Annotated in this window: 96 protein-coding genes, 1 tRNA gene, 5 pseudogenes and 1 riboswitch; of the genes and pseudogenes, 49 read left to right on the top strand and 53 right to left on the bottom strand. The window is 71.9% G+C overall.

What is annotated here, in order from left to right; translation table 11 throughout:
- Positions 1-283 precede the first annotated feature (283 nt).
- The 3 genes from ACN27G_RS26395 (at position 284) to ACN27G_RS26405 (ending at position 2895) form a co-directional block, all read left to right on the top strand.
- Positions 284-1105 (top strand): TetR/AcrR family transcriptional regulator, encoded by an 822-nt coding sequence (locus ACN27G_RS26395; RefSeq protein WP_421495438.1) that lies wholly within the window; start codon positions 284-286, stop codon positions 1103-1105.
- Between the two features lie 111 nt (positions 1106-1216).
- A complete protein-coding gene (locus ACN27G_RS26400) occupies positions 1217-1981 on the top strand; it encodes a DUF6071 family protein (RefSeq protein WP_421495439.1) in 765 nt (254 codons plus the stop codon).
- Positions 1978-2895, top strand: a complete 918-nt coding sequence (locus ACN27G_RS26405; protein ID WP_421495440.1) for a glycosyltransferase family 2 protein — start codon at positions 1978-1980, stop codon at positions 2893-2895. Before ACN27G_RS26400 ends, ACN27G_RS26405 begins: the two co-directional genes overlap by 4 nt.
- Before the next feature lie 89 nt (positions 2896-2984).
- Here the strand turns inward: ACN27G_RS26405 and ACN27G_RS26410 are convergent, their stop codons facing one another.
- The 6 genes from ACN27G_RS26410 to ACN27G_RS26435 are packed head-to-tail and all read right to left on the bottom strand — an operon-like array spanning position 2985 to position 12581.
- Positions 2985-3920 (bottom strand): sugar phosphate isomerase/epimerase family protein, encoded by a 936-nt coding sequence (locus ACN27G_RS26410; RefSeq protein WP_421495441.1) that lies wholly within the window; start codon positions 3918-3920, stop codon positions 2985-2987.
- Entirely contained in the window at positions 3920-4927 is a 1008-nt protein-coding gene (locus ACN27G_RS26415; RefSeq protein ID WP_421495442.1) for a Gfo/Idh/MocA family protein, read from the bottom strand. The genes ACN27G_RS26410 and ACN27G_RS26415 overlap by 1 nt, the downstream gene beginning before the upstream one ends.
- Positions 4924-6540, bottom strand: a complete 1617-nt coding sequence (locus ACN27G_RS26420; RefSeq protein ID WP_421495443.1) for a hypothetical protein — start codon at positions 6538-6540, stop codon at positions 4924-4926. Before ACN27G_RS26420 ends, ACN27G_RS26415 begins: the two co-directional genes overlap by 4 nt.
- Positions 6537-8936: an ROK family protein gene (locus tag ACN27G_RS26425; RefSeq protein ID WP_421495444.1), complete on the bottom strand. Its 2400-nt coding sequence runs from the start codon at positions 8934-8936 to the stop codon at positions 6537-6539. Before ACN27G_RS26425 ends, ACN27G_RS26420 begins: the two co-directional genes overlap by 4 nt.
- Complete coding sequence (locus ACN27G_RS26430) at positions 8933-11218, bottom strand: 3-dehydroquinate synthase family protein (protein WP_421495445.1); 2286 nt, start codon at positions 11216-11218, stop codon at positions 8933-8935. Before ACN27G_RS26430 ends, ACN27G_RS26425 begins: the two co-directional genes overlap by 4 nt.
- A gap of 4 nt (positions 11219-11222) precedes the next feature.
- Positions 11223-12581, bottom strand: a complete 1359-nt coding sequence (locus ACN27G_RS26435; RefSeq protein ID WP_421495446.1) for a glycoside hydrolase family 5 protein — start codon at positions 12579-12581, stop codon at positions 11223-11225.
- A gap of 825 nt (positions 12582-13406) precedes the next feature.
- Here ACN27G_RS26435 and ACN27G_RS26440 point away from each other — a divergent pair.
- From ACN27G_RS26440 to ACN27G_RS26460, 5 genes are all read left to right on the top strand, one after another.
- Positions 13407-13904, top strand: coding sequence for an Hsp20/alpha crystallin family protein (locus tag ACN27G_RS26440; RefSeq protein ID WP_421495447.1), 498 nt, complete (start codon positions 13407-13409; stop codon positions 13902-13904).
- A gap of 133 nt (positions 13905-14037) precedes the next feature.
- A complete protein-coding gene (locus ACN27G_RS26445; RefSeq protein WP_421495448.1) occupies positions 14038-15960 on the top strand; it encodes an Hsp70 family protein in 1923 nt (640 codons plus the stop codon).
- Between the two features lie 251 nt (positions 15961-16211).
- Positions 16212-17702, top strand: a complete 1491-nt coding sequence (locus tag ACN27G_RS26450; RefSeq protein WP_421495449.1) for an NCS1 family nucleobase:cation symporter-1 — start codon at positions 16212-16214, stop codon at positions 17700-17702.
- Between the two features lie 164 nt (positions 17703-17866).
- Entirely contained in the window at positions 17867-18319 is a 453-nt protein-coding gene (locus ACN27G_RS26455; protein WP_421495450.1) for a hypothetical protein, read from the top strand.
- Between the two features lie 66 nt (positions 18320-18385).
- Positions 18386-19468, top strand: a complete 1083-nt coding sequence (locus ACN27G_RS26460; protein WP_421495451.1) for a saccharopine dehydrogenase family protein — start codon at positions 18386-18388, stop codon at positions 19466-19468.
- On the opposite strand, the gene ACN27G_RS26465 is transcribed toward ACN27G_RS26460, so the two are convergent.
- Entirely contained in the window at positions 19419-20384 is a 966-nt protein-coding gene (locus ACN27G_RS26465; protein ID WP_421495452.1) for an MOSC domain-containing protein, read from the bottom strand. The genes ACN27G_RS26460 and ACN27G_RS26465 overlap by 50 nt on opposite strands.
- A 318-nt stretch (positions 20385-20702) precedes the next feature.
- Between ACN27G_RS26465 and ACN27G_RS26470 the strand changes: the two genes are divergently transcribed.
- Positions 20703-21731, top strand: a complete 1029-nt coding sequence (locus ACN27G_RS26470) for a TerC family protein (protein WP_421497468.1) — start codon at positions 20703-20705, stop codon at positions 21729-21731.
- A 50-nt stretch (positions 21732-21781) separates the two neighbouring features.
- On the opposite strand, the gene ACN27G_RS26475 is transcribed toward ACN27G_RS26470, so the two are convergent.
- Entirely contained in the window at positions 21782-22933 is a 1152-nt protein-coding gene (locus ACN27G_RS26475; RefSeq protein WP_421495453.1) for a GDSL-type esterase/lipase family protein, read from the bottom strand.
- Positions 22933-23511 (bottom strand): WHG domain-containing protein, encoded by a 579-nt coding sequence (locus tag ACN27G_RS26480; RefSeq protein ID WP_421495454.1) that lies wholly within the window; start codon positions 23509-23511, stop codon positions 22933-22935. Before ACN27G_RS26480 ends, ACN27G_RS26475 begins: the two co-directional genes overlap by 1 nt.
- A 186-nt stretch (positions 23512-23697) precedes the next feature.
- On the opposite strand from ACN27G_RS26480, the pseudogene ACN27G_RS26485 reads away from it, so the two are divergent.
- Positions 23698-24036 (top strand): annotated as a pseudogene (locus ACN27G_RS26485) (pectate lyase); the annotation flags it as partial.
- A 405-nt stretch (positions 24037-24441) separates the two neighbouring features.
- Here the strand turns inward: ACN27G_RS26485 and ACN27G_RS26490 are convergent.
- Positions 24442-25755 carry a hypothetical protein gene (locus ACN27G_RS26490; RefSeq protein ID WP_421495455.1) on the bottom strand — a complete coding sequence of 438 codons (1314 nt, stop codon included), beginning with the start codon at positions 25753-25755 and terminating at the stop codon, positions 24442-24444.
- A 418-nt stretch (positions 25756-26173) separates the two neighbouring features.
- Here ACN27G_RS26490 and ACN27G_RS26495 point away from each other — a divergent pair, with 418 nt between their 5' ends.
- Both ACN27G_RS26495 and ACN27G_RS26500 read left to right on the top strand, forming a co-directional pair.
- Positions 26174-27022: an alpha/beta hydrolase gene (locus ACN27G_RS26495; protein WP_421495456.1), complete on the top strand. Its 849-nt coding sequence runs from the start codon at positions 26174-26176 to the stop codon at positions 27020-27022.
- Entirely contained in the window at positions 26995-27912 is a 918-nt protein-coding gene (locus tag ACN27G_RS26500) for an RNA polymerase subunit sigma-70 (RefSeq protein WP_421495457.1), read from the top strand. The genes ACN27G_RS26495 and ACN27G_RS26500 overlap by 28 nt, the downstream gene beginning before the upstream one ends.
- Positions 27913-27918: 6 nt before the next feature.
- On the opposite strand, the gene ACN27G_RS26505 is transcribed toward ACN27G_RS26500, so the two are convergent.
- Together ACN27G_RS26505 and ACN27G_RS26510 are read right to left on the bottom strand one after the other, a co-directional pair.
- A complete protein-coding gene (locus ACN27G_RS26505; protein ID WP_421495458.1) occupies positions 27919-28254 on the bottom strand; it encodes a nitroreductase/quinone reductase family protein in 336 nt (111 codons plus the stop codon).
- Between the two features lie 134 nt (positions 28255-28388).
- Entirely contained in the window at positions 28389-29168 is a 780-nt protein-coding gene (locus ACN27G_RS26510; RefSeq protein WP_421495459.1) for a glucose 1-dehydrogenase, read from the bottom strand.
- A gap of 131 nt (positions 29169-29299) precedes the next feature.
- Here ACN27G_RS26510 and ACN27G_RS26515 point away from each other — a divergent pair, with 131 nt between their 5' ends.
- Both ACN27G_RS26515 and ACN27G_RS26520 read left to right on the top strand, forming a co-directional pair.
- The gene (locus tag ACN27G_RS26515) at positions 29300-29920 is read left to right on the top strand and encodes a TetR/AcrR family transcriptional regulator (RefSeq protein ID WP_421495460.1); all 621 of its coding nucleotides are present in this window, start codon (positions 29300-29302) and stop codon (positions 29918-29920) included.
- A 66-nt stretch (positions 29921-29986) separates the two neighbouring features.
- Positions 29987-30196: pseudogene (locus tag ACN27G_RS26520) on the top strand (hypothetical protein); the annotation flags it as partial.
- Here ACN27G_RS26520 and ACN27G_RS26525 read toward each other — a convergent pair.
- Complete coding sequence (locus ACN27G_RS26525; RefSeq protein ID WP_421495461.1) at positions 30117-30803, bottom strand: ALF repeat-containing protein; 687 nt, start codon at positions 30801-30803, stop codon at positions 30117-30119. The pseudogene ACN27G_RS26520 and the gene ACN27G_RS26525 overlap by 80 nt on opposite strands.
- On the opposite strand from ACN27G_RS26525, the gene ACN27G_RS26530 reads away from it, so the two are divergent.
- Complete coding sequence (locus ACN27G_RS26530; RefSeq protein ID WP_421495462.1) at positions 30778-31752, top strand: tyrosine-type recombinase/integrase; 975 nt, start codon at positions 30778-30780, stop codon at positions 31750-31752. The two genes, ACN27G_RS26525 and ACN27G_RS26530, sit on opposite strands and share 26 nt — an antisense overlap.
- A gap of 151 nt (positions 31753-31903) precedes the next feature.
- Here the strand turns inward: ACN27G_RS26530 and ACN27G_RS26535 are convergent.
- Positions 31904-31979, bottom strand: a tRNA-Arg gene (locus tag ACN27G_RS26535).
- A gap of 453 nt (positions 31980-32432) precedes the next feature.
- On the opposite strand from ACN27G_RS26535, the gene ACN27G_RS26540 reads away from it, so the two are divergent.
- The 3 genes from ACN27G_RS26540 (at position 32433) to ACN27G_RS26550 (ending at position 34723) form a co-directional block, all read left to right on the top strand.
- Positions 32433-32999: a hypothetical protein gene (locus ACN27G_RS26540; RefSeq protein ID WP_421495463.1), complete on the top strand. Its 567-nt coding sequence runs from the start codon at positions 32433-32435 to the stop codon at positions 32997-32999.
- A gap of 2 nt (positions 33000-33001) precedes the next feature.
- Positions 33002-33649 carry a nucleotidyl transferase AbiEii/AbiGii toxin family protein gene (locus ACN27G_RS26545; protein WP_421495464.1) on the top strand — a complete coding sequence of 216 codons (648 nt, stop codon included), beginning with the start codon at positions 33002-33004 and terminating at the stop codon, positions 33647-33649.
- Positions 33650-34336: 687 nt separating this feature from the next.
- Positions 34337-34723 carry a hypothetical protein gene (locus tag ACN27G_RS26550; RefSeq protein ID WP_421495465.1) on the top strand — a complete coding sequence of 129 codons (387 nt, stop codon included), beginning with the start codon at positions 34337-34339 and terminating at the stop codon, positions 34721-34723.
- A 43-nt stretch (positions 34724-34766) separates the two neighbouring features.
- Here ACN27G_RS26550 and ACN27G_RS26555 read toward each other — a convergent pair whose 3' ends face one another.
- Positions 34767-35918 carry a hypothetical protein gene (locus ACN27G_RS26555; RefSeq protein WP_421495466.1) on the bottom strand — a complete coding sequence of 384 codons (1152 nt, stop codon included), beginning with the start codon at positions 35916-35918 and terminating at the stop codon, positions 34767-34769.
- A 6-nt stretch (positions 35919-35924) separates the two neighbouring features.
- Positions 35925-36236 (bottom strand): hypothetical protein, encoded by a 312-nt coding sequence (locus ACN27G_RS26560; protein ID WP_421495467.1) that lies wholly within the window; start codon positions 36234-36236, stop codon positions 35925-35927.
- 248 nt (positions 36237-36484) lie between these two features.
- Between ACN27G_RS26560 and ACN27G_RS26565 the strand changes: the two genes are divergently transcribed.
- From ACN27G_RS26565 to ACN27G_RS26580, 4 genes and pseudogenes are all read left to right on the top strand, one after another.
- On the top strand, positions 36485-37324 hold the full coding sequence (locus ACN27G_RS26565; protein WP_421495468.1) for a TOTE conflict system archaeo-eukaryotic primase domain-containing protein: 840 nt from the start codon (positions 36485-36487) through the stop codon (positions 37322-37324).
- Positions 37318-37476 (top strand): hypothetical protein, encoded by a 159-nt coding sequence (locus ACN27G_RS26570; RefSeq protein WP_421497625.1) that lies wholly within the window; start codon positions 37318-37320, stop codon positions 37474-37476. Before ACN27G_RS26565 ends, ACN27G_RS26570 begins: the two co-directional genes overlap by 7 nt.
- 5 nt (positions 37477-37481) lie before the next feature.
- A pseudogene (locus ACN27G_RS26575) lies at positions 37482-37700 on the top strand (hypothetical protein); the annotation flags it as partial.
- Positions 37701-37888: 188 nt separating this feature from the next.
- Positions 37889-39151: an ATP-binding protein gene (locus ACN27G_RS26580; RefSeq protein WP_421495469.1), complete on the top strand. Its 1263-nt coding sequence runs from the start codon at positions 37889-37891 to the stop codon at positions 39149-39151.
- Positions 39152-39460: 309 nt separating this feature from the next.
- Here ACN27G_RS26580 and ACN27G_RS26585 read toward each other — a convergent pair whose 3' ends face one another.
- Both ACN27G_RS26585 and ACN27G_RS26590 read right to left on the bottom strand, forming a co-directional pair.
- A complete protein-coding gene (locus ACN27G_RS26585; protein WP_421495470.1) occupies positions 39461-40516 on the bottom strand; it encodes an aldo/keto reductase in 1056 nt (351 codons plus the stop codon).
- A gap of 23 nt (positions 40517-40539) precedes the next feature.
- Complete coding sequence (locus ACN27G_RS26590) at positions 40540-40947, bottom strand: (R)-mandelonitrile lyase (RefSeq protein ID WP_421495471.1); 408 nt, start codon at positions 40945-40947, stop codon at positions 40540-40542.
- Between the two features lie 182 nt (positions 40948-41129).
- On the opposite strand from ACN27G_RS26590, the gene ACN27G_RS26595 reads away from it, so the two are divergent.
- Positions 41130-42020: a helix-turn-helix transcriptional regulator gene (locus ACN27G_RS26595; RefSeq protein ID WP_421495472.1), complete on the top strand. Its 891-nt coding sequence runs from the start codon at positions 41130-41132 to the stop codon at positions 42018-42020.
- Between the two features lie 232 nt (positions 42021-42252).
- On the opposite strand, the gene ACN27G_RS26600 is transcribed toward ACN27G_RS26595, so the two are convergent.
- Together ACN27G_RS26600 and ACN27G_RS26605 are read right to left on the bottom strand one after the other, a co-directional pair.
- On the bottom strand, positions 42253-42963 hold the full coding sequence (locus ACN27G_RS26600; RefSeq protein WP_421495473.1) for a nuclear transport factor 2 family protein: 711 nt from the start codon (positions 42961-42963) through the stop codon (positions 42253-42255).
- A 199-nt stretch (positions 42964-43162) separates the two neighbouring features.
- On the bottom strand, positions 43163-44377 hold the full coding sequence (locus ACN27G_RS26605) for an MFS transporter (RefSeq protein WP_421495474.1): 1215 nt from the start codon (positions 44375-44377) through the stop codon (positions 43163-43165).
- Between the two features lie 90 nt (positions 44378-44467).
- On the opposite strand from ACN27G_RS26605, the gene ACN27G_RS26610 reads away from it, so the two are divergent.
- The 3 genes and pseudogenes from ACN27G_RS26610 (at position 44468) to ACN27G_RS26620 (ending at position 46884) form a co-directional block, all read left to right on the top strand.
- A complete protein-coding gene (locus ACN27G_RS26610) occupies positions 44468-45451 on the top strand; it encodes a LysR family transcriptional regulator (RefSeq protein ID WP_421495475.1) in 984 nt (327 codons plus the stop codon).
- A 154-nt stretch (positions 45452-45605) separates the two neighbouring features.
- Positions 45606-46124: pseudogene (locus tag ACN27G_RS26615) on the top strand (AfsR/SARP family transcriptional regulator); the annotation flags it as partial.
- 262 nt (positions 46125-46386) lie between these two features.
- Positions 46387-46884 (top strand): AAA family ATPase, encoded by a 498-nt coding sequence (locus ACN27G_RS26620; protein ID WP_421495476.1) that lies wholly within the window; start codon positions 46387-46389, stop codon positions 46882-46884.
- Between the two features lie 214 nt (positions 46885-47098).
- Here ACN27G_RS26620 and ACN27G_RS26625 read toward each other — a convergent pair whose 3' ends face one another.
- Complete coding sequence (locus ACN27G_RS26625) at positions 47099-47686, bottom strand: TetR/AcrR family transcriptional regulator (RefSeq protein WP_421495477.1); 588 nt, start codon at positions 47684-47686, stop codon at positions 47099-47101.
- A gap of 153 nt (positions 47687-47839) precedes the next feature.
- Between ACN27G_RS26625 and ACN27G_RS26630 the strand changes: the two genes are divergently transcribed.
- Positions 47840-48769, top strand: a complete 930-nt coding sequence (locus tag ACN27G_RS26630) for an alpha/beta hydrolase family protein (protein WP_421495478.1) — start codon at positions 47840-47842, stop codon at positions 48767-48769.
- 110 nt (positions 48770-48879) lie between these two features.
- On the opposite strand, the gene ACN27G_RS26635 is transcribed toward ACN27G_RS26630, so the two are convergent.
- Positions 48880-50040, bottom strand: a complete 1161-nt coding sequence (locus ACN27G_RS26635) for a low temperature requirement protein A (protein WP_421495479.1) — start codon at positions 50038-50040, stop codon at positions 48880-48882.
- 361 nt (positions 50041-50401) lie between these two features.
- On the opposite strand from ACN27G_RS26635, the gene ACN27G_RS26640 reads away from it, so the two are divergent.
- Complete coding sequence (locus ACN27G_RS26640) at positions 50402-50839, top strand: OsmC family protein (RefSeq protein WP_421495480.1); 438 nt, start codon at positions 50402-50404, stop codon at positions 50837-50839.
- A 77-nt stretch (positions 50840-50916) separates the two neighbouring features.
- Here the strand turns inward: ACN27G_RS26640 and ACN27G_RS26645 are convergent, their stop codons facing one another.
- Positions 50917-51684: an SRPBCC family protein gene (locus ACN27G_RS26645; RefSeq protein WP_421495481.1), complete on the bottom strand. Its 768-nt coding sequence runs from the start codon at positions 51682-51684 to the stop codon at positions 50917-50919.
- Between the two features lie 86 nt (positions 51685-51770).
- Complete coding sequence (locus ACN27G_RS26650) at positions 51771-52379, bottom strand: ArsR/SmtB family transcription factor (protein WP_421495482.1); 609 nt, start codon at positions 52377-52379, stop codon at positions 51771-51773.
- 581 nt (positions 52380-52960) lie between these two features.
- Between ACN27G_RS26650 and ACN27G_RS26655 the strand changes: the two genes are divergently transcribed.
- Positions 52961-54358, top strand: coding sequence for an endo-1,4-beta-xylanase (locus tag ACN27G_RS26655; protein WP_421495483.1), 1398 nt, complete (start codon positions 52961-52963; stop codon positions 54356-54358).
- 240 nt (positions 54359-54598) lie between these two features.
- Here the strand turns inward: ACN27G_RS26655 and ACN27G_RS26660 are convergent, their stop codons facing one another.
- Both ACN27G_RS26660 and ACN27G_RS26665 read right to left on the bottom strand, forming a co-directional pair.
- On the bottom strand, positions 54599-55327 hold the full coding sequence (locus ACN27G_RS26660) for a DedA family protein (RefSeq protein ID WP_421495484.1): 729 nt from the start codon (positions 55325-55327) through the stop codon (positions 54599-54601).
- Between the two features lie 41 nt (positions 55328-55368).
- Entirely contained in the window at positions 55369-55857 is a 489-nt protein-coding gene (locus ACN27G_RS26665) for an NUDIX domain-containing protein (protein ID WP_421495485.1), read from the bottom strand.
- 90 nt (positions 55858-55947) lie between these two features.
- On the opposite strand from ACN27G_RS26665, the gene ACN27G_RS26670 reads away from it, so the two are divergent.
- The 6 genes from ACN27G_RS26670 to ACN27G_RS26695 all read left to right on the top strand — a co-directional run bounded on the left by ACN27G_RS26670 (position 55948) and on the right by ACN27G_RS26695 (position 63296).
- A complete protein-coding gene (locus ACN27G_RS26670; RefSeq protein ID WP_421495486.1) occupies positions 55948-56994 on the top strand; it encodes an L-dopachrome tautomerase-related protein in 1047 nt (348 codons plus the stop codon).
- Between the two features lie 375 nt (positions 56995-57369).
- Complete coding sequence (locus tag ACN27G_RS26675) at positions 57370-58731, top strand: ATP-binding protein (protein WP_421495487.1); 1362 nt, start codon at positions 57370-57372, stop codon at positions 58729-58731.
- Positions 58732-58748: 17 nt separating this feature from the next.
- Complete coding sequence (locus tag ACN27G_RS26680) at positions 58749-59915, top strand: hypothetical protein (protein WP_421495488.1); 1167 nt, start codon at positions 58749-58751, stop codon at positions 59913-59915.
- A complete protein-coding gene (locus ACN27G_RS26685) occupies positions 59885-60595 on the top strand; it encodes a response regulator (RefSeq protein ID WP_421495489.1) in 711 nt (236 codons plus the stop codon). Before ACN27G_RS26680 ends, ACN27G_RS26685 begins: the two co-directional genes overlap by 31 nt.
- Before the next feature lie 177 nt (positions 60596-60772).
- Positions 60773-61693 carry a hypothetical protein gene (locus ACN27G_RS26690; RefSeq protein WP_421495490.1) on the top strand — a complete coding sequence of 307 codons (921 nt, stop codon included), beginning with the start codon at positions 60773-60775 and terminating at the stop codon, positions 61691-61693.
- 262 nt (positions 61694-61955) lie between these two features.
- Positions 61956-63296, top strand: coding sequence for an AI-2E family transporter (locus ACN27G_RS26695; RefSeq protein WP_421495491.1), 1341 nt, complete (start codon positions 61956-61958; stop codon positions 63294-63296).
- Positions 63297-63303: 7 nt separating this feature from the next.
- On the opposite strand, the gene ACN27G_RS26700 is transcribed toward ACN27G_RS26695, so the two are convergent.
- From ACN27G_RS26700 to ACN27G_RS26715, 4 genes are all read right to left on the bottom strand, one after another.
- Positions 63304-63930, bottom strand: coding sequence for an NADPH-dependent F420 reductase (locus ACN27G_RS26700; protein ID WP_421495492.1), 627 nt, complete (start codon positions 63928-63930; stop codon positions 63304-63306).
- Between the two features lie 163 nt (positions 63931-64093).
- Complete coding sequence (locus ACN27G_RS26705; RefSeq protein WP_421495493.1) at positions 64094-64549, bottom strand: ester cyclase; 456 nt, start codon at positions 64547-64549, stop codon at positions 64094-64096.
- A gap of 93 nt (positions 64550-64642) precedes the next feature.
- Positions 64643-65398: a helix-turn-helix transcriptional regulator gene (locus tag ACN27G_RS26710; RefSeq protein WP_421495494.1), complete on the bottom strand. Its 756-nt coding sequence runs from the start codon at positions 65396-65398 to the stop codon at positions 64643-64645.
- Between the two features lie 110 nt (positions 65399-65508).
- Positions 65509-68649 (bottom strand): BTAD domain-containing putative transcriptional regulator, encoded by a 3141-nt coding sequence (locus tag ACN27G_RS26715; protein WP_421495495.1) that lies wholly within the window; start codon positions 68647-68649, stop codon positions 65509-65511.
- A 686-nt stretch (positions 68650-69335) separates the two neighbouring features.
- Here ACN27G_RS26715 and ACN27G_RS26720 point away from each other — a divergent pair.
- The 4 genes from ACN27G_RS26720 to ACN27G_RS26735 all read left to right on the top strand — a co-directional run bounded on the left by ACN27G_RS26720 (position 69336) and on the right by ACN27G_RS26735 (position 73061).
- Positions 69336-69767 carry an LppU/SCO3897 family protein gene (locus tag ACN27G_RS26720; RefSeq protein ID WP_421495496.1) on the top strand — a complete coding sequence of 144 codons (432 nt, stop codon included), beginning with the start codon at positions 69336-69338 and terminating at the stop codon, positions 69765-69767.
- 186 nt (positions 69768-69953) lie between these two features.
- Positions 69954-71675, top strand: a complete 1722-nt coding sequence (locus ACN27G_RS26725; protein WP_421495497.1) for a ferric reductase-like transmembrane domain-containing protein — start codon at positions 69954-69956, stop codon at positions 71673-71675.
- 40 nt (positions 71676-71715) lie between these two features.
- On the top strand, positions 71716-72219 hold the full coding sequence (locus ACN27G_RS26730) for an FMN-binding protein (protein WP_421495498.1): 504 nt from the start codon (positions 71716-71718) through the stop codon (positions 72217-72219).
- 11 nt (positions 72220-72230) lie between these two features.
- Entirely contained in the window at positions 72231-73061 is an 831-nt protein-coding gene (locus ACN27G_RS26735) for an FAD:protein FMN transferase (RefSeq protein WP_421495499.1), read from the top strand.
- 97 nt (positions 73062-73158) lie between these two features.
- On the opposite strand, the gene ACN27G_RS26740 is transcribed toward ACN27G_RS26735, so the two are convergent.
- Entirely contained in the window at positions 73159-73896 is a 738-nt protein-coding gene (locus ACN27G_RS26740; RefSeq protein ID WP_421495500.1) for a TIGR04222 domain-containing membrane protein, read from the bottom strand.
- Positions 73897-73946: 50 nt separating this feature from the next.
- Positions 73947-74618, bottom strand: a complete 672-nt coding sequence (locus ACN27G_RS26745) for a dienelactone hydrolase family protein (RefSeq protein ID WP_421495501.1) — start codon at positions 74616-74618, stop codon at positions 73947-73949.
- A 200-nt stretch (positions 74619-74818) separates the two neighbouring features.
- On the opposite strand from ACN27G_RS26745, the gene ACN27G_RS26750 reads away from it, so the two are divergent.
- Both ACN27G_RS26750 and ACN27G_RS26755 read left to right on the top strand, forming a co-directional pair.
- Positions 74819-75022 (top strand): hypothetical protein, encoded by a 204-nt coding sequence (locus ACN27G_RS26750; protein WP_421495502.1) that lies wholly within the window; start codon positions 74819-74821, stop codon positions 75020-75022.
- 298 nt (positions 75023-75320) lie between these two features.
- A riboswitch (cyclic di-AMP (ydaO/yuaA leader) is annotated at positions 75321-75455 on the top strand.
- A 3-nt stretch (positions 75456-75458) separates the two neighbouring features.
- Complete coding sequence (locus ACN27G_RS26755) at positions 75459-76487, top strand: coiled-coil domain-containing protein (RefSeq protein WP_421495503.1); 1029 nt, start codon at positions 75459-75461, stop codon at positions 76485-76487.
- Between the two features lie 20 nt (positions 76488-76507).
- Here the strand turns inward: ACN27G_RS26755 and ACN27G_RS26760 are convergent, their stop codons facing one another.
- Positions 76508-78883, bottom strand: a complete 2376-nt coding sequence (locus ACN27G_RS26760; RefSeq protein ID WP_421495504.1) for a glycoside hydrolase family 65 protein — start codon at positions 78881-78883, stop codon at positions 76508-76510.
- Between the two features lie 52 nt (positions 78884-78935).
- Entirely contained in the window at positions 78936-79703 is a 768-nt protein-coding gene (locus tag ACN27G_RS26765; protein WP_421495505.1) for an HAD family hydrolase, read from the bottom strand.
- A 302-nt stretch (positions 79704-80005) separates the two neighbouring features.
- Here ACN27G_RS26765 and ACN27G_RS26770 point away from each other — a divergent pair, with 302 nt between their 5' ends.
- Positions 80006-82051, top strand: a complete 2046-nt coding sequence (locus ACN27G_RS26770) for a GTP-binding protein (RefSeq protein ID WP_421495506.1) — start codon at positions 80006-80008, stop codon at positions 82049-82051.
- Positions 82052-82202: 151 nt separating this feature from the next.
- On the opposite strand, the gene ACN27G_RS26775 is transcribed toward ACN27G_RS26770, so the two are convergent.
- From ACN27G_RS26775 to ACN27G_RS26790, 4 genes are all read right to left on the bottom strand, one after another.
- Positions 82203-82667: a DUF4442 domain-containing protein gene (locus tag ACN27G_RS26775; RefSeq protein WP_421495507.1), complete on the bottom strand. Its 465-nt coding sequence runs from the start codon at positions 82665-82667 to the stop codon at positions 82203-82205.
- 50 nt (positions 82668-82717) lie between these two features.
- Positions 82718-83746: a hypothetical protein gene (locus ACN27G_RS26780; protein ID WP_421495508.1), complete on the bottom strand. Its 1029-nt coding sequence runs from the start codon at positions 83744-83746 to the stop codon at positions 82718-82720.
- A gap of 64 nt (positions 83747-83810) precedes the next feature.
- Positions 83811-85118 carry an ABC transporter ATP-binding protein gene (locus tag ACN27G_RS26785; RefSeq protein ID WP_421497469.1) on the bottom strand — a complete coding sequence of 436 codons (1308 nt, stop codon included), beginning with the start codon at positions 85116-85118 and terminating at the stop codon, positions 83811-83813.
- Positions 85119-85223: 105 nt separating this feature from the next.
- Complete coding sequence (locus ACN27G_RS26790; RefSeq protein ID WP_421495509.1) at positions 85224-87314, bottom strand: glycosyltransferase; 2091 nt, start codon at positions 87312-87314, stop codon at positions 85224-85226.
- Positions 87315-87501: 187 nt separating this feature from the next.
- Between ACN27G_RS26790 and ACN27G_RS26795 the strand changes: the two genes are divergently transcribed.
- Entirely contained in the window at positions 87502-89157 is a 1656-nt protein-coding gene (locus ACN27G_RS26795) for a glycosyltransferase (protein ID WP_421495510.1), read from the top strand.
- A gap of 87 nt (positions 89158-89244) precedes the next feature.
- On the opposite strand, the gene ACN27G_RS26800 is transcribed toward ACN27G_RS26795, so the two are convergent.
- The 7 genes and pseudogenes from ACN27G_RS26800 to ACN27G_RS26830 form a co-directional block, all read right to left on the bottom strand.
- Positions 89245-89964 carry a VOC family protein gene (locus ACN27G_RS26800; RefSeq protein ID WP_421495511.1) on the bottom strand — a complete coding sequence of 240 codons (720 nt, stop codon included), beginning with the start codon at positions 89962-89964 and terminating at the stop codon, positions 89245-89247.
- Between the two features lie 342 nt (positions 89965-90306).
- A complete protein-coding gene (locus ACN27G_RS26805; protein WP_421495512.1) occupies positions 90307-92766 on the bottom strand; it encodes an endo-1,4-beta-xylanase in 2460 nt (819 codons plus the stop codon).
- A 597-nt stretch (positions 92767-93363) separates the two neighbouring features.
- Positions 93364-95691, bottom strand: a complete 2328-nt coding sequence (locus ACN27G_RS26810; protein WP_421495513.1) for a bifunctional glycosyltransferase/CDP-glycerol:glycerophosphate glycerophosphotransferase — start codon at positions 95689-95691, stop codon at positions 93364-93366.
- Between the two features lie 227 nt (positions 95692-95918).
- Positions 95919-98072 (bottom strand): annotated as a pseudogene (locus ACN27G_RS26815) (DUF5941 domain-containing protein); the annotation flags it as partial.
- Positions 98072-98806 carry an ABC transporter ATP-binding protein gene (locus ACN27G_RS26820; RefSeq protein WP_421497470.1) on the bottom strand — a complete coding sequence of 245 codons (735 nt, stop codon included), beginning with the start codon at positions 98804-98806 and terminating at the stop codon, positions 98072-98074. The pseudogene ACN27G_RS26815 and the gene ACN27G_RS26820, both read right to left, overlap by 1 nt.
- A gap of 11 nt (positions 98807-98817) precedes the next feature.
- Positions 98818-99645, bottom strand: coding sequence for an ABC transporter permease (locus ACN27G_RS26825; protein WP_421495514.1), 828 nt, complete (start codon positions 99643-99645; stop codon positions 98818-98820).
- Positions 99646-99859: 214 nt separating this feature from the next.
- A complete protein-coding gene (locus ACN27G_RS26830; protein ID WP_421495515.1) occupies positions 99860-101230 on the bottom strand; it encodes an L-serine ammonia-lyase in 1371 nt (456 codons plus the stop codon).
- A 283-nt stretch (positions 101231-101513) separates the two neighbouring features.
- Between ACN27G_RS26830 and ACN27G_RS26835 the strand changes: the two genes are divergently transcribed.
- Complete coding sequence (locus tag ACN27G_RS26835; RefSeq protein ID WP_421495516.1) at positions 101514-101720, top strand: PspC domain-containing protein; 207 nt, start codon at positions 101514-101516, stop codon at positions 101718-101720.
- 96 nt (positions 101721-101816) lie between these two features.
- Here ACN27G_RS26835 and ACN27G_RS26840 read toward each other — a convergent pair whose 3' ends face one another.
- The gene (locus ACN27G_RS26840; RefSeq protein ID WP_421495517.1) at positions 101817-102653 is read right to left on the bottom strand and encodes a DUF4230 domain-containing protein; all 837 of its coding nucleotides are present in this window, start codon (positions 102651-102653) and stop codon (positions 101817-101819) included.
- A 109-nt stretch (positions 102654-102762) separates the two neighbouring features.
- On the opposite strand from ACN27G_RS26840, the gene ACN27G_RS26845 reads away from it, so the two are divergent.
- The 4 genes from ACN27G_RS26845 (at position 102763) to ACN27G_RS26860 (ending at position 107066) form a co-directional block, all read left to right on the top strand.
- Positions 102763-103638: a bifunctional 5,10-methylenetetrahydrofolate dehydrogenase/5,10-methenyltetrahydrofolate cyclohydrolase gene (locus ACN27G_RS26845; RefSeq protein WP_421497471.1), complete on the top strand. Its 876-nt coding sequence runs from the start codon at positions 102763-102765 to the stop codon at positions 103636-103638.
- A gap of 97 nt (positions 103639-103735) precedes the next feature.
- A complete protein-coding gene (locus tag ACN27G_RS26850; protein ID WP_421495518.1) occupies positions 103736-104245 on the top strand; it encodes an RNA polymerase sigma factor in 510 nt (169 codons plus the stop codon).
- Complete coding sequence (locus ACN27G_RS26855) at positions 104238-105695, top strand: ABC transporter substrate-binding protein (RefSeq protein ID WP_421495519.1); 1458 nt, start codon at positions 104238-104240, stop codon at positions 105693-105695. Before ACN27G_RS26850 ends, ACN27G_RS26855 begins: the two co-directional genes overlap by 8 nt.
- A gap of 204 nt (positions 105696-105899) precedes the next feature.
- Positions 105900-107066 carry an endo-1,4-beta-xylanase gene (locus tag ACN27G_RS26860; RefSeq protein ID WP_421495520.1) on the top strand — a complete coding sequence of 389 codons (1167 nt, stop codon included), beginning with the start codon at positions 105900-105902 and terminating at the stop codon, positions 107064-107066.
- 144 nt (positions 107067-107210) lie between these two features.
- Here the strand turns inward: ACN27G_RS26860 and ACN27G_RS26865 are convergent, their stop codons facing one another.
- Genes ACN27G_RS26865 through ACN27G_RS26875 form a run of 3 tightly spaced genes read right to left on the bottom strand, consistent with a single transcriptional unit; the run spans position 107211 to position 110601 of the window.
- On the bottom strand, positions 107211-108017 hold the full coding sequence (locus ACN27G_RS26865; RefSeq protein ID WP_421495521.1) for a DUF427 domain-containing protein: 807 nt from the start codon (positions 108015-108017) through the stop codon (positions 107211-107213).
- Positions 108018-108019: 2 nt separating this feature from the next.
- On the bottom strand, positions 108020-108799 hold the full coding sequence (locus ACN27G_RS26870) for a glucose 1-dehydrogenase (RefSeq protein WP_421495522.1): 780 nt from the start codon (positions 108797-108799) through the stop codon (positions 108020-108022).
- Positions 108799-110601: a glycoside hydrolase family 15 protein gene (locus ACN27G_RS26875; protein WP_421495523.1), complete on the bottom strand. Its 1803-nt coding sequence runs from the start codon at positions 110599-110601 to the stop codon at positions 108799-108801. The genes ACN27G_RS26870 and ACN27G_RS26875 overlap by 1 nt, the downstream gene beginning before the upstream one ends.
- Positions 110602-110760: 159 nt before the next feature.
- Between ACN27G_RS26875 and ACN27G_RS26880 the strand changes: the two genes are divergently transcribed.
- Complete coding sequence (locus tag ACN27G_RS26880; RefSeq protein WP_421495524.1) at positions 110761-111786, top strand: ABC transporter substrate-binding protein; 1026 nt, start codon at positions 110761-110763, stop codon at positions 111784-111786.
- Between the two features lie 3 nt (positions 111787-111789).
- Here the strand turns inward: ACN27G_RS26880 and ACN27G_RS26885 are convergent, their stop codons facing one another.
- From ACN27G_RS26885 to ACN27G_RS26900, 4 genes are all read right to left on the bottom strand, one after another.
- A complete protein-coding gene (locus tag ACN27G_RS26885; RefSeq protein WP_421495525.1) occupies positions 111790-112980 on the bottom strand; it encodes an acyl-CoA dehydrogenase family protein in 1191 nt (396 codons plus the stop codon).
- A gap of 41 nt (positions 112981-113021) precedes the next feature.
- Positions 113022-113321: a type II toxin-antitoxin system VapB family antitoxin gene (locus tag ACN27G_RS26890; protein ID WP_421495526.1), complete on the bottom strand. Its 300-nt coding sequence runs from the start codon at positions 113319-113321 to the stop codon at positions 113022-113024.
- A 194-nt stretch (positions 113322-113515) separates the two neighbouring features.
- Positions 113516-114169 (bottom strand): nitroreductase family protein, encoded by a 654-nt coding sequence (locus ACN27G_RS26895; RefSeq protein ID WP_421495527.1) that lies wholly within the window; start codon positions 114167-114169, stop codon positions 113516-113518.
- Positions 114170-114184: 15 nt separating this feature from the next.
- Positions 114185-115126, bottom strand: coding sequence for an aldose 1-epimerase family protein (locus tag ACN27G_RS26900; RefSeq protein WP_421495528.1), 942 nt, complete (start codon positions 115124-115126; stop codon positions 114185-114187).
- Positions 115127-115343 lie beyond the last annotated feature (217 nt).

The following is a 115343-nucleotide window of genomic DNA, read 5'->3' on the forward strand; positions in this document are numbered from 1 at the left end:
CATGATGTCCTCCTCCGGGCGTGGGTCACCGCTCTGCGCACGCGCATCGCGTGACACGGAGACGATCGTCGCCGCATCACCGGCGTGCGCCGCCGTCGCACGGCCGCGCGCCGTGGTAGACACCGACGGGCGCCGGCGGTCGGGGCGCTCGCTCTGCCGCTGTTGCGGATACCCAGGTCCGATGGCGCCAACCCGGTCCGGTGCACCCGCCGGAGACGGTCGGGACGACCGACGGCGTACGGCATACGGTGTACGGAGTTACCCGGTTGGAGAGAATGACGGGGTGACGACGGAATACAGCGGCAGCGGGGACCCGAAACGGAGCATGCAACTGCTCTGGGGCGTACCGGATCGACCGCGACGAGGCCCGAAGCCCAGGCTCACGGTGGACCGGATCGTCGGCGCGGCGATCGAGATCGCCGACGCCGAAGGGCTGGCCGGGCTCTCCATGCGACGGGTCGCCGAGCGGCTCGGCGTCACCGCGATGTCGCTGTACACGTACGTGCCGGGCAAGGCCGAACTGATCGACGTGATGCTCGACACCGTGCACGCCCCGACGGCCGAGCCGGACGGCGACCGGAACGACTGGCGGAGCCGGCTCGCAGGACTGGCCAGGGAGAACTACGACCGCTACCGCCGGCACCCCTGGCTGCTCCAGGTCGCGACCAGCGTCCCGGTGCTCGGCCCGAACCTGCTGGCCAGGTACGACCGCGAGCTGACCGCCGTCGCCGGGCTGGGCCTGACCGAGGTCGAGATGGACCTCGTGGTCACCCTGGTCGCCGACTACGTGCACGGTGCGGTGCGTGGTGCGGTGGAGGCCGCCCAGATGCCGCAGCGCACCGGGATGACCGCCGAGCAGTGGTGGCAGAGCTACGAACCCCTGCTGGCGCAGGTCTTCGACCCCGAGCGTTATCCCATGGCGGCCCGGGTCGGCGGGGCGGCCGGTGCCGAGTACGACGCACCGGCGGACCCGGCCCGCGCGTTCGAGTTCGGGCTGCAACGCGTCCTGGACGGCATCGAGGCTCTGGTGTCGACCCGCGCCGCCGACCCCGCGACCCGCGCTGGCGCCCCGACCGGCCCGGCCGGCCCGGGTCCGGGATCCTGACGTCCGAGCCCGTTGCCCACCCCACCGGTACTGGATATATTTACCCCTGCCTTCGTCGTGGGAGCGTTCCCATAGACGCCTCGGCGAACAGGACAGGAGTGAGACGGCCGCATGAGCACGATCCGGCTGCTCGTGGTCAACGGCTGCAGCTTCGCCCGGGGCGCCGAGCTCACGGAGCCGGAGAAGGACGCCTGGCCCGCCGTACTCGGCCGGAACCTCGGCATCGACGTGGTGAACCTGGCCTGCGACGGCGGCTCCAACCGACGGGCCGTCCGGAGCACGGTGCAGCATCTGGAGTCGATCCGGGCGGCACACGGCGTCGGCTACGACCAGATGCTCTTCGTCGGCATGTGGACCGCGCTGAGCCGCAACGAATACCACGACAGCGGCATCGAGGACGGCCCGGTCCGGCCCGACCTCGGGGTGCGCCCCGACCTGCCGGGGGAACTCCACTGGCAGCGGGTCGCCGACTGGAAGGCCGCCGAGGGCGACAAGCCGTCGAAGGCGTATCTGCGGCATCTTTTCAGCACCACCGGCGAGACCGTCAACTTCTTCGTGGACTGGCTGCTGCTGGAGCACCACCTCACCGGCCGCGGCGTGCCGAGTCGGTTCGCGTTCGCCTGGGAGATCCTGCCCGACCCCGTCCCGGCCGAGGCGGTGCCGGTGATGCGGGCACTCCGCGCCGACCTCGTCTTCGGCGAGCTGCCGCCCCGGCCCGAGGACACCTTCCGGGAGATGGTCTTCGGCCAGGTTCCCTTCGGCGACTGGGACCATCCGCTCCGGGAGGGGCACCGGCAGTTCGCCGACGCGATGCTGCGCTGGCTCGGCGGCGACGAACGGCTGCGGTTCCCCGCGACCGGGCGGAGCCGCCGATGACCGTACAACCGCGCCCGGTCGGCCGGGTCGGGCCGGTCGATCCGGTCGGGCCCGGGCTGGTCTCGGTGATCATGCCGGCCCGCAACGGCGCCGCGACCATCGGCGCGCAGCTCGCGGCGCTGGCCCGGCAGACCTATGCCGGCCGCTGGGAGCTGATCGTCGTCGACAACGGCTCCACCGACGGTACGACCGCACTCGTCGCCGGTTTCGCCGGCCGGCTGCCCCACCTCCGCCTGCACCGGGCGGACGCGTACCCCGGCACCAGCTACGCCCGGAACGAGGGCTGCCGGGTGAGCCGGGGCGAGCTGCTGCTCTTCTGCGACCAGGACGACGTGGTCGCGCCCGGTTGGGTGGCGGAGATGGTACGCGGCCTCGCCGAGTTTCCCGCCGTCGGTGGACACGTCGAACGCCGGCTGCTCAACGACGACGTCGCCCTGGCCACCCGGCCCGAGAAACCGGCCGGCTCGCTCCAGGGTGGATTCGACTTCCTCCCGTACGCGCTCGGCGCCAACTGCGGGGTCCGCCGGGCCGTCTTCGAGGAGCTGGGCGGCTTCGACCCTGCCTACCGGTACGGCTCGGACGAGGTCAGCTTCTTCTGGCGGGCCCAACTGGCCGGGCACCGGATCGGGGCACTGCCGGACGCCGTCGTGCACTACCGGCTGCGCCGCCGGTTGCCCGCGATGGCCCGGCAGTACTACTCGTACGGCCTCAGCCATCCCCGGCTCTACCGGGACTTCGCCGCCGCCGGCCTACCCTGCTCGGTCCGGTCCGCCGCCCGCGAGTGGCGCTGGCTCCTCCGGCACCTGCCCGACCTGCTCCGCTCCCGCAGGCACCGGGCCGTCTGGGTGACCCGGTGCGCGATGCGCTGCGGCCGGCTCGCCGGAAGCCTCCGCAACCGCGTCGTCTTCCCCTGACCGCACAACCGCCTGGTCCTTCCCTGACCGGTCCGACCACACGCCGCCCCCGCCGGCCGGATACCTGACCTCCGACGCGCGCCCGCACCTCATCCAGGATCCGCAGCACCGCCACGGTGTCGGCCAGCGCCGGCCAGCACCGCCCCGGCGGCACCGCGCCGAGCCGCCTCGGCCTGCTCGTGCCGGTCGGCCAGGTCGGCGCGGAGGGCGAGGCAGTCGCGTACGTAGTCGCCGGCCCGCGCGATCGGCGGATGCGGGTCACCGTCCCCGCAGTACTCGACGCAGATCGCCGGTACGCCGAGCGAGTCCGCCCGGGTGATCCAGGCGTAGTTGTCCAGCACCCCCTCGGCGGTGTCCACGTTGAAGTCGGCCCGTCCGCCGTCCGGGCGGAGGTTCTTCAGGTGGAAGTAGCCGAGTCTGCCGGCGAGCTGGTCGAGCACGGCCGGATCCCGGTCGGCCGGGCTCACCACGTAGGCGTTGCCCGGGTCGGCCGTGGCGACCACCGCCGGATGGTCCACCATCGCCAGCAGCCTGGCCGTGCCGGCGACCGTGTCGTGTACGGAGCCGGGATAGACCTCCACCCCGACCCGTACGCCGTGCCGGTGGGCGTACTCGCCGAGCCGGCGGTAGCCCTCGGCCGCGCGCTCGTAGTGCGCCTCCTCGGCGATGGCGCTGCCGTTGCGCCGCCAGTCGTCCGGATCCCGCTCCAGGGTGCCGGACCAGCCGTTGACCAGCCCGATCCCGTGCCGGGCGGCAGCCGCGATGGTCCGCTCGACCTGGCGCAGCGACGCGGCCCGGCCGGCCGGGTCGGTGCCGACGAAGTCACCGGTGTAGCCGAGGCAGTGCACGCCGACCCCGTACCGCCGGCCGAGCGCCACCGCGCCGGCCACCTCGGTCTCCAGCCGGGCCGGGTCGAAGTGGAAGTGGACCAGCTCGATGCCGTCCCAGCCGTGCCGCGCCGCGACCGCGAAGACGTGCCGCAGCGGATACCGGCGGAAGGTGTAGCTGTGCAGGACGAGCTTCATCAGTTCTGCCCTCCGGTCAACGCCAGCCGCATCCCGCGGTTGGCGACGCTTCGTTCGAGTGCGTGCAGCACCCGCAGGTCCCGCAGCCCGCGCGCGACTCCCACCTCCACCGGCACCGGTGCCCCGGCCGCACAGGCGGCGAAGGCCCGGTACTGGGCGAGGTACGGGTCCACCGGCTCGGGGCGCAGCCAGCGCCGGCCACGCTCGTCGCAGACCAGTACCGAGCCGCCGGAGTCCATCGCCCACGAGTTCCGGACCACCAGCAGACCCCGCTCGCAGACGACCGTGTACCGGGAGACGCCGGTCGCCGGCGGCTCGGTGAAGGAGGACTCGATCTGGAGCAGCCGCTCCTCGCCGAACCAGACGGTCGCCTCGACGAAGATCTCGGTCAGCTCCGGATCCCCGCCCGGATAGCCGGTGGCCCGGCACGCCGTCGGCGCCGCGTCGAAGACGTCCGCCGCGGTCAGCAGCGGATAGATGGCCAGGTCGCCGAGGCAGCCGAGGCCGCTGTCGGCCCGCCGGTTGCGCCAGTCCCCGTCCCGGTGCCCGAGGTGGCAGGCGGTGATCGACCGGGGCGCGCCGAGCCGCCCGGACCGGACCTCCTCGACCACCGCCCGGTTGTACGCGTTGTACCGCGACATGTAGCCGACCATCGCCGGAGCCCCGGACGCCGTCGCCGCCCGCAGGATCCACTGCCCGCCGGCCACGGTGTCGGCGAGCGGCTTCTCCACCAGGGTCGGGATGCCCCGGGCCAGGGCCCGGCAGGCGAACTCGGCGTGCCGACCGTTGGGGGTGGCCACGTGCACCCCGTCCAGCGGCGCACGCAGGAACTCCCGCACGTCGGTGCCGTACCAGATCCCCGGCCGCCCGGCGGCGACCGCCCGCAACGCCGCCTCGTCCCGGTCCAGCACGGCGACCAGGCTCAGGTCGTCGGCGGCGGCGATCGCCGGCAGCAGCGACCGGCGGGCCAGGAAACCGGCGCCCACGATGCCGATCCGGAAGGTCACCGGGGCCGTCCCGGCGTGCCGCTGCCGCCGTGCCAGCGCAGCAGCAGGCTACGCGGGGCGAGCGACCGGTGGGTGGCTCCCGCGATGGCGTCCAGGGTGTGCCGCTGGGCCGCCAGCGCGCCGTCCAGGGCCCGGTCACCCGTGTCGGCCGGCCGATCCGGGGTGAGCAGCACCGCCACCCCGACCGAGCGGGTGTGCCAGGCCAGTTGGTAGGAGTGGTGGTTCCAGCCGCTCCCCTCGTGCACCTCCACCGGGCGGCCGAGCCGCCGCGCCAGCCACTCCGGGCCGAGCGCGGTCACCGGTTCGGCTCCGTACCCGACGACGTGCACCGTGCCGAGGTCCGGTCGCTCCGCCAGCCAGCCCGCCAGGACGGCGGCCAGTTCGTCGGCGCTGCCGACCGGGCGGCCTCCGGTGGGCCGGTCGTCGGCGGTCGGTGCCGCCGGCAGCAGTCGCTTGTAGTGCTGCACGGCGTCGTGCGTGGCGAACCGCAGCCCGTGCCGGACGGCGACGCAGGCGACCAGGGCCGCGACCGCGTAGCAGGCGGCCATCGCGGCGGCGACCGCGCCGGCCGGTCCGTCGGGCCGGGGCAGCGCCGCGATCCCCGCCGCGACGTCGACGACCAGCGCTCCGGACGCCGGCCCCGCCGCCGCAGCCGCGACCCGACCGGCCGGGCCGTCACACGGAACCGCCCCACCCTGCGCGGACGCCGCCCCACCCTGCGCGGACGCCGCCCCACCCTGCGCGGACGCCGCCCCGCTCTGCGCGGACGCCGCCTGTGCGAGCGCCGCCTCACTCTGCTCGCACGCCACGTCGGGCCACGGCCGGAACCGCTCGGACTTGCCGCCCCAGCCCTGCCGGGCGGCCTGGAGGGTCCAGAGCCGCAGGCCCGGACCGGCGCCGGGCGGCAGCCGGAACAGCACCCGTGGCCGACCGACGGCCGGCAGCCGCGCCGACTCCTCGCCGGCCCACTCCCCGATCGCCCGGGCGGCACCGGCGAACGCCCGGTAGGCGTCGTCGAAGTGGGCCGGGGTCAGGATCCGGGCGGCGAGCAGCGCCGGCACGGAGAGCGGGGCGTGGTAGAGCGCCACCTGGTCGTAGCCGCCGGCCAGGGAGAGGGTGCCGGCGCGTTCGCAGAGCCACGCCGGGGCCGCGCCGCCGATCCGGTGCCGGGCCGCCGCGAGGGTCGCGGCCAGCAGCCGGGTCTCCCGGGTACGCCCGGAGGCGCTGACCGCGAACCAGGCCGTCGCCGGGCACCCGCGCAGCTCCCGCAGGGTCCGCTGCATCGCCTGCGGGTCGAGCGAGTCCAGGACCCGGATCACGCGCTGCCCCGGCACCGCCTCCGAGATCGCCCGCAGCCCGAAGGCCCAGCCGCCGGTGCCGACGAAGACCGCCTGGCGGCAGCCGCGCAACAGCGTGCCGTCTCCCCGTGCGGCGGTGAGCCGGGCCACCCGGGGCCAGGAGGGCGGATGTACCCAGCCGAGCCGGGGCGCACCGGCGAGGCTGGCCAGCGCGGCGATGGTGCCGGCCGGGCCGTACCGCTCGCCACTGGCGGCGGCCCCCACGTACGCCCACAGTTCGGCGCCGCTCGGCTCCGGCCAGTGCCGCGCGGTCACGGCGTACCCCGCGGTGCGGGTGGTGGGCCCGGATGGCCGGCGGGGGCCGGCGCCGGGGCCAGCACCGTGCCGTCGAGCCGGAAGTCGACCACGACCCGCAGCGCCGCGTTGCCCGACACCGTCCCGTGGTCGAGCAGCTCGGCCGCGACCTGAGGCAGCGCGGGAAGCGAGACGAGATGGCTGACCAGCGGCGCCAGGTCGAGCATGCCCGGCCGGGGTGGACGATCCTGCCGGGACCCGCCGCCGGTGAGCAGCTCGCGGGCGACCGCGAAGTCGCTGCCGCGACCGCCCCGGGTGCCGAGCACGGTGCACCGGCCACCGGCCGGGTTGCCGACGACCCGGCGCCCGCCCCCGGTCCGCAGCGGCGCCGGGTCCAGCACCGTGCCGCCGCCGGCCCGGACCGGCCGGCCGGGCCCGAAACCGCCGAAGAGGTGCAGGCGCGCGTCGTCGGCCAGCGCCGGCCAGACGAGTTCGGTCGCCGCCGGCCCGCCGTCGCCGGCCACCGCCACCACGGCCAGCTCGGCGCCCCGTCCGCCGGTGACGGAGCGGACTCCGGCGCCGAGTCCCGGCCCGAGCGGCAGCACCGCGTCCGGAGCCGGCAGCCCTCGCCGCACCGCGACCCGGAGCCGCCGGTCGGTCCGGCTCGCCACGGTCACCGTACGGGCGCCACGGGCGCGGGCGACGGCGGCGTGCAGCAGGCCCAGTACTCCGGCCCCGACGACGAGGACGTCCCGGCCGGACCAGTCCCCGGCGAGCACCCGGTGTGCGTGCAGCACCGCGGCGAGCGGATCCAGCAGCACCCACTCCGGGCCGCAGCCGGGCGGCACCCCGAGGATCTGGCCCTGGGCCAGCGCGCCGAGGTCGGCGACGAGGACGTCCCGGAACACCCCCGGCACGTTGTGGCCGAGCTTGAGGTAGTCGTCTGTCGGGTGGTTGGGGTTGAACGTCACCAGGTCACCCGGGCGGAAACCGGTGACCGCCGCCCCCGCCTCCACCACCTCGGCCACGCACTCGTGCCCGAGCACGCCGGGCTCCAGCCCACGCTCGCCACGCAGGATCTGCAGGTCGGTGCCGCAGAGTCCGGCGTACCTGGGGCGGAGCAGCAGTTGCTCGCGACCGCACCGCGGCCAGGTGCCGGCGGTGAGGAGCAGCCGCGACTCGCCGACCGGCTTGACCACCTCCCGGGTCTCGGTACGCCGTGCGGCGAGATAGCCGGCCATCCCGGCCAGGGTGGCGTGCTCCGCGTCCCCGGGCACGTGCAGCAGGGCGTCCCGGTCGGCGGCGGTCCAGCCCTGGAACCAGCCGGCGTCGACGAGCAGCGTCGCCAACCACTCGCGCAGCGCGGCGAACCAGGGCGCGCCGACGCCGTGCGCGAAGCCGCCGACCACGACCACGGTGCGGAGCCCGGACTGGGCACAGACCTGCAACAGCGCCACCGCGAGGTGCCGGGTGGCCGCCCGCAGCACGTCGGCGACGAACGCGTCACCGGTGCGGGCCGCGTCGGCCAGCGCCCGCGCGTCGATCCTGGCGGGGTCGCCGCCGACCAGGCGGTGCAGTACCGAGCCGGCGAAGTCGGCACGGTCGCGCCGGGCCCGCCGGACCGCCGCGCGCACCACCGCCGGGCCCGAGCTGTACGCGCAGAGGTCGCCCACCGCGCCGCAGTCGCACCACGGCAGGTCGAGCCCGTCCAGCAGCTCGCGCGCACCCCGGTCCCCGGCGGCGGCGGCCCGGCCGAGCCGGGCGGCTCCGGTCGGGCCGCCGGGCAGCGCGTCGAGCCGGGTCGGTTCCACCGGCACGTGCCCGATCTCCCCGCCCAGCCCGGCCGGGTCGGAGAGCAGCTTGGCGGTGCCGGGGAGCCGGTCGTCGAAGACCTTGACCGCGACCCCGGTGCTCACGGTGACCAGGGCGAACCGGCCGAGCCGCCGGTAGTGCCAGGCGGCGGCGGCCACGTCGTTGAGCACGGTCACCCGGGCCCACGGCAGCCGGGTCCGGAGGGCGGCCCGGATGTCGTAGCCGGCCGACTGGGCCTGCCAGAGCACACTGGCGTCCCGGACCACCCCGTCGGTGCCGACCACCGCGCCGACGGCGACACCGAGGTCCCGGCGACCGGCGGGCTCGGCGGTCCGGTGCAGCCGGTCGGCCTCCTCGGCGATCCGGTCCAGCAGCCGCTCGCGTACGCCGGTCAGCGGCAGCCCCGGGCGGTCGCGCCGGTTCGGGGTGGCGAACCGGACCGGCTCGCCGACCGGCCGTCCCGCCTCGGCCATGGTCAGCCGGGTCGAGGTGCCGCCCACGTCGACCACGACGTCGGGCCCGGTCGTGCCGGCGGGGTCGAGCGGGAGTCCTTCCGGCGCGGCGAGCGGTAGGAAGGGACCCCTTCTCACCGCCTCGGTGGTCATGGAGCGCTCCAGGTGTGGGCGGCGGGGGCGGCGGAGATGGTCGGCGGGGAGCTGCGGGGGCGCTGCCGGGGTGCCGGGGCGGCCCGCCGGCGCAGCGCCGACCAGGCCCGGCGTAGCTGTGCCGCGTCGATCTCGTCGATCGAGTCGACGAAGCCGCCGACCCCGATCCCGACCGGTACGGCCAGGTGCAGCTCGCCGCCCTTCTGCGGCAGTACGTGGGTGTGCAGCGCCCGCCACAGCTCGTCGGCGTCGCAGCAGCCGTCGTACGTCGGCAGCCCGATCCGGCGCAGCAGTGTCTCGGCGCGGTCGGCCAGGCCCTGCGGCAGCCGCCCCGCGGCCACGCCCAGCCGGCAGGAGAGCGCCATCCCGACCGCCACCGCCTCACCGTGCCGGAGCCGGTGGCCGGAGCGCTCCTCCAGCAGGTGCCCGAACTCGTGGCCGAAGTCGGCCAGCCGGCGCAGCCGCCGCTCCCAGGGGTTCTCCTCCAGCTCGACCAGCATCGCGGCGACCGCCCGCCGCAGCACCTCGTCGAGCACCGGTGCGGCGGCGGGGTCGCGGAGCGCGGCGTGGTGCTCCTCGACCAGGGCGTAGAGGCGGGCGTCCCGGACCAGTGCGATCTTGACGATCTCGGCCAGGCCGCACCGGAACTCGACGTCCGGCAGGGTCTCCAGGAACCCGGCGTCGCAGAGGCAGGCCAGCGGCGGGTGGTACGCGCCGAGCAGGTTCTTCCGGCCGTCGGAGTCGACACCGACCTTCAGCCCGACCCCGGCGTCGACCAGCCCGACGAGCGTGGTCGGGATGCGCAGGTACGGTGTGCCGCCGGGATGGCAGGCCACGACGTAGCCGACCAGGTCGAGCACGGTGCCCCCGCCGACCGCGAGGATCCGGTCGGCCGGCCCCAGCCCGAGCCGGTGCACCCGGCGCAGCAGCCGCCCGGCGGCCTCGAAGGTCTTGCCCCGGGGCGAGCTGCGCAACGGCAGCACCGTGTAGCCGGCGAGCCGGCCCGGGCGGCACCGGCCGGCGAGCGTCTCCCGGACGGCGGCGGTGACCGCCGGGGAGTAGTCGTCCACCACCGCCAGCACCCGGGCGCCGGCCGGCAGGTGCGCGGAGAGCGCCGCGTTGTCGGGGTCGAGTACGCCGGTGGTGAAGGTGACCCGGTAGCTGAGCTCGCGGATCCGGTGCGCCCGGACCGGCGCCGGAACCGGAGCGGAGACCACCCGCGGTGCCACCCGCGCGGCCGACGCCCCGTGGGCGGCCGACGCCCCGTGCACGGCCGACGCCCCGTGCACGGCCGACCTCCCGTGCGCGGCCGACGCCGCCGGCAGGGCGGAGGCCGGCAGCACGAGCGGGGCCGGCCGAGCATCCGGGGCCGGCCGAGCACCCGGGGCCGGTGGCCGGGCGGGCGTCGGCGGCGTCGGGCGGGTTCCGGAACGGGCTCGCGGGGGTGGGCGCCAGATCCGCCCGTCGCCGGGACCGTACCGGTGCAGCAGCCGGGCCACCGCGTCCAGCGCCGCCCGCCGGATCCGCGCCGGGTCGGAAACCCGGTCGAGCTGGTCGGCGAGTACGGGGTCGAAGCCGGCCAGGTGACGTACTGCCGACCGCTCGCCGGGGCGGACCGGGGCCGGGTCGGCGAGCAGGGTGTCCACGTCGACCAGGAGCACCGGATCCCGCACCTCGGCGGCGAGTGCCGGCGCACCGGCCAGCACCCGGGCGCTCCAGTGCAGGGAGGCCAGCAGCGCCGGCAGGTCGTCGTGCACCCGGACCGCGCGGGCGTGCCGGCGGTACATGGCGGCGGCCAGCGCGGTGACGGCGGTGCCCGACGCTCCGGCGAGACAGACGAAGGCGTCCCGCCGGCCGAGCCCGGCCGCGACGGCGGCCCGGACCACCGCGCGTACCGGCGCATGGTCGCCCACCGCGCGGAGGTCGTGGTAGTCGCGGAGGTCCGGGAGGCGGACCGTGCGGTACCGGTCCAGCGCGCCGCGTTCCCGCCAGTGCCCGAGGTAGGCGTCGAGCCGGCGCTCCTGCTCCGGCCGGTCGCAGAGGGCGAGGATCCGGCGCGCGCCGCCGAGTGCCCGCAGCAGGGTGGGATCGCCGGGCCGGCACAGCTCCGGCCGCATCCGCAGCTCGAAGGTGTCGATCAGCTCGGTCCGGAGCGTGTCCTTCAGCCCGTGCGCCGGTGCCGGCGCCGGCCGGGGCAGGTCGCGGATCCGGGCCGGCCCTCCCGTCGCCGGGCCGCCCGTCGTCGGCCCTCCCGTCGCCGGGGCCCCCGTCGTCGGTGACATCGCCTCAGACCGATGCCCGCTGGACGCAGGCGTGGCGCAGCAGGTCCACCAGGGGCTGGCGGGGGCGGCACCGGTCGAACCGGAACGAGGCCATCATCTCGTCGATCGCCGGCTCGTCCATCCCCCGGAACAGCTCACCGAACTCCGGCAGCAGGGCCTCGGCGAAGAGGATCTGCGGCACCAGCCGGCCGATCAGGAACTCGCTGCCGAACGGGAACGGCAGGTAGTCGGGGAACTCCCGGGCGAAGAGCTCGTGGAGTGGCCGCATGATCTGCTGGATGTGGTCGTGCCGGCCGCCCCACAGGTCGACACCGAGCCGGGCCTTCTTCTCCAGCACCGGGCGGACGCGGCGCATCCACGGGCTCTCCGGGTCGACGGTGAGCGGCGCCGCGACGCCGATGTCCTTGTAGGGCCAGAACGCCCAGTTGGCCCGGTGCCGGGTGTAGATGTCGAACTGGTCGGCGAGCAGGCCGAGCCGCATCCGGTCGCGTTCGGCGTCACCGGTGAAGACCACGTTGAACTCGCCGACGTAGACCGGGGTGCCGGTGCGGAGCATGTACTCGCTGCGCTTGAGATAGGTCCGCTCCAGGACGGCCGCGTCGAAGTACTGGTCCCGGGACTGCTCCGGCAGCAGGATGCCGTGCTCGTAACCGATCCCGTCCGGGGACTCCCAGACGTGGGTCAGGTGCGCCGTCCCCGGATAGCGACCGTCCGGGACGTAGCCGGGCGGCGCGTAGTCGTGGTGCGAGTAGACGACGTTCGGCAGCGGGTCGCCGTACACGTCGAAGTCGTTGGAGTAGCGGTTGCCCTCCAGGATCACGATGTGCTCCGGGTCGACGGCGCGGATCGCCTCGACCAGGCGGCGCGAGTACGGCCCGACCACCTCCCCGGTCGGGTCGGCCGGCTCGTTCACCGGGTTGTACGCGGCGACCCACGGCTCGTCCCGGTAGCGGCCGGCGATCGCCTGCCAGAGGTGCACCACGCGGTCCTGGAAGTGCGGGTGCTGCCAGAACTGGGCGACGTGGGTGGGGTTGTCGCTGTGCCAGTCCTGGTTCTGCCAGCCCGGCAGCGCGTGCAGGTCGATGATGGTGCGTACGCCGTGCCGGGCCAGCAGCTCGATCGCCCGGTCGAGGTGGTGGAAGCCGGTCTCCACGATCTCGAACGGCCGGCGGTCGTCCTCCAGGTGGCGGTAGTTGACCGGGATCCGGACCACGTTACAGCCCAGCCCGGCGATGAACCTGGCGTCGTCGGCGGTGAAGAAGTGCTCCAGGAAGCGGTCGAAGAAGAACGCCGCGCGTTCCGGGCCGAGCACGTCCCGCACGGCCGCCCGCATGCCCTGCTCGTACGCGGGGAAACCGGTCATCCAGTTCTCGAGGTTGAGCCAACCGGCGAGGCCAATGCCCCGCCAGATAACCGGCCGCCCGTCGCCGTCAACTATTTGATCGCCATTGGTCCGGAGAAATCCTCCGGGGCACGCCAGAGTAAACCGGGACACGGACATGCCACCCCCTGCCTTTCCCGTCGTCGGGTGCATTGCCCGTTCGGACCGATATTGACTCAATACGATGGGCGGTGAATCGTCAAGAGGGCAGCCATGATCAAATGGACGCGCTCCCACGCGCTCCCCGCCGAGCCTGGAGCGTTGCGCTCCGGTCGGGTGAGCCATCAGGACGGTCCGGAGCGGGTGTTGCCGACGGTCGATCGGAGGCGATATTTTCGGGCAGGGATGTTAGCGGTCCCACCACCAGTCCCCACCACACACCCCACGGGGGAAAAATGGTTTGGCCGCGATCGTTGAGGTCAGTGCTATCCGCCGTACGCCGCCTGACTCGGCTCCGCCGTCGACGGAGCCGACGCGACCCGTTTCTCTACAAGTAAGATCCGAATCGGAATCGCCCGGCCCGCCCCGGCGAGCGGCCCGGTCGGACGGCCCGGTCGGACGGCCCGGCGGAGCCGCACGGCCGGGCGGCGACAGCGGCCCCCGCGTCCCACCACGCCCGCCAGACACCGCCGGACCCCGCGCCACACATCGGCGGGCTCACCGCACAGCGCCGGCCGGTGCGCCGGCCCGCGCGCCCGGCGACGTCCTGACCGGAATTTTCGGCCGACGGGAATTGAGTCGGGTCGGCTCAAGTTGTACTGGATGCCGGTCGGGACGACCGGCCACATAGCACCCGAGGAGAGCACCATGAGCACCTTGTCGCTGTGGACCCGGCGGGACCCGTTCGCGGAGTTCGACGCCCTGGTGCGCAACGCCTTCGGCTCGGCCACGACCTGGCCGACCGCCCGGCCGGCCGGCTTCACCCCGGCCGCCGAGATCGACCGCGACGGTGACGACGCGGTGGTCCGGGTCGAGCTGCCCGGCATCGACGTGGAGAACGACGTGACCGTGGAGGTGGACTCCGGCCGGCTGGTCGTCCGTGGCGAGCGCCGCGACGAGCGGGCCGAGGAGCGCGACGGCCGCAGCCTGCGCGAGGTCCGCTACGGCTCGTTCCGGCGCAGCTTCCGGCTCCCCACGCACGTGACGGCGGAGGCGGTCACCGCCTCCTACGACGCGGGCGTGCTCCAGGTCCGGGTCGCCGGGGCGTACGCGGACGGCACCACCGGCGCCCGGCGGATCGCCGTCACCTCCGGCAGCCCGGCCACCCCGGCCCTCGGGTCGGGCGACGGGCGGCCCGCGGCCTGATCCCCGTACACCGACCCCTCTCGCACCAGTGGGCCCGGCCGGATTCCGGCCGGGCCCACGCCGTCACCGCACCCCTCCAGGACGCGCCGAACAGGCGACCACGGTGGTGTGCCGCTCCCGTACCGTGTGTGCTGTGCGTGGGGCAGGCGCGAGACTCGGCATCGACTTCGGCACCTACAACACGGTCGCGGTCCTGGCCCAGCCGGGTCGGGACCCCCGGCCGCTGCTCTTCGACGGATCGCCGCTGTTGCGGTCGGCCGTCTGCGCCGACACCGGTGAACGGCTGCTGGTCGGCCAGGACGCCCTGCACACCGCGCTCTCCCTGCCGCACTCCTACGAGCCCTATCCCAAGCGCTGCGTCGACGAGGGCACGGTGCTGCTCGGCGGCCGGGAGATGTCGGTCGAGGACCTCTTCGCCGCACCGCTGCGCCGGGTCGCCAGCGAGGCGCGCCTGATCACCAGCGAGCCGGTCACCGAGGCGGTGCTGACCTATCCGGCCGCCTGGGGCGCGCACCGCCGGGGCACCCTGCTGGCCGCGGCCGGCAGGGTGCTGCCGACCGTGCGGCTGGTCGCCGAGCCGGTCGCCGCCGCCAACTTCTTCGTCGAGGTGGCCGGCCGGGACCTGCCGGTCGGGCGGTGCGCCGTGGTCTACGACTTCGGTGCCGGCACCTTCGACGTGACCGTGGTACGCCGCGGTGCGGACGGCTTCGAGGTGCTGGCGACCGAGGGGCTCACCGACTGCGGCGGCCTCGACATCGACGCCGCCATCGTGGACCGGATCGGCACCACCGTCGGCGGCCGGGACGCGGCCACCTGGGCTCGGCTGACCAGCCCGGAGACCACCTCGGACCGGCGGGCGAGCCAGCAACTGTGGGTCAACGCACGGGCCGGCAAGGAGATGCTGACCCGCGCCACCAGCACGCTGATCCACGTGCCACTCTTCGACGTGGAGATGCCGCTGGGCCGGGAGGAGCTGGAGGAGCTGGCCGCCCCGGTGATCAGCCGTACCGTGGCGACCACCCGCACGCTGCTCGGCCGGGTGGAGAGTGGGGACTCCGTGGCCGCGGTCTTCCTCTCCGGCGGCTCCAGCCGGATGCCGGCGGTCGCCACCGCGCTGCACCGGGCGCTGCAGATCGCTCCCAGCGTCGTGGAGCAACCCGAACTGGTCGTGGCGGAGGGAAGCCTGCGCATCCCACCCGGTTCCACCGGGACCGCCACGGTGGCAACGGCCACCCCGCCGACCACGGCCGACGCCCCGCCGGCCGGCGAGGTGCCGCCGGATGCCGCCGCACCACCCACCGCCGCTGCGATCCCCGCCGCCGGTGTGCCATCCGCCGCGGGTGTGACGCCCGCCGCCGGTGTGCTGTCGGGCGGTGGCCCTGGCGGCACCGGCGTCGCCGGTGTCCCGGCCGGGTGGTCCGGCCGCTGGGGCACGCTACGGCGGTCGCGGCGGGCCAGGGTCGCCGGGGCGGGTGCGGCGGTCGCCGGCATCCTGGGCGCGGTCACCGTCGCCGCCCTCGCCGCCAGCGGCCTCCCGCAGGGATCCGGCGACCGGGCCGGAGGAGCCGGATCCGGCTCCTCCGCGTCGCCGAGCCCGAGCCCGTCACCCACCCCCGCCGCCACGCCCAGCGTGACGGCGGCCGGGGTGGACAGTTGCCTGGTCGGGGTCTGGCGGAGTGTCAGCGACCAGTCGATCAACCGGATCGACGGCAACGAGGTGCAGTTCACCGGCGGCACCGGCGTGCTGCAGACGTACGCCGCGAACGGCCGGGTGACGATGGACTTCAACAAGAGCAAGGACTCGACGGCGACGGTCAACGGCGTACGGTGGCGGCACCGGATCCGGGGCACCGTGTCGGCGAACGTCTACCACCGCAACGGCCTGGAATACGTCAGCGACGTGCGGGCCAACGGGACGATGGTGTTCTACCGGGGAAGCAAGCGCAACGCCAGCAGCGAACTGTCGCTGCTGCTGGAGCCGAGCGAATACATCTGCACCGGCGACCGGATGCGGTTCTTCGGCAACGGCGCCAGCGAGTGGATACGGGTCCGCTGACCACGACTGCGGAGTTGAGCGGCTGGCGGGTGGTCGGGAGCCCTCGCGGTGGCGGCCCGGACCGCGCGCGTACGGGCGACCGAAACGAACGATTTACATTTGTAACACTCGACCCGCTCCCGTCGGGTTCTAGCGTGGACCTGCTCCGTAGGACGACTGTCCGATCCCCGTCCCGCCGGGCCGGCGCCGCATCCCGGGCGCCGCCGACGTCGTGACCGGTCGGTCGGCAGGTAGACATGCCAGGAGGAGCCGTGTCCGCCGAGACCCGCACCGTCGCGCCGCACGACCCGCTCGCCGTCGGTGCCGACCCCCACCCCGACCTGCACAACGCCGACCTGGCGCCGCTGCCCGAAGACCGGCGCCGGTGGGGTTGGTTCGAGATCTTCAACGTCTGGACCAACGACGTGCAGAGCCTCGCCGGCTACACCCTGGCGGCGAGCCTCTTCATCACCGCCGGGATCAACGGCTGGTGGGTCTTCGCGGCGATCGTCCTCGCCGGCCTCTTCGTGAACTACCTGGTCAACCTCACCGGCGTGCCCAGCGTCCGGTACGGCATCCCGTACGCGGTGATGGCCCGTAGCGGGATGGGAGTGCGCGGCGCGATGTTTCCGGCGCTGGTCCGGGGAATCGTCGCGATCTTCTGGTACGGCGCCCAGACCTACTTCGCCTCCACTGCCGTGGCGCTGGCGCTGAACGCGCTCCTCGGCACCCCGGGCGGCGCGGAGGTGCTCGGGATGACCGGGGTCGACTGGATCTCGTACCTGATCGTGGCGGCGATCCAGATCCTGCTCTTCGTCCGGGGCATCGCCTGGATCGAGCGGTTCCTCAACATCGCCGGCCCCGCCGTCTACGTCGTGATGACGCTGCTGCTGGTGGCGATCTGGGTGCAGGCCGGCGACGAACTGCTGCCCGCCGTCGGCACCATTTTCAGCAGTGCCGACGTCCAGGGCTGGGCCGCCGTCACCGCGTTCCTCGGCGTGGTCGGCACGATGGTGGCGTACTTCTCCGCCGTCATCATCAACTTCGGCGACTTCTCCCGGTTCTCCAGGAACGTGCGCGGCATGAAGATCGGCAACTTCACCGGCCTGCCGGTCAGCCTCGCGTTCTTCACCTTCCTCTCGCTCTTCATCACCGCCGGGGCGTACGTCGTCTATCAGGACGGCCAGGGTGAGCCCCAGACGAACCCGGCCGCCATCGTCGGCCAGGTCGGCAACACCGCACTCACCGTGGTGGCCGCGCTGACGTTCCTGGTCGCGACGATCGGCATCAACCTGGTCGCCAACTTCATCCCGCCCGCCTACGACCTGTCGAACCTGGCGCCGCAGCGGATCAGCTTCAAGCGCGGTGGCTACCTGACGGCGGTCTTCGGCTTCGTCATCGGCGCCCTCTGGGTGGCGGTGATCGACCAGATCGGACTGCCGAAGTTCGTCGACACCCTCGGCGCCGTGCTCGCCCCGCTCTACGGGATCCTCGTCGCCGACCACTACGTCGTCCAGCGCCGTACGCTGCGCGTCCACGACATGTACAGCATGGATCCCGCCGGCCGCTACCACTACACCGCAGGCTGGAACCTGCGGGCCGTCGGCGCGTTCCTGGTCGCCGCCGTCTTCTCGGTGGCCGCGGTCTGGGTCCCGTGGCTGGCCGAGCTGAGCGGGTTCGCCTGGGTGATCGGCGCGATCATCGGTGCCGTGCTCCACGTCCTCGTCATGCGCACGCACCGGTCGACGGTGGCGGCGAGCTGACCGCCGGCGCCGAAGCCGTCCGAGGCATGCGAGCCACGCATGGCCGCTCCGACAGATATGCATTGGTGCCGTGAGGATCAGCTGGTCAGACTGGGGCGAGCCGGTTCCGGTCCACGGCTTCGTGGCCGGGTGCCGGTCGCGGTGCCGACCTCGGGGAGCAGACCATGGCGAAGACGACGAGACCACCCCTCGACGCGGGCGCCGCGCTGCTCGTGGTCCTGTGGGCGGTCACCTTCGTGCACCACCTCTACGGCGGTATCGCCTTCGACAGCCCCGAACGCGGCGTCATCGCCCTCGTCTTCACCCTGCTCCTCGTCGGCACCCTCGGGCTGTATCGGCTGGGTACGGCCCGGCGGTGGGCGGGGCGGGCGTACCGGCTCCTCGTGGTCGTCGTCTGGATCGGATTCCTCGGCCTGTACGAGGGTGGCTTCAACCACACCCTCCACGTGATCCTCCGCTGGGCCGGTGACGGGGACGCGGTCCAGCGGCTCTATCCGGCCGGCAGTGATGCCGTGGTCTCACAGGACGTCTTCTTCCAGAGCACCGGAGTGCTGACGCTGCTGGTCGCCATCGGCGTCGGCTTCACCATGCTCCGTCGTCCCGCGCACGCGGCCTGACCAGGCAGGCGGCCCGACCGGGCAGGGTCCCGCGTCCGCAGCAGACGGTGAGGGGGGATTCGAGAGATGCGGGACGAGTCGCCGGGCGCACCGGCCGGCGGGACAGGCACCGACGGGCGCATCGTCGTGGTCGGCGGCTACGGCGCCGTCGGACGGATCGTGGCGCAGACCCTCGGGAAGTGGTGTCCCGGCCGCGTCGTCGTCGCCGGCCGGAGCCTGGAACGGGCACGCGCACTGACCGCGCTCGCCCCTACGGCGGCCCTGCTCGCCGAGGCGGTCGACATCGACCGGGCGGCCGGCATCGAGCGGATGTTGCGGGGCACCCGCGTCGTGGTGATGTGCGTCGAGCGCAACAACGAGACCCTGGCCCGGGCCTGCCTCCAGCGCGGCATCGGCTATGTCGACGTCAGCGCCACCGCCTCGGTACTGGAATCGATCGGCCGGCTCGACGCGCTCGCCGTCGCGCACGGCGCCACGGCCGCGTTGAGCGTCGGGCTCGCCCCCGGGTTGACCAACGTCCTGGCCCGGTACTGCGTCGACCGGTTGCCGTCGGCGCGCGCCGTCGACCTCGCCGTCCTGCTGGGCACGGCCGGCGACCATGGTCCGGACTCGGTCAGGTGGACGGTCGAGCGTCTCGGCGAACCGGTCCGGCCCGCACCCGGCACACCGTCCCGGGCAGTGGCCGCGCTACCGGATCTCGGCCGCCGTACCGTGCACTGGTTTCCCTTCTCCGACCAGTCCACCCTGACCGCGACGCTCGGCGTCCCGGTTACGACCAGGATCTGCTTCGACTCCCGGGCGGTCACCGCCGTCGCCTTCGGGCTGCGCGCCGCCGGCTTCTTCGCCGCGCTGTGCAGGCTCGGCGCGACCCCCCTGCGGACCAGGGCGCTGTCCCGGCTCGGCACCGGCACCGACCGGTTCGCGGTGCAGGCGACGGCCATCGGCCCGGACGGGGAACGGGTGTGCGGCGCCGTGACCGGGCGGCAGGAGTGCCGGGCGACCGGCATCGTGACGGCACAGGTCGCCCGCCGGGTCTACCTCGGCCGTACGCCGGCCGGGGTGCGACACATCGACCAGTTCGTCGATGCCGAGGCGTTCCTCAACGAGTTGCCGACGCGGCATCTCGCCCTCCACCTCGCTCGGCGATAGCGACCGTGCCCCGGTGGGAGTCAGGTGCGTCGTGCGACGCCGGCCGGGCCGGGACGCGCCGGTCGTCGGCGTCCGGGGCCCAGCGGCCGACGACCAGTCCGGCACCGACCCCGATCTCGCCGGGGCGTGTGACAGCGAATTTGACACCGAGCACCACCCCGTCCGGAAAACGACGGTAGGCGGCCAGGGTACGCAGCGGCTCGGGCCCGGTCCGCACTCCGCGCTTCTGGTCGACGGCGGTGACCGCGCAACGGGCGGCACGCTTGGCGAAGCCCAACTCGGCGCTGCCCACCGAGACGTGCCGGAGGTGGTCCTCGGTGTGCGGCCCCGGCCACCCGTCCACCACGATGTTGGGACGGAACCGGCTGGTCGGCAGCGCCCCGGCACCACCGGCGCGCAGCCGCTCGTTGAGCGACTCCACGGAGGCTCGGGACAGCAGATGGATCGCCGAGCTGTCGGCGTACCCGGAGGTTCCCGGAGTCTCCCCGTCGGTACGCCGGTCGTGCTCCGGCGGCACCCGCACCAGCCTGCTCGGCACGCCCAGCGCCTGCGACAGCCAGCCGGCGACGACGTCACCCTGGTCGATACCACGCAGCGGTGCGCCGAACAGCAGCACGTCCCGCCTGGCCGCGTCGATGTCCACCGTCAGGCGCAGTGGCTCGCAGTCCGGCGCGGACAGCGTCAGGTGCCCGCCGTCCGCACTGATGTCCGGCCGGATCAGCGCGAGCCGTGGATCGCGCCGCTGGCTGCGGAAGACGCCGGCCGGGTCGACGACCATGAAGCTGCGGTCGTGGGCGAGGCCGGCCGGGGTCACCACCGCCCTTTGGAGGGAGACGCCGGCGCATCCCTTGATCGGATAGGTGATCAGCTCAACGACGACGCCGTTGCCGACGTGAGCCGGAATCGGGTCGGACACCAGCGGACTCCTCCACGTGGAGGCGCCCTTCGTCCGTCGACGGCGGGGATCGAGCGTGGCGGGCAGAGCCCGTCGCAGCGCCTCTCGACCCCGGTCCCGCCAGTTTCGGCAGGCCCGGCGTCGGAGTCAAGGAGATTGTGGACGCCCGTGGGCGTGGCTGTTGACCACCCGGTCGGTCACCGGCACCGTGGCCTTCTGCCGGCAAGTCGGGTGGATCGAGGTCCTGGCCCTACCGGGTACGGAGGAGAACCCATCGACGAAGAAGGGCTGCGGGCGGCCCGGCACCGGCGGCATCCTGAACGAGTGGAGGTTGAACCAATGGGAGTCACCGCGCTGGGCTGGACTTTGACGGTCGCGGTCATTCTGGGCCTGCTGGCCCTGGACCTGCTCGTCGGCGTCGTACGGCCACATGCGGTCGGCTTCCGGGAGGCGATCGCATGGTCGGCGTTCTATATCACCGTGGCAGTGATCTTCGGCCTGGTTCTCGCCGGCATCGTCGGTTGGGGCTACGGCACCGAGTACTTCGCCGGCTACGTCGTCGAGAAGAGCCTCTCCGTCGACAACCTGTTCGTCTTCGTGATCATCGTGTCGACGTTCGCCGTGCCGCAGGAGCACCAGCACAAGGTGCTCACCTTCGGCATCATCGTCGCTCTGATCCTGCGCGTGATCTTCATCGCGCTCGGCGCGACGCTGCTGGCGTTCTTCTCGTTCATGTTCCTGATCTTCGGCCTGCTGCTGATCTGGACCGCGCTCCAACTGTTCCGGCACCGTGACCAGGACCCCGACGTCGAAAACAACGTCCTGGTCCGTGCCACCCGACGGCTGCTGCCGGTCACCGACGAGTACGACGGCGGCCGGCTGATCACCCGGCTGGACGGACGTCGGGTGTTGACTCCGCTGTTCGTCGTGCTGATCGCCATCGGCGGGACCGACATCCTGTTCGCCCTGGACTCCATCCCGGCGGTGTTCGGCGTGACCGACGAGCCCTACATCGTCTTCGTGGCCAACGCGTTCGCCCTGCTCGGGCTGCGAGCCCTGTATTTCCTGGTCACCGGGTTGCTCGACCGGCTGGTCTACCTCTCGGTCGGGCTGGCGTTGATCCTCGCGTTCATCGGGGTCAAGCTCGTCCTGCACTGGGCGCACGTCGCCCTGGACCCCGGCGTGCCGGAGATCTCCACCCCGGTCTCGCTGGCCGTCATCATCGGCGTGCTCACCATCACCACCATTGCCAGCCTGCTCAAGGTACGCCGCGACCCCGCCGCCCGCGCCCACGCCAGCGTCGTCACCCGGGGAAAGCCGCGCTCGGCGGAGACCCGGACGCGACGGCGCCAGGGATCGGACGGCTAGCGGCTCGACGAGTGCCTACAGTGGCCGGTCCGGCTGGCGGTGAACCGGGGTCACCGGGCGAACGGGCCGGCACCGGTGAAGGCGTACTCGGCGAACCGGGTGCCGATCTGCTGGTGGGCCCCGGGACTCGGGTGCAGGCCATCCGGTAACGGGAGCTCGGCGGCATCGGCCGCGCCGTACAACGAGGTGCCGTCAAGGTGATGCAGGTTCTTGTCGGCTGCGCGCCGGTCGGTCAGCGAGCGCAACTCGCGCCGGATGACCTGGAGCGTCAGGCGTCCCAGCGTGACGTCCTCAGGCGTTCCGGTCGCGAGGAAACGCACCTGGCCGGTGCCGATCGAGACGGGGTCGATCGCACCCGGGCCGGGAGTCTCCTCGTGGATACCGCAGAACAGGGGCGAGATCAGGAGCAGCGGGACCTCCGGATGCCCGTCACGGATCGTGTCGAGGAAGCCGTGGACGGCGGGGACGAAGGCACGTAGCCGCATCACGTCGAGATTCACGACGTTGATGCCGAGCTTGATGCTGATGTAGTCGGCCGGGGCGTCGCGGATCACGCGGGCCAGGAACGGATCGACCAGCGCGCTGCCGCCCAGGCCGAGGTTGCGTAGCTCGACACCGGCATGACGGGCGGCGACGGCCGGCCAGATCTCGCTCGGCGCCAGCGCGTTCGAGCCCTGACTGATCGAACTGCCGTGATGCACCCACAGCGGGAGCCTGGCGTCGTCCGGCTCGATCGCGGCGTCGGCCCGCAACTCGATCAGTTCGACGGACTCGTTGTGCGGCAGCCAGATCTCGATCCGGTGGTGGCCCGCGGGCAGACCGGAAACCGTGGTCGTGTGCGCCTCCCCGGGCAGGAAGGCAGTCTGGCCACTGGTGAGGTCGACCTCGAACCGGTCGCCGCCGTCCAGCACGTCGCGAACGACGAGCTCGCCGTCGGCGTAGACGTCGATGCGCCCACGCGGTCGCCCGGTGCCCACGTAGGCGATCCGGGTCGGGTGGGTCACCAGTTCGACCGCGCTTGCCGCCGTGCGGAACACGATGCGTACGCCGGACGGCTGACTCTCCATCGACAGCAGCTGTCCGTCCGGGAACTGCTCCCGTACCCAGGCGGGCAGCCGGTGTGGCCGGACGCCGCGCGGGGTGACCTCGACCTCGGCGACGCCGCGGAGAAGCTCGGGGAAGTGTCTGAGTAGGGCAGGCATCAGGATTTTCCTCCGGTCGGCCAGCAGCGGAAAGCCGTGTCGAGCGCATCCAGCGCTCGCCGCCAGGACACCTCGGTCGCGGGCTCGCGGTGCCCCATGCTGCCGCTCGCCTCGAGCGACAGGAAGCCGTTGATGGTTGCGCCGAGCAGCCGGGTGGCGTGCACGAGCTCGGTCCCGGGCAGCTGGTAGCCACGGAGCACCGCCAGGGTGAGCGCGACGACGCGGCCGGCCGCGTCCGAGTGAACGGTCGATGCCGCAGCCGGGCGTTGCAGAGCGCTCCAGCGACCGGGGAACTGGCGGGCATAGTCGCGGTGTGCGTCGGCGAGAGCGACGAGCGCGTCCCGCCCCGAACGACCGCCGATGGAGATCGCGATGCGGTCGGCGAGCTCGCCGAGTGCCAGTTCGTGCACGCTGTCGAGCAGGGAGGAGCGATCGCGGACGTGTGAGTAGAGACTCGCGGTCTGCACCCCGAAGCGGCGGGCCAGCGCCGACAGGGTGATGGCGTCGAATCCCTCTCGGTCCGCCAGCTCCGCCGCCGCCGCGACGACGACCGCCGAGGTCAGGTTCGCTCGTCCCACGCCCACAGCCTACAGCCAGTAGACAGAAACCTAAAAGCTTTAGGTTGGGCTACCCGCGCCGAGGTACTGGCGGAACGCGGCGTCAACGAAACCCTGGCCCTCCGACCCCCGCCCCCGGCGCGCCCGTCGACGCGATCACGAGCAGACGTCACCGAAGGGCTTTCGGGGGCAACTCATGATCACATATCCAACCAGCGCCACCCCCGAGTCCGCTTCGGCAACCCGGTGCACGTGTACAACAACCTCTACAGCAACGTCGGCGGCTACGGCGTCGCCTCCACCATGGGGGCCGGCGTCCTCGTCGAGGGCAACTACTTCGAGAACACCGACGACCCTTACCACCTGGGTGAGGGCTCGTCCGGCCCGGGCTCCCTGGTGGCCCGTAACAACTGCTTTGTCAACTCAGGCGGGGGGCAGGCCGGCGGCAGCGTCGCCAACATCCCGTATTCGTATCAGATGGACGCCGCCTGCAACGTCAAGGCCGTCGTAACGGCGGGCGCCGGGGCTGGTCGGATCAGCGTCTGATCGGACGCCGTATCGCAGCACCACGGCATCAACTGGGCCGTCCCGAGATCGAGTTCGGGGCGGCCCAGCCCGACGAAGGATCGGGCTGGGCGCGTCGAGTCAGCAATGCCACGAAGCGGGAACGGCGGCGGTGTCCGATCAGGCAGCCGGCGCGGGTCAGGAGGTATTCACATCAGCCGCACCGCCGCCGACCATCCAAGTTGGCCACGATCGCTGCGTGCGGTTCTCCTTCCAGAGATGGGCGTGGGCGATCAGAGACAGTGCGGGCAGGGCTACCCCGCCAAGGCGGCGGGCATGTTCCTCCAGCTCCGTCCGGCCACCGCAGATCTTGCTGTACCGGGCGTGACCGGAACAGGTCGACCGGACGTTGCCGGGCGGCGGGCCCGGCGACGACATATTTGTTGGTCACCGGCGAGCGTGCCGAGCCTCCGCGGTGGCTACGGCAGCGAGAACGAATGCAATTCCGGCGGCGACCACCAGAGCCGGGTTCGGACCGTCCTTGACGGCGCCCATGTAGTCGACCTCGGCGGCGCCGTTGAACACCAGGTACCACAGCAGCAGGTAGATCACCTGGAACGGCCGCGACGACCGCGACGACGTGCCGAGGAGCAGCGCCAGCGCCGGGATGAACAAGGCGCCACCCACCCAGGCGGCCACACCGGCCAGATCGCCGGCGACGAGCAGCCGGATCAGGGCTACCGCGCCGACCACGGAGGCCAGCACCGCGCCGGCGGCCCACGAGGACAGCAACCGCCGGCGCCGGCCCGGGTAGGCGGCGAGCGTGCCGGTCATCTCGTGCTCGCTTTCCTGCGAACCCAGGCGGGACCACACCAGCGTCGGCCAGACCCAGCACAGCGCGAGCGCGACCGGAGCGACACTCTCGGTCGACACCACCGCGGCGATCCCACTGAGACCGGCCGCGACGCCCCACCACCACCAGCTCGCACCGGCGAGCAGATTGCGGGTCTCGGCCCGGATCAGCTGCAGGACGCTCGAGCCGGGAACGGCCGGTGTCGCCGGCCGTCTGACCTCGAGGTGCGGCACCGCCTTCGGGGTCACCGTCTCGGCCGCCGGCGGCTCCGCCCCGACGGGGCCGCGGAACCGCCGGCGCGGACCACCGCGGGCCGGGTCGAAACGGTGGAACCAGATGCTGCCCAGTAGGGCCAGCCCCAGCGCGACGCCGAGCACGACGAGCCGTTGCGCCGCGAACGCGCCCCAGAAGTCCGCGCCGGACCAGGCGAACGGGACCAGCGGCGATTCTCTCTCGACCAGTCCCACGCCGAACTCCGCCGCCCTGGCCCCGGGGAACTGCCGCGCGATGTCGGCCTGCATCGAGTCCGTCACCAGCTTGAGGCCGAGGACGTCGTTGCCCCTGCCGGACTGCAGGAAGACGCTGCTCGCCATCCAGAGGAAGACCCAGACGAGGTTGCCGACACCGCCGCGGAGCCCCGGCACGGTCTCGAACAGCACCGCCGCGGCGGCGGTGACCGCCAGCACCGGAAGCGTGATCAGCAGGAACGGGGTGATCAGCGCGATCGGGTCGACGCTGCGGTCCTCACCCCGCCAGAGCTGCATGGCCAGCGCGGTGACGGCCAGCGCACCGGTCATCGAGGCCAGCACGGCGAAGTTGCTGATGAACTTGCCGACCAGATACGGCGCGCGCCCCAGCGTGGTGGTGGCCAGGATCTGCCCGACACCGGTGGCCTCGTCACGGGCCACCCAACCGGGTGCAGGCGGCGATCATGGTGCACAAGGCCGGGCTGCTCTCCGCGCCGCGCCGGAGCCTCGACGGCAGCTGACCCGGGCACGCTCGGCGCGGGAAGCGAAGCAGTTCCGCGTTCACGGCCTCCGGCTCCGCCAAGTAGTCGTAGTGACCACGGCTTTGATCTCCTCGTAGCCAGCCCGGAATCACGGCGGCGACCTCGCGGCCCGCACCGGACACCCCGTCAGGCCTCCTTACAAGCCGCGCTCGGATGGCCGGGATGATCGCCGCTCGACGTCACACGCGGGTCGCCGCCCCGACCGGACCCTCGGCGGGTACTTGGGCATGCTCTGCTGCGGTGGTGGTCAGGGAGTTGCGTGTCTGCCGACTCCGGCGGGACCGATTCCTTTCCGGCTCGCCCGGGGTCTATCCGTCATGACCACAACGACGAGGGACCCCAACCGCGCACTGTGGGAGGCGTGGGCACGGGGTGAGCAGAGCCCGGCCTGGAAGACGCTGGCCACGGAGCCGGACGGCGTAGAGACCGTGCGCGTGGACGCGCCGGCCGGGCTGTGGCTGCGTCCGCCGGATGCCCCGGTCGGGCCGGTGATCCTGGCGATCCACGGCGGCGGTTTCATCAGCGGTTCGGGGGCCACTCATCGCCGGATGTTTGGTCACCTGGCGCGGGCGGCCGGGCTGAACACGTTCGCCGTTGAGTACGGCCTCGTGCCCGAGCACGTGTTCCCCAGTCAGCTCGACACCGTGACGGCGGCCTACCGGTGGCTGCTTGGCAGCGGAGCCGGTCCGATCGCCGTGATCGGCGACTCCTGCGGCGCGACGCTGGCGATCGGCCTCGCGACACGCGTCCGGGAGGAAGACCTCCCGATGCCCGCGTCGCTGATGCTGATGTCGGCATGGACCGATCTCGACGCCGACGGCATCTCGTACGACACGGGCAGCGATCCGTTCTTCACCCGGGAACGGGTCCGCGAGCTGGCGGCCGGCTACCTGGCCGGGGCGGACCCGCATGATCCGCTGGCGGCGCCGATGCACGCCGATCTGCGCGGGCTGCCGCCGACGTATCTCCAGGTCGGTGCCCAGGAGGCGCTGCTGGACGACAGCAGACGGCTGGCTCGGCGGATGCGGGCCGCTGCTGTCGAGGTCCGTCTCGACGAGTTTCCGGACCAGGTCCACACATTTCAGATGGCGGCCGGTCGCACGAGCGCGGCCGACGAGGCGGTTGGTGAGGCGGGATCGTGGCTGCGGTCGACACTGGTCCAGTGAGCGATTTCGAGCAGGTGGCGGCGCCGCTGCGCGGCGAGTTGCTGGCGCACAGTTATCGGATGCTCGGGTCCTGGCATGAGGCCGAGGACGCGGTCCAGGAGACCTATCTGCGCGGCTGGCGCGCCTGGGACGGCTTCGAGGAGCGGTCGTCGGTGCGGACGTGGCTGCACCGCATCGCGACAAATGTGTGCCTCAACGCTGCCCGGGATCGTGGCCGGCGCGCCCTGCCATCGGGCATCGGCGCACCCACCGACGACGTGGACGGGCAACCGGACGTGCTGCCGCCGCAGACGTGGATCGAGCCGTTCGCCGGCGACCGCGCCGACCTGCGGCTGGCGTTGGTCGCCGCGATGCAGACGCTGCCGCCGGCCCAGCGGGCCGTGCTGCTGCTCCGCGACGTGCTGGCGTTCCCCGCCGCTGAGGTCGCCGAGATGATGGACATGTCGGTCGCCGCCGTGAAGAGCAGCCTGCAACGCGCCCGCGCCCGGCTGACCGAGGTCGATTTCGGTCCCGATGATGTCGTCGAGCCCAGCTCCCCGCAGGCGCGGCGGCTGCTCGACGCGTACGTGACCGCGTTCGAGACCGCGAACGTCGATGCCTTGATGGCCGTCCTGCGGGTGGATGTCAGGCTGGAGCTGCTGCCGAACCGACGGTGGTTCGCAGGCGTGGCTGGTTGTTCCCGGGTATTCGCCATGGCGGTTGGTCGCCCCGGCGACTGGCGGATGGACCGCGTGATCGTCAACGGCCAGCCCGGGGTCACCGCCCACCTGCACGGCCAACCGTTCGGCATCGCGGTGCTCGACGCTCGCCAGGACGGCATCGCCAGCGTGACCGTTTTCGGTGACCCTGCGCTCGTCCGACGCTTCACAGCCGGTGCTTCGAGGGTCTAGCCATTACTACCGGCGGTGGAAGCTGATGCGCATCAGCCGGCTGTCGGCCCAGTCTTCGAGCCGGGTCGGCCGGATGGTGCCGGGGTCATGGGGCTGATTGAGATCCGCGACGATCTCCGCCAGCACGGCCTGACGTTCGGCCGGGTCGGTGACCGGCGTGGCTCGCGCGGGCAGATCCGCCCGGACTCCGTTCTTGAGATGGAAGGTGAAGTCGGGATTGGCGAGCAGGTTCGCATGCCAGTCGGTGGCGGCCCCGCCGGCGCCGCTGCACAGGTAGGTGTTGCCCGCGGCTCGGTAGAAGAAGATCTCGATGCGGCGTGGTCGGCCGGTTCGGCGCCCCATCGTCGTGATGTCGATGATCCGTTCGCTGGTGCCTGCGGCGGGTGTGATCTCGATGGCTCGCCGGATGTGATCGGGCAGGTGCGACCGGGACGCGGCCCGTACGGAGTCGTCCCCTCCGGTCGTGTCTGGACTGCTCATGCGGTCTCGGCCTTGAGGGCTGGTCCGAGGAGGAGTCCACCGTCGATGACGAACTCCGACCCCGTGATGAACGACGCGTCGGATGACGTGAGGAACAGGAGAAGTCGGGTGACGTCGGTCGGCTCTCCGAGTCGGGGGATGGCGAACGGCTCGGGTGAGTAGAAGTCGGCGATTGCCGCGGTGGCGCCAGCCGCTGGTTCTTGGATGAAGGGGGTTGCGATCACGCCGGGGTGGATGGTGTTCACGCGGATGTGGTCCCGGCCGAGCTCGAGCGCTGCCGTCTGGGTGAGACCGCGTACGGCCCACTTGCTGGCGACGTACGGCGCGTAGTGCGCCGTGCCGCCGAAGCCCATTGTCGAGGCGATGTTGACGATGGCTCCTCCTGGTGCGCGGCGCAGAGCGGGGGCGGCGACCTTGATGCCGAGGAAGGTCCCCATCAGGTTGATGTCGAGGATGCGCGACCACATGGCCCGGTCCGTCTTCTCGATCGGCGCTGGCGGGTTCTGGACGCCCGCGTTGTTGACGAGCACGTTCAGGGCGCCGAACGCGCTCTCGGCGGCTAGCACAGCGGCGGACCACGAGCTCTCGTCGGTGACGTCGAGGCGGGTGAAGTGGGCACGGGTCCCGAGCTCGGCGGCGAGAGCGGCGCCGCGTTCGGCGTCGATATCGCCGATCACCACGTTCGCTCCCTCCGCGTGGAAGGCACGCACGTGGCTCGAGCCCTGGCCACCGGTCCCGCCGGTCACGAGCACGGTCTGGTTGTCGAAGCGGTTCATCAGAGGTTCCTCCGGTACGCGGGGGACCGGCCGGCGTCTTCGGCCGGTGGTGAGCCGGTTGACTCACCACTTCCTCGACACTAGGCCGGTGCGAGTGGTGAGTCAAGCCACTCACCTCGTATGCTCGGCCCATGAGCAAGGTCGTGTCGACGTACCACCAGCGTGTCGCGCAGGAGAAGCGCGCGATGATCGTGGCGGCCGCGACCGCGCTCTTCCTCGAGTTGGGCTACGACCGAACGTCGCTGGCACGGATCGCGGAGCGCTCGGGCGTCTCACGCGCCACCTTGTTCAAGCAGTTTCCGAGCAAGGCCGCCCTGTTCGACGCCATCGTCACCGAATCCTGGTCAACCGCTGACGAGGAGGTTCCTCCACCGACAGGCAACGTCGTCGACGGGCTCAGCGCGATCGGTCGCCGGTACGCCGAGCTGTTGAGTCGGCCCCAGATGACTGACCTGTTCCGGATCGTCATCGCCGAGCTGCCGCGGTTCCCCGAACTGGCCCAGAAGCAGTTGTCGCACGGGAAGATGCCTTACTTCGAGTCCGTACGCGACTACCTGTTGGCCGAGCACGCTGCGGGAACGGTGCGGGTCGAAGACGTGGACCTAGCCGCCACCCAGTTCCTGGGCATGATCTCCAACTACGTCTTCTGGCCGACACTCCTCGTGCCGGGCTGGGAGGTGAGCGCCGAACGCGTCGCTCAGGTGGTCGACGAGGCCGTCCGCACCACCACCGCCCGGTACGCCCGGCGATGAGCCGGGCAACGGAGGCCCCGCGGCGGACACTGCGGGAAGCGGTGGACGACCGGGTGTGACGGCGCGGAGGCGGTGGAGCTGGCCCGCCGCCACCGGCCCGACGTGGTGCTGATGGAGATCCGGATGCCCGGCACCGACGGGCTCACCGCCACGCGCCCAGCCCGACGACGCATCGGGCTGGGCGCGTTCGGATCCGCTATGCGACGAAGCGGGAACGGCGGCGGCGGCCGATCAGGTAGCCGGCGCCGCCGAGGAGCAGCAGGGCGGCGCCGATGACCGCCACGGTCCCGGTGTCGGCACCGGTCACGGGCAGCCCACCGCCCGCACCGTCGGAAGCGCCCGGGCTGGCCGACGAGGTGGGGGTCGGCGCGGCGGTCGTCGCGTCCGGCGTCGGGCTGGGCTGGGTCGCGCAGTCGAGCTCACGCGCGTCGTACAGGCCGTCGTTCAGGTAGGCCAGGTAGGCGTCGATGGTGCCGGCCCTGAGCGCCTCGTCCGCGGCCGCCTGCACGTTGGTGCCGGCGTCCGTCATCGTCCGGGTCACCGTGATCCGCAGATCCGCCGTCCAGGCGGCCCGCACGTCCGACCTCAGGAACTCCCGCAGATCGGCAACGCTGTCCGACCGCTCCTGCAGCTCGCGCGACAGGACGGGCAGCAAGTCGGCCTCGGCCATGGCGAGTAGCTGTTGGGCCAGCTCCTCGACCTGAGCGTCGTCGGCGGTGTCCAGGTCGAGGGTCAGGAGCTCGCGGATGTCCGGGTAAACCTTGCGTTCGACGATCTGGCAGGACTCGTCGTAGCCGGGTGATTCGGGCTGAGCCGCTGCCGGTGCCGCCGGAACGAGAAAGGCCAGCGCCATGAGGATGCCGGCCGAGATCTTCCAACGCATATCTATTTCCTCCCCGTGTCAGACCATTGGCAAGTACGAAATCAGCGTGCGCGTCTCGATCGTGCCTTCCCTGGGCAACCTCCGTATTCGGGAGGCCGGCGTCGGACGTCTCGACAAGTTCCTGCGGAAGGTTGCTGAGGACCGACCGACGGCCGCCAGGCTTGCCAAGGTCGCCCTCGCTCAGATGTTCGCCCTAGCCGTACGCCGTGGCGCGCTGACGACTAACCCGGTACGCGAGACCGGTCGACTACGGACGGCGCGTCGCAAGGTGGTCGCCTTGGAAGTCGCGCAGCTCGACGACGTCCGTTCGGCGATCCGGAAATGGCAGCAGCCCATACCCGGTAAACCCGGGCCTCGACACACCGGTGACCTGGCCGACATCGTTGATCTGATGCTCGCCACCGGTGCCCGCATCGGTGAGATCCTGGCGCTGCGATGGAAGGATCTGGACCTCGCCGCCGAGCACCCCACGCTCACCATTTGCGGCACGATCATCTACCTCAAGGGCAAGGGCTTCTTTCGCCAAGAATGGACTAAGTCCGACGCCGGCTTCCGGACAGTTGTTCTGCCTCGATTCGCGGTCGGGATGCTGATGGCCCGAAAGATCGTCGCCGCTGACAACCCTTTCGACGCGATCTTTGCCTCCCGGCGTGGCACCTGGCTGTCACCGCAAAACGTGCGCCGCCAGTGGCGGCAAGCACGCGCCGACGCTGGCCTCGAATGGGTCACCCCGCACACCTTCCGCAAGACCGTCGCCACCCTCATCGACAAGGAGGCCGACGCCAAGAGGGCCGCAGCCCAACTCGGGCACGCCACCGAGCAGGTCACAAACAAGCACTACATCGTCAAGCCCACACTCGCCCCGGACAGCTCCGGCATCCTCGAACAGCTCGGCGGCCTGCCGGCAACTGAGCCCGCCCGCCGCGACGACCCACGGCAGACTAGATAGGCGCGCGGGGACGGCAGCCGACCAACGCCCGGCGGGCTGGTGTAGTCCGATCGTCCCAGGGTGTTATTGGGGGGTTTTCGGGGGGCGACTCAAAATTGCATAGATAGACATCGAGGCCCTGGCTGCATTTCTGCTGGTCAGGGCCTCATGCTGGTGCCCCCGGCAGGATTCGAACCTGCGACACACGGTTTAGGAAACCGATGCTCTATCCCCTGAGCTACGAGGGCGCGAGGGCACAGTCTAGCGACCTGCGGGTTCTCCTGGGTGGCAGGGCGTGGCCCCCGTTCACCCACGTTCCCCAGACCGCCGTTGCCCCAGCCCAGGAGCACACACCGAGCACACGAATCCCGGATTGCGACCGACGGTCGGCCGCAGTGGCTCGCGTTGGCACCAGTTCACCCCCGTTGGCATCCGCTGGAGAGCACACACCGCACACATCATCGAAGATCGCGATGTCGCCCACTCCCCCGGCTCGGGCGTCGCCGGCCTGGCCGGAGATGGCTTCGGCAGCGGCCCTCCCGGGCTTCGGGCGCCAACTCAGGGCATGACCCGAGCCGCGCTGCGCTGATTCCCGACGGTCAGGCTGAGCGCATCCCATCGCACTCATCATGACTGGCCGCCGGCTGCAGAGATACGACGAAAGCCAAGCGTGCTGGGCCTAGCCTGGTAGGCTAACGGCCGTGGGCCGGTTCTCCGAGGATGAGTTGCAGGCGGTTGTCTCCCGGTACGAGGCGACGCGGGCGCAGGCATTGACCGAGCGGGACGAGCAGCTACGGGCGTTCCACGCGGCCGGCTGGCGACCGGTGGATCTGCAGCGGGTCACCGGCTACAGCCGAGAGACAATCCGTCAGGCGCTCCGACCGGAAGTCCGACGGGCGACCAACATCAGCCGACGCAGGACCTCACCCCAGCCGCCGGCGGACTACCGGCCCTACGGTGACCGGAGGCCCTACGTGGTGGCCGAAACCCTCGCCGCGCTGCACGGCCCGGCCGACGGCACGGTGACGCTTCCGCGTCATCTCGACTGGTCCGGGCACGCCGAGTACGACTTGAACCGGCCCGCACGCCTGGCCAGCATGTACAAGGTCGTACTCACCGAAGCCGCCACCGTCGAGGACCTGCACACCTGGCTCGACGCCGACCTCCTCCGGCGGCTCTGGCCCACCCTCTGGCTGCCACCCCAGCTCCGTCAGCGCTGGGAGGAAGCCTTCCCCGACCTCGCCGCCACTCGCAGCAACGCGGCATAGCGGTGGACCCCTTCCACGAACGCCTCGCCCGTACCGGGCTCGGCGCGGCCGATCGATACGGCTTCGCTCTGGCCGGCGGCTACGCGGTCCAGGCCGCCGGGCTCCTGGAGCGACCCAGCGAGGACGTCGACCTGTTCACCGCATGGGACCGCCGGCAGGAGTTCACCGCCGCGGTCACCGCCGTCGTACACGCCTACCGAGACGACGGCCTCACCGTCGAAACCGAGCGGCAGTACGACACCTTCGCCCGGTTGGCTGTCACCGACGGTGTGCGGGTCTCCAAGGTCGAACTCGGCGTGGACTGGCGTGCCAACGAACCGATCCTCATGGCCATCGGACCGGTACTGCACCCCGACGACGCGGTCGCGAACAAGATGAGCGCCCTCTACGGGCGAGCGTTCGCCCGCGACTTCATCGACATCGACGCCACACTCCGATCCGGCCGCTACACCCGCGAAGACCTCCTCGCCCTCGCCCAGCGCGCCGACCCTGGCTTCGAGCCGCGCATCTTCGCCGACGCCCTCGGACAAGCCGCCCAACTCGATCCCGACGACTTCGCCCAGTACGGCGTCACCGGCCCAGCGCTGGACGATCTCCGAAGCCGATTCGCGGAGTGGCGCCGCGAACTGCTCGACGACGAGAAAGGGTGACTCGGCCCCGACTCGCGGCTACGTCAAGCCGGCACCCACAGGGCCCACAACGTTCCAGCTGATCTTCGGCAAGTGATCGCAGCGAGCCCGCGAAGCGACCGGCACGCAACGGGGACGATGGGAAAGCCGCAGGTCATCGGCCTGCGGACACCGCTGGACCGTCGGGTTAGGAAACCGATGCTCTATCCCCTGAGCTACGAGGGCGCGAGGGCCTAGTCTAGCGACCTGGGGTTCGCCTGGGGTGGCAGGGAGTGGCCCACGTTCCCCGGACCGCCGTTCGCCCAGCCCAGGACCACACCCGAAACACACGTACCCACCCCGGACCCCCGCGGGCGCGGCAACACCGAGCCTGCCGCCGTCGCCGGCCAGCACCCCGGACAGGATGTGCGAGCCCGCGTGTCAACGCCGGCCAAAGGCTCCACGCGGCGTCGACAGGCTGCCCGCTCCCAGGCGTGGAAGCGTACGGCCAGGCAGGCGACGGGCCTCACGGAAATCGTCTGCGGACTTCGAGGGCTGGATCAGCACGAGGCCGACGGGTGCCGGCGTTCGGCGGAGCGGGTGAGCCATCGCCCGACGATCTCCTGATGGGTCCTAGGTTTGCGGGTCAGTGTTGACCTTTGTCCTAGCCAGTCCGCGGGCCGGGATCGGCGTGTCGGGCGGCTCGTTCTCGCATGGGAAACTCTCGCTGTGAGCTCAGGTGTTCCCCGGACGATCAAGGCAGTCGACACGCCAGAGTTGATCCGGCTCGACACCGAGGCGATTCATTGCGGACTGAACCGCAATCACGGGGCAGGGTGGTTGGCGGAGTTCGCCGATGCAGTAGCGGTGCACCATCTGTGGCCGGTACTGGTGCACCGGTTGAGGCACCGGCCTGAGTCTTCGCCGCACTGGCGGTGCATGCTGCTTCTGACGGTGCGAGACGGCCAGCAGATCCTTTCCCTGCTGGATGTCCTACCCGCCTCGTTCGAGGATCTACCCGAGACGCTGGATGCGGCCACGAAGGCCAAGATCGCCAACCGGCTGGAGCATGAGGGCCTGCTGACGCAGGCGCAGTGGGCCGACCGCAACCCCTGATCCGGGTACTGCTTGGCGGTGATATACGGCGGCTAACCGTGCGTCAGGTGTCGAGGCCTGCGAGGTTGAGGCGTTCGAGCAGGCTGGGCTTGCGGGCGTGCACCCCCCGCAGCTCGGCCAGCCGCTGTTGGAACAGCCCGCTGTCTCCGTCGCCTTCGGCGAGATCGCGCAGGTCGACGAGGAGTTGAACGGCGGTGTCGTACTCACGGGGTTTCTTTGTGGCGATGAGTTCGTCGATCCGTTGCCAGGCGGTGGGTTGGTCGACTGCGAGGGTGTCGAGGTGCCGTTGCCGGGCGGCTGCGGCGGACCGTTCCCGGCGGACCCGGTCGCGTTCACGCTGCTCGGCGTCCCGTCGTTCCTGCACGGCGCGCAATTCCGCGGCGGTGGCGAGTAGTTCTCCGGCGGTACGGGCGGCTGCCGGGGTGGACGCGTCGGTGGGGCGCGCAGCGCGGTAGCGGCGCAGCAGTTGGCTGCGGAGATGGCTGTCGCCGCCGGTGATCAGGTCGGTCAGGATGGCGTCCTTGTCCCGGTCGGGCAGCCCGACGACCCAGGTCCGTAGTTGCGCAGCGGTCGGTTCACCGGAGGCGGCCGGCGCCGACCCGGCCGCCGCGGCCGCGATCAGGTCAGGGTCGAGGCGCAGGAACTCGACTACAGCGGTGAGGGGCGCGTCGAGGGTGCCCAGCCCGGCCGGGACGGGCGGTTCGGGCTCGTCGTCGGCGATCTCCTCGGACTGTACGCAGCGCAGCCAGGCCAGGTAGAGCAGGCGCAGGTCGTCGGCGGCGAGGCGGGCCCGGACCGGGATGATGGAGGCGAGCAGACCGTGGCCGTCGAGGTCCCACTCGTCGGTGCCGTCCTCGTCCTCGTCGTGGAGGTCGATGATGACGTGCGTGCCGGCGGTCCAGGCGGACACGCTGTCACCCTGGCAGTATTGAGCGACGGTTGCGAGGTCGAGCACGTGTTTCGGTAGCCGGAGCATGAGCTGGCGGGTGCCCCAGTTCGCCAGGTACAGGTGTGCGTCGAAGTACCGTTCCATCAGCTTGCGCGGGTCGCCCTTGAAGTTGCCCCACTCGTAGGTGTTGACGAAGCTGGTGGCGGTGATGTCGGCCCGGGTCGACAGCGACCGCAGCTCGGCCCGCTCCCGGCCGGTGAGGGGTCGGTCGACCGCGGTGAACTCGTAGTACTGGTACTCGCTCACCGTGACCTAATTTCCGGCCCAGTGCCGGTAGGCGTCGATCCACGCGGCACCGTCCGGCGCGGGGGTGGGCAGCGGCAGGTCGAGTAGGTCGATCCTCTGCCGGTGGTGGCCGCGGATGCAGAGCGCGACGATGGTGTCCGCGGTCAGGTCGATCTTGCGCACGGTGACCTCGACACCGAGGACCGTGGTGGTGAACGGCACCGCCAGATGCTCCTCGATCATGGTGAACAGACCGGCGAGCTGCTCGTCGTCGCCGTACGCGTCGACGGTCGCTTCCTCGACCATCGCCTCCAGCGCGGCGCTGCCCTTCGATGCCATCAGCGGAGGATACCGGACCGGTGCCGAGGTGCCCGGAGCCCGATGCGCGAGGATGGTCGGCATGGTTCGGTGGCCGAGTTCGTCGATCTTCGGCGGGAGGTGGAGCGGTTACGGGCGGAGAACTCCCGGCTGGCGCGGCTGCTGGAGCTGCGCGGCCAGGACACGACCGCAGCGCCGGAGCAGTTGTCCGCTCCGGTTGAGCCGCCGGGGCTGGTCACCATGGCTTCGCCGACCCGGGACAGCCGGCGTTGTTCGCCGGCCGGTTCCGGGCCCGGGCCGACGTGTACGCCGTGCGGTGGGACAACGCCCGTACCGGCGCTGCCGGGTGGATGCCCGCGGTCGCCGACGGATGGCGTAAGGGTATGGACCGGCGGGGTGCCGCCTACCTGCCCCGGACGACGGAGGTTGTCGCGGCGCGTCTGGTCGGCGACGTGTTCATGGGCCTGTACCCGCTGATGCCCGGCAACACCTGCCACTTCGACGGGCCGACGGCGATGCTCGACGCCCTCGCCTACGTAAAGGCGGCACGAGCCAGCGCGGTGCCGGCCGCGTTGGAGATCTCCCAGTCGGGCCGTGGCGCCCACGTGTGGGTCTTCTTCACCGGCACTGTTGCCGCGGCCACCGCGCGCGCCGTCGGTACGGTCCTGCTGCGTGAGGCGATGGTGCTGCGCGGGTCGATGGACCTGCGGTCGTACGACCGGCTGTTCCCCAACCAGGATGTGCTGCCCGAGGGTGGCTTCGGCAACCTCATCGCCGGACCGCTGCAGGGTCGCCGCCGCAAGGATGGACTGACCACCTTCCTCGACCTCGGCACCCTCGAGCCGTACGCCGACCAGTGGGCGTTCCTGTCGACGCTGGACCGGCTCAGCCCCGGCGACGCCGAACAGATCGCCCGGCAGGCCAAACAAGCCGTCACCGGTGCCGACGTTGCCACGATGAGCCGGTCCGCCGCGACGCAGGTCCATCCTCCGCTGCCTCCGGTGGTCCACGCGGAAGTCGGTGCCGGGTTGAGCATCGACGCCGGACAGCTCACCCCCGCCGCGCTGGCGACGTTCAAGCACGCCGCTGCCATGGTCAACCCGTGCTGACGAGCATGGGCCAGTTCTCCGAGGATGAGCTGCATGGGGTTGTTTCCCGGTACGAGGCGACGCGGGCGGCTGCGTTGACCGAGCGGGACGAGCAGCTACGGGCGTTTCACGCGGCCGGCTGGCGGCCGGTGGACCTGCAGCGGGTCAGCTGACGAGCATGGGCCAGTTCTCCGAGGATGAGCTGCATGGGGTTGTTTCCCGGTACGAGGCGACGCGGGCGGCTGCGTTGACCGAGCGGGACGAGCAGCTACGGGCGTTTCACGCGGCCGGCTGGCGGCCGGTGGACCTGCAGCGGGTCACCGGATACAGCCGGGAGACGATCCGCCAGGCGCTGCGACCGGAGGTCCGGCGGGCGACCAACCTCAGCCGGCGCCAGCGCTGGGAGGACACCTTCCCCGAACTCGCCATCACCCGCAACAACGTGACATAGCGGTAGAACCCGTCCGAGACGCCTCAGAGTTCCCGCAAATCGAACAATGAGGGGCCGCATTTCGAACGCAGTATTGCCGCAAATCGAATGTGAACACCCTCGCAGATCGAAACCGTACTGGCTATCATGACGTCGTGCCGACACCGCACCTGATTCCACGTCGGGCCGCCGCGCAGGTCGACGCCGCACTGACCGACACCCGCGTCGTGCTGATCAGCGGAGCACGCCAGACAGGCAAGAGCACGCTGGTCCGCATCGTCGCCGGCGATCGTCTCGCCGAGCGACGCGACCTTGACCGGGCACAGGACCGGGCGGCGGCGATCGCCGACCCGGTCGGCTTCGTGGACTCCTCCGAGCTCCTGGTCGTCGACGAGATCCAGCGCGCCCCGGAGCTCCTACTGGCCATCAAGGCAGCCGTCGACGAGGACCCGCGCCCTGGCCGGTACCTGCTCACCGGCTCGTCCCGCCTCTTCGGCATGGTGGCCGCCCCGGACGCCCTGCCCGGCCGGATGGAAACCGTCGAACTCTGGCCGCTGTCTCAAGGCGAACTCGACAAAGCGCCGGACGGATTCGTCGATGCCATCTTTGCGCTCGGCCCGGACCTGCGACACGAGTCGGACGTGACCCGCGCCGACTACGCGGCCAGAATCGTGCGCGGCGGCCTACCCGAGGCCACCACCCGCACCGACCCGCGCCGCCGCCAACGGTTTCTCGACGCCTACGTCCAAGCGCTCATCGACCGCGATGTCCGGCAACTGTCCGACATCCAGCACAAGGGCGAACTCCGCAAGCTGGTACGCCTCCTCGCGGCCAGATCCGCGACCATCATCGCCGCCAACTCCCTCGAATCCGCACTCGGACTGAGCCGGCCGACGATCGCTCGCTACCTCCAAGCCCTGGAGGAGATCTTCCTGATCAAGCGGATCCCCGGCTGGTCCCGCAACCTGGGCACCCGCGCCACCGCCGCACCGAAACTGATCTTCGTCGACTCGGGTATCGCCGCCAACGAGACCGCGACCGACGCCCGGACGCTGCTCCGGCCGGGCGCACCCTTCGGCCCATTACTCGAATCATTCGCCCTGTCCGAACTCTCCCGCCAGCTCACCTGGTCCGAGCAGCCCGTCGACCTGTCCCACTACCGCGACCAGAGCAGGTACGAAGTCGACGCGGTGCTTGAGAACAGAGCGGGCCAGGTCGTGGGGATCGAGGTCAAAGCAGCCACCACCGTCGGACCCGACGACTTCCGCGGGCTACGCCGACTCGCCGACCGTCTAGGCGACAACTTCATCGCCGGCATCGTCCTCTACACCGGCACCTCCACCCTGCCGTTCGGCGACAAACTCCGCGCCCTGCCGGTCAGTGCACTGTGGCAGACTTCCGCACCGCCACCAGCCTGACCACGCCCCCTTCCGTAGGTCGCTCCCGGCACGAGAGTGGGCATGCCCGTCAGCCCGGGCGGGGCGGCGGTGTGGCGGCCACGAGCAGGGTGAGTTCCCGGACCAGGCCGTCCCATGCTCTGGCCGCTCTGCGCTCGCACGAGGCCCAACGCCAGGTCAGCGAGCAGGTAGAAGCCAGGCTGGGACGAGCCAGACGCCGAGTTGGCGCAACGCATCGCAAGAGACCGTCGAGACGGTCGATGGAAAAGTAGAGCTGAACAGCACGTCCAGCTCTGCCGGTGAAGCTCGCGGTCGGACCGGCCGGCGGGGTCACCTGCCACTGTAGACGGGGAAGACGCTGTGCTCGCCGTAGTCCCGCTGGACCATGTTCCGCAGCATGTCCATGTCGTCGTCGGAGACGACGAAGTCGAGCTGGGCGTTGCTGCGCATGTGGTCGGGGTTGGCGGTCTTGGGCAGCGACACGGTGCCCAACTGAATGGTGTAGCGGATGCACAGTTGCGGCACGCTCACGCCGTACTTCTCCGCCACCGCGGCAATGTCCGCGTTCTTGAGCATCTCACCGTGGGCGATCGGCGAGTACGCCTCGACGAGGATGTTCTTGTTCTCGCAGTAGGCCATCAGTTCGGCCGGCGTGTTGCCCACGTGCACCAGCAGTTGGTTCACCTGCGGTGCGACGGTGCACGACGCGAGGATGTTCTCCAGGTCCTCCTGCAGGAAGTTCGACACGCCGATGGAGCGGAGCTTGCCCGCACGGAGCCCGTCTTCCAGGGCACGCCAGGCCTCACGGTTGCCCTCGGCGTAGTCTCCGCCGCGGAAGTCGTTCCACGGCTGCGGAGCGTGGATCAGCATCAGATCGATGTGTTCCAGGTCCAGCATCTGCAGTGAGCCGTCGATGGCCGCTACCGCGTCGTCATAGTGCTTGATCTCGGCCGCGAGCTTGGTGGACACGAACAGTTCGTCGCGGGCGATGCCGCTGGTGCGTACGCCCTCGCCGACGCCGCGTTCGTTGCCGTATGCCTGCGCGGTGTCGATGTTGCGGTAGCCGATCTCGATGGCGTCGCGGACGGCTTGGGCCGCCTTGCCGTCGTCGATGAACCAGGTGCCCAGCCCGAGCTTGGGGATGACCACGCCGTTGGACAACGTGTACGTCTCGCGAAAACTCATGATCCCTTGCCTTCCGTCGTTGTTCCGGTAGGGGTTCTCAGCTCCGGTCGCCAGCCAGGACCTGATCGAGCAGTTCACCGGCCTGGTTGGCCGCGGCCTGGCCGGCGCGTCGCGCTGCTGCGGCAGCTGACCGGTGGCGGTGAAGGCCGCGATCGCCGCGGTCGCCTGTCGCTGCGGGCTCAGTTCGGTTTCGTTCGCCATGGATCGGCTCTTCCGGGGAGTTGTCAGTGCTTGTCGGCCTGCTCGTAGACCTCGGCGGTGACCGGCTCGAGCCAGGTCGTGGGGTCGCCGCCCTCCGGGGTAGCTTCGAGCATGGCCAGGTGACTCATGAACGTGTCGGCGGCGGCGCCGTGCCAGTGCTCCTCACCGGGCGGGCAGACCACCGTCTCACCCGCGTGGATCCGCACCACCGAGCCGTCGCGGGTGCCGACCAGGCCGACCCCCTCGGTCACGTGCAGGGTCTGACCGACGGCGTGGGAATGCCAGTTCGTCCGGGCACCGGGAACGAACCGCACCAGCGCCACGGTCATCCGCGACGGCCCGGTGCCGTTATAGATCGGGGTGAGGTACGCGTCGCCGGTGAACGCCTGGGCGGGCGCCTTCGCGGTCTGCCGTACGGGCTGAAGTTCCATATCAGTTCTCCTCAGAAGCCACGAAGACGAATAGGTTCTGCATTCCGATGACCGACAAACGACCAGCGGAGCGGGTACACGTCATCCATGTAAGCGGCTGCCGCAGGCCCGTGGGAGGGGTTGTCGAAACAGGTAATGGCAGTGCCTCTTTGACGCGTGGTGGAGCCCGTACCGTCGGAGGGGTGGACAACAGAGCCGACATTCGCGAGTTCCTCGCGACCCGCCGCGCCAAGATCACGCCCGAACGGGCCGGTCTGCCGGACTTCGGCGGCAGCCGGCGCGTGCCGGGCCTGCGCCGCGCCGAGGTGGCCATGCTCGCCGGAGTCAGCCCCGACTACTACACCCGCCTCGAACGCGGGAACCTCTCCGGCGTCTCCGACAGCGTCCTGGACGCCCTGTGCCGGGCCCTGCAGCTGGACGAGGCGGAGCGCTCCCACCTGTACGACCTCGCCCGCGCCGCCAACACCACCCCGCGGGTACGCCGGCGCCCCACCAAACAGGTCCGCCCCGCCACCCTGCACCTGCTCGAGGCAATGACCGACGCGCCCGCTTTCGTCCGCAACGGGCGCCTCGACATCGTCGCCGCCAACCACCTCGCCGAGGCGCTCTACCTGCCAGCCTTCCAGAGGACGGTTCGGCCGGTGAACCTGGCCCGGTTCTGCTTCCTCGACACGCGGGCCCCGCAGCTCTATCCGAACTGGGAGGCGGCCGCCGACACCACCGTGGCCCTGTTGCGGACCGAAGCAGGCCGGGATCCCTACGACAAGGATCTGAGCAATCTCATCGGCGAACTCGCCACCCGCAGCGACGAATTCCGCACCCGCTGGGGAGCACACAACGTCCGCCTGCACCACACCGGCGTCAAGACCTTCCGCCACCCGGTGGTGGGACTCCTCGACCTCAACTTCGAGGCCATGCCGATGCCAGCCGACCCCGGACTCACCCTCACCGCCTACAGCGCCGAACCCGGCACCCCGACCGCCGACGCCCTACGCCTCCTGTCGAGCTGGGCCGCGTCGAGCAACGATCCGGCCTCCGCGGATCCGGCGAGGCACGAGTGGGGGACAGGTTGAGAAAGTAATGTGACTCCGGTGATCCTCACGGCCGGGGTGGAGCGGCCCGCGGGACCGGCATCGCGTCGGCGACCTGGACGGCGTCGCGGACGTGGCCGGACCCCGCTCCTCGCCGCGACGCCGACGTAGGGCGTGCGGCACGACGGGTGGGGTGCCGACCGCCCCGTGGCCAGGGCCCACCAACGCTGGCGGACCGGCGACCGAGCCCGAGCCAGGGACGACCGGTGGGACCTCAACCCAGGATGGTGCTGTGCTGGACCTGGTGGATGGCCTCGTCCTGCCAGAGCGCGCTGTCCCAGGTGGAGGTGACCCGGGTGATCCGGCCATCGTGGCCGAGTTCGACGGTGGTGACCCCGTACGGTGCCCCCGATGGGGTGGTCCACTCGGAGGCGCCGCCCCGGGCGGTGCCGACGACGTGCCGCACGGTGACCCCACGCCCGTACGGGATCGTCGACAGCGTGTTCTTGAGGAAGAGTTCGGTCGCGTCCCGCCCGACCATCTGGGTGTGCAGGGCGACATCCTCGAAGAGCACGTCGCTGTCGAGCAGTGCCGCCACCCGTGCCGCCTCGGTCGACGCCAGCGCGGCGGCGAAGGTGTCGACGCTCGACCGCAGTGCCGGTGCCGCCGTCTCGCCGACCTCCTTCTCTCCGAAGGTGGTGGGGAACGTGTCCAGCGGGCTCCGCATCGTGGCGACCTCCGCCACGCCGAGGGAGCGCCCGTACGACCGGAAGAAGGCCACCGCCCCGGGCGTGGCCCGGGAGACGTCGACGTCGTGGCCGAGGATCTGGACCGTGGCCACGGTGCTGCTGTGGTGCTGGCCGTGGTGACGCAGCCCGGCGGCCGCCGGGGTGGCGGCCAGGGCGGCCACCGCCGCCACGACCAGCGCTCCGGTGAGCGGCCTGGTGCGGCGTAGGAAGCCCCAGTGCACTGGGCTCCTGTTCATCGGGTTCTCCTGTTCGTCCCACGGCACGGTTTCGTCCCACGGCACGGTTTCGTCCCACGGCACGGTTTCGTCCCACGGCACGGTTTCGTCCCACGGCACGGTGGACGCCGGCCCACGGCACGGTGGACGCCGGCCCACTCCGGCCGTGGGTCCGGAGCGGGAGCAGATCAGGTGGGCCGACCGCCGGCCCGGAGTCAGCTCACGGGCCGGTACGACGGCGGAGCGCGGTGACCACCGCGCCGGCGGCGCCGAGGGAGAGGACGGCACCGAAGCCGATCATCGTGGGCGCGAGCGGGGCGTACCGGATCACGATGCTGAACGCGATCGACGGCAGGCCCATCCCGAGATAGGCGATGATGAAGAACACTGCCAGTACACCGGCCCGGGAGGCCGGGTCGGCCGCCATCGCGGTCAGCGCCACGGCCGCCTTGAACAGCAGCCCCGAGCCGGCCCCGGCGAGCGCCGCGCCGGTCAGGAAGAGCCAGAGCGCGGGGTGGTAGAGCGCCGCTGCGGTGATCGCGAGCCCGACCGGGAAGATCCAGATGCCGATCACCAGCTGGCGTTGCTGCCGGACGGTGCCGAGCAGGACCTGGGCGACGGCGGAGGCCGCGAACGCGGTGAAGGGTGCCAGCCCGACGACGAACGTCGAGGTGATGCCCAGCTCGCCGCGCACCATGATCGCGCCGAGCGAGGAGAAGAGGCCCATCAACGCGAACGCGAAGAATCCGACAGTGGCGGCGGTGCCGAACAGGGTCGTCCGGTTGGGCGCGAGGGCGAACCGGTTGGGCCGATGCTCGTCCCTCAGCTTTCGGTCGACGGTTTCCGGGCTCGACAGCACGAGGACCAGCAGGATCGCCATGATCGCGGCGAGCAGCAGGTACGGCGTCACGAGCGGCGCGGGAAGCCACTGGGCCACCGAGCCGGCCAGCAGCGGCCCCAGGGCCAGGCCGCCGAGGTTCGCCACCGCGGAGACCAGCACCGGCAGGCCCGAACCGGTACGGTCCGGGTAGGCCTCGCGGTAGAGGTCCGTCAGGTAGGCGGTCGCGCTCGACGCCATCAGCCCGACGGCGACACCGGTGAGCACGCGTCCGACGATCAGGCCGGGCAGGTCCGGCCAGACCGCGAGGATCAACGCCGAGGCGATGGCGACCATCAGCGCGGGTGCGATTGTCCGGCGACGGCCGAACCGGTCGGAGAGGTGGCCGAGCGTACCGAAGCTGAACGCGGCGCCGGCCACCATCACCGCGAACGCGATGGTCACCTGCATGGGCCCGAAGTGGTCCCGGGCCTGGTACAGCGGCCACAGCGGCGTCGGCAGGGTGCCGAAGCCCATGAGGATGCCGAACGCCAGGGCGACGCACCAGAACCCGGACGCGTGCCGGATCCGCAGCCGGGGAAGCGGGGAGACTGTCACGCTCTTTGCCAACCAACTCCTGCCCGGAGCTCATTCAGGTCTGTCAGACATGCTGGAGATGGTTCTCAGCTGTGTGAGAGATACTGAGGCGTGGAGCTGCGAAATCTCCGGCACTTCGTCGCCCTCGCCGAGGAGCGCAGTTTCACCCGGGCGGCGGCGCGGGAACTGATCGTGCAGTCGGGGCTCTCCTCGTCCGTCCGGATCCTGGAGCGGGACGTCGGCGCGCTGCTGTTCGTACGCGGGACCCGCCCCGTCCGGCTGACCGCCGCGGGCGAGGCGTTTCTCGCCGAGGCACGCCGGACGCTCGATGCGGCGGACGCGGCCCGGCAGGCTGTTCAGGACATCCAGGGCGTCCTGTCGGGGCGCTTCCGGATCGGGGCCATCCACAGCCTCGGGCACACCCTGCCGTTCAACACCTGGCTGGCCGAGTTCGCGCTCGCGCATCCGGGGCTCGACATCGTCGTCCGGCAGGAGGCCGCGCTGCGGATGGTCGAGATGGTGGGCGACGGCGACCTGGACTGCGCGCTCCTGCCGGCTCCCCACGACACCGGGCTGGCCGTCCTCCCGTTGATCTCTGAGCCGATCGTCCTGGCCTGTGCTCCGGATCACCCGCTGGCCGGGCGTGCTGCGGTCCGACTGGCCGAGCTCGACGGCGAGCGGTTCGTGGAGACACCGGCGGGATGGGCGATCCGGGCGCTGCTGGACGAGACGTTCCGGGCCCGCGCCCTGAGCCGGCGGATCGTCTGCGAGGTCAACGACTGGGCCACGGTCCTCGACCTGACCGCCGCCGGCGTCGGCGTCGCACTGATCCCGGACGGGCTGGATGTCGGGCGCCGGTCACACCGAGGGGAGCTGCGGCTGATCCCGCTCGCCGACGCGCGGCTGGACCGGCGCCTGGACTTCGTGTTCCCGAAGGGGCATGCCGCGAGTCCCGCCACGCGGCGGTTCGTCGCGCTGCTCGAACGCCACCGCCCAGACCGGGCGGGCCGGACGGACAAGATCGACAACAAGGCTCATACCACCGCCAAGCAGGCAGAGTCGCCGATAACCCGCAATCGTGACATCGGGTCGTAGCCTGGAACAGATGCTGAGATTCGAGATACTCGGGCCACTCCGGGCCTGGCGGGACGAGTCCGAAGTGGATCTCGGACCTCCGCAGCAGCGTGCCCTGCTGACCCTCCTCCTCGCCGAGGCCGACCAGCCGATCAGCCCGCGCGCCGTCATCGACATGCTCTGGGGCGACGTCCCGCCGGCCACCGCGACCAACCTCATCCACCGGTACGCGGGCGCGCTCCGGAGGATTGTCGAGCCAGGGCTGCCGGCGCGCGCCAACGGCAGGATCCTGCGCCGGCAGGCCGGCGGTTACCGCATCGTGGTCGCCCCGGGCACCCTCGACCTGGCCACCTTCCGGCAGCTGCGGGATCAGGCCCGGCGGGTCGCGGCGGTCGACCCGGCAGCGGCGGTCGACGCGTACGTCGGTGCGCTGCGGCTGTGGCGGGGGCCGTGCGCAGCGGATCTCCGTACGCCCGGCCGGTTGCCCGTCGCCTTCGCCGCCGCCGACCAGGAATACCTCGCGGTCGCCGAGGAGGCCGCCGGGCTGGCCCTGCGCTGCGGACCGGTGCACGATTGCCTCGGCGAGGTACGGCGGGCCGCCGCGTTGGATCCACTGAACGAGTCGATCCAGGCCGCCCTGGTCCGGCTGCTGGCCGCGAGCGGACGCCGGGCCGAGGCCCTGGCCACCTGTCGGAGCGTCCGCCGTCGTCTGAGGGACGAGTTCGGCATAGAGCCGGGGCCGGAGCTGCGGGACGCCCCGTGGCACGTGCTCCAGGACCCGGCGGAGCCGGGCGGTGAGCGGGTGCCGGCGGAGCCGGGCGGTGAGCGGGTGCCGGCGGAGCCGGGCGGTGAGCGGGTGCCGGTGGAGCCGGGCGGTGAGCGGGACCCGGCGGAGCCGGTGACCCGGCTTCCGGGGTTCCGCACAGGCCGGCGGCAGCGAGGGGACCGCGGCCCAGTTGCCCGCCGATCTGTCGGCCTTCGTCGGCCGGCAGGCCGAGCTCGCCGAGGTCTCGCTGCTGTTGACCGCCGCGAACGGCACCGGCGGGGCGATGATCGTTACCGTCGACGGGATGCCCGGGGTGGGCAAGACAACCCTCGCCGTACACGCGGCGCACCGCTTCGCCGGCCACTTCCCCGACGGGCAGCTCTACGTCAACCTGCGCGGCTTCGACCCCGACGGCCGGGCCCTGGATCCGGCCGACGCCCTCGCCGGACTGCTGCAGGCGCTCGGTCTCCCCACGCCGCAGCTCCCGGCGGGGCTGGACGAGCGGGCGGCGCTCTACCGCAGTGTGCTCACCCGGCGGCGGGTACTGGTCGTGCTCGACAACGCCCGCGACGCCGTCCAGGTCCGCCCGCTACTGCCCGGCTCGGCGACCTGCCTGGCCATCGTCACCAGCCGGGACCGGTTGACCGGCCTGACCGTCAGGCACGGCGCCCACCCGCTGCGGCTGTAGAAGAGGTATTCGTCCATCGCTCGCCACCCCCGCCCGCGTCGCCGTCGTCGAACCGCCTCTGCGGGATCGACGCTAGGGCGGGCGAGTTACCGCATAGTGCGAGGGAAATTACCTACGCTCAGTCACCGGATCCGGTGGCATCGCCCTGGCCGGCGAGCATCCCGGCCGTGCGCTGCGGAGCGCCCCCGGCCAGTCCGTCGCGGTCGTCCGCTGCTCAGCGCAGGCGCAGGCCCGCGACGAGGAGTTCGACCATGCGTCGGGCGTCGTAGCGCGGATCGCGGCCGGCGCCGATGCAGAGGTTGCCGACGCCACGCATCAGTTCGAGCGCCCGCACGTCCGCACGGATCTCACCCGACGTGACGGCGGCGTCGAGCAACCGGCCGCAGACCGGGACGAGGCGGTCGAGGAAGTAGGCGTGCAGGGTTTCGAAGGCGGCGTCGTCGGACTGCAGCGCCTCGGCGAGGCCGTGCTTGGTGACCAGGAAGTCGACGAAGAGGTCGATCCACCGGGTCAGCGCGGCGTACGGGGTGTCGCCGGCCGCCGGCAGGGCGGCACCGGCGTCGACGCAGGCCTCGACCTGGTGCCGGTAGACGGCGACGACCAGGTCGGCCCGGGTCGGGAAGTGGCGGTAGATGGTGCCGACGCCGACGCCGGCCCTGGCGGCGATGTCGCGTACCGGCACGTCGACGCCGGAGGCGACGAAGGCCTCGGCGGCCGCGTCGAGTAGGGCCTGCTCGTTGCGCCGGGCGTCGGCCCGCTTCCGGGGAGGCGGACCCCCGGATCCGCTGTTGCCGTCGGGCACTCTGCCGTTACCTCCGTCACACCTCTTGGTAATCGGAACGCTGTTCCGTATCGTTCTAACGGAACGCGGTTCCGCTTGTCCATGATGCCAGGACCGGCATCCCGTGTCCAAGCCCCGCGTCGGCAATCGTCACCGCCTGAAGGAGAAACAGTCATGCCCCATTTCCATGGAGGCGCTGTCGCCGCCGACCCGGTCGTCTCGGTCAGCCCGGTGGTGCTGCCGGCTCCGGACCGTGGCGAAGACCTACGGGTACGGGTCTCGGCCCCGGTCACCGGCGACGCCCTGCCCGTCGTCGTCTTCTCACACGGCTTCGGCTGGTCGATGGACGGCTACGCCCCGCTTGTCGACTTCTGGGCCGCCTGCGGCTTCGCGGTGGTACAGCCCACGCATCTCGACTCCCGGACGCTGAACATCACGCCCGACGATCCCCGTCACCCCGAGATCTGGCGTCACCGGGTCGCGGACCTGCGGCGCGTCCTCGACCGTCTCGACCTCGTCGAGGCCGCCGTACCCGGTCTCGGTGGCCGGCTCGACCGGAGCCGCATCGCGGTCGCCGGGCACTCCTGGGGCGGCCAGTCGGCCAGCATGCTCCTCGGTGCCCGGGTCCTCGGAGCCGACGGCGTCCCCGGCGAGGACATGTCCGACCCGCGGGTCAGAGCCGGTGTGCTGCTGGCCACGACCGGTACGGGCGGGGCGGACCTGAGTCCGTTCGCCGCCGAGCACTTCCCCTTCATGAGCCCGAGCTTCGCGGGCATGACCACGCCGGCCCTGGTGGTCGCCGGAGACCGGGACCAGTCCGCCCTGAGCGTCCGGGGACCGGACTGGTTCACCGACCCCTACCACCTGAGCCCTGGCCCGAAGAGCCTGCTCACCCTCTTCGGGGCGGAGCACTCCCTCGGCGGTGTCGCCGGATACGCCGTCGCGGAGACCACCGACGAGAGCCCCGAACGCGTCGCCCTGGTCCAGCGGCTCAGCTGGGCCTACCTGCGCAGTGCGCTCGACCCGACGGACACCAGTTGGCCCGAGACGAGCGCCGGGCCGCGCAACGGCACCGACCCGCTGGGCCGGGTCGAGTCCAAGTGAGGCGATGAAGTGCGGATCCTCGTGCGGCAGTGAGCGGAGGGCCGCGTCCCCCGTCGGCCGCGGCACCGACGGGGGACGCGTGGCCGAGCCTCACCGGCACGGCCGGAGGGTCAGTCGCCGCTCACCGGCCCCTCGTCCACCCGTGCCGCGTCGCCGCGCGATTCCTCCTCGGCCCGTTCGCCGACCACGTCGGCACCGTGCCGCCGTGCGGTCGTCTCCTCCGCCCCGATCATCAGCACGATCACCAGGACCAGGGCGGCGAGCGCCACGAGAGCCGGCACCAGCGTGGCGACCGGCACCAGGACGAGGCAGACCGCGGCCGCCGCGACCCGGTGCCAGGCGATCCGGTGGTGGATCCGCCAGTGGGTGAAGGCGAAGGTGGAGAGGAAGAGTGCGCTGCCACCGAAGAGGAGCAACATCTCCCGCTCGGGCATCTCGTCGAGCGGCGAGGGCGCCAGCTCCGCCAGGCCCACGGCGAGGGTGATGATCCCGAAGCTGAAGGCCAGGTGGCCGTAGACCAGCACCGCACGGCGCAGGTCCGGCTGGTCCGGGGCCTGCTCCATGGCGCGCCGGAAGTCCGGCACGCCGTAGCGGAAGTACGCCCACCAGAGGGCGCCGACCAGGGCGTACGCGGCACCGACGGCGGTGACCCGGGCAGGGGTCAGCGGATCATCGACGGCCCGCACCCCGACCTGGATCACGGATTCGCCGAGCACCAGGATGATCAGCAGTCCGTAGCGGTGCGTGTAGTGCAGCGGATGCACCCGGCTCTGTGCGACCAGGTGGCGCGCGACCCAGGGACTCAGCAGGTCGACCAGGGCCGCAGCACCCCAGAGGGCGACCCGGGTCGTCCCCGGCAGCACGGCGCCGGACAGCAGCAGCGGCCCGGTGAGCAGGAAGGCCCCGTAGGGACCGACGAAGAGCGCACGCCAGACCGCACGTCTGCGCAGGGCGAGGAGGGCCAGCAGAATCCGGCTGGCGAGATAGATGACGATGAAGGGCAGGCTGCGGTCGCCGTACGCGCCGGGGATCGTGAGCGCCATCAGCAGGCTGCCGAGCCCCAGGGTGAGGATGCCGACCCGGTCCAGCAGGGAATTGACGTCGCGCTGGTTGATGTAGAGGGTCACGCCACCCCAGGCCCAGTAGACCGGAACGAAGACGATCAGGGTGTGTGCGATCCCGATCCAGCCGCCGTGCTCGTGCAGCAGCCGGGAGAACTGGGTGAGGGCGAAGACGAAGGCGAGGTCGAAGAAGAGTTCTTCCCAGGTCACCCCCCTGCCGGGTGGTCCGGGCCGCATCGCCAGCCGTCACCCGGCTCGCGCGCCACAGGCACGCCGCGCCGCGACCGCGGACGGCGCGGAGGAGCGACGCGGCGCCGGATCTGCGGTACCCACCACCGATGCGCCTCCCACCGTCCGCCGACCCGACCGGGAGAGGCTAACTCCGGCGGTCGCCGCACGGCGTCGAATGGCGGCACCCTCACCGGAAGGTGGCGCCCGGCGCACCGGCGGGCCCGGGTCGAAGGTCCCGGGCCGGAGGGTCGGCAGGATCTGCCGGCGGCGCCGGCCGAGGTGTTGGCTGGAGGGCAGAAAGGGACTGCCAGAGAGGGACTGCGTACAGGGGGGTGATCCCATGGTGCAGGTCCAGGCCGCCGCCAGGACCGGAAACGCCACCACGTTGGATGTCCGCTTCGTGGCCGGAGAGTCGTACGAGTTCGTCGTACGAGGGCACCGGCTGCTGGTGGACCAGCCGGTGGAGGCGGGTGGCGGGGACGAGGCGCCGACGCCGACGGAGTTGTTCGTCGCGTCGCTGGCCAGTTGCGTCGCGTTCTACGCCGGCCGGTATCTCAGCAGGCACCGGTTGAGTCGGGACGGGCTGGGCGTGTCGGCGACCTTCCGGATGGCCGCCGACAAGGCCGCGCGGGTGGCCGAGGTCCAGCTGACGGTACGGGTACCGCCCGACTTCCCGGAGGCGAGGAGGCAGGCACTCCTCGCGGTGGTGTCGCACTGCACCGTCCACAACAGCCTTGCCTCACCTCCGGCGGTGTCGATCGACCTGGCGACGCCGTGACGCGCCCTCGGCGTCGGGGGTGAGCGCGGGTCGACGGCGGGCCGGCCTCAGTCGGATGATCGACGGCAGCGCACACCTCAGTCGGACGGACCGACGGGCAGCCGGGTGAGCCAGTCCTGCCAGGCCCGCTCGGCGTTCTCCGCGTCCACCCCGGCGCCGAAGAGGTGGTGGGTGACGACGAGGGCGTTGCCCCGCTCGGTGCCGGAGTGCAGGAAGCGGTAGAGCGCGTCGTCGGTGCGCACGCCGAGACAGGTGGGTTGCCCGGTCAGGTCGACGACTCCCTCGATCGGCGGCAGGCCGTCGACGGTGAACCGGATCGCGGCGCCCTCGGCGACCTCGCCGGTGATGCCGAACGCCCGCGCCACGGCCGCCCAGACCTGGTCCGGTGCGCCGGCCCCGGGCCGGAACCCGCCGACCGGCACGCCGTACCGGCCGGGAAAGTACGCAACGTAGGCGGCGAGGGTCTTCAGGTACATGTCCCAGCCGGCCTGCATCGCCTCGTACTCGGTCTCCCAGTTGTCGCCGAGCACGCCGTTCTGCACGAGCCGCAGCACCGTACCGCCCTTGTCGCGGCCCTCGACGAGGTATTCGAAGGCCATGAAGGTGCCGTCCGGTCCGGTGCCGGTCCGCTCCGCCAGCCGCTTCCCGGGCTCCCACCCGGTCACCGTCGCCTCCTCGGTGTGGCCGAACATGGTCTGCCGGGTGCGGCCGCCCTCGCGCGGCTCCACCTCGTTACGGCCCATGAACCAGGAGTCGATGCCCGGGCCGGTGGCGATGGCCTCCCACACCTGCTCCGGTGTCGCGGCCAGCTCGATGTCCTTGCGCAGTTCGAACTCGTGTCCCACGGTAGAACCTCTCCAGGGTCGCCTGATGTGCGGAACGGCTAGGCCCGTCGCCCGCCGGGCCGGGCCGAGCCGGTGGATTCTGTCTGCTAAGTGGTCGGCCCGGCCTGTTCCGCGGCCGCCGGCACGCTCGGATGCAGTGCGACCAGCACGCGGTGGTCCCGGCCGCCGGGTGCGGACCCGTCGTGGTACCTGCCGACCAGTGCGGTGAGCGTCGCCGCCAGTTCCTCGGCGAACGCCGCCCGGTCCGCCGCCGAGGCGAACCGCACCTCTGTGTCGATCGCGAACGTCGCGACCTGCTGCCGGGCCCGGTCGGCGCCGGTGATCAGGGCCCCCACGTCCTGGACGAGGCGGGCGGCGAGTGCCAGCAACCATCGCGCAGAGAGCCGGTCCGGCGCCTGGCGCGGGTTCGGCCGCACGGCGGAGAGCGCGGCCGGGGAGATCACGTAGGACGCCGCGGTGGCCCGCATGACGCGCTCGGTGACATTGCCCTTGCGGCGCTCCTCGACCAACTCGATCAACCCGTGCTGCTCCAGCGCCCGGAGGTGATAGTTGACCTTCTGCCGGGCCAGGCCGACCCGGGCGGCGAGCATCGTGGCCGAGGCCGGCTCGGCGAGCTCGGCCAGCAGCCGGGCCCGGATCGGGTCGAGCGACGCCTCGGCCGCCGCCGGGTCCTCGATCACTGCGATGTCGAACATGCGGCAAGCCTGCCACCGACAAATCAATTTGTCAAGGAAGACAGAACTGTCGGAGAGCCGGCGACGAGTACGTCTACGCGGCGCTCGCCCGCGAACTCCGTCGGTGAGTCCATTCCGGAGAGTCGACAATTCGCGAGCCGGACGATCCCGGCGAAATGGCGCGTCCTCGAAAGTTTCGGCGCCCAACGACCCGACGCCCGTCGGGAACGCCCACCGCGACCAACGCTTCGACCAGCGCCTTCCCTCGGTCGAGCGACGACATGAGGCGGTTCGGGAGTTTCCATATCCTTAGCGACGTCGATGGATCCAGAGTGGGCGAGATTGAAGTTTCGGAATCTTTCCGTTAGCCTCCTGAAATCTAGTTCTGTCGATGCAGCTATTTGGTCCGAGTGCCCACTGAGCTCACCGAGGACGTCCGGGACGCCGGTCGATCGGGGCTGCTCATCCCCCGAAGGCCGCCCGCCGAGCCGGCACCGGACGGGTGCATCGACGCCACACCCCACCACCCCTACCGTCCCAACCCCGGATCCGAGAGGCACATGGCAATGAGCAACGGCACCGTCCCCCACCCCAGACGCCTGATGGCGAGACGCGGCCCCCGTGCCGCGCTGGTCTCCCTCGCTGTCGGCGTCCTCGCCGCCGGCGCGGCCCTCACCTTCGCCGGCTCCGCCAACGCCGCGACGACGCTCGGCGCGTCGGCGGCGGAGCGGGGCGGCCGCTACTTCGGTGCGGCCGTGGCCGCGAACAAGCTGAGCGACAGCACCTACTCGACGATCCTCAATCGTGAGTTCAACTCGGTGACGCCCGAGAACGAGATGAAGATCGACGCGACCGAGCCGCAGCAGAACCAGTTCAACTTCGCCAACGCGGACCGGATCGTCAACCACGCGACCAGCCGGGGGATGAAGGTCCGTGGCCACACCCTGGCCTGGCACTCGCAGCAGCCCGGCTGGATGGAGAGCATGAGCGGCAGCGCGCTGCGGCAGGCCATGCTCAACCACGTGACCCGGGTCGCCACCTACTACCGGGGCAAGATCGCCTCGTGGGACGTGGTGAACGAGGCGTACGCCGACGGCAACAGCGGCGCCCGGCGCGACTCCAACCTCCAGCGCACCGGCAACGACTGGATCGAGGCGGCCTTCCGGGCCGCGCGGGCCGCCGACCCGGAGGCCAAGCTCTGCTACAACGACTACAACACCGACAACTGGAGCTGGGCCAAGACCCAGGCCGTCTACCGGATGGTGCAGGACTTCAAGTCCCGCAACGTGCCGATCGACTGCGTCGGCTTCCAGTCGCACTTCAACAGCGGGTCGCCGTACCCGAGTAACTACCGCACCACGCTGAGCAGCTTCGCCGCCCTCGGTGTCGACGTGCACATCACCGAGCTGGACATCGAGGGCTCCGGCACCACCCAGGCCAACACCTACCGCAACGTCGTCAACGACTGCCTGGCCGTGTCGCGCTGCCTCGGCATCACCGTCTGGGGCGTCCGGGACTGCGACTCGTGGCGCAGCGGTGGCACCCCGCTGCTCTTCGAGTGCAACGGCAACAAGAAGCCGGCGTACGACGCGACCCTGAGCGCGCTGAACAACGGCGTCACGCCGACGAACCCACCGACCAACCCGCCCACCAACCCCCCGACCAACCCGCCGACCAACCCCCCGACCAACCCGCCGACGCAGGGTCCGGGTGGCTGCTCCGCCACGGTCTCGCTGAACCAGTGGAACGGCGGCTTCGTCGCCACGGTGCGGGTGACCGCCGGCTCGTCGGGCACCAACGGCTGGTCGGTGAGCATGACCCTGCCGTCCGGCGCCAGTGTGACGAATGCCTGGAACGCCAGCCGCAGCGGCAACAGTGGCGCGGTGACCTTCACCAACGTCAGCTACAACGGCCGGATTCCCGCCGGAGGCTCGACCGAGTTCGGCTTCCAGGGCACCGGCAGCGGCTCGGGCATGTCACCAACCTGTAGTGCCAGCTGACCTGTAGCCAGCTGATCCACGGCGACAACCGGTGCGGAGGACCAGCACGGTCCTCCGCACCGTGCCGTGACCGGCGGGATGGAACGATCACGCGCCGTCGGGGTGTTCGCCGGGCGGATCGGCGGATGGCTGCGCCGCCGGTCCGCCGTCCGCCACGTCGTGGTGGCCGCCTCGCCCCGGCCGCACGCGGGCTGACCTCGGGGATTCGGCGGTGGTGCCGCTGCGCGCCGCCCACCCGGTTCACGAGCGCGTACCTCCTGGCCCTCGATCACGGTTGGCCTCCGCACGACGCCGTCGCCGTCGCCGGATCACCCAGGCCGCCGCCAGGCAGATCAGCACCAGCGCGGCGATCCCCGCGCCGGCCTCGCCGAGGTGGTTCTCCAGGCGGCGCCAGGAGGCGCCGGCCAGGTAGCCGACCAGCACCACGGTGGTCGCCCAGGCCGCACCGCCGACGGCGTTGAAGAACAGGAACCGGCGGTACGGCATCCGGTTCATCCCGGCCAGGGCCGGCACCAGCGTCCGGAGTACGCCGACCCACCGCCCCAGCAGCACCGCCAGCGGTCCGTGCCGGGCCACGAACTGCTCGGCCCGGGTCCAGCGCCGTTCCCCCACCCACCGCCCCGGCCGACTACGCCGTAACGGCGGGCCGCTCCAGCGACCGATCTCGTATCCGACGCTGTCCCCGGCGATGGCACCGACAGTCGAGACGACGACCATTGCGGCCAGGCTGACCCGGCCCGTCGCGGCGAGCGCCCCGCCCAGCAGCAGCGCGGTCTCGCCGGGCAGGAACAGCCCGATGAACGCGGCGGATTCGCCGAAGGCCAGCGCCCCGACCACCAGCAGTGCCGCCCAGCCGGAGAGTGCGGTGAGGGTGTCGATGACGGCGTCCATGCCGGCCGCGCCCCGGTCAGCCGGCACCGGGCCGGCGGCGAGCGGGCGTACCGGCCGGGGCGAGCTCCACCCGGCCATCGTGCCCGAGCCGCCGATCCGAAACGCCAGAAATGCCGGGACTAGCCGGCCGGAACACCAGCCGGGTCGTCGTACTGGCCGGTGGTCCGGAGCACCGCGCCGGCGAACCGGCTGACCGGAAGGTCGGCGAGTTCCGCCCGGTCGAACCACCCGACGTCGGTGACCTCGTCCCCGTCGGGTCGGGGCGTCCCGCCGACGATCGTGGCCCGGTAGACCGCGGTGACGTACGCGGCCCGGTCGCCGTGCGGATAGGTCACCTCGAACTCCGGCCCGCCCAGCACGTCCAGCAGCCGCTCCAGCCGGATCTCGACCCCGATCTCCTCCCTCGCCTCCCGTACGGCCGCCTCGGCGGGCGACTCGCCGGGCTCGATCGCACCACCCACCAGCCCCCACCCGTCGTGGTGCCCCCGGTGACGCACCAACAGCAGCCGGCCGGCCGCGTCGAAGGGGAGCACCGAGGCCGAGGGCAACAGGAGCAGTTCGGGCCCGACGGCGGCACGCAGCCGGGCGACGTACGGCGGGATCGGCATGTGGGCAACCGTAGGCGAGCCGGGCCACCACCGGCACCGCCTGCGACAAAACCGGACTTACCAGTCGGGTACGGCGATAGGCTCGGCGGCGTGCGCCCCACCATCCAGGAGAACCCCCGGCTGCGCCCGGTGGCTGCGGCGGACCGGGTCTGGACCGGCGTGACGACCACCGGTGACGGCCGGGTCTTCGTGAGCTTCCCCTCGGCGGACGGGCCTGGCATCCAGGTCGGTGAGGTGGTCTCGGACGGCCGGATCGTCCCCTATCCGGACACCGCCTGGAACGAGGTACGCGACGATCTCGCCCCCGAAGGCACCTTCGTGCATGTCAACGGGTTGCGGATCGGGCCCGACGGCAACCTCTGGATCGTCGACGCCGGTAGCCCCGGGATCGGGCTGCCGGTCGTACCGGGTGGTCCGCGACTGATCGTCGTCGACCCGGACTCGGCGGCGGTGCTCCGCAGCTACGACCTCGGCCCGGCGCTGCTGCCGACGAGCTACGTCGACGACGTCCGCTTCAACGGTCGCACGGGATACCTCACCGATGCCGGCGCGCCCGGGCTGATCGTGCTGGACCTGGCCACCGGGGCGTGCCGCCGGGTGCTCGACGGGCACGCCAGCACCGTCGCACGTCGGCCGCTGAGGGCCGACGGCGAGTTGCTCCGCGACGCGCACGGCCGGGAGTTGCGCATCCACGCCGACCAGCTCGAGGTGTCGCCGGACGGCCGGTACCTCTACTACCAGCCGGCCTCCGGGCCGCTGCACCGGATCGAGACCCGCTGCCTCGACGACCCGGGCATCCCACCGGAGATCGTCGCCCGGCAGGTCGAGCCCTGGGTGGACACCCCGACGACGGGCGGCACCGCGATCGACGCCGCCGGGGTGATCTACCTGAGCGACGTGGACCGGCGCCGGATCCTGACGGTCGACCCCGACCGCCGGATCGGGACCCTGGTCGCCGATCCCCGGCTGGTCTGGGGCGACGCACTGTGGCTCGACGGCACCGGCCACCTCTGGATCCCGGCGGCCCAGCTGAACCGGACCCCGGGCCTGGCCGGCGGCAGCTCCAGCGTCGACTACCCCGTGTGGATCTACCGGATGCCGGTCGACGCCGTCCCGCCCGCCAACGACCACGCCTGATCCGGCCGCCCTCCTGCCCGGGTCGGGGCGGGGATCCGGCCCCCCGTCCGCCGGAGCCGTGCCGCGTTCCGCACACCGTCGAAACCGGTGCCGGTCGGGGGCACACCGACCCCCGCACAGGGGTCATACTGACCCCCGTTCAGCGGTCACCTTGACCCCCGTCCAGAGGTCAGGTCGGCCGGGTGCCACGTCGGCGTTCAGGCGGTTGGAGGGCGGGTGACGAACGGGTGCGATCCGACAGGAACCAGCCCTTATCCCTCTGCTATTCTTCGGCTTCGATATGTAGGGATACCGCCCGGATCCGGGGTGCCGCCGGGGCGGCGGAGATCCGGCGTGCCGGCACGGTGGTGGAGGCGACGGGAGGAGCAGGCCCGGATGTCTCTCTTCCGCTCCATCACCCGGGCCATGCCGACCACCCGGGCCATGCCGACCACCCCGGCCGGCGAGGCCGCCCCGGCCAGCCCGGTCGATCCCGCCAGCCCGGTCGATCCCGCCAGCCCGGCCGGCACTGCCAGCCCGTTCGGCCCGGCCGGGTTGCCTGCCGGGTTGTCCGGCCCGGCTTCGGGCGCCGCCGAGATGCCGGCGGCCAGCGCGCTGGGCTGGGTCTACAGCGTCTTCCCGGCGCTGCTGCGACTCACCTGCGGGATCGCCTGCGCGGCGGCGGCACTCGCGGTGCGTACGCCGCCGGTCTCCACCCCGCTGCTGATCGCCGTGGTGAGCCTGCTGACCGCCTGGTCGGTGCTCTTCGCGGTCTGGATGGTCCGGTGGCACCGGCGGTCGACCGCGATGCTGCTGGACATCCTGCTCACCGTCGGCACCTGCCTGCTGATCCGGCACCTGGTCGCCGCCGAGGTACTGCCCGGCGAGGTCAGCTGGGTGGCGATCCAGTCCAGCACCTCGGTCATCGTCGCCCAGTTCGTCCTGCCGGTGACCCGGTCGGTCCCGGCCGGGCTGCTGGTCGCCGCCGCGTACGGGCTCGGCGCGCATCTTGCCGGCGACGACGCCGAGGCGGTCGGGCACGCGGTCACCCTCGCCGTGCAGACCGGTTCCGCGGCCGCGCTCGCCGGGGTGGCCCGGCACAGCAGCCGGCTCGCCGACGCCGCCTTCGCCGGCTACCAGGAGACCGCCAGGGCCGCACTGACGGCACGGGCGGTGCGGGCCGCGGAGCGCCGGCAGAACCGCGACCTGCACGACACGGTGCTCTCCACCCTCACCGTGGTCGGCCTCGGAGCGGTCGCCGGGCAGTCGCCGCTGCTGCGCGAACGGGCCGCCGCCGACCTGCGTACCCTTGCCGACCTGGCCGGGACCCGGGCGGCACCCGACGCGCCCGGGAGCGGGCCGGCGGACGAGGCGCGGATCGTCGCCCTCGACGAGCGGCTGCGGGCGCTGCTCGACCGGCTGCCGGAACTGCGGGCCAGCTCGGAGCTCGAGCGGTGCGAGGTTCCGGTACGGGTCGTCGAGGCGGTCACGCACAGCACCGGCGAGGCACTGTCCAACGTGCTCCGACACGCGCCGGGGGCCGCCGTCTCGGTGCGGCTGCGCCGGACCGGCGGCACCATCGCGGTCGAGGTGGTCGACGACGGTCCCGGCTTCGACCCGGCCGCGGTCCCCCGGCACCGGTACGGGCTGCGCGAGTCCGTACACGGCCGGATGGCCACCGTCGGCGGCCGGGCCGAGGTCGACTCCGCGCCCGGCCGGGGCACCCGGATCCGGTTGGAGTGGCCGGATGTCCGCTGACCGGTTGGAGTGGCCGGATGTCCGCTGACCTGGCCGGCGGTGCGGCGGGCACCGTCAGCACCACCGTCGAGCGGGGACCCCGGATCGCGGCGGTGCTCATCGCCTTCGGCTGGCATGTCGCCATCAACCTGCCGGCGGTGCTCGGCGCCTGGTCGCAGTACCGGCTCCCCTGGGTCGTCGCCGCGGGCTGGCTGGTCTTCGGCGCGGTGGGAGCGGTCGCCGCCGTCAATCTGCTGGGCGGCAGGCCGTCACCCACCTGGCCACTCGTCGGGGTGCTGCTCCTGGTGGACCTGGCGGTCTTCGCCTGCACCCCGGGACCGCTTCTTTTCGACTCGGCCAACTTCGGCTGGGCCACGCTCGGCTGGTTCGTCGTCCTCCTGCTCTGGGGGCGCCGGATACCGGCGCTGGTCGCGGTGCTGGCGGTCGGCGCGGCCATCGCCCTGGTCGGAGTGGTCGCGGTACGCGGCGCCGGTGCCGCCGAGCTGAGCCGGTACGCGATGGCCGTCTACGGCAACGCCACCCTGCCGATCGCGATGATGATCGCGATCAACCTGCTCACCACCCTCGCCGGCGGCACCGCCCGGACCGTGGCGGCCCGGACCGCGATCGAGACCGAACGGGCCGCCGCCGGCCGGACGCACCAGACCCGCCGGTACCGGCTCGCCGCGCTGGACCGGACCGCCGGAGCGATCCTCACCGAGCTCGCACAGGGGCGGGCCGATCCGGCGGATCCGGCGGTGCAGCGCCGTTGCGCCCTGGAGGCGTCCCGGCTGCGGCGGTTGATCGCCGAGTCCGACGACGTGCCGGATCCGCTCCTGCACGAGCTGCGCGCCTGCGTCGATGTCGTGGAACGCAACGGCCTGCCGGTGGACTTCGTGGCCGTCGGCGCCCTGCCGCCACTACCGGTCGAGATCCGCCGCCAGCTCGCCGAACCGCTGACCGCGACCCTGGCCGCCGCGACCCGGTGGGCCCGGCTCACCGTGGTCGGGCAGCCCGACGAGGTCGTGGTGAGCCTGACCACCCCGGGCACCTCCGCGATCACCACCGAGTCGGCCACCACCACCGGCACCCCGGTCGACTGGGCCGGCGACGGCACCTCCGGCAGCACCGGCGGCGAGGTCGAGTACGTCTACGAGAAGGACGAGGAACTGGTATGGGTGCAGACCCGGTGGCGGGCGGCGTGATTCCCGAGGAGCCGCGGATCGCCGTCGCGATCGTCGACGACCATCCGGTGGTGATCGAGGGAATCCGCTCCTGGCTGGCCACCGAAGCACGCCTCGCGGTCGTGGCGACCGGTGAGGATCCCGACGAGGTACTCGCCGCCGGCCAGCCACGGGCCGACGTGATCCTGCTCGATCTGCGGCTGCACGGCCGGATGGTGATCGACAAGGTGGCCGAGTTGAGCGGCTCGGGCCGGCGGGTCGTGGTCTACTCCGAACACAGCGACTCCGACACCATCCTGGCGGTCCTGGACGCGGGCGCGGTCGCCTTCCTGGCCAAGCACGAGGGCCGGGAGCACTGCGTGGACACCGTGCTGGCCGCGGCGAGCGACCGGCCGTACGTGCCACCGGCGCTGGCCGGGGCGATCGTCGGTGACCGGCGCACGGGGCGGCCGGTCCTGTCGGACAAGGAACGCGAGGCGCTGCTGCTCTGGTTCCAGTCGATGTCCAAGGCGTCGGTGGCCCGCCGGATGAGCATCAGCGAACACACCGTCAAGCAGTACATCGACCGGGCCCGAATCAAGTACGCCCGGGCCGGCCGCGCCGCGCCGACCAAGGCGGCGCTGCTGGCCCGGGCCATCGAGGACGGCCTCGTCCGGGCCGACGAGATCGGCCGCCCCGGCGACACCGGCCCGGGACGGTAGGAACGGCAGGCGCAGCGGAAGGCAGAGCGGCAGATGCGGCGGTAGGGGCGACGGCCGTGACCCAACGGCCGTCCGCAAGTCGGCCAAGCGTCCGACCCCCCAACAACCGTCGTGACAGCGGATCGGAAGTCCGCCAGCCTATTGGGTACGACGTCCCGTACCCGGGAGGCCTTGCGCATGACCGAGAACGCGTCCCCGTTCTTCATCCGGCCCTACCGTTTCGACGACCCGGACCAGGACGACACCCATTTTCCGCAGCTGGACTGGCACCGCCGGCTGATCCTGGACGCGGACGAGCGGGTGCTGTGGCGTGACCGGGTCGAGGTCACCGGATACCTGCTCACCCCGGGCGGCGGCCCGGACGAGCTGGCCTGGTCGCTGCCCCGGCAGGCCGAGGTGACCGTCACCGACCGGCGGCTGACGTACATCTGCGCGGACTGCCACATCGGGCCCGCACCCGCGCTGCGAACCGATCCCCGGCACCGGCGCCGGAGCGGTCCGGTCGGCGGCCGGGTGGTGACCGGGCAGATCCGCTGGCAGTGGCCGGCCGGTTTGCGCATCCTCGGCCCGGACGCCGCCACCGGCGTCGCGACCGAGCGCCTGCTCGTCGTCTGCGACGCGGTCCGCGCAACGGGCCGGCCGGCGTTGGCCCTCTCCGGCGTCGCCCTCGACTCGCCGCAGAGCGTACGGCGGCTGGCCACCGTGATCCGTCGGGCGGTGGCCGGATTCCGGCTCGCCAACCCGGCCATGATGGAGCTTGCCCCGCCCGAGTGGGACGCGCTGATCACCCGCGCCGGGCCGGCGCTCTTCGCCGACGCCCTCGCCGACCCCCGGCGCGGCATCGACCTGCCCGGAGCGCTGCCGGTCGAGTTCGCGCACCGGGACGACTACTACCGCCGCTCGCTGCACCGGAGGAACGCGCCGGCATCGAGCCGGAGTTCGGCGCCGCCCACCGGCAACGCGCCGGTGGCGGGCGCCGGCGTGCCGAGCCCGGGCCGGAACGTTTCGCCCTCCGGCCGGAGCTCGCCGGCGCCGGGCCGGATGCCCACCGGCCCGGCGTCCCGCTGGTCGGAGCGACGGCCGGGCTCCGCCTCCTGACCCACGGCCAGACTGCGCCTCCTGACCGGCGGCCGGGCTCCGCCTCCTGGCCGGTGCCCGTTCCGGCACCGACGGCCGGGCGCCGCCCCCTGACCCGCCCGTTACAGCGCCAGCGACCGGGCTCCGCCTCCCGTCAGCGTCCCGTTCCAGCACCGGTAGCGGCCGACGCCGCCCGGCAATCGCCTACATCGCCGCACAGCGGCAGGTGTCGCCCGGGCATCGGGCGGGTACCCGTGACGCCACGGTCGACAGGAGGCGGATCATGGGCAACGCGGCCGACCGGTCGAGCGGTGAGCGCCCCGGCCAGCTTCTGGACCGCCTCCCCTGGCTGGTGCGCTGGACGGTACTGGCCAGCCTCTGCCTGCTCGTCGTCACCGCCGGGGCGTACGTCCTCGCGCAGATCGCCATCCGGCTCGGGCCGCTGAGCATCGCGCTCGCGGCCACCCTCTTCCTGTCCGCACTCCTCGATCCGGTGGCCAGCCTGTTGCGCCGGTTCCGATTTCCGCCGGCACTGGCCGCGCTGACCGCGATTCTGCTGCTGCTCGGCCTGCTCGGCGGTGTGGTGGTGCTGATCTGGCGGCTCACCGCCGACCAGTTCTCCGACCTGGCGCAGCAGCTCGACCAGGGGCTGGTGCACGCCCGGGACTTCGTGACCAACACGCTGCCGATCAGCCGCGAACAAGTCGACCGGTGGGCCCAGCAGGCCGTCAACGGGGTACAGAAGTCGGCGCCCGACCCGGTCAGCGGCGCGGCCACCGTGGCGGAGGCGGTCGGCGGCCTCCTGCTCGTCCTGGTGCTGCTGTTCTTCCTGTTGAAGGACGGCCGCCCGATGTGGCGATGGGCGCTGGGCTGGGTCTCCGAGCGCTCCAGGGGCCGGGTCGCGGCGGCCGGTCAGGCCGGCTGGCACACGCTCGGGGCGTACACCCGGGGCACGATGATGATCGCCGCGATCGACGCCATCGGGATCGGGATCGCGCTCGTGGTGCTCCGCGTCCCGTTGGCGCTGCCGCTGGCGGTGATCACATTTCTCGGCGGCTTCGTGCCGATCATCGGTGCCACGGTCGCCGGGGGCGTCGCGGTACTCGTCGCACTGGCCGCCAAGGGGCCGACGACCGCGCTACTGGTACTGGCCGCGGTGATCGCCGTCCAGCAGACCGAGGGCAACCTCCTCGAACCGCTGATCATGAAGCGGCAGGTCCGGTTGCATCCCGTGGCGGTGTTGCTGGTGGTCGCCGCCGGCACACTGCTCGGTGGCATAGTCGGCGCCTTCGTCGCCGTCCCGATCGCCGCGGTCCTCTACAACGTGGTCAGCACGGTGGCGGCGGACCGCGTCCGCTCCGCCGCACCGGTCGGTGCCGGCAGCAGCCGATCCGGTGCCGGAGGTCGCGGCGGCACCGGCACCCACGGCGGCACCGCGACGGGCGGCACCGCGACGGGTGGCACCGCGACGGGTGGCACCGCGACGGGCGGCACCGTTGCGGGCAGTACTACAACGGGCGACGCTGCGACCGGCAGCACTGCTCCGGGCCGGCGGGGCGCCGAGGGCTCGGATGGCCGTGACCGGCGCGACGACGACGGGCAGGACATCGCGCCGGAGTTCTGAACGCCTGCTACGGCGTGCCGAGTCGGCTGTGCAGCTCGGCACCGCTGAGGTCGGCGAGGTAGACCGGAGTGCCCGGCTGGTGTCGGCGCCCCTCGGCCAGCCGGCCGGCGTCCACCGGCTCGAAACCCACCTGCTCGATCAGGTCGAAGACCCGGCGTTTCGCGTCGACGTCGTCACCGGAGACCGGGATGCCGTAGCGCCGTTGCGCCGAGGACTGTCGGCCGTACTCGCCCAGGTGCTCCCACCGCATCGTGTTGAACGCCTTCACCACGCTCGCCTCCGGCAGGTGTTGCTGGAGGAGCTCGCTGGAGGTGGTCCGATCCTGGTCGAGATCCGGATCGTTGCCGTCCCGCTCCGGGTAGTAGTTGCCGGTGTCGATCACCGTCTTGCCCGCCATCGGCGCGGCGGGCAGCTGACCGTACCGGCCGACGGGGACGGACACCACGACGACCTCACCGAACCGGGCCGCCTCCTCGGCGGTGGCCGGCCGCACCCGATCGCCCACCTCCTCGGCGAACCCACGAAGGGTGTCGGGACCGCGCGAGTTGGCCACCGCCACCTCGTGTCCCGCCCTGCTGAACAACCGCGCCAGCGTCCCGCCGACGTGCCCGGTACCGACGATGCCGATCCGCACGGTCCTCCCCCTTCACCGCCCGCGCCGGCCTACCCGCCCCGCCACCGGTCAAACGTCCCGTCCCCGTACCTGACGGCGATCGTCGGCCGGGGAGGTCGGGGACGGGAGGGAGCGGGGACGGGGGCGGGACCAGGAAGAACGTCCGCGCCCCCGCTTCCGGACGTCACGCGACGTTGTAGGTGAGGCAACGCTCCACCTGGACGCTGTCGTCGTGGCTCCAGTATTCGACGATGTGCTCGCCCTGGATGCGCAGGATGTCGACCCCGGAACAGGCGACGAGAAGCCGATGTGGACAGATGGCGGCCGGGTCGTCGCCGGCCCGGGTGAGTGTCCAGCGACCGGCGATGAGGTCGGGCCCGATGATGGGGCCGACCTCGACGGTGAGCCGCGCGTCCGGGCAGCCGGCGTGCCGGTCCGACACCCAGGCGACGAGTGCCTGCCGGCCCCGGACCTGCTCCGGTGAGCCGCCGGGCACCGGCAGGTGGGCGAGGACCGTGGGCGCGAGGATCTCCTCGACGAGCGAGCGGTCGCCGTTGCGCAGCGCCATCCAGTTGTGCCAGAGCATCGGCCGGAAGTCGACGGGGACCACGGCCGAGCTGTGGTTGGTGTTGATGGTCATCGCGAGAGTCCTCCCGTGGGCGGTGATCCGGCCCGGTCCCCCCGTTCGTCTCGGCACCGGGCCGGCCTCGTCGCACACCATCCTGGACTCCGGTCAGGACAGCATCCTGTCCGCTTTTTTCGAGGAATCCGCTCGTCCGGGGAGTTGCAGCCGGGTCGCCGGCACGTCGGGGCCGGCCCGCCAGGCGGGCTCGATCGACCGGGCCGGTGCGGTCTCGTCGGTCGCCGCCGCCCGGCGCATCCGGTCCAGCCGGAACCCGCGCACCTCCTGGCGGAGCCGGCACCAGCCGACCAGATACCACAGTCGGCCCGCGCCGAGCAGTTCCACCGGCTCGATCGACCGGTGCGAGATGGCGCCGTGCCGGTCGACGTACTCGATCGCGAGCACCGTCCGGGTCAGCAGCGCGTCACCGGCGGCCCGGAGCACCTGCCGGGCGGGTGCCGCCACCGGTTCGGGTGCGGGTGTCGTCAACCGGATCCGGCCGGCGACCTCGCACGCCGCCTCCACGTCGGAGGGCGGCATCACCGCGAGAATCTTGTTGAGCACGGACCGCGCCGCGTCGAGAAACGGGGTGTCGGCCATCGTCTCCAGGGCGACGGCGGCGGCGATCGCCTCCCGCGGAGTGATGTTGACCGGAGGTAGCGTGTAGGCCCGGTCCAGCACGTAGCCGCCGGTCCGGCCCAGCTCGGGATAGATGGGGACGCCCGACTCCTGCAGGGCGCCGACGTCCCGCCTGATCGTGCGCGCGTCGACCTCGAAACGGTCGGCGAGCCAGCGTGCGCTGCGCGGTCGGGGTGCGACCGCACGCAACTCTTCCACCAGGGCGTAAAGCCGATCGGTACGGTTCACCTGCCAAAACTACCGATCCGGTACGACGTTTCCGCGCCGCTCCACCCCGCCCTCGCCGGCCCTGGTCCGCGCGGTGCCGCCGACGGTCGATCCGGTCACGGCCGGCCCGGTCACGAACCGCTGCTGACCAGTCCGGGCGAGTCGGCCAGCCGCAGCACGATGCCGGCCAGCGCCGGAGTCCGGGTGTCCCGGGGATCGCCGACCATCCCCGCCCAGAACCGCGCGTCCCGGGCCGCGTCCCGGTCGCCGGTCTCGTCGTACGCCCGGGCCAGCATCTGCAACGTCGCCGCCTGGGCCGACGGCATGCTCATCTCCTCGAAGGCCACGGCAGCGCGGTGCAGCACCTCGACCGCTGCCGCGGCCCGCCCCTCGCCGATCCAGCTCACCGCGATGTCCCGGGCCAGCCCGGTGGCCCAGGGGCGGTCACCCAACTGCACCGCCAGGTCGTGACTCTGCTGGAGCCGGTGCACCGCCTCGGCGCGCCGGCCCAGGCAGACCGCCGCCGAGGCGAGATGGCGCAGCGCCGCGAGCAGCACGTACCGGTCGTTCACCGTACGCAGCAACGTCACGGCGCGCTCGGCGGCGGCGTACGCCAGCGCCGGCTCGTCGCGGAGCAGCCGGGTCACCGCCAGCGCGTTCAGGCACCGGGCGGTGACGATCTCGGCGGCTGCCAACTCGTCGGCCTCGGCCACGGCCGCCTCGTCCACGGCGAGCGCTTCGTCGAGCCTGCCCAGCCCTCGGTAGGCGGCGGAGAGCACCGGCGCGGCCAGCAGGGCGCCGAGCGGGTCGTCCTCGGCCCGGAACAGCGCGACCGCCCGTTCCGCCGTGCTGGCGGCCTCCTCGGCCCGGTTCTGGTAGTCGTAGAGCACCGCCTGGTCGCTGAGCAGGCAGGCCAGGCCGTGCCGGTCGGCGAGTCGCTCGTACCGGTCGCGGCCGTCGCGCAGCCGCTCGGCGGCACCGGCCAGGTCACCCCGGGCCAACCGCAGTACGCCGCTGACGAAGTCGGCCCGGGCGACCGCACGCTCGTCCCCGATCCGCTCGGCCGCCTGCCGGGCGAGCCGCTGCACCGCCTGCAGCTCCGTCCAGTGGCCGTGTACCCAGCAGAACGGGGCGAGCCGTTCGGCGAGGTCGATCGCGCTCCGCTCGGCGCCGCACTCCCCGGCCAGCCCGAGCAGGCCGGTGAGAAAGTCGAGTTCGGCGCTGAACCAGCCCAGCGGATCGGCGACCGCCCGCACGGCGACGCGCTCGGCGGCCCAGGACGGGCGTACCGGTGGAGCCGGCTGCTCCAGTCGGGCCCAGGTCAGGGTCCGGGGCAGCCGGCGGGCGGCGGATCCGGCCAGCGCGGCCGCGGCCCCCACCAGCCGCCGCCGGGCAGCCTCCCGCCCACGCCCGGCGCCCGACCGGCCGGAGATGCGGTCACCGGCCGCACGCTCGTCGACGACACGCTTGTCGACGTCACGATGGTCGGCAGCACGCTCGGCGGCGGCGGCGAGTTCCTCGGCGTAGACCCTGAGCAGGTCGTGCAGGCGGTAGCGGGGTTCACCGCCGTCGGCCGGGCGGCTCACCTCCAGCAGGCTCGCCTCGACCAGTTCGTCGAGCACCCGGTCGGCATCGGCGCTCTCCAGCAGCTGGGCGACCGCCCACGCCGCGAAGCTGACCGGACCGAGCGAGCCGAGCAGGCCGAACGCCTCCCGGGTCGCCGCCGGCAGCGCCTGCACACTGAGCGCCAGGGTGGCCCGGACCTGCTGGTCACCGGCGGCGAGTTCGTCGAGGCGCTGCCGCTCGTCGTCGAGCCGGTCGGCGAGGATAGCCAGCGGCCAGGCGCGGGTGGCGAGCCGGGTACCGGCGATCCGGACCGCCAACGGCAGGTTGCCGCAGGCGGCGGCGATCCTGGCTGCCTGGCCCGGCTCCTCCGCCACCCGTTCCGGGCCCACCACATGGGCCAGCAGGGCTCGGGCGTCCTCGTCGGTCAACGGGTGTACCGGCAGGTGCCGGGCGTCGATCAGCCCGGTCAGCCGGCGCCGGCTCGTGGCCAGTACGGCGCTGCCGGGCGTACCCGGAAGCAGTGGCCGGACCTGGGCAGCGGTCGCGGCGTCGTCGAGGACGACCAGCACCCGCCGGTCGGCGAGCCGGGCCCGGTACGCCGCGGCCAGTGCGGAGAGGTTCTGCGGCAGCGCCGAGCCCGGTACGCCGAGCGCCCGGAGCAGGTCGGCCAGGACCGCGGCCGGATCCCGGGGCGCGGCCGAGGCGCCGGCCAGGTGTACGAAGAGCTGCCCGTCCGGGAACCGGTCCCGGATCCGGTGTGCCACCGTCACCGCGAGCGCACTCTTGCCGACGCCCGGCTGTCCGGAGACCGCCACCACCGGCACGGCGCCCGCCTCCGGCTCCAGCATCCGCTCGATCCGGTCGATGCTGCCGGCCCGGCCGACGAAGCCGGAGAGGGCCGGCGGCAACTGGCACACCGGGAACGGCGACCGGGCCGGGAGCACCCTTCGGTTGCCCGCCCCGCCGGCCGAGGGCTCCTCGCCGCGCAGGATCGCCTGGTGCAGCCGGCGCAGCTCGGGCCCGGGCTCGACGCCCAGCTCCGTGACGAGGATCTCCCGGGCCCGCTGGTACGCGGCGAGCGCGTCGGCCCGGCGTCCCGCGCGGTGCAGCGCGACCATCAACTGCCCGTACGGCCGCTCCCGCAACGGGTGCTCGGTGACCAGCCGGTGCAGGTCGCCGAGTACGGTGCCGAGGTCGCCGTCCGCCGCGAGGTCGGCGTCCGCGCAGTCCTCCTGGGCACCGACCCGTTCGAGTTCCCACTGCGCGAGTTCCGGCTCCAGCGCCGGCAGCGTCAGATCGGCGAGGGGACGGCCGCGCCACTGCCGCAACCCGCGCCGGAACCGCTGTGCCGCCAGCACCGGGTCGCCGGCGGCCAGCGCCGCGCGGCCGGTGGCGATCTCCCGCCGGAACACCAGCACGTCGAGGTCGTCGGGGTCCACCCGCAGCAGGTAGCCGTCGCTGCGGTGCTCGATGGTCAGGCCGGGCAGCCGGTCGCGCAGCCGGGAGACGTAGGTCTGCAGGTTGGAGGCGTACGAGGCCGGTGGGCGGTCGGCCCAGAGCGTCTCCACCAGCCGGTCGACCGTGACCACCTTGCCCGCGCTCACCAGCAACGCGCCCAGCACGGTGCGCTGGTGCCGGCTGCGCAGCAACACCTCGGTGCCGGAGTCCGTGCGGACCCGCAGCGGCCCGAGCACCCCGAACCTCACTCGCCGTCTCCCATGAAGCGCAGGCCAATCACGGACATGGAACCGTACTACGCTCTCCGGCCAGCGTACGGCCGCGCACCGGGCATCGGGCGACGCGGCGTGTGGAAATCGTGTGGCGAACGTGTGGTGGGCATCCCCAAGCTGCTAGAGGTCTGCGGGGGGCGGGCCGGTCGCGGGGGTCGGCGTTCGGGGGCTCCGGGTGCCAGAGGGGTTACCTCTGGCACCCGGCCGAACGCCGAGCACCGCACCATCCACTCTGCACGTTCAGCGCCGGTCGGCACGACGGCCGTCTCCGTCGTCTCCGGCCGGGATGCCGGCCGAAACCGCTTTCCGCCGAGGCCGTCGCCGACGTGGCGGCCGACGAGGCGACGCGCTTCGACAACCGACTGGAACGCCGATGCGCCCCCTGCCGGCCCGACCGGTCACCCCGACCGGTCGCGGCAGTCTCATTTCCTTGAAAGGCAACGATGTCCACATATCCACCTCCGGCCCCGGGCGGGCCGGAGCAAACCGGACCGGGATACGGCGGACCGGGATACGGCGGACCGGGATACGGCAGGCCGGCGGAAACGAACTACGGCGGGCCGGGGCACGGCGATCCGGCGGCAACGGGATACGGCGGGTCGGCGACGAACGCTCCCGGCAGCTATCCACCGCCGGCCACACCGAAGAAGAGCAGGGCACCGTTGATTGTCGGAATCGTCCTCGGAGTGGTGCTGCTCTGCTGCGGCGGCGGCGTCGCGGCGGTCCTCTTCGTCGACGACGGCGCCGAGCCGGGCGCGGCCGGCGGTCAGCAGAGCACGGCACCGAGCACTCGGGCGCCCACCCCGAAGGGCGGGCCCACCCCGGAGGACGACGCCACGCCGCCGGACGAAGAGTCGATCAAGGGCGACCTCGACCGGTTCAAGAAGGGTGACTGCCTCACCATCGACGAGGCGACCGACGAGGTCGACGAGGTCGGTTGCGGCACCAGGGGCGCCCTCAAGGTGCTGCTCCGTAAGGATGGCACGATCAGCGAGTCCGCCTGCTCGGCCACCGACTACACCCAGTACCTCTACCAGGACGGCGCGGTCGGCACGCTCCAGGACTTCATCCTCTGCGTCGCCCCGGCCCGCTGACGGTGGTTCCACGGGCGCTCCGTCCCCTCGCTGCCCCGAGGGGGCGGGCCGCCGGGCGCGGGCGCGCGGGCGGGTGCGGCGCCGCGCCGGTCGCTTTCTTAGCCCTCATCCAAGCGATTCTTAAGACTGAACTAAGCGGGCCGCTCGGGCTTGGTTTCCGGCCCGGCGGACCGGTACATATTCTTCGTGACTCGTCGTCGGGATGTCGAAACGGCCGAGCCGCTCACCGAATGGGTGACCGGCCTGCTGCCCCGGGTGCCGTCCGAGGACCCCTACGACCGGCCGCCCCGCGGACGGGACCGCGAAGCGTACGACGACGACTACGACCGATACCGCCGCCCGGCCGAGCCGGCACGCACGGACGACGCCTGGTCGGCTCCGGCGGACGACACCTGGTCGGCTCCGGCACGTGACCGCCAGTCGGAGCGCGACGGCGAGCCGGGGCGCGACCGGGAGCCCAGGCGCGGCCGCCAGTCGGGGCGCGACCACGAGTCGTGGTCGTACGCCGACGAGGCGCCCGCGTACCGGCCCAACCCGATCAGCGGGGCGGCGGAGGCGGCCCGGCACCGGGAGACCGCCGAGGTCGAGCCCTACGACCGCAGCGGCCGGCTCTTCTTCCACATCGTCTTCTGGTCGGCGCTGGCCACCAGCGTCGAGCTCTGGTGGCTGAACACCCCGGACGGTTCGATCCGGACCACCGCCGACATCCTGATCGCCGGTGGCCGGCTGACCGGCATGGTCGGCGGCTTCCTGCTGCTCGCCCAGGTACTGCTGATGAGCCGGGTAGGCTGGCTGGAGCGCTGGATCGGCGCGCACTCGCTGCTGATCTGGCACCGGGAGCTCGGCGCCTTCCTGCTGCTCGCCATCCTGGCGCATGCCGGACTGATCGCGGTCGGCTACAGCAAGCTCACCAACACCCCGATCGTCGAGGGCACCTGGACGCTGCTGAGCACGTACGAAGACATGATCAGCGCGACGGTGGCCACCGGCATCCTGGTCGGCATCGCGCTGCTCGCCATCCGGGCGATCCGCCGGATGATGAACTACGAGCTCTGGTACTACCTGCACCTGAGCACCTATCTGGTGCTGCTCTTCAGCTACGGTCACCAGTTCGCCACCGGCCGGGAGCTGTCGAAGCCCGGTTTCGGGCAGTACTTCTGGGCCGGTCTCTACATCTTCGTCGTCGCCTGTGTCCTCTGGGGACGGATCATCTCGCCGATCGCCTTCAACCTGCGGCACCGGCTGCGCGTCGAGGACGTGGTGCCGGAGGCGTACGAGATGGTGTCGATCTACATCTCCGGCAACCGTCTCGACGAGCTGGACGCCCGGGCCGGGCAGTACTTCCGGTGGCGGTTCCTCACCAAGGGCTGCTGGTGGCAGGCGCACCCCTTCTCGCTCTCGGCCGCGCCGAACGAGCAGTGGCTGCGGCTGACCGTCAAGGTGGTCGGCGACCACACCGAGTCACTCCAGTATCTGGAGCCCGGCACCCGGATCTTCGCCGAGGGGCCGTCCGGGGTCTTCACCGCCGACCGGGCGATCCGGCCCCGCGCGCTGCTCATCGCCGGTGGCAGCGGCATCGCACCGATCCGGGCGCTGCTGGAGGACCTGCCCGAACAGACCGTGGTGATCTACCGCTCCCGGAGCGAGGAGGAGCTGCTCTTCCGCGACGAGCTGGACTTCCTGGCCCGCTCCCGCAACGCCCAGGTCTGGTACGTCATCGGCTCGCGCGACGACCCGGCCCCCCGGCACCTCTTCACCGCGAAGGGCATGCGCGAACTGGTGCCGGACGTGCGTCGCCGGGACGTCTACCTCTGCGGGCCGCCCGGCCTGGTCGACGTCTCGATGCGGACGATGCGCAAGCTCCGCGTCCCGCGCCGGCAACTCCACCTCGACCCGTTCGAATTCTGAGCCCGGACCCCGCCACCACCCCGCAACGGAGGTAACCCTCGTGCGCCGCGCCGCCTTCGCCGTCCTCGGCACCGCCATCGGCACCAGCCTGCTGATCGGTGCCAAGCTCGGCACCTCGACCGCCGACCCCGGCACCCAGGTGGCGCTGGAGGAGGAGACCGGCGACGCCGCCGGCCCGACACCGGAGGCCAAGGCCCCGGCCGGGAAGAAGACCAGCGCGCCACCGGCGAAGAAGCCCGCGGCCAAGCCGCCGGCGGGTGGGCTGAAGGACGGCACCTTCGCCGGGGCGGCCGCCAACTACGACTACGGCGCCATCAAGGTGACCATCACGGTCTCCGGCGGCAAGATCACGGAGGCCGACGCCACCTATCCCGACGAGGACCCGACCAGCATCGGCATCAACGAGGACGCGATCCCGAAGCTGCGCCAGCAGACGCTGGCGGCGACCAGCGCCAGCAAGGTGAACACCGTCTCCGGGGCGAGCCTGACCAGCGCGGCGTACAAGGCGTCGCTGCAGTCGGCGCTCGACAAGGCGAAGGCCTGAGGTCGAGGCCGATGGGTACCACCGGGCTGCGTCGGGTCGAGCAGATCATGGGTACGCCGATCAGCGTGCAGCTCACCGATCCGCTGCCGCCCCGGCGCCTGGCGGCGCTGGCCGAGCAGACGTTCGACTGGTTCCGTGAGGTGGACGAGCGGTTCAGCACCTACAGGGAGAACAGCGAGGTCAACCGCTTCCACCGGGGCGAGCTCGCCATCGGGGACTGCTCCGCCGACCTGCGGCTGGTGGTCGAGGCCTGTGCCGACCTGTGGCGGGAGACCGACGGCTACTTCGACGCGTACGCCACCGGCCGGTTCGACCCGTCCGGCTACGTCAAGGGCTGGTCGGTGCAGGTGGCGTCGGACCGGCTTTTGGCCGCCGGCTGCCGGTCGCACTGGATCAACGCGGGTGGGGACATCCGGGCCCGGGGTGGACCCCGTCCCGGTGAGCCGTGGCGGATCGGCATCCGGCACCCCTGGCAGGACGACAAGATCTGCTGGACGCTCGGCGGGAACGACTTCGCGATCGCCACCTCCGGCACGTACGAGCGGGGCTTCCACGTGATCGACCCGTACCGGGGTGCGCCGGCCACCGCACTCACCTCGGTCACCGTGGTCGGCACCGATCTCGGCCGCACCGACGCGTACGCGACGGCCGGGGTGGCGATGGGGCAGTCCGGGCTGCGCTGGCTGGCCGAGCTGCCGGCGCACGAGGTCGGCATCATCACCTCCGACGAGCTCTGCTACCGCACGGACGGCTTCCCGGTGCTGCCCCTCGACCCGACATCGGGGCTGCCGGCACCGCCCCACTCCGACATCACCGACCAGCCCGCGCCCCGGCTCAGCTGACCGGCCGACCGGCGTCACGGCGACCGGCGTCACCGCGTCACGGCAGGCCGCGTCACGGCAGGCCGCGTCACGGCAGGCCGCGTCACGGCAGGCCGCGTCACGGCAGGCCGCCGCCGACCTCGCCGGCCCCGGCCACCGGAGGACCGTCCAGCCGCGAGTCGCCGAGGAACAGCAGCCGGCAACCGCCGCCGAGCAGCCCGCTGTCCCGGGCGAACTGCGCGGGCAGCACCGTGCGCAGCCCGTCCTGGCCGTAGAGCGCGACCATCAGCCCAGGGTCGCGCGCCGATCCGCCGCCCGCCGGCGGAGTACCCCTGGCGCCGGAGGGTGCGACCGGCAACGGATGCTCGCGGCGGGCGGCCCGGAGCAGGCGATCACCGGCCAGAGTCCGGCGGGGCAGGAACCAGCCGGCGATCCCGACGAACGCCAGCACCACCACCAGGCCGACCTGGACACCGAGCAGATCGGCCGCGACCAGCCGGGCGATCACCATCGGCAGGGCGAGCACCAGCACGGCCGGCAGCAGGAACCGGCGCCAGGCCGGGCGGAGCAGCCCGAGCCCGATCAGGCTCTCGCGCTGCGCGGCCAGGGTCTGCCGGACCCTGCGCTGGTTGGCCACCTCGCGCGGTGCCATCGAGCCGTAGAGCGCGCCGAACAGCGCCCGCTCCAGGGGCTCGGCACGCACCGGGACCGGCCCGGCCCGGTGCAACCCGCCGGGCCGGTCGACGACGACGCCACCCCGACCGTGCAGCAGTACCAGTCCGGTACGCACCGCACCCCAGCTACCACCGCTGAGATAGCCGAGGTCCGTCGCGCTCAGATCACGGTGCGCCGCCATACCGTCGAGTATGGACAGCCCATGCACGCCGGCAACGCCGGCCGGGAGGGTCAGCCGGGCAGGTGGCTGACGAACCAGTCCGCCGCCTCCCGGGCTACCTGTTGCAGGGTGCCCGGTTCCTCGAAGAGGTGGCTGGCGCCCGGCACCACCCGCAGCTCGGCCCCGGCGTCGAGGTCGGCGAGTGCCCGGTTGTTGAGCCGCAGCACCTCGTCGTCGAGCCCGCCGACCAGCAACAGCGTCTCGGCCCGTACCCGGCGCAGGTCGGCGCCGGCCAGGTCCGGGCGACCGCCCCGGGAGACGACCGCGTACACCTGGTCGGGGCGTTGCACGGCGGCGGAGAGCGCGGCGGCGGCGCCGGTGCTGGCCCCGAAGAGCCCGATCGGCAACCGCCCGGCCGGCTCGCCGTCCGCCAGCCACTCGCCGTCCGCCAGCCAGTCGACGATGCCGACGAGGCGCCCGGTGAGCAGGCCGATGTCGAAGCGCAGCTCCCCGGTCCGGTCGTCGATCTCCTCCTCGGCCCCGGTCAGCAGGTCGACCAGGAGGGTGGCCAGCGCGCTCCGGTTCAGCGCCTCGGCCACCATCCGGTTGCGCGGGCTGTGCCGGGAACTGCCGCTGCCGTGCGCGAAGAGGACGATCCCGCGCGCACCGGCCGGCACGACCAGATCACCGACGAGTCGTACGTTTCCAGCCGGGATCGTGGTCTCGGTCGTCCGGGCATCCATCCGACTACCTCCCCTGGTGGTCCCCGCCTGTCTGTCGGCCTTACCCGCCGATGCCGCCTCAACCACCACCTGCCGGACCCCATCTCCGGCTCCGCCCCGGCGGTCGGGTTTGCCGGTGCACAGCCGGGGAAGGCCACCGCAGCGCCTGATTGAGCACCGGGACGGGCACCGCCCCGGCCGGTAGACGACGGAGGGACCTCATGGCCCGAGAGAAATCCGGCAAGGGGAAGTCCGGCTCGGCCCGGGGCGACGACGCGGGGCAGCAGAACCCCGACCGGAGCGAGTGGGCGGACGAGGCGGCCAAGGCGAGGTCGCTCGACGACCCCCGCCGGATGCCGCCGCGCGACGCGGCCGGGATGCCCTCCAGCGGAGACCGCTACTCCAGGGACCCGCGCGACCAGTAAACCGTCTGCCACCAGCCAGAACTGGTCCACGACCATGATCAGGGAGTGTGTGGCTCGCCCACCCGGGCCAAACGCTCCCTGATCAACGCCGCGAGCTGCACACGCCGGCCGCGAGGCTGGGGTGGGCGCCGTCGTGGCAGTATCCGGATCGCCGCCGCACGACCGCCGGACCGACCTCGCGCCGCAGGTTCCCCGAGGGCAGAATTTCCACGCCGGAACGTCCCGAATCCACCGAACCGGCCCGGTTGATCAGGTAGTCTGACCCCGGTTTCGCCCGGTGGCGCACCCCTCCGCGCCGGCGTTACCGCCGCCGAGTCACCCGAACGGGTGAGCCGGGGACCCAGGTAGTTGGGGTGAGTCCGCAACCGCGGTAGGGGCCTTGTTCCGTCCCCGAACCCGTCAGCTAACCCGGTAGGCGGGCGACGGAGGGACATGCATGACGGGATCCACACGCCAGCGGATACCGCTGGCCCTGGCCCTGATCGCCGCGTTCGGCGCGCTCGGCGGAGCATCGCTCCAGCCCGGCGCGGCAGAGGCGGACAGCCCTGCCGTGCTCGGCGACGAGGGCGACACGCCGCTCTTACGCGACGTACTCGAATCGACCGGTCGCGGCTATCTGCAGGCCAAGAGCGCGCTGGCCAGCACCCAGGCCCGGCAGACGAGGATCGCCGCCGAGCTGCGCCGGGTCGAGGCGCGGATCACGGAGTTGCGGCCCCGGGTCGAGCAGGTGGCCCGGGCGGCGTACCGGACCGGCCGGATCGGCCCGGTGATGGTGCTGCTGCACAGCGGCTCGGCGGACGAGTTGCTGGAGCGGGCCCGCGGGCTGGAGGCGGTGGCCATGCGGGACAACGAGGTGCTCCGCGCACTGCGCCAGGCCCGGGAGCGGGCCGCGCGGGCGAAACTGGCGCTGGACGCCGAGGTCGCCGAGGAGCGCCGGCAACTCGCCATCATGCTGCGGCAGAAGCGGGCGGCCGAGCGGGCGCTGGCCCAGGTCGGCGGCGCCTCCACCGGAGGCTTCGTCGCGGCCACCTCACCGGTGGCCCGGCCCGCGCCACGCGGCGCCGACGGCGGCTGGCCGGCACAGTCCTGTGCCAGGCCCGACCCGACCACCTCGGGCTGCGTCACCGCACGCACCCTGCACGCGTACTCGGAGGCGCGGCGCGCCGGCTTCACCCGCTACACCTCGTGCTACCGCCCCGGCGGCCCGTACGAGCACCCGAAGGGACGCGCCTGCGACTTCTCCGCCGAGGCGGGCGGCTTCCGGGGTGACGCCACCGGCCGGAACCGGACGTACGGCAACAACCTCGCCGCGTTCTTCGTCCGCAACGCCGACAAGCTCGGTGTGCTCTACGTGATCTGGTACCGGCAGATCTGGCTTCCGACGACGGGCTGGAAGTCGTACAGCGGGGCGCACGGCGACCCGTCCAGCGACCACACCAACCACGTCCACCTGTCGCTGGTCTAGTCAGTCCATCGCTCGTCTGGTCAGCTCGGCTCGCTTTCCGGGGCACGCCGGACCGGCGCCCGGCCCGCCGGTTGGGCCGGCTGCGGCCGCGAGGCGTGGACCGGAGGGATCGGCCGGGTGACCGCCTCCAGGCAGGTCACCTGGACCTTCTCGCCGTGGTGCAGCAGCTCCAGGGTGTCGTCCGGCTCGCCGTCACGCAGCGAGTACGTCGCCTCGCCCGCCCGGACGTCCACCCGCAGGTGCACGCCCCGGTAGCGGAGCGAGAACTCCAGCCGGTTGATCCGGCTCGGCAGCCGGGGTGTGAAGGAGAGCGTCGGGGTGTGGTCCCGCATCCCGCCGAAGCCGGCGACCAGGGCGATCCAGGCGCCGGCCAGCGACGCGACGTGCACGCCGTCCCGGGTGTTCTGGTTGAGGTCGTGCAGGTCCATCAGGGCCGCCTCGCCCAGATAGTCGTGCGCGAGCTCGAGGTGCCCGACCTCGGCCGCCAGCACCGCCTGGGTGCAGGCCGACAGCGACGAGTCGCGGACCGTCCGCCGCTCGTAGTAGGCGAAGTTCGCCGCCTTCTCCTCGTCGGTGAAGGCGTCGCCCCGCCAGTGCATGGCCAGCACCAGGTCGGCCTGCTTGAGCACCTGCTTGCGGTAGAGGTCGAAGTAGGGATAGTTGAGCAGCAGCGGATACTGCTCCGGCGGGGTGTTCGCGAAGTCCCACTCCTGATAGCGGGTGAAGCCCTCCACCTGCGGGTGCACGCCCAGCTCCGCGTCGTACGGGACGTGCATGTCGTGCGCGGCGTCCCGCCAGGCGGCCATCTCCTCCTCGTCGACGCCGAGCTTCCACGCCTCCGCGCTGTGCCGGGCGGCGGCGTCGGCGGCGGCGAGCAGGTTCCGCTGGGCCATCAGGTTGGTGTAGACGTTGTCGTTCTTGACCGCGGTGTACTCGTCCGGCCCGGTCACGCCGTCCAGGTGGAACCGGCCGTGCCGGTCGTGGTGCCCGAGCGAGCGCCACAGCCGGGCGGTCTCCACCAGCAGTTCCAGCCCGATCTCGCGCTCGAACTGCTCGTCCTCGGTCGCCTGCACGTAGCGGCGCACCGCGTCGGCGATGTCGGCGGCGATGTGGAATCCGGCGGTGCCGGCCGGCCAGTACGCCGAGGTCTCCTGGCCCCGGATGGTCCGCCACGGGAAGGCGGCGCCGCGCAGTCCCAGCGTCCTGGCCCGCTCCTGGGCCAGGTGCAGGGTGGAGTGCCGCCAGCGCAGCGCCGAGGCGACCGCCGAGGGCAGCGTGTAGGTCAGCACCGGTAGCACGAACGTCTCGGTGTCCCAGAACGCGTGCCCGTCGTACCCCGGACCGGTCAACCCCTTCGCCGCGATCGGCCGCAGTTCGGCGCGGGCGCCGGCCTGGAGCACGTGGAAGAGGCCGAACCGGACCGCCTGCTGCACTTCCGGGTCGCCCTCGACCTGCACGTCGGAGTCGTCCCAGAAGGTGTCGAGGTAGCCGCGCTGCTCCGCGCAGAGCCCGTCCCAGCCGGAGAACCTGGCGCCGGCCAGCGCCGCCGCCACCTGGTCGCGCAGGGCCGGGCGGGACCGGCGGCTCGACCAGCCGTACGCGATGTACTTGACGATCCGGAGCTGCTCACCCGGCTTGATCACGGAAGTGACCGTGGTCCGCGCCCAGTCCTCGTACGCCTCGGTGCCGACCAGTTTGCGCTCGGGCCCGTGCACCTCGTGGCTCATCGAGACGGCCACCCGCAGCCCGCTCGCCTTGGTGCGGTGGATCAGCAGCGCACCGTCGCCGTGCAGCAGGTGCTCCTCGGCCTGCAACGGCGACTCCAGCACCGCCGCCACCCGGGGGTCCCGGCTCTGCGTCGGAAGCTGCTCGTTGGCGACCAGCTCCGACTGGATGATCAGCCGCATCGGACCGTCCACCGGCTCGACCCGGTATTCGATCGCCGCCACCGAGCGCTGGGTGAAGGAGACCATCCGGGTGCTGCAGATCCGCACCGTACGCCCGGCCGGCGAGCGCCACTCGACCGAGCGTTGCAGGGTGCCGGCGCGCAGGTCGAGCACCCGCTCGTGGCTGAGCAGTTCGCCGTAGCGCACGTCGAAGGGCTCGTCGTCGACGAGCAGCCGGATCGGCTTGCCGTTGGTGACGTTGACGATGGTCTGGCCGGATTCGGGGAAGCCGTACCCGGCCTCGGCGTACGGCAGCGGCCGCAGCTCGTAGAAGGAGTTCAGGTACGTCCCCGGCAGCCCGTGCGGCTCGCCCTCGTCCAGGTTGCCGCGCAGCCCGATGTGCCCGTTGGAGAGTGCGAACACCGATTCGGACTGGGCGAGTACGTCGAGGTCGAGCCGGGTCTCCCGGACGTGCCACGGCTCGACGGGGTACGCCCGTTCCCGGATCATCGGCCCCTCCTCGCGGTCGGGCAGGTCCTCACGGTCGGGCGGCTCGGTGTGGTCACCGGAGCACCTCCGGGCCGGTGTCGACTCCGGTGAGCAGTTCGGAGAGGTCGCTGACCACGATGTCGGCGCCGTGTTCGCGCAGCTCGTCCGCCTGCCCCACCCGGTCGACGCCGATCACGTAGCCGAAGTCGCCGGCCCGGCCGGCGGCCACGCCGGCAAGCGCGTCCTCGAAGACCGCGGCCTGGTCGGGACGGACCCCGAGCAGCTCCGCCCCGGCCAGGAAGGTGTCCGGGTGGGGCTTGCCGCGCAGCCCGCGCTCCCGGGCCACCACGCCGTCGATCCGGGCCTCGACCAGGGGTTCGAGGCCCGCCGCCGCGACGACGTCACCGGCGTTGGCGCTGGCCGAGACGACGACGCGGCGCAGTCCGGCCGCGCGGGAGGCGTGCAGGTAGTCCACCGATCCCTGGTAGGGCAGCACACCGTCGGTGTGGATCCGGTGCAGCAGCAGGACGTTCTTGCGGTTGCCGACCCCGTGCACGGTGTCGGCGCTCGGCGGATCGTCCAGGTCACCTTCCGGCAGGACGATCTGCCGGGAGGCGAGGAAGGTCCGCACGCCGTCGGCCCTGGGACGGCCGTCGACGTACCGGTTGTAGTCGTCACCCGGGTCGAACGGCCGGAACGGCTCGCCGGTCGCCTCGGCTCTTCGCCGGAGAAACTCGTCGAAGGTCTCCGCCCAGGCGGCATTGTGCACCCGGGCGGTCTGGGTCAACACACCGTCGAGGTCGAATAGACACGCGGTCACGTGCGCGGGTAGGCCCAACACGCCTAACAACCTAACCGGGTTACCACGTCCCGGCACGGTTTCGCCTTCGGCCACGCCGGATGCGTAGGGAGGGACCTCGCCGGTCTCGCCGGTACTGACTCAGGGACGCCGGGCGTGTCCCTGGGCGTGGCCGGTGGGATCCGGATCCGGGCGGGGTGGCGGCAAATGGGTTGCCGTCGGGCGGACGCCTCTGCTGTCCTGGCCAGGACCACACCGCTTCGTTCGAGGAGTTCACATCATGCGCACGGCTGCCATGTCCCCACGGGAAGGACGTTCCGGCTATCCGAAGGACATGACAGTTCGTGCGTACGTTGAACCTCGGAATCCTGGCGCATGTCGACGCCGGTAAGACCAGCCTGACCGAGCGGCTGCTGCACACCGCCGGAGTCCTCGACGAGATCGGCAGCGTCGACGCCGGCAGCACACAGACCGACTTCCTGCCGCTGGAGCGGCAGCGCGGCATCACGATCAGGTCCGCCGTCGTCTCGTTCACCCTCGGCGACGTCACGGTGAACCTCATCGACACCCCGGGCCACCCGGACTTCATCGCCGAGGTGGAGCGGGTGCTCGACGTGCTCGACGGCGCCGTCCTGGTGATCTCCGCCGTCGAGGGCGTGCAACCGCAGACCCGGGTGTTGATGCGGACGCTGCGCCGGCTGCGCATCCCGACGCTGGTCTTCGTCAACAAGATCGATCGGGCCGGCGCGGACGGCGGGCGGGTGCTGCGGACCATCGCCGACCGGCTCACCCCGGCGATCGTCCCGATGGGCACCGCACGGCAGCCCGGCACCCGGGACGCCGGCTTCCGGCCGTACGACGGGACCGACGCGTCCTTCGTCGCCACCCTCACCGAGCGGCTCGCCGAGCACGACGACGAGATGCTGGCCGCGTACGTGGACGGCACCGCGCTGCCGTACCGCCGGCTCCACGCCGAGCTGGCCCGGCGGACCGGGCAGGCGTTGCTGTATCCGGTCTACCTCGGCTCGGCGATCACCGGTGCCGGGATCGACGAGCTGGTCGCCGGCCTTCGTGAGCTGCTCCCGGCGGCCGAGGGCGACAGCGGTGGGCCGGTCTCGGGCACCGTCTTCAAGGTCGAACGCGGTCCGGCCGGCGAGAAGGTCGCCTACGTCCGGATGTTCTCCGGATCGGTCCGCATCCGCGACCGGCTGCCGCTGCCCGGCGCGGAGCCGGAGCGGGTCACCGCGATCAGCGTCTTCGATCGGGGCACCGCCCTCCGGAGCGAGTCGGTCGACGCGGGACGGATCGGCAAGCTCTGGGGGCTGAGCAGCGTCCGGGTCGGCGACCCGATCGGCGCTCCGCACCCGGAACAGCAGCACGACGACGGGCGCGACGACGACGGGGACCCGGTCGCGGCGCGGCGCCGGTTTCCGCCGCCGACCCTGGAAACGGTGGTCGTCGCCCACCGGGCCGGTGACCGGGGCGCGCTACACGCCGCGCTGACCCAGCTCGCCGAGCAGGACCCGCTGATCAACCTGCGCCGGGACGACGTCCGGCAGGAGATCTCGGTCTCGCTCTACGGCGAGGTGCAGAAGGAGGTCATCCAGGCGACGCTGGCCGACGAGTACGGCATCGAGGTCGACTTCCGGGAGACGACGACGATCTGCGTCGAGCGTCCGGTCGGCTCGGGCAGCGCGGTGGAGCTGATCGGCGTGCCACCCAACCCGTTCCTCGGCACCGTCGGCCTCCGGATCGATCCGGCACCGGCCGGCACCGGCGTGGCGTTCCGGCTGGAGGTCGAGCTCGGTTCGATGCCACCGGCGTTCTTCTCGGCGGTGGAGGAGACCGTACGGGCCACGCTCCAGCAGGGAATCTTCGGCTGGCAGGTGATGGACTGCACGGTGAGCATGACCCACTCCGGCTACTGGGCCCGGCAGAGCCACTCGCACGGCGTCTTCGACAAGAGCATGTCGAGCACGGCCGGCGACTTCCGCAACCTGACCCCGCTGGTGTTGATGACCGCGTTGGCGCGGGCCGGCACCCGGGTGTACGAGCCGATCCACCGCTTCCACCTCGAACTACCGGCGGAGGCACTCGGTACCGTCGCACCGGCGCTCGCCCGGCTCGGCGCGGTGCCGCTGGCCAGCACCGTACGGGGTTCGGCGTACCTGCTGGAGGGGGAGATCCCGGCGGCGCGGGTCGCGCGGTTGCAGCGGCAACTGCCGGGGCTGGCCCGGGGCGAGGGAGTGCTGGACTGCACCTTCGACCGGTACGAGCGGGTCCGGGGGGCCGCGCCGCGCCGGCCGCGCTGGGACCACAACCCGCTGGACCGCAAGGAGTACCTGCTCCAGGTCGTCCGCCGGACCGGCCCGCGCCGGGGCGGGGGTTGACCGCGGTCGCGCACACCGCCGAACCGACACCCTCGTCTCCGGGCGCCGGGACGGCCATTCCCGGCGCTTCGGCGGCGGACCACCGGCGTCCCGGCGGCGGGCGCGTGCGCTGCCGGACATCGCCGTCTGCTCGGTGGGACCGGCCGCCGCGCTAGCGAGGCTTCAGGGTCCAGTGCACCGTCAGCTCGGTGGTCACCGTGCCGTCCTCGGTGGTGATCTCGATCGGCACCGGAAACTCGGGCCGTTCCCCTGCCTCGAGCTCGGCCGTCACCTCGGCGGCCGGGCGGCCCAGCCGGGCGGTGGCCCACACCGTCCCCATCGCCAGCCGCCGGTAGCGGATCTCCGCCCTGGTGGCCAGCGGCACCGCACGCTCGAAGAGCTGCCCGAACGCGGCGAGCACCACCGCGCCGGAGGAGGTCTCCCCGAGCGTGAAGAGCGCGCCGGCATGTGGACCGCCGACGTGGTTGTGCGTCGGCGGCGAGTCGGGCAGCCGGACGACGGCGCGCATCCCGCCGGGCTCCTCCGGCACCACCTCCACCAACTCGAAGCCGAGGGTCCGGGCGAAGGGTACGGCCTGGAGCAGGCCGGCTTCGATCTGGCGTACGTCGGGAGACATGACCGTACGCTACTTGCCGGTAACTTCCGTCGGCAAGGGCTCGACCGGCCTCAGAAGAGGCTGCCCAGGCTGCGCAGGATCTCGGCGTAGAAGTTGCCGTCGATGCTGCGGAAGATCGAGAACGGCTGGTTCGGATCGCCGAAGAACGGGCGCAGTGTCCAGGCCAGCTGGGTGCCGACGAAGCCGAAGAGCAGGATCCAGATGTAGAGCAGGGTCATGCTCGCCGGGCGGGGGGCATTCGTCGGAGACCCGCCCGCCATCGGCCGCCCGACCGGATAGGGGTCCGGCGCCCGGTAGCCGTGCGGCGCGGGCGGGTGGACCGCTGCCGGGCCGTGGACCAGAGCCGGGGTCTGGGCGGCCGGCACGGGCCCCTGAACCTGAGCCGGGGCCGCCACCGAAACCGCCGGCTGGGCGGGTGCGGCCGGTGCCGGCTGGGCGGGTGCGGCCGGGCCGTCTCCGTTGACGGTTACCGACGGGGGCGCCTCGCCGACGGCAGCGCCCACCAGCGCCGGCTGCGGCGCCGGAGTGGCCTGGGCCGGAGCGGGTGACTGTGCGATGGCCACCGGGGTGGTCGGGGCGAGCAGTCCGTGCGCGTTGAGCACCTGCATGCCACCGGTCAGGAAGCGGAGCCCGACCAGCGCCGACATGGTCAGGATCGCCACGTTGAGCAGCTTGAAGAAGGCGTAGTCCGGCGCGGTGATCAGGAAGAAGAGGCTGATCGGCGCGAACGCCACCGCCAGCATCGCGGTGACCGTGATCGCGACCATCACCATCGAGATGGCCTGCCGCACCGACAGCCGCGCCCCGAAGACCAGATTGAACAGATACAGCGTCGGCAGGCAGATGGCGAGCGTGACCAGGAAGAGCAGCGGCAGCTTCACCGCCGAGGTCAACGCCATCAGCACGCTGTGGAAGGCGCCGAGCACCGCGCCGTAACAGGCCAGTGCGATCGCCGAACTGGCCAGCATCTGCCCGGTGAGCGCGTTCAGGTCGCGTTCCTCGACGATCTGCTGCCAGACGCCCTGCCGGTCACGGAGAATCCGCTCGATCACAAGCAGGCCGGGTCGTTCCTCGGACACGGACGGCTCTCCTAACGGGACCATCATGGATGGGAATCGACTGACGGTAGAGGACGCGAAGTGGTCAGCGCCACCCCACGTCGATGCGGTCGCCGCGCTCGTCGAAGAAGTGCACCGCGTCCATGCGTACCGAGACCGCCATCGGGTGGCCGGAGGTGACCGCCGGGTACGGCGCCAGCCGTACCGCGAGTTCGGCGGGGCGGCGGTGGTGCCGGCCCGGGTCCAGGACGCTGCCCCCGGAGTCCCGGGCCTCCGGGCCCGGCTGCTCCGGCCCGCCGACGCGTCCGGTCAGCCGCTGCATGACCTGGCTGAGCCGGCGGATGCCGCGCCCCCCGCCGGTGGGACGCTCCTCGGTCACCGGGCCGCCCAGGTCGTCGACGACGATCGCGGTCGCCCCGATGTCGAGGAACGCCAGCGACTCGTGCCCGTGGTGCTCCAGATAGCGGATCCGCCCCTGCAACACGTCGCCGGGCGCGTCCGGAGCTACCGGGGTCAGCGCCTCGGCCCGCATCCCGACCACGATCCGCTCGCCGTGGTAGTGCGCCACCGCCCGCGCCCGGATGTCGTCCCAGGGCAGGTAGAGCGCCTGCTCACCGAGGTTGAGCGCGACGTACCGGTCGAGGTGCACGTAGACGGTCGCCTCCAGCAGGTTCATCCGGGGGCTGCCCAGGAAGGCGGCGACGTAGAGGGTGGCCGGCCGGCCGTACACCTGGGTCGGCGTCCCGACGTCCTGGAGGACACCCTTGCGCATGATCGCCACCCGATCGGCCATGGTCAACGCCTCGGCCTGGTCGTGGGTGACGTAGACGGTGCTCACCCCGAGCTCCCGGACCAGTCCGGAGATCTCCGCCCGCAGCTCCGCGCGCAGCCCGCTGTCCAGGTTGGAGAGGGGCTCGTCCATCAGGAACAGCCCGGGCCGGCGCACGATGGCCCGGCCCATCGCCACCCGCTGCCGCTGCCCGCCGGAGAGCTGACTGGGCTTGCGGCCCAACACGTCGGCGATGCCGAGCGCGCTCGCCACGTCGGCGACCCGCTCACCGCGCGGCCCTTCCTCGATCCCGGAGAGCCGCAGCGGGAAGGCAATATTCGCTCCCACCGACATATGCGGATACAGCGCGAAATCCTGGAAGACCATGGCAATTCCGCGGTCTCGTGGAGGCAGGTCGTTCGCGAGTTCACCATCGAGCATGACGGCGCCGGTGGTCGGGTCCTCCAGCCCGGCGACCATCCGGAGCACGGTGGACTTTCCGCAGCCCGAAGGCCCGAGCAACACCATGAACTCGCCGTCGTTGACGTCGAGACTGATGTTGTCGACCGCCACTGTCCCATCCGGGAACACCTTCGTGACGTCTTTGAGCGCGACGGTGGTCACCGTCACCTCCCCGCAGCGTAATGGCCGGCCCCGGAATGACTGTGACGAGGATCATCACGGAAGCCCATCGGGTAAACGTGCCATGTTCATGTTGTGACATGGCGGTTACCTGACTGGATGCGGCCTCGGGATCCGCCGGGCCGTGCTGGTCGCCGCCGGGCCGGACGTGCCGAACTCGGCGTGCCGGGGCAGCCCGGTCCACTGCGCGCCACCGTCCCGGAGGAAGTACTCCAGCCCGGGATCCCAGGTGTGCCCCGCCGGCCGGCGCCGGTAGACGTAGCCGAGCGGATGGGTGCGGTAGACCAGACCACCGGCCCGGCGGACCCGGTCGATCAGGCCCCGGTCGACCGAGCGCGGCACCGGGCGCCAGCCACCGACCTCGGCCAGGTCACCCCGGCCGATCAGGATCGTGCCGCCCGCGACGATCGGGGCGAAGCTCTCCGGCGCTCCGGCATCCCGCCGTACGGTGATGTCCAGCGCGCCGAGATGGACGAACTCGGCCGCCTTGCCCACCATCGTCGCGCCGGAGTGGTGCCGGGCCAGGACGAGGTCCCAGACGTGCTCCGGCCCGTACGTGTCGTCGTCGTCGAACTTCGTCACCAGGGTGCCCCGGGCCCGGGCGGTCGCGGCGACCAGCGCCTCGCCGAAGCTCCGCCCGGCCGGCACCTCGACGACCTCCACCGGCCGGCCGTACCCGGCGAGCCGGCGGCGCAGCCCGGCGGGCAGGCCCACACCGTGCAGGCAGAGCACGATCTCCAGCTCCGGATAGGTCTGTGCCGCGACGGCACGGACCGCGTCGAGGACGTGCTCCAACCGCCGGGTCACCAGCAGCACCGAGACCGACGGCAGCGCGCCGAGACCGGGAAAGGTGGCCGCCGCCAGCCGGGGCAGGGCGAAGCCCCGGGCGTGCCGGCGCAGCGCCGCCCGGCGCTGTCGCACCGCCCGGACCTCCCACTCCAGATCGGGATCGGGCCCGGTGACGGGACGGTCGGGCAGGGGGGCGCGCAGCAATTCGACGACCTCGTCGGAGAGGTGCGCCGTGCAGGCCGGTGGCAGCCCGGGAGCCCGCACCAGTACGCCGGCCAGCGCGAGGTGCAGCAGCAGGGCGGCCTCGGCCCGGGGCCGCCGTCCGGGCACCGACGGGCAGTCGAGCACACCGATCCCGGCCAGCGCAGCCCAGGTCCGCTCGTCCAGCCACGGCCGGTCGAGCCGACCGGAGCGGTCGAGTGGTTCCGGTCCCCGGATCCGCCAACCTCCGCCGTCCGGGCCGGCGGAGAAGGTCAACTCCGCTCGTGGCGCGTCGGCGCCGAACGGGCCGTACCGGCCGATCGGTACGGCGTACTCGGCGTCGAGCAGGACGCCGCCCTCTTCCCGGACGGAGTGGTCGGCGGCCGGCCCGGTCCGGTCGCCGTGCTCGCCGGCCGCCGGTCCGGTCCCGCCGTCCGTCCCGCCGGGGGCCGGCCGGTGGAGTTCGCCGTGCCTGACATCCGGCACGCCGAACCGGTCGACGGCCAGCCGGGTCCGGTACGCCGTACCGGCCGCGTCACCGGCGACCGGTGGAGTCCGCCCGTCCGGCCGGAACACGATGTCGTAGGGGCGGACGGCATTGCTTCCGGGCAGCTCCCCGGCGGCGACCGTGAGGGTGGGTCCCGCACCCAGCCAGCCGGGGAGGACGTCCTGGGCGGTCACCTCCGGGCTGCCCGGGGTCGGCAGCGGACGCACCGGGGTGAGCAGCGGCAGTACGGCCACCAGTACCGAGCGGAGCGGCACGGACCAGCGCAGCTCGATCTCGACCACCGCCCGGCCCCGGTCCTGCCGGGGCAGCGCGACCCGCTGGGCGAGCAGATGGGGGACCGGTCCGAGCCGGCCGGACCAGCCACGCTGCGGGATCTGCCACTCGGTCACGGCGACGGTGATCCGGCGTACCCGGGCCAGTGAGACCGGGTGGTCGAGCAGGTGCCGCAGCCAGCTCACCGAGCGGGCGACGACGGCCATCCGGCCGACGAAGGTCCGGGGCCAGGCGGGGCCGGCCGGCGAGACCTCCACCATGTCTGCGCCCTCTGCCGGCGGCCCGGACCCCGGTATCCGGGTCAGCCGGGAACCGCGCGTGACCAGCGGCCACCGCAACCGGCCGTCGGGATCTCCGGCGACGATCCGCCAACGGAGGTACTTCTCCGGTCCATCCCTACCTGGCACGCCGATCCCTTCGCCGGCCGGCGCCGGAGCCCGGCCCCGACCGGACGGAGCCCGACGGGCAACCGAGCCTACGTGACGCTGTCATGAAGACACTTACGGTAGTCGCCACCATGGCAATTTCGATCGAAACCCGCCACGCGGCCGGCAGATGTCAGCTCTCTGCGACGAGTTGATTACACTGTGGCGCGTGTCGAGCCGCGCCCGGACCACCGCAGCCCAGTCCCCGGTCCGGTTGTTCCGCAACGACTGGAGCCGGCTCACCCCACCCGACCTGGACGGCTGGCAGCCAACGCGGTCGGTTTCGCTGGTCATCCCGGCCCACGACTGCCAACGCTCCCTCGACCTCACCCTGGCCGCGCTGCGGCACCAGACGTACCCGTCGGGGTTGCTGGAGGTGGTGGTGGTCGACGACGGCAGCGACCCGCCGGTGACCCTGCCCGCGATCCGCCCCGAGAACTGCCGGCTGCTCCGGGTCGCCGACCACCACACCGGCTGGGGCCGCTCCACGGCACTGCACGTCGGTGCGGAACGGAGCGAGGGCGAGATCCTGCACTGGCTCGACGCCGACATGGTGGTCTTTCCCGAGCACGTGGCGGCGCAGGCCCGCTGGCAGCACGTCAGCGACGAAGCGGTCACCCTCGGCTACAAGCGCTTCGTCGACGCCGAGTTGCCCACCCCGGAGCAGGTCGCCGAGAGCTGCGCGGCCGGCGACGCGGACCGGCTCTTCCGGCTCGACGGGACCGAGCCGCACGAGTACGTCGAACGGCTCATCGACGACACCGACCAGCTCCGCGCCGGTGACCACCTCACCTTCCGGGCCCACGTCGGCGCCACCGCCGCGCTGCCCCGGAGCCTCTACCGGGAGGCCGGCGGGCTCAACCCGGAGCTGCGACTCGGCGAGGACACCGAGTTCGGCTACCGGCTGGCCCAGGCGGGTGCCGTCTTCGTGCCGGAGCCCCGCGCACGGAGCTGGCACCTCGGCCCGTCGCACATGATGACCCGGGGCGAGGCGCTGCGCCGCTACAACCGGCCGTTCCTGGCCGAGCTGATGCCACAGCCCCGCTACCTGCGGGCCGCCGCGCAGCGCGGTTGGGCGGTGCCGCTGGTCGTCACGGTGGTCCCGGCCGACGGACCGTACGAGATGGTTCGCACCTGTGTGGACCGGCTGCTCGCCGGCGACCAGACCGACCTGCGGGTGATGCTGGTGGCACCGTGGACGGAGTTGACCGACGAGCGGCGGTCGGTGCTGGCCGACCCGCTGCTGGACCGGCGACTGCTCGCCGCGACGTACCGCTCCGAGCCCCGGGTGGAGTTGGCCGGGCAGCCGCCGCAGACCGCCTTCCCCGCCCCCTACCTGCTGGAACTCGGCTCGCACCTGGGGGTCGACGCCGACACCGTACGCCGACTGGTGGCGGTCGCCGACCAGTGGCAGGTCGGTCTGGTCCGGGTGCTGCCGGCCGGGGCGACGGCACCCGACGGCGGGCTCTCACTCTGGCGCACCTCGGCACGCAGCCGGGCCCTGCGGGTACGCCGGCCCGACGAGCCCCTCGACGAGGTGGTGGCCGAGGTGGCCGGCCGGCGCTGGGTCAGCGGCGACGACTTCGGGGTCGTCGACCTGCGAACTCTGCCGGAGAAGAGCTGGGTCCCGCCCCGGCCCCGGCTGGTGGTCCGGGGGGACGGACGGGCCCGCCGGGCCGCCCTGGCCGGGGTGGAGACGATCCCCGTCGGCGGCATCCGGTCCCTGGCGCACGCCACCCGCTTCGTCGCCGGCCGGTACGCCGGGCTCGCCGCCGACCGGGTTCGGCAGCGGGTACGTCGCTCGGCCACCACGCCGACCGACTGAGCCACCGACGGTGACCGACGTCCCGAGCACCGCCAACCTTGGCGACATCCACGTCTAGCCGAGATGGGGAGGCGTTCGTATGGTGGGTCACCGCAGTGCTGCGGTGAGTTCGGCGGCGTTGTCGAACGCGGGTGCCGCCCTTTCGGATTCGTCTTCGGTGAGCGTGACGGCCTGGGCGCGGGCCAGCATCTCGGCCGCGGTCTCTGGATCGTGCAGCACCATCGCGAGTTCGGCGCGGTAGACCAGGACCTCTACCTGCTCGACCGGGTCGTCGTCGGCCTGCGGGCGGGCCAACGCGCTGTCGAGGATCCGCACGGCCTGTCCGACGCTTCCCCTGGAATCGGCCTGCACGACGGCGTTCGCGAGGGCCTTGGCCAGCCGCCCGCCAGGTGTGGTGGCCGGCGTGGGCGCGGTGGTGGCGTCCCGGAAGACGCGGATCCAGTTGCCGCCCGGGTCGATGACGCTGAACCCGCCCAACCCGTCGGCGTTCTTCCGCGCCCTGGGCCGGGTCATCCGCGGCGTTCCGGTCACCAGCACCTTGCCGTAGGCGGCGCGCATGCCGGCGGCGAATGCCCGGTGTAGTCCCTCGATGTCCGCGGTGATGACGAGACAGGAGCCGTAGGACTGCTCCGGGTCGAACCCGGCGATCTCGAAGAACTGCAGATGCAGGTCTGCCCGCTGCACCCCCACACACGGGTTGGGCTTGCGCTGCTTGTACGTGGTGCGGAACCCGAGAACTCCGTAGAAGGCTTCGATGTCGTCGATGGATGCGCACGGCAGCAGGGGAACGGTCCGCTCGTTGGTCATGCCTCCTTCCTAGGCGTCGCAGGGTGTCCGTCGCACATGGAAATAGCCGATCGTCGCCTTCGGTCATCCGATCGGCCGATGGCCCAGAGCACAACGCCACCGAGCCGAGCCATCGACGATGCCTTCCTGCCGGCCACACGGCTCGCCGAGATCAGGCACCCGGACTGCCGCGAACCGCCGATCGCCACGTAGCGTTGCGGCGGGCCCGGCAGGTCTGGCTAATGCAGTTTCGGAAAGTTCTCATGGATCAGGAAGCAAAGAAGCAGGCACCACCCGACGAATCCGATGGTGCCTGCTCTGCCCGCTTGACGCGGGGCGTCGCGCTTGACGACTGCCTATAAATCAGCGTGTGTAGGTTCCAAGATCGCCAAGGTCGATCTGATAGCCGTCCTGGATCTTCTCGTATTCGCCCTCAAAGTAGTCGTCCAGATATGAATGACCAAGAATGAACCTGTCCGGTTTCATGGCGCCGTAGTAACCGGCATTGGCATTGTCCTCACTGTTGAACAGCACATAGCTTCCCTGCCATCCTGAACCGGATACGCCCCAGCTGATGATGTGATCGATGTACGGGGCGAACTTGGTGAACAGTTTGTACATCAGCGCGTACTCGTACCCGAGGGCGTCGGACTGCCTGACATTGAGCACCGCCGGAGCGATCGCGCCGCCGCCGGGGGCGCTGGTCGGCATCCTCAAGTCAAACTCGGAGTAGGAAATACCGGAAACAAGCCCTTGGTCAACGAGAGTGGCATAGAGGGCCATGGCGTATTGGTTATCGCTGGCCAGGGTCTTTCCAACCGAATCGTGTCCCTGGATACCGATGTCCTCGATAAGTGGTCTTCCGTCGTACAGCGGATCCGAGAGCCATGCGGTGTTCAACTCGCGGACCATGTTGTATACGGTCCTCGCTTTGCTGCGGGTGGCAATGCCGTAATCGTTGTATGTCAGCTTCGGAGGATTGTCAACAACATAGGCGTCAATGCTGCCGCCACTGTCGTGTCCGTCGAGCTTCATGTACTCGGGAAGATCAGCGTAGTTGGCTTTGTAGGCCGACGCCATCTCGGCGTTGGGGGCCGCGATGTGCGCGTACTTGAAGAGCAGGTAGACGTAATGCTCTCGGAGGTCGCCGCCAACTAGATCGTCCGACATCGCGACAAGCCAGTTGGTGTGTTTGAGGCTGGTTCTCCAGTTGTTCGGATCCTGGGGGATGAGTTCGCTGTGGCGGCTTTCGTGGACCTCTTCGTTGAGTACGTCCCACGAATTGAATGGAATTACTCCACGGGATGTGCTTGAGCCGTACTTCGCATCTGTGGTCAAGAAGTGCCGCATCACGTACATTGCGTGATTGAACTGCACCCTTCTGGACATTTCTTTGTCTACCGGAACCTTGGTTGTGACGCCGTTGCCCAATCCATAGAAATTGGTTGTGCCGTTGTATCCGGCGGGAAGGGTCGCGGGAATAATTTGTCTCATCCAAGCGGGGGCCTGGTTGTACCACGCCAGGACATGGGCGTGAGACTTGTACTCTCCGGGAGCTCCGGAATCCCTGATCGCCTGATAGGCGTCGGTCGGGAAACTGTATTCACCTAGGCCAGGCGTGGTGTCCGCGCCACTCAATGCCTCGCCAGTAACGCTCTTCAGCCAGCTTGGGCCGATGGGATGCGTGCTCTCGGCCTTGAGATTGTTGCCGTCGACAAAGATCTCATAGTGCCGGGCTCTGGTTCCGGTTACTGGTCCGGTTCCGATCGCGCCAACCATGAACCGGCCATTTCCCCTGTTGTAGACACTCTTCAAAGGCGCTACGACACTCTGGCTTTCCCTGTCGACTACGTCGGGAAGCGCAACGCCGTTGGGATCGGGTGCCGTTATCTTGATATCGGCGACAAGAAGCGTGCCAGTTTCTGCGGGACGACTTGTCTCGCCATGGAGCTCAAGAACGAAGTTCGAGGACATGCCCACCGAGGCGGTAACGCTGTGGTGTGCCCGCAACCAGCTTTCGCCGTTGTGGCTGCCGACCCAGTCGGGGTTGAGATTGTTGTACTCGTAATCTCTGAGGTAGCTATCGAGGTTGGAGTCGATATTTCTTATTCTCCACCTCATGTACTTGCCCTGCGCGCTCTTGGGATAGTAGACATCAAACTCAATAGTCGAGCCTTCGGGGACATCTACCGTCGGAGACAACGGAGATTGGACGGTGATTCCGCCGAACGTACTCGTCCCGTTATGGGCATAATTGATCTTGAGTACATCAGCTTTGCCTTCGGAATCCGCAAAAGGATATGGGATCATCTCGAATGTGCCACCAGCAAAATCGGCAGGGACACGGCTGTCGAGCGGGGTTCTTGCGGTCCAGGCATTGGTGGGCGCGGAAACCTCTACAGCTGTTTTACCCGGGCCCGGATCAAGGCGAAAATAAGGATCCGAACCGTCCGCTTTGATTTTGCCAGCGAAATTTTCCATTGCATTTTCAAGCCAGACCATGGCTTCGTCGGCCCAGAAAACCGGTGCCCTGCGGGCGAACCAAAGCGCAAGATCAAGACCTTTGGTTTCATGGGAGTACACCCAGGGGAATGCCTTGTTTACGTCGGATCCGCCGCGAGCACGGGAAATCTGGAGCGGAAATTCCGCGTTGCCGGCCCTCAGAGCTTCGGCTTGTGCGATGAGCTTGTCCAGTTCATCCATGATTCCGGAATGCCGGGCGCTCTCAAGCTCCACGGCCCGAACTTTGTCGGCGTCGCCATTCCAGGCAGGTGCCGGCTCGCCTTCGGCCGCAGCGGCAGGGACGGGGGCAACCGCGAACACGGAGAACAGTATCATGACTGCGAGACAGCGGTAGGCCCTGATTAACGATCTGTCACTCTTCATTTTTCAGTTGCTCCCTTCCTTGGGCAACTTGCTAAAGGCTCTGACCACGGGTGGCTATTCGGCGGGCAAGGCCGGCATTGTGTCCGGCACCTCGTTCCTGCGGCTTTACTGGCGGTAGCTCCGACCGCAGACGGCCATGATGTGACCCTGGTGCGTCAAGCGGTCCGGGGCCGCGCTGGCGACCAACCCGTTGCCGAACACATCGACCATTCCCCGGGGGCGCGGGCCCTGTCGGAAAGATCTGCTCGCCCGAATGGACAGGCAGCCGCTTCGCTGCCAACTCTCCGGAGTTCGGCACCCTACCCCTGCTGGCGGTGCAGCGCGGCCAGTCCCGAAACTTTCGGTCTCCATCCGATACTTACGAGAAACCTAAGAGTCCGAGCATGGGCGTGTCAAGGTTCGTCTATGTGCGTGCAGTGGTACGGCCGCAGCCAGGCCGGATCAATCAGCCCTTAGCCGACCAGGCCCGCGACCGGTCGTACACATGTGCTATCCACAAGCTGTGGATAGCACATGTGTACGAAGGCGCGAGGGCTACTCGACGACGGTCGCCGCCTCCCCGGCCGGGACGGTGCCGGGCAGGATGTGCCGGACGACGCGCTCCGCGGCCCGGCCGTCGTCGAGGGCGCAGAACCGCCGCCGGAACCGCTTCCGCGCCTCGGCGGCCGCCGGGCCGTCCACCGCACCGCCGCGGAACGCGGCCAGCAGCTCCGCGAAGTCCGCCACCGCCACGCCCGGCCCCTCGGCGAAGACGTCCAGGTAGACACCGCGCTCCCGGCGGTACTCGGCCCAGTCGGGCGCGTAGACGACGATCGGCCGGTCCAGCGTGCCGTAGTCGAACATCGCGGAGGAGTAGTCGGTGACCAGCACGTCGGCGGCGAGGTAGAGATTCTCCACCGGGTGATGGCCGGTCACCTCCGTCACCCGATCCGGCCAGCCGGTCGGCCCCTTCAAGTCTTCCGGGGCGGCCGGGTCGAGATAGTGGCCCCGGACGAGCAGCCGGCTCGCCGGGCCGAGGACCTCCAGCAGAGCGAGCGGGTCGAACGGCGGCGCGTACCCCGGCCGGTGCTCGCGGTGCGTCGGCGCGTACAACACCACCCGCTCGTCCGGGCCGATACCGAGCCTTCGCCGGACGGCCTCGACCTCGGCGGGCCCGGCGGTCACCAGCCGGTCGTTGCGGGGATAGCCGACCTCCAGGGTCCGGTACTCCGCCGGATAGGCCCGCTCCCACATCTGGCTGGAGAAGCTGTTGGCGGTGATGCTGTAGTCCCAGCGGTCGATCCGGCGCAGCAGTCCGGCAAAACTCAGCCCGGCCGCGCCGCGCAGGTAGCGCTGCTGATCCAGTCCCATCACCTTGACCGGAGTGCCGTGATGGGTCTGCACGTGCACCGCCCCGGGCCGCTTGACCACGTAGTCGGGAAAGTTCACGTTGTTGACCAGCCAGCTCGCCCGGGCCAGGGCACGGAAGTAGGCCCGGCCGCCGGCCACCACGTACGGCACCCCCGGCGGCAGGCTCGACACCCGGTCCCGGCGGACCACCCAGACGCCCCGGATCTGCGGGGCCAGCTCCCGGGCCTTCTCGTAGATCGCCGCCGGGTTGCAGGCGTAGCCGCGGTACCAGTAGGCCGCATAGAGCGCGAGCGCCGGATCCAGGGGGCGGCGCAGTTCGGCGTGGTAGTAGGCGCGCAGCAGCCCCTCCCGGGCCAGCTGGGCGGCCCGGTCCAGCGGGGCGGGCAGCCGGTCCAACAACGGCGGGCCGGGCGGCCGGTTCGGCGCGGGCCGGAGAAAGCCGCGCCCGTCTCCAGACGGCCGCTGGCCGAGCCCCGGCATCCCGCGGGGCAGCGCCGGCAGCGACCGCCCGGCGAGCCGCCGGACCCGGCCCCGGAGGTGGTACGCGGCGCGCAGTGCCGCGTACGCCCGCCAGTGGTCGCCGGCCACCAGCCGGTGCTTCAGCCCGTCGATCCCGCCCGGTCTCCGGTAGCCGCCCGGCGGCAGCCAGCGCCGGTAGTCCGCCACCACCCGGGCGAAGAAGGCCCGGCGCAGCTCCGGCGAGAGTCGCCGCCCGTTGCCGAGCACGATCAGGTAGTGCCAGACCATCCGCTCGAAGATCAGTGGCCGGAGTGCGTCGTACTCCGGCCCCCAGCCGGCCATCAGCGCGAAGACCCGGTGCCAGTGCGGAAAGATCTCGAAGTGCCGGCCGTCCCTGGTCCGGGTGATGGCGCCGGAGCGGCGCTGCCGGTAGTTGACGCAGACCACGTCCAGCACGCTGATCCGGGCTGCGGCGAGCAGCACCGGGTAGCTGAACGAGACGTCCTCGTACCAGCCGGGAGCGAAGCGGAGCCCGGAGTCGACGAGGAAGCGGCGGCTCACCACCTTGTTCCAGGCGGTGTGCAGGACCTCGAGCACCGCCGGCCGGTCCCGGACACCGAACACCTCGTCGCCGGAGTCCGGCACCGTCGCGCCCAGGCCACCGTCGAGCATCCCGCCGGTGCAGTACGCCCGCTGGTGGTCGACGACCAGCACCTGCGGCGCGACCCGGCGCAACCGCTCCGCCACCGCCGGCAGGCAGCCGCCGGCCAGCCAGTCGTCGCTGTCCAGGAACCAGACGTACTCGCCGGTTGCCGCGTCGAGGCCGATGTTGCGGGCCTCGCCGAGCCCGACGTTGCGGTCCAGGGTCACCACCCGGACCCGGTCGTCCCGGGCGGCGTACTCGGCGATGATCTCACCACAGCTGTCCGGTGAGCAGTCGTCGACCGCGATCACCTCGACGTTCCGTACCGGCTGCGCCAGGATCGAGTCGAGGCACTCCCGGAGGTAGCCCTGCACCCGGTAGACCGGCACGACAAAACTGATCAACGGCATCGGCGCCGTACTCCCGCGAGCAGCGTCATCGGTTCCTTTCCGCCGCGCCGCCCCCGGTCATCCCGCTGGCGACCTCATCCGTCCCGCTCCCGCCGCTGCGCCGTCCCGGACCGGTCCGGCTGCCCGGGGAGCGCGGCGGACCCGGATGTCGCGGCACGGCCGTCCCCCGGCGCCACGGCGTGGCCGTCCGCCGGCACGACCCCGGCGGTTGCGAAGGTGCCGGGGGCGGCGGGCGGGCCGGCGGGAACTCCGTCGGCGTCGGCCGGTCGCCGTGGTGCGGGAACGTTCCTGGGTACCCAGCCACGGACCGCGCTCACCAGGAAAATCACCGCCAGGTAGCCGGCGAGCGCGACCAGCGCCACCCGGCCGGCGAACGGGCCGGCCAGCACGGCGGCGGCGAGCGCGACCAGCCGGCCGTCCCAGCCCAGGCCGAGCGCGTGCAGCAGCGGCGCCCGTTCCCGCTTCTCCAGCCGGGCGGTGAGGTCGTAGTGCCGCAGCGCCAGCACGAAGAGCAGCGCGAAGATCACCGCGCCGTCCGCGTCGACCAGCAGCCCGGCCCCGATCACCAGCAGGTATTCGGTGGCCCGGAGGGCGGCCGGCACCAGCCAGTCCAGCGGGCCACCGTGCGAGGTCGCGGAGGGCAGCCCGGCGACGAGGGCCACCAGCACGGCGAGCGGCACCAGCCAGCGCGCCGGGCCGGTGCCGAGGCCGGCCAGGCCGGCGCCGAGCAGCGCCAGGCCGGCCACCACCCCGACCAGCGCCAGCGGCAGCGGGCCGGGCAGCCCGGCGCCCCGGCCGAGGGCGGGCAGCCGGCGGGCCACCGGCCCGTCGTCGCGGTGCAGGGCCGCGTCCACGCCGGTCAGCACCGCCATCCGCATCGACCGGGCCCGCAGGGTACGCAGCGCCAGCGTGTACGCCGCCGCCAGCCCGGCCCAGGTCAGGACGGCGACCAGGCTGACCAGCGGATTGAAGATCGCCACGGTCAACGCGATCAGTGCCCACCGCTCGCCGATCGGAAAGACGACCGTCCGTTTCGCCCAGTACGTCAGCGAGCCCGTGTCGGCCTGCACCCGGTTCGACGCCTGGCTGAGCCGGTCGCCGAGGCCACCGGCCCCTGCTCCGCCGGCCCCTGCTCCTGAAAGCAGCGGCCGGGGGCGTCTGGCCGCCTCGTCGTGCAGGGCGCCGTACCAGGTGTCGGTCATGTGTCGGACGGTCTGCAGGGTCATCGCGGCGATCGCCAGCGCCCAGCCGGGGCCGCCGGCCCGCTCGATCCCGATGCCGAGCCCGGCGTAGACCAGGTATTCCTTGGCCCGGTCGGCGATGGTGTCCAGCCAGCCGCCCCACGGGCTGAAGTGCCGGGTGTACCGGGCCAGCTGGCCGTCCACGCAGTCGAGCACGAAGCCGAGGTAGAGCAGGACGGCACCGCCGACCAGGGCCGGCCGCCCGCCGAGCGCGAAGAGCACCGCCGCCGCGACCGCGAAGGCGACCGAGATCGCGGTGACCCCGGTCGGGGTCAGCCGGAGCCGGGCGCAGAGCCTGGTCACCCAGGGCGACCAGGTGCTGACGAAGTACGTGGTGAAGAAGTCGTCCTTTTCCTTGACCGAGAGCCGCAGCTCGGCCCGGTCGGAGTCGACGGCCGCCACCGCCGCCTCGGCCTCGGCCAGTGCGCTCTGGTCGGCGATCCGGCGGGCGACCAGCAGGCGTACCCGGTGGGCAAAGATCGTGATGTCCCCGCCGGAGGCCGTACCGCCGTTTTCCGAGGCCGTACCGGTCGGTGCGGCGGCGCGTCCGGCGGCTGTCAGCCCGGCGAGCAGCCGGTCGAGCAGCGGGACCCGGTTCGGCTCGGCGAGTCCGCCCGCGTCGCTACCGCTGCCCGTGCCGTCGTCGGTGGCGACTGCCCGGGCCACGGTGGCCAGGGTGGGCAGGTCGGCGACGGCGACCCGTACCGCTCCGCCGAAGGCCCCGGTCGGGGCTGCCGCCAGCGTCCCGACGGCGCCGGCCGGCGCTCCCCCGGCGCCGGAAACGTAGGCGGCACCGTCGGCGGTGGCGGTGGCGGTGGCGACGACCTGGTTGCGCTCCTCCACGACGCCGAGCGGGCCGGCGGCGGGCTCGGGCAGCACCAGGGCGACGGTCCCCGGCATCGGGCTGGTGGCCAGGTGCCGGAGCACGGCGGCGTGCGCGACCAGGTCGCCCGAGCAGAGCAGCACCGGCTCCCGGGCGATGCTGGCCAGCAGGGCGACCTGGGCCGGATCGTCGGTGAGGACGACGTCCCGGACGCCGGCCGCGCGCAACTGCTCGCGGAGGTCGGCGGCGAGCGGCCTGCCGTCGGGCCGGGTCAGCGGGGCGCCCGGTCGGGTGGGGGTGAGCAGGATCGCCAGCATCACGGCCTGACCACGTCGTGGTATGCGTCAAGAGCCTCGCGTATGGTGCCGTCCACCCGTAATCGTCCTCCGTCGAAGTAGAGTCCCCGGCTGCAGAACCGGGTGAGATCGTTTTCGTTGTGCGAGACCAGCATCACGGTACGACCCTCGGCGATCAGCCGGTCGATCGTGTCGTAGCACTTCGCCCGGAAGTCGGCGTCGCCGACCGCCGTCACCTCGTCCATCAGCAGCACGGGGTGCTGGAGCTGGGCGATCACCGCGAAGCCGAGCCGTACCTTCATCCCGGACGAGTAGTGCCGGACCGGGGTGTCGATGGCGTTGGCGATCTGCTCCCCGGCGAAATCGATGATCTCGTCGAAGTGCCGCCGCAGGAAGCTCGGGCGCAGCCCGTGCAGCGAGCCGACCAGGTGGACGTTCTCCCGGCCGGTCAGCTCGTTGGAGAAACCGGCGGAGAGTTCCAGCAGCGGCGCCACCGGGCCGCCGACCCGGATCCGGCCCTCGTCCGGGATCAGCACCCCGGCGATCAGCCGGAGCAGGGTGCTCTTGCCGGTGCCGTTGCGGCCGATGATCCCGACGGTGTCGCCCGGGTCGACCGAGAACGAGACGTTGCGCAGCGGCCAGAAGATCCCGGCGGCCGGCTGCCGGCTCCCCCGGTGGATGAACATCTCCCGCAGCCGCAGGTTGCGCCGCCGGTTACGGACGAACCGGATGCCCAGGTTCTCCGCCTCGATCATCGCCCGGCCCACTACAGCTCCTTGAGCACGGTGGGTTCGAGCCGGCGGAACACCCACCAGCCGGCGAGCAGGACCAGCAGGCTGCCGCCGGTCGCCACGGCGAGCAGCCGGGCGTCGGGGAACTCGTCGGGGTACCAGACCGCGTGGTGGAGCTGGAAGATCCCGACCAGCGGATTGAGCTCGTACGCGATCTTGACCCATTCGGGCAGCGAGGAGTCCCGGACCAGGCTCAGCGGATAGATGATCGGGGTGGCGTAGAAGAGCACCCGGGTGACGAGCCGCATGAACCGCTCGATGTCCCGCATCAGCACGTTGAGCGAGGAGAGCAGCAGCGCGATCCCGATCAGCAGGGTCCACTGGATCAGCAGGGCAAGCGGCAGCGCCAGCAGCGAGACCCCGAACTCGATCCTGTCGAGCGAGGCGTAGACGATCGCGACGCCGGCCAGGATCGGCAGCCCGGCGGCGTACTCCGCGAACCGGCTGGCCACCCGGCCGATCGGGAAGACCTCGCGGGGCAGGTTCATCGTGGTGATCAGCCGCGCCTGCCCGGTGAGTGCCGCGGTGGCCTCGCCGATCGCCGCGCTGGTCCACATCCAGGCGAAGATCCCGGTGATCAGGAAGAGCGGGTACGACTCCGTGGCGTCCCCGAGGTGCCGGTCGGTGGCCGAGCGGTAGAGCACCCCGAAGACGAAGAAGTAGATGACGCCCATGCCGAGCGGCTCGATCAGCGACCAGAGGTAGCCCAGCACCGACTGCTGGTATTTCACCGCCAGGTCCCGCCGGACGAGCAGCCGGAGCGTGTTGCGGTGCGACCACACCGCCACCACGCCAGACGTCACAGCCGCCTCCTGCGCTCGCACCGGTCCGACCGCTCGGCTCCGACCGCCGGCGCTCCGACCGTCGGCCCGACACAGGGTAACAGTCGGAAAAATCGCCTCAAATAAGGATCGACCGGACCGAGTTCTCTCGCCCGGGAAACGTGCCAACGCTACCCGACAGACGCCTGCCGGACACTCGACGGACGCCTGCCGGACACCCTCCGCACGGCAGCGGTCAGCACTCGATGACGTTGACGGCGAGCCCGCCCCGGGCGGTCTCCTTGTACTTGACCTTCATGTCGGCGCCGGTCTCCCGCATCGTCTTGATCACCTTGTCCAGCGAGACGGCGTGCTCGCCGTCGCCGCGCAGTGCCAGCCGCGCCGCCGTGATCGCCTTGATGCTGGCCACCGCGTTCCGCTCGATGCAGGGAATCTGCACCAGACCACCGACCGGATCACAGGTCAGCCCCAGGTTGTGCTCCATGCCGATCTCGGCCGCGTTCTCCACCTGGGCCGGCGTACCGCCGAGCGCCTCGGCCAGCCCGGCCGCCGCCATCGAGCAGGCCGACCCGACCTCGCCCTGGCAACCCACCTCGGCACCGGAGATCGAGGCGTTCTCCTTGAAGAGCACGCCGATCGCCGCGGCGGCGAGCAGAAACCGCAGCACGCCCTCCTCGGAGGCCCCGGGGACGAACCGGGTGTAGTAGTGCAGCACCGCCGGGATGATCCCGGCCGCGCCGTTGGTCGGTGCGGTCACCACCCGGCCGCCGGCCGCGTTCTCCTCGTTGACCGCGAGCGCGAAGAGCGTGACCCAGTCCATCACCCGCAACGGGTCCGCCGAACCCGGATCCGCCTCCAGGCTCCGGCGCAACTCGGCGGCGCGGCGCCGGACCCGCAGCCCGCCCGGCAACGTCCCGTCCCGCCGGCTGCCCCGGTCGACGCACTCCCGCATCACCCGCCAGATTTCCAGCAGGCCGGCCCGGATCTCCGGCTCGCCGCGCCAGGAGCGCTCGTTGGCGAGCATGATCCCGCTGATCGGCAACCCGGTCCCGGCGGTCAGTGCCAGCAGCTCGGCACCGGTGCTGAAGGGATGGCGGACCGGGGTGCTGTCCGGCTTGATCCGGTCCGCGCCGGTCGCGGTCTCGTCCACCACGAAGCCACCGCCGACCGAGTAGTAGGTCCGGGTCCGCAGCGGTTCACCCGCCGGGGCGTACGCGGTGAAGGTCATCCCGTTCGGGTGGAACGGCAGCGAGCGGCGGCGGTGCAGCACCAGGTCCCGGTCGACGTCGAAGTCGACCTCGTGCGCCCCGAGCACGTTCAGCCGGCCGCCGGCGCGGATCCCGGCCACGGTCTCGGCGACCCGGTCCGGGTCGACCGTCTCCGGTGCCTCGCCGAGCAGCCCCAGGAGTACGGCGGGGCCGCTGCCGTGCCCGTGCCCGGTGGCGCCGAGCGAGCCGAAGAGTTCGGCGCGCACCCGGGCGGTGCCGGCGAGCAGGCCGTCGGCCTTGAGCCCGGCGGCGAAGGTCCGGGCGGCCCGCATCGGCCCGACGGTGTGCGAGCTGGACGGCCCGATCCCCACCGTGAAAAGGTCGAAAGCGCTGATCATCGACATTCCTCCCATGCCGGCGCCGTTGCCGGCCCGCCGCCCCGGTGACCTGCCAATCCTCCCCCGGCATCATCGCCGGGCCACTCCCGGGGCACACCTCTGTCCCTACCCGCTCCGGCGGTGTTGGTCACGCACCCGCCCGGGTACATACCTACGGGTACGAGGTGCCGGAATCCGCCTCCGGGCCGAGGGCGCCGGGCAACGGCGTTCCTACCGTGGAGACAGGCGCGCGTGGAACCGGCGAGGCGACGGAGTTCCACCGCCGAGTGAGGAGAGGACGACGATGAGTCGCAAGCTGGTACGCCCCCGGGACAACCGAATGATCGCCGGTGTCTGCTCCGGCCTGGCCCGCCGCTTCGGCATGTCCGCCGGAGTGATGCGGCTGCTCTTCGTGCTGTCCGTGCTGCTGCCAGGCCCGCAGGTGGTGATCTATCTGGCGCTCTGGATCATCATGCCGAACGAGGACCGCTACTACGCCAGCGCCCACTGACCTCCCCCGACGGGGCTCCTTCACTCCCCTGAAGGAACGGTGCCGTCCGGACAACACCCGGTCCGGACGGCACCCCGTCTGCCCGCCCGGGCTGGGTCACGGCTGGACGTAGGTGATGGTCACCTGCTCGTAGCCGAGCGAGCGGAGCATCTGGTCCAGCATCTTGCGGGTGTTCTCCTGGGCGCGTTCGCCGAGGCCGCTGCTCCGGGCCGACTCGGCGATCTTCTGCTCGGCCCGGATGTAGGTCTCGCGCTGCCGGTTCGGGTCGCCGCCGAAGACCTCGCCGAGGCGGTTGAGGACACCGCGCTCCTCGGCGAAGACGTAGCTGCGCTCCAGGTCGAGGTTGACCTCACCGAGTTGCGGGGCCGGCAGCTTGACCTCCACCGACCTGCGGTCCTCGGAGACGACCACCGCGTCCTCGCCGAGTTGCCCGAAGTCGACGTACGCGTCGACGGTGCCGGCCCCGACGAAGAGGGTGCGCTCACCGAGCAGGAAGTCCGGAACGTACTTCCGGTTCTGCTCCAGGTCCACGACGACCTCGAAGTTGCCCTCGGCCGCGACGTAGCGGCTGAGATCCTGGATCGACTTGAGCAGCGGTGGCTGGCTGCGGTCGGTCTCCTCCTTGGCGAACGGGTTGCGCCAGTCCGGCAGAAGCCCGCTGACCTGCACGCCGAGCACCAGTACGGCGATCACGCCGATGACGCCGACCAGGGCGAAGACCGCCCGGCCCCACCCGCGACCGCCGCCGGCCGGCTCCCGGTCGGGCTGGTCCGGTCGGCCCTCGTCGGTGTCGAACGGCCGGGTGCCGTCGTCACCGCCGCCGGCCCAGGGGTCGGCCGGGTCGGGCGGCGCGGCCTGCCCCTTCGCATAGCCGGGGTATTCACGTGTGGGCTGGTCGACCGTGGGCCGGTTGACATCGCCTTCTCGGGACATCCGCCCTCACCGTCCTCTTTCCAGGTAGCACCTGAGAAAACGGTACGGCCCCGGTACGACACCCGCGACCCGAGCCGACCCGGAGTACGCTCGGCCCGGCGGGACGCGACTGGCCCGGCTGCTGCCCGGTGGTCCCGTCGCCGAGGCGGTCCTCGCGGAGGTCGCATCCCGGGTGGCCGCGCTGCGCCGGGCCGGTGTCGTGCCGAGCCTGGCGACGATTCTGGTCGGTGACGACTCCGCCAGCGCCGGCTACATCCGGATGAAGCAGCGGCACGCCGCCGAACTCGGCCTCGCCTCCCCACACACCCACCTGCCCGGCACCGCCACCCAGGCCGAGTTGGTCCGGGCGATCGAGGCGTACAACGAGGACCGAACGGTGCACGCCATCCTGGTGCAGCATCCGACCCCGGCCCACCTCGACTATCCCGGCGCCGTCCTCGCCGTCGACCCGGCCAAGGACGTCGACGGGCTGCACCCGGAGAGCCTGGGCCGGCTCGCCGCCGGGCTGCCCGGCCCGGTGCCGTGCACCCCGGCCGGGATCGAGGCGCTGCTCGCCTTCCACGAGATCCCGGTCGCCGGCCGGGACGTGGTGATCCTCGGTCGCGGCACGACGCTGGGGCGCCCGCTGTCGCTGCTGCTGAGCCGGAAGAGCCGTACCGCCGACGCGGCCGTGACGGTGGTGCACAGCGGCGTACCCGGATGGGAGCGGCACACCCGGCGGGCCGACATCGTCGTCGCGGCGGCCGGCGTACCCGGAATCGTGCGGCCGGAGCACCTGCGACCCGGCGCGGTCGCGATCGGCGGCGGGGTCCGGTACGCGGGGCGCCGGCTCCTACCCGACCTCGACGAGGCGTGCGCCTCGGTCGCGGCCGCGATCACGCCCCGGGTCGGCGGGGTCGGCCCGACGACCGTGGCGATGCTCTTCCGCAACGCCGTCGAGCTGGCCGAGCGGCAGGCGGCCGCTGTCGTGCCGGTCGAGCGGTAGACAATCGGCCAAGGTGATTGTGCAGCCCTCAGCCACTAGGTTCGGAAGGGCACGGCGCATCGACGGTGACCGGCGTGGTGCCCGGAGGAGGAGCTGGATGGCCCGCACAGCGTTCAGCGACGCCGAGGAGTTCGCTCGGGCGCGCCTGGACGCACTACGACGGTTCGCATACCTGATCAGTGGCAGTGCGGCCGAGGCGGACGACCTGGCCCAGATCGCCGTGGTCGAGGTCTGGCAGCGGTGGCGCAAGGCCGGGGAGAACCCCGAGGCGTACGCCCGGCAGGTGATCGTGACCCGTAACGTGAGCCGGTGGCGGCGGTGGCGCCGGGAGGTGCCGACCGACGACGTCGACCGCCGGCCCGACGACCCGGCCGCGACGGCGGTGGGCAACAGTGCGCTGTGGCACGCGTTGCGGCAGCTCGGCAAGGCCGAGCGGACCGTCGTGGTGCTGCACGTGCTGTACCGCTACACGTTCAGCGAGATCGCCGCGATCTGCGGCGAGCCGCCGGGCACGGTCTCCAGCCGGTACGCGAGAGCCAAGCGGGTCCTGCGGGCGCACCTGGCTCCCGCCCAGCAGAAACAGACGATGCGGAGCGGACGTGGTTGACGAGCTCGGCCCGGTGGACGATCGGCTGCTCGCCGAGGAGCTGGGCGCCACCCTGACGCAGGCGCAGGACGCACTGCCTGCGGCGGCTCCGGGTGCCGTCGCGACGATCCGCCGGCGCTACCGGCGGCAGCGGCGGTGGCGGGCCGGGCTGGCCAGCGTGACGGTCGCGGCCCTGGTGGTGCTGGCGAGCCTGACCGGTGCGGAGCTGACCCGGGGCCGGAGCGTGCCGCCGGTGCCGCCGGCCGGCGAGCGCGGCACGGCGGTGCTGCGGGTCTGGGCGGTCAAGCCGCCGGACGCCGATTCCGCGCTCCAGCAACTCGTCGACCGCTACAACCGGGGCGCCGAGGTCGACGTCGAACTCACCACCTTCGGCAACGAGGAGTACAAGGAGCAGCTCCGTACGGCGGTCGGCTCGGCGGACGGCCCGGACGTCTTCGCGAGCTGGGGTGGGGCGAACCTGACCCGGCTGTCCCGGGACGGCCTGCTCGCCGACCTCACCCCGCTGCGGGACGAGCCCGGGGTCGGTGACCGGTTCGTGCCCGCGGTGCTGGCCGGTGGCGCGGTGGACGGCCGGCAGTACGGGATGCCGATGAGCGGTACGCATCCGGTGGTGCTCTTCTACCACCGGGACGTCTTCGCCCGGGCCGGGGTGGAGCCGCCGCGCAACTACGCCGACCTGCTCTCCCTGGTGCAGACGTTCAAGGCGAAGAAGATCACGCCGATCGCGCTCGGCGGCGCCCAGGGCTGGACCGAGCTGATGTGGGTGATGTATCTGGCCGAGCGGATCGGAGGCCCGACCATCAGCGCCGACATCGTCGCGGGCCGGCCGGGCGCCTGGTCGCAACCGGCGGTGCTGCGGGCGCTGCGGGACGCGCAGGAGCTGGTCGAGCGGGGCGCCTTCGGCACCGACTTCGCCTCGGTCGGCTACGACGACGGCGACGCGTCCGGGCGGCTGGCCAGCGGTCAGGCCGCGATGCAGTTGATGGGGACCTGGGAGTACCCGGCCCAGGTCGCCCGGAACTCCGAGTTCGTGGCTGGCGGCAAGCTCGGCTTCGTGCCGTTCCCGGCGGTCGAGGGCGGGGCCGGGGATCCGGCCGACCTGGTGGGGATACCCACCAACTTCTTCTCGGTGGCGGCCGGGAGCCGGCACCGGGAGGCGGCGCTGGACTTCGTCCGGGCCGCGACGGCCGACGCCCACCTCGACGCCCTGGTGGCGGAAGGTGCGGTGCCGCCGGTGATCGACGCGGCGCAGCGGTTGCGCGGCACGGAGCACGCCGCGTTCACCACCGCGGTGCACGAGCTGGTCGTGCGGGCGCCGTCGCAGGATCTGGCCTGGGACCAGGCGGTGGAGCCGGAGGTCGCCGCCGCGCTCACCACGAATCTGCGGCGGCTGTTCCGAGGGCAGCTCAGCCCCGAGCAGTTCGCGACCGTTATGACCGAGGCGAGCTGAACACTCGCTCTAACACAAGGTCTGACTCCTGAGAAGACAGAGACGCGAACACCAACTGTCGGATCTCTGACAGGATCTTCGGCAGCAATTCAGGGTCCGGCTCGCGTTCCGGTAGGGATCCACGCGCAACCGTCCCCCCGCGCGCGGCCCCGACGGCTCCGGCCGACGGCTGATCTCGAACCCCACCCTGGAGGCCCTGTTCCGATGAAGAAGCTTTCGACAGCTCTGGTCGGCGTGCTCGCGGCCGGCACCCTCTACGCGGTCGGGCCGTCGACCGCCACGGCGGCACCGACGCAGGTGCCGGTCGGGGCCGCGCAGCAGCAGACGAAAAGCGGCTTCGGCGGGCACTTCCCCGGAACGCCGAACACGGACCTGCCGCTGCGGGTCCTCGCCAGGCCGCACGGCCTCGGCGTCGGCACGGCGATCGACATGAACGCCCTGGCGAACGACTCGGCCTACCGGGAGCGGGCCGCGAAGGAGTTCTCCGCGGTCACCGCCGAGAACGTGATGAAGTGGTCCGAGCTGGAACCCACCCGGGGGCAGTACAACTGGGGCCCGGCCGACGAGCTGGTCGAGTTCGCCCGGCGCAACGGGCAGAAGGTGCACGGGCACACCCTGCTCTGGCACAGCCAGCTTCCCGCCTGGTTGAGCGAGGGCGTCGCGGACGGCTCGATCGACTCGGCCGAGTTGCGTGACATCGTGCGCGACCACATCACCACCGTGGTGAAGCGCTACCGGGGCAAGGTCCGGGCCTGGGACGTCGTCAACGAGGCGTTCACCGACGGCGACTCCCCGGTGCTCCGGGACACCATCTTCCGCCAGCACCTCGGCCCGGACTACATCGCCTACGCGCTGCGCCTGGCGCACGCGGCCGACCCGAGGGCCAAGCTCTACCTCAACGACTACGCGATCGACAACGTCAACCCGAAGAGCACCGCCTACTACGAGCTGGCCAGGGAGTTGCGCAGGCAGCGGGTGCCGCTGCACGGCATGGGCTTCCAGGGCCACCTCGACCTCCAGTACCCGCTGCCGATCGACGCCCCGCAGAACCTGGCGCGCTTCGACAAGCTCGGCATGGAGACCGCCTTCACCGAGGTCGACGTGCGATTCTTCCTCCCCGTCGACACCTACAAGGAGGCCGGGCAGGTGGGCAGCTTCAACACCCTGCTCACGGCCTGCCTGCTCACCCCGCGCTGCGTGATGTTCACCGTGTGGGGCTTCACCGACAGGTACTCCTGGGTCCCCGGCTTCTTCGACGGCCAGGGCTCGGCCACCCCGCTGGACGAGAACTTCCAGCCGAAGGCCGCCTACCGCGGCCTGCAGCAGGTACTCGCCGTCGCCACCGGCCCGAACGGCAGGCGCGGCTTCTAGGAGGCGGCCGGGAGCGGGCTCGGCCCGTACCCGCTCCCGGCCGCTTCCGCACCACCGACCATCCCACCACCACCCGGTCTCCGGCCGGTCCGGACCCCACGCCGGACCGGCCGGAGCCGCCTCCGGAGCCGGCCCACGCGACCCTCAGCTCGACCAGCGGGTCTTCGGCCGGGGCAGCAGCTCGCCGTCGACGACGATGTCGACCCGCTCGTTGAAGAAGGCGACCATCCCGGCGATCGGCTGCAACAGGTGGGTCGGGAAGTCGTACGACCAGGCGATGTCCTCGTGCCTGGTGTCACCGATCTGGACCGACCAGTAGTTGCTGGTCCGTCCCTTGTAGGGGCAGGGGGTGACCGTCTCGGTCGGGATCAGCCGGCCCAGCGCCACCTCGGCCCGGTTCAGGTAGTAGCGGGTCGGCAGGCCCGTCTCGAAAACCAGCACCGGTGAGCCGCTCTCGGCCAGCACCTCGCCGTCCAGCTCGACCCGGACCCGCCGGGTGGACCGCAGCGCGTCGACCCGGGTGTACGGGTCGCGCGGATGCACGAAGACCTCCTCGTCCTCCTCGAACCAGGTGTCCAGCACCTTCCACTCGAAGCGGACCATGTCCGCCAGCCCTTCGACGGACTTCTCGGTGTGCACCCGTACGCAACCCGGGTGGTACCGGTCACCGACCCGGATCCCGTACTGCCGGGCGGTGCCCCCGCTGTACTGCTCCAGGTCGTGCTCGTCGACAAGCAGCTCCTGCCGGACGTCGGCGAGCGGAATGTAGTAGTGCGGATAGTGCGGCCACTCCCACACATACCGGGCGGCGTTCGTGTCGAACACCCACTCCCCGTTCAGCAGGGCGCGGATCCGCCGGGGACAGGGCTCGACGTGGTCGATCGGGACCATCGGACGTGGATAGAGGGAGACGGGATTCTCCTGCTGCCAACGCACCTGGTCGATCGCCATGCCTACGCCCCCTGACCCTGGTTCTGCATCAGTCCACCATCCACGAAGTACGTCGACCCGGTCACGTAGTCGCCGTCGGAGCTGGCCAGGAAGACTGCCACCCGGCCGATCTCGCCCGGCTCCGCGGCGCGCCGGAACGGGATGCTCTGCACCTGCTCCTCCAGGTACTTCGGGTCGTCGATGGCCCGCTGGTTGAACGGGGTGAGCACCATGCCGGGCCCGATGTTGTTGACGTTTATCCCCATCGGCGCGAGTTCCAGCGCCATGCTCTTGGCGAGGTTGAGCAGCGCGCCCTTGCTGGCGTCGTAGTCCGAACCGCCGGCCCGGGCCACCTCCTGGTGGATCGAGGTGATGTTGATGATCTTTCCCTTGCCGCCCTGGTCACGGCGGTGCCGGGCGAAGCGCCGGGAGCAGAAGAAGGCGCCGTAGACGTTGACCCGGATCGCCCGGTCCCAGGTCTCGGTGTCCAGGTCGATCACGGGGATGCCGGAGGCGTCCACCCCGGCGTCGTTGATCAGCACGTTCAACTCGTCGAACTCCGCCAGGGCCGAGTCGAACATCGCCGCCACCTGGTCCTCGTCGCTGATGTCGCCCTGCACGACATGCGCCCGCCGGCCGGCCTCCTCCACCCGCTGCCGGGTGTGTTCCGCCCCGTCGTGGTCGCGCAGGTAGTGGACCACGACGTCGGCGCCCTCGCGGGCGAACTCGATCGCGGTCGCCTGGCCGATCCCGGAATCGGAGCCGGTGATCAGTGCCGTCGTCCCGGCCAGCCGTCCAGTCATCAGTTTCCTCCCCCTGTCGACGCCGCCCCGGTCGAGGCGGCGGTGAGTTCCCATGCCGCGCTGATCAGTCCGATGTGGGAGAACGCCTGCGGGAAGTTGCCGAGCTGCTCGCCGGTGTACGGATCCACCTGTTCGGCGAGCAGCCCGAGGTCGTTGGCGACGGACGCCACATTGTCGAACATCGCCGCCGCCCGGTCCCGCTCCCCGGCGAGGACGAGGCACCGCACCAGCCAGAAGGAGCAGAGGGTGAACGCCGCCGGGTCGCCCTCCCAGCGCCGGACCAGCCCGCCCCGGGAGAGCCGCTCCTCGATCAGCCGGATGGTGGCCCGCATCCGGTCGTCGGTGGCGGGCACGAAACCGGCGATCGGCATCAGCAGCACGCTGGCGTCGAGCCGGTCGGAGCCGAAGGCGCCGGTGTAGGCGCCGACCCGCGGGTTCCAGCCCTCCCGCAGGATCGTCTCCCGGGCCTCGTCCCGGGCCGCCGACCAGCGGGCCAGGTCCTCGCCGTCACCCAGGCGCCCGCCGAACCACAGCGCCCGGTCCAACGCCACCCAGCAGCCCAGCTTGGACGACAGGTAGTGCCGCTGCGCATCCCGGGCCTCCCACATCCCGGCATCCGGCTCCCGCCAGCTCGCCACCGCCTGGTCGGCGAGGCTGCGCAACAGGTCGCGGATCTCCGGCGTCAGCGGGTCGAGATAGTCCCGCAGCCGCCAGGCCGCGTCGATCACCTCGCCCGGTACGTCGAGCTGACGCTGCCGCCACGCCTCGTTGCCGACCCAGACCGGGGAGCTGTCGGCGTAGCCGCGCAGCGTCTCGATCCGGCGCTCGGTCAGGTCCCGCTCACCCTCGACACCGAACATGATCGGTACCGGCTGCCCGTCGATCCGGCCGACCGCCGAGGCGACCCAGCCGAAGAGCCGGCTCGCCTCGGTCGGGCAGGCGGCGACCCAGAGCGCCCGGAGCGTCAGGCTGAAGTCGCGCAGCCAGGCGTACCGGTAGTCGTAGTTGCGGTCGCCGCCGAGTTCCTCCGGCAACGACGTGGTCGCGGCGGCCACCACCGCACCGCTGGGCGCGTAGGTGAGCCCCTGCAGCACCAGGGCGCTGCGCCGGACCTGCTCCGGGGCGTGGCCCTGGTAGTCGTGGTGTGCCGCCCAGGAGCGCCAGCCCGCCACCGTGTCGGCGAGCGCGTCGCCGCCGTCACCGGTCGGGTCCGGCTCCGGCTCGTGGTACGTCGGCCGGTACGCCAGCACGAACGTCTCCCGCTGCCCGGGCCCGACGACGAACCGGGCACTCGCCTCGGACCCGTCACAGGTCAACGGCATCGGGGCGGTCATCGTCACCGTCGTCGGCCCGGACGTCGCCACCAGTTTCCCGTCCCGCCAGACCAGGTACGCGCTGCGCCGGCCGTACTCGAAGCGGGGGCAGTAGGACATCTCCATCGGAACCGTCCCGGAGACCCCCTCCACCACCCGGGCCAGGATGCCGGGCGAGCGGAGTCCGATGTCGTGCCCCCGGGCACCTCCCGCCAGTACCAGCCCGTCGGTGACGGAGACCTCACCGTCTTCGGTCCGGAACACCGTACGCAGCACCAGGGTGTCGGGCAGGTAGTCGCGATGCACCTCGAAGTGCCCGGACGGCCGGATCCACCAGTGCCCGCCGGAGGCGTCCAGCAGCCGGCAGAAGACCGAGGGTGCGTCGAACCGCTCCGGGCACCACCAGTTGACCGAGCCGGCGAGGTCGACCAGTGCGGCGCTGCGCCCGTCGGCCAGTAGCCCGTGCCCCGCGAGTCCTCCGGTCACCACGCGACGGCCTACCCCCGGCCGCCGGCTCTAATCCGTGCGCCCCTGACCAGCGACTTGACAACCAGAAGTTAGGTCAGGCTAACCTAGCGCCCGTGCGGCGCCGGTTCCCGTGATCCAGTCGTCGCGCCCTCGCCAGCACCGACCAGGGAGCGCCACGCCATGTCACAGCCCCGCCAGTTCACCCGCCGCAACCTGCTCGGCGCGGCCGGCGCGCTCGGCCTCACCGCACTGCTCGGCGCCTGCGGCCAGGACGGCGACGATTCCGGCGCCGCGACCGGTGCCGGCGGCGGTGCGTGGAGCTTCACCGACGACCGGGGCGAGACCGCCTCCGCCGCCGGCCGACCACAGCGCGTCGTCGCCTTCGTCGGCGCCGCCGCCGCGCTGCACGACTTCGGCGTCACCGACCAGATCGTCGGGGTCTTCGGCCCGACGAAGCGCCCCGACGGCAGCCCCGACGTGCAGGCCGGCGACCTGGACGTGTCGCGGCTGACCGTCATCGGCAACACCTGGGGCGAGTTCAACATCGAGACGTACGCCTCGGTCAAGCCGGAGCTGCTGGTCACGCACGAGTACGAGAAGGGCTCCCTCTGGTACGTGCCGGACGAGAGCAGGAACCAGATCGTCCCGTTGGCCCCGGCCGTGGCCCTGGCCGCCTCCAAGGCCCCGCTGGACGCGGTGATCGGCCGGCACGCCGAACTCGCCGCCTCGCTCGGTGCCGACCTCGACGCGCCGAAGGTCACCGACGCGAAGGCGCGGTTCGAGGCCGCCGCCGAGAGCATCCGGCAGGCCGTCGCGGCGAACAGCGGGATCCGGGTCCTCGCCTGCTCGGCCTCGCCCGACCTCTTCTACGCCTCCAACCCGGGCGTCAACTCCGACATCCTCTACTACAAGTCGCTGGGCGTGGAGGTCATCGTGCCGGACAAGCTCGACGACCTCGGCTACTTCGAGAGCCTGAGCTGGGAGAACGCCGACAAGTACCCGGCCGACGTGCTGCTGCTGGACAACCGCAGCTCCACGTTGCAGCCCAGGGACCTGACCGGGAAACCGACCTGGGCGCAACTGCCCGCGGTGAAGGCCAACCAGATCGTCGGCTGGAACAGCGAACCCCGCTTCTCGTACGCGGGCAGCGCCGCCGCCCTGGAGACCCTGGCCACCGCGCTCCGCTCCGCCCGCAGGCTCGGCTAGCGGCTAGTTGTCGAAGGCGGAGAGCCCGGTGAGCCGCTGCCCGATCACCAACTGGTGGATCTCCGACGTCCCCTCGTAGGTGAGCACGCTCTCCAGGTTGTTGGCGTGCCGGAGCACCGGATACTCCCCGCTGATGCCGTTCGCGCCGAGGATCGTCCGGCACTGCCGGGCGATCGCCAGCGCCTCCCGGACGTTGTTCAGCTTGCCGACGCTTACCTGCTCCGGCCGCAGCCGGCCGGCGTCGGCGAGCCGGCCCAGGTGCAGCGCCAGCAGGTAGCCCTTCTGCAACTCGACCGCCATGTCGGCGAACTTGGCCTGGGTGAGCTGGAAGCCGGCGATCGGCCGGCCGAACTGCTCCCGGCTGCCGGCGTAGTCGAGCGCGGCGTGCAGGCAGTCCCGGGCGGCGCCGAGCGCACCCCAGACGATGCCGTACCGGGCCTCGGTCAGACAGCTCAGCGGGGCCCGCAGCCCGGTCGCCGCCGGCAGCAGGGCGTCGGCCGGCAGCCGGGCCCCGTCGAGCACGATCTCCCCGGTCGAGGAGGCGCGCAGCGACATCTTGTGCCGGATCTCCCGCACCGAAACCCCGGGCGTCGGCAGCGGTACGACGAAGCCCCGCACCCCCTCGTCCGTTCTCGCCCAGACCACCGCGACGTCGGCGACCGGCGCGTTGGTGATCCACATCTTGCCGCCGCTGAGCAGCCAGTCGGAGCCGTCCCGCCGGGCCCGGGTCGCCATCGAGGCCGGGTCGGAGCCGTGGTCCGGCTCGGTCAACCCGAAGCAGCCGATCGCCTCACCGGCCGCCATCGCCGGCAGCCACCGCAGTTTCTGCTCCTCGGAGCCGTAGCGCCAGATGGCGTACATGGCCAGCGAACCCTGCACCGAGACCAGGGAGCGTACGCCGGAGTCGGCCGCCTCCAACTCCAGGCAGGCCAGCCCGTACGCGACGGCCGAGGCACCGGCGCAGCCGTACCCGGACAGGTGCATGCCGAGCAGGCCGAGCCCGCCGAACTCGAGGGCCAGCTCCCGGACCGGGGCGTTACCGGTTTCGTACCAGCCGGCGACGTGCGGGCGTACCCGGTCGGCCACGAGCCGGGCCACGACGGACCGGATCTGGCGGTCCTCCGCGGTGAGCGAGCCGTCCAGGTCGAGCAGGTCCAGCGGGGACGTCGTCCGGACGTCGGTTGCCTCGGTCATGACCGTCACCCTAACGACCGGTCAGCGCCGGAAGCGGCGGCTCAGCTGGCCGACAGCACCAGCACCCGGGCGTGGATCTGGTTGCGCTGCTGGAGGGCGGCGCGCAGCGCCCGGTGCAGCCCGTCCTCCAGATAGAGCCCGCCGCCCCACTGCACGACGTGCGGGAAGAGGTCGCCGTAGAAGGTGGAGTCCTCGGCGAGAAGCTTGTCCAGCGCGAGCTCCCGCTTGGTCGTGATGAGCTGGTCGAGGCGCAGCGGGCGTGGCGGGATCTCTGCCCACTGCTTCAACGTGAGCCCGTGGTCCGGGTACGGTCGCCCGTCCCGAACCGCCTTGAAGATCACGACGGCACGCTCCCCTCCCCATGGCCGCGCTGGCCCGACCCCATGCTTCCCGGCTCCGGCGGCCTGCTGTGAGCGGCCGCACCGCGTCAATGACGCCCGCCAGCCTAGCGACCTCCGTCGAGCCCGGGGTTTGTCCGTCGATGTCAGTTTCGTTACTACCTTCGGTGACATCCTGACCGACTTCGGTCGGGATGTCAGCCCCACCGTCCCCGATGCACCACCTGCGCCAGCGGGCGCCGACCGCGCCGCAACGAGGACGGCCGATGGTCCGGTGCCGGGTAGCCGACGCTGACCGCCCCGATCGGGGTGAACGACCCGGGCACCCCGAACGCCTCCCGGAACGCCCCGACCCGCTCCCCCGGAATGCCGAAGAAGCACGCCCCCAGCCCCTCGTCCACCGCCGTCAACAGCATCAACAGCGCCGCGAAGCCGGTGTCGACATACCAGTACGGCACCGGCCAGCGGCTCTCGTCGCGCTCCGTCCACCCCTTGTCCGGCTCGGCGTACCGCTCCAGGTAGGCGGAACGGTCGGCGAGCGGTACGACGATCAGCGGCGCCCGCCGCATCCCCGCCAGCCACCGCGTAAGGAAGGGCCCCCGCTTATCGTTTTCTGTTGTAGAAGGGCCCCCTCCTAACACCTCCGGCCGCGCGGGGCCGGTCGCCGTCCAGAAGAGCTCGCGGTCGGCGGGCTCGGTGAGCACGAGGAAGGCCCAGCCCTGGGAGAACCCGGCCGACGGGGCCCGGACGGCGTGCTCCAGCAACCGCTCGACCAGCTCCGGCGGCACCGGCCGGTCCGGGTCGTAGTTGCGCACCATCCGCCGCCGCCGGACGACCGCCGAGAACTCCATCGCGCGCCCTCCCGCTCAGGTGCCGGGCCGGATGCCCCAGCTTCCCTGCCAGGTCTGGCCCGGTTCGAGCACGATCACGTCCCGGCCGGAACGGAACGCGTCCGGCGGGCAGGTCATCGGCTCGATCGCCACCGACCGCCGGTGGCGCTCCCCGACCAGGGTGTCCCCGGTGAAGACCTGCCACCATCCGAACGACGGATCGGCCCAGATGCTGACCGCGGCGTCCGAGTCCGGGCTGGAGAGCGTGACGTGGGAACCCCGGTCGTCCACCAGCGCCGGGTCGAGGTCGCCGAAGGCCAGGTCGAGCACGGCCGGACCGATCCGGCGCGGCTCGGTGAAGTCGTACTCGCCGCCGGTCACCTTCGCCGCCCCGATCGGCAGCAGCCGGCCGTCCAGCAGCAGCCGGCTGCGCCCCGGCACCCGCAGCAGCAGGTCGTCGACGGCCACCCCGGGCAGTTGCAGGTACGGGTGCACCGAAAAGCCGAACGGGCAGGCTTCCCGGCCGACGTTTGTCGCCTCGTGCCGTACCCGCAGACCGTCCGCGCCGATCCGCCACTCGGCCCGCAGCGCCAGCGGCCACGGATAGCCGACCTGGGCCGGCAGGTCGCAGGCGACCACCACCGCGTCCGGCCGCTGCTCGACCAGCCGCCACGGCAGCCAGTTGACCAGGCCGTGGATCGCGGTGTGCCGCTGCGGCTCGGTCAGCGAAAGCTGCAACTCCTGGCCGGCGAAGGTGTACTGGCCGTCGCGGATCCGGTTCGGCCACGGCGCCAGGACCTGGCCCGCGCAGCCGGGCGGCAGTTCGTCCTCCGCGTACCTGTCGACATAGTCGACGCCGTTCGCCCGGTACGCCCGCAGCCCTCCACCGATCTCGACCACCACGGCCTCCTGGCCGGCGGCGGAGATGGTCCACTGTGCACCGGAGAGCGGCCGGATCGCGGTTGTGACGTTGTCCATGCCGGGACGATAGCGGTTACCCGGCGGTGGCGCCCGGCTGCCCGCCCGCCGCGCCGCTCCCCGGCCCACCGCCGGCGACCGTAGCCGGGCCGGACGGGCCGGCTGGGCCGGACGGGCCGGCTGGGCCGGACGGGCCGGCTGGGCCGGACGGGCCGGCTGAGCCGGACGGGCCGGCTGAGCCGGACGGGCCGGCTGAGCCGGACGGGCCGGCCCAGCC

This window comes from Plantactinospora sp. WMMB334 (assembly GCF_049179095.1).
Taxonomy (GTDB): Bacteria; Actinomycetota; Actinomycetes; order Mycobacteriales; family Micromonosporaceae; genus Plantactinospora.

Excerpts from the sequence above, each read along its gene's own strand:
- ACN27G_RS26425 (WP_421495444.1), bottom strand. The coding sequence starts at position 8,936 with ATGACCACCGAGGCGGTGAGAAGGGGTCCCTTCCTACCGCTCGCCGCG.
- ACN27G_RS26695 (WP_421495491.1), top strand. The coding sequence starts at position 61,956 with ATGGGCAACGCGGCCGACCGGTCGAGCGGTGAGCGCCCCGGCCAGCTT.
- ACN27G_RS26830 (WP_421495515.1), bottom strand. The coding sequence starts at position 101,230 with ATGATCAGCGCTTTCGACCTTTTCACGGTGGGGATCGGGCCGTCCAGC.
- ACN27G_RS26810 (WP_421495513.1), bottom strand. The coding sequence starts at position 95,691 with ATGCCGTTGATCAGTTTTGTCGTGCCGGTCTACCGGGTGCAGGGCTAC.
- ACN27G_RS26880 (WP_421495524.1), top strand. The coding sequence starts at position 110,761 with ATGTCACAGCCCCGCCAGTTCACCCGCCGCAACCTGCTCGGCGCGGCC.
- ACN27G_RS26690 (WP_421495490.1), top strand. The coding sequence starts at position 60,773 with ATGACCGAGAACGCGTCCCCGTTCTTCATCCGGCCCTACCGTTTCGAC.
- ACN27G_RS26705 (WP_421495493.1), bottom strand. The coding sequence starts at position 64,549 with ATGACCATCAACACCAACCACAGCTCGGCCGTGGTCCCCGTCGACTTC.
- ACN27G_RS26800 (WP_421495511.1), bottom strand. The coding sequence starts at position 89,964 with ATGACCAACGAGCGGACCGTTCCCCTGCTGCCGTGCGCATCCATCGAC.
- ACN27G_RS26735 (WP_421495499.1), top strand. The coding sequence starts at position 72,231 with ATGGGTACCACCGGGCTGCGTCGGGTCGAGCAGATCATGGGTACGCCG.
- ACN27G_RS26440 (WP_421495447.1), top strand. The coding sequence starts at position 13,407 with ATGAGCACCTTGTCGCTGTGGACCCGGCGGGACCCGTTCGCGGAGTTC.
- ACN27G_RS26665 (WP_421495485.1), bottom strand. The coding sequence starts at position 55,857 with ATGCCGATCCCGCCGTACGTCGCCCGGCTGCGTGCCGCCGTCGGGCCC.
- ACN27G_RS26525 (WP_421495461.1), bottom strand. The coding sequence starts at position 30,803 with ATGCGTTGGAAGATCTCGGCCGGCATCCTCATGGCGCTGGCCTTTCTC.
- ACN27G_RS26745 (WP_421495501.1), bottom strand. The coding sequence starts at position 74,618 with ATGGATGCCCGGACGACCGAGACCACGATCCCGGCTGGAAACGTACGA.
- ACN27G_RS26600 (WP_421495473.1), bottom strand. The coding sequence starts at position 42,963 with ATGAACAGGAGCCCAGTGCACTGGGGCTTCCTACGCCGCACCAGGCCG.
- ACN27G_RS26640 (WP_421495480.1), top strand. The coding sequence starts at position 50,402 with ATGGTGCAGGTCCAGGCCGCCGCCAGGACCGGAAACGCCACCACGTTG.
- ACN27G_RS26685 (WP_421495489.1), top strand. The coding sequence starts at position 59,885 with ATGGGTGCAGACCCGGTGGCGGGCGGCGTGATTCCCGAGGAGCCGCGG.
- ACN27G_RS26495 (WP_421495456.1), top strand. The coding sequence starts at position 26,174 with ATGACCACAACGACGAGGGACCCCAACCGCGCACTGTGGGAGGCGTGG.
- ACN27G_RS26835 (WP_421495516.1), top strand. The coding sequence starts at position 101,514 with ATGAGTCGCAAGCTGGTACGCCCCCGGGACAACCGAATGATCGCCGGT.
- ACN27G_RS26430 (WP_421495445.1), bottom strand. The coding sequence starts at position 11,218 with ATGTCACCGACGACGGGGGCCCCGGCGACGGGAGGGCCGACGACGGGC.
- ACN27G_RS26455 (WP_421495450.1), top strand. The coding sequence starts at position 17,867 with ATGGCGAAGACGACGAGACCACCCCTCGACGCGGGCGCCGCGCTGCTC.
- ACN27G_RS26680 (WP_421495488.1), top strand. The coding sequence starts at position 58,749 with ATGTCCGCTGACCTGGCCGGCGGTGCGGCGGGCACCGTCAGCACCACC.
- ACN27G_RS26410 (WP_421495441.1), bottom strand. The coding sequence starts at position 3,920 with ATGAAGCTCGTCCTGCACAGCTACACCTTCCGCCGGTATCCGCTGCGG.
- ACN27G_RS26510 (WP_421495459.1), bottom strand. The coding sequence starts at position 29,168 with ATGAACCGCTTCGACAACCAGACCGTGCTCGTGACCGGCGGGACCGGT.
- ACN27G_RS26630 (WP_421495478.1), top strand. The coding sequence starts at position 47,840 with ATGCCCCATTTCCATGGAGGCGCTGTCGCCGCCGACCCGGTCGTCTCG.
- ACN27G_RS26470 (WP_421497468.1), top strand. The coding sequence starts at position 20,703 with ATGGGAGTCACCGCGCTGGGCTGGACTTTGACGGTCGCGGTCATTCTG.
- ACN27G_RS26400 (WP_421495439.1), top strand. The coding sequence starts at position 1,217 with ATGAGCACGATCCGGCTGCTCGTGGTCAACGGCTGCAGCTTCGCCCGG.
- ACN27G_RS26560 (WP_421495467.1), bottom strand. The coding sequence starts at position 36,236 with ATGGCATCGAAGGGCAGCGCCGCGCTGGAGGCGATGGTCGAGGAAGCG.
- ACN27G_RS26435 (WP_421495446.1), bottom strand. The coding sequence starts at position 12,581 with ATGACCGGTTTCCCCGCGTACGAGCAGGGCATGCGGGCGGCCGTGCGG.
- ACN27G_RS26820 (WP_421497470.1), bottom strand. The coding sequence starts at position 98,806 with ATGATCGAGGCGGAGAACCTGGGCATCCGGTTCGTCCGTAACCGGCGG.
- ACN27G_RS26755 (WP_421495503.1), top strand. The coding sequence starts at position 75,459 with ATGACGGGATCCACACGCCAGCGGATACCGCTGGCCCTGGCCCTGATC.
- ACN27G_RS26750 (WP_421495502.1), top strand. The coding sequence starts at position 74,819 with ATGGCCCGAGAGAAATCCGGCAAGGGGAAGTCCGGCTCGGCCCGGGGC.
- ACN27G_RS26655 (WP_421495483.1), top strand. The coding sequence starts at position 52,961 with ATGGCGAGACGCGGCCCCCGTGCCGCGCTGGTCTCCCTCGCTGTCGGC.
- ACN27G_RS26895 (WP_421495527.1), bottom strand. The coding sequence starts at position 114,169 with ATGGAGTTCTCGGCGGTCGTCCGGCGGCGGCGGATGGTGCGCAACTAC.
- ACN27G_RS26585 (WP_421495470.1), bottom strand. The coding sequence starts at position 40,516 with ATGGCGAACGAAACCGAACTGAGCCCGCAGCGACAGGCGACCGCGGCG.
- ACN27G_RS26505 (WP_421495458.1), bottom strand. The coding sequence starts at position 28,254 with ATGGGGCGCCGAACCGGCCGACCACGCCGCATCGAGATCTTCTTCTAC.
- ACN27G_RS26460 (WP_421495451.1), top strand. The coding sequence starts at position 18,386 with ATGCGGGACGAGTCGCCGGGCGCACCGGCCGGCGGGACAGGCACCGAC.
- ACN27G_RS26530 (WP_421495462.1), top strand. The coding sequence starts at position 30,778 with ATGCCGGCCGAGATCTTCCAACGCATATCTATTTCCTCCCCGTGTCAG.
- ACN27G_RS26650 (WP_421495482.1), bottom strand. The coding sequence starts at position 52,379 with ATGTTCGACATCGCAGTGATCGAGGACCCGGCGGCGGCCGAGGCGTCG.
- ACN27G_RS26900 (WP_421495528.1), bottom strand. The coding sequence starts at position 115,126 with ATGGACAACGTCACAACCGCGATCCGGCCGCTCTCCGGTGCACAGTGG.
- ACN27G_RS26675 (WP_421495487.1), top strand. The coding sequence starts at position 57,370 with ATGTCTCTCTTCCGCTCCATCACCCGGGCCATGCCGACCACCCGGGCC.
- ACN27G_RS26515 (WP_421495460.1), top strand. The coding sequence starts at position 29,300 with ATGAGCAAGGTCGTGTCGACGTACCACCAGCGTGTCGCGCAGGAGAAG.
- ACN27G_RS26475 (WP_421495453.1), bottom strand. The coding sequence starts at position 22,933 with ATGCCTGCCCTACTCAGACACTTCCCCGAGCTTCTCCGCGGCGTCGCC.
- ACN27G_RS26405 (WP_421495440.1), top strand. The coding sequence starts at position 1,978 with ATGACCGTACAACCGCGCCCGGTCGGCCGGGTCGGGCCGGTCGATCCG.
- ACN27G_RS26850 (WP_421495518.1), top strand. The coding sequence starts at position 103,736 with ATGGCCCGCACAGCGTTCAGCGACGCCGAGGAGTTCGCTCGGGCGCGC.
- ACN27G_RS26840 (WP_421495517.1), bottom strand. The coding sequence starts at position 102,653 with ATGTCCCGAGAAGGCGATGTCAACCGGCCCACGGTCGACCAGCCCACA.
- ACN27G_RS26885 (WP_421495525.1), bottom strand. The coding sequence starts at position 112,980 with ATGACCGAGGCAACCGACGTCCGGACGACGTCCCCGCTGGACCTGCTC.
- ACN27G_RS26740 (WP_421495500.1), bottom strand. The coding sequence starts at position 73,896 with ATGGCGGCGCACCGTGATCTGAGCGCGACGGACCTCGGCTATCTCAGC.
- ACN27G_RS26865 (WP_421495521.1), bottom strand. The coding sequence starts at position 108,017 with ATGGCGATCGACCAGGTGCGTTGGCAGCAGGAGAATCCCGTCTCCCTC.
- ACN27G_RS26660 (WP_421495484.1), bottom strand. The coding sequence starts at position 55,327 with ATGGCCGGGTGGAGCTCGCCCCGGCCGGTACGCCCGCTCGCCGCCGGC.
- ACN27G_RS26590 (WP_421495471.1), bottom strand. The coding sequence starts at position 40,947 with ATGGAACTTCAGCCCGTACGGCAGACCGCGAAGGCGCCCGCCCAGGCG.
- ACN27G_RS26860 (WP_421495520.1), top strand. The coding sequence starts at position 105,900 with ATGAAGAAGCTTTCGACAGCTCTGGTCGGCGTGCTCGCGGCCGGCACC.
- ACN27G_RS26870 (WP_421495522.1), bottom strand. The coding sequence starts at position 108,799 with ATGACTGGACGGCTGGCCGGGACGACGGCACTGATCACCGGCTCCGAT.
- ACN27G_RS26775 (WP_421495507.1), bottom strand. The coding sequence starts at position 82,667 with ATGTCTCCCGACGTACGCCAGATCGAAGCCGGCCTGCTCCAGGCCGTA.
- ACN27G_RS26760 (WP_421495504.1), bottom strand. The coding sequence starts at position 78,883 with ATGATCCGGGAACGGGCGTACCCCGTCGAGCCGTGGCACGTCCGGGAG.